The sequence below is a fragment of the Cohnella yongneupensis genome (assembly GCF_042655785.1).
In the GTDB taxonomy this organism is placed as follows: Bacteria; Bacillota; Bacilli; order Paenibacillales; family Paenibacillaceae; genus Cohnella; species Cohnella yongneupensis.
In genome coordinates, this window is record NZ_JBHSNC010000017.1 from 1 (window position 1) to 115,343 (window position 115,343).

General features: G+C 51.8%; 97 protein-coding genes and 1 riboswitch (1 of these 98 running past the window's edge). Of the genes, 10 read left to right on the forward strand and 87 right to left on the reverse strand.

Going from position 1 to position 115,343, the window contains the following annotated elements:
• Positions 1–287: 287 nt before the first annotated feature.
• Positions 288–710 (forward strand): DUF4395 domain-containing protein, encoded by a 423-nt coding sequence (locus ACFPQ4_RS05385; protein ID WP_378110755.1) that lies wholly within the window; start codon positions 288–290, stop codon positions 708–710.
• An 82-nt stretch (positions 711–792) separates the two neighbouring features.
• Here ACFPQ4_RS05385 and ligA read toward each other — a convergent pair whose 3' ends face one another.
• The 9 genes from ligA to ACFPQ4_RS05430 form a co-directional block, all read right to left on the reverse strand.
• Complete coding sequence (gene ligA, locus ACFPQ4_RS05390) at positions 793–2,817, reverse strand: NAD-dependent DNA ligase LigA (RefSeq protein ID WP_378110756.1); 2,025 nt, start codon at positions 2,815–2,817, stop codon at positions 793–795.
• 54 nt (positions 2,818–2,871) lie between these two features.
• Complete coding sequence (gene pcrA, locus ACFPQ4_RS05395) at positions 2,872–5,280, reverse strand: DNA helicase PcrA (protein ID WP_378110757.1); 2,409 nt, start codon at positions 5,278–5,280, stop codon at positions 2,872–2,874.
• Positions 5,270–5,989 carry a heptaprenylglyceryl phosphate synthase gene (gene pcrB / locus ACFPQ4_RS05400; protein WP_378110758.1) on the reverse strand — a complete coding sequence of 240 codons (720 nt, stop codon included), beginning with the start codon at positions 5,987–5,989 and terminating at the stop codon, positions 5,270–5,272. Before pcrB ends, pcrA begins: the two co-directional genes overlap by 11 nt.
• Positions 5,990–6,109: 120 nt before the next feature.
• A complete protein-coding gene (locus tag ACFPQ4_RS05405) occupies positions 6,110–6,448 on the reverse strand; it encodes an FAD-dependent oxidoreductase (protein WP_378110759.1) in 339 nt (112 codons plus the stop codon).
• 94 nt (positions 6,449–6,542) lie between these two features.
• A complete protein-coding gene (galU, locus tag ACFPQ4_RS05410) occupies positions 6,543–7,424 on the reverse strand; it encodes a UTP--glucose-1-phosphate uridylyltransferase GalU (protein WP_378110760.1) in 882 nt (293 codons plus the stop codon).
• A gap of 74 nt (positions 7,425–7,498) precedes the next feature.
• Entirely contained in the window at positions 7,499–10,015 is a 2,517-nt protein-coding gene (locus tag ACFPQ4_RS05415) for a U32 family peptidase (protein WP_378110761.1), read from the reverse strand.
• 155 nt (positions 10,016–10,170) lie between these two features.
• Positions 10,171–12,075, reverse strand: coding sequence for a copper amine oxidase N-terminal domain-containing protein (locus tag ACFPQ4_RS05420; RefSeq protein ID WP_378110762.1), 1,905 nt, complete (start codon positions 12,073–12,075; stop codon positions 10,171–10,173).
• A gap of 54 nt (positions 12,076–12,129) precedes the next feature.
• A complete protein-coding gene (locus ACFPQ4_RS05425) occupies positions 12,130–13,248 on the reverse strand; it encodes a S1C family serine protease (RefSeq protein WP_378110763.1) in 1,119 nt (372 codons plus the stop codon).
• 183 nt (positions 13,249–13,431) lie between these two features.
• The gene (locus ACFPQ4_RS05430; RefSeq protein WP_378110764.1) at positions 13,432–13,632 is read right to left on the reverse strand and encodes a hypothetical protein; all 201 of its coding nucleotides are present in this window, start codon (positions 13,630–13,632) and stop codon (positions 13,432–13,434) included.
• 297 nt (positions 13,633–13,929) lie between these two features.
• Here ACFPQ4_RS05430 and ACFPQ4_RS05435 point away from each other — a divergent pair, with 297 nt between their 5' ends.
• Positions 13,930–14,073: a hypothetical protein gene (locus ACFPQ4_RS05435; RefSeq protein WP_378110765.1), complete on the forward strand. Its 144-nt coding sequence runs from the start codon at positions 13,930–13,932 to the stop codon at positions 14,071–14,073.
• 59 nt (positions 14,074–14,132) lie between these two features.
• A complete protein-coding gene (locus tag ACFPQ4_RS05440) occupies positions 14,133–14,672 on the forward strand; it encodes a hypothetical protein (RefSeq protein WP_378110766.1) in 540 nt (179 codons plus the stop codon).
• A 60-nt stretch (positions 14,673–14,732) separates the two neighbouring features.
• Here ACFPQ4_RS05440 and ACFPQ4_RS05445 read toward each other — a convergent pair whose 3' ends face one another.
• From ACFPQ4_RS05445 to uvrB, 5 genes are all read right to left on the reverse strand, one after another.
• On the reverse strand, positions 14,733–15,662 hold the full coding sequence (locus ACFPQ4_RS05445; RefSeq protein ID WP_378110767.1) for a hypothetical protein: 930 nt from the start codon (positions 15,660–15,662) through the stop codon (positions 14,733–14,735).
• Positions 15,663–15,761: 99 nt separating this feature from the next.
• Complete coding sequence (locus ACFPQ4_RS05450) at positions 15,762–16,667, reverse strand: aminoglycoside phosphotransferase family protein (protein WP_378110768.1); 906 nt, start codon at positions 16,665–16,667, stop codon at positions 15,762–15,764.
• A gap of 98 nt (positions 16,668–16,765) precedes the next feature.
• The gene (gene uvrA, locus ACFPQ4_RS05455) at positions 16,766–19,624 is read right to left on the reverse strand and encodes an excinuclease ABC subunit UvrA (RefSeq protein WP_378110769.1); all 2,859 of its coding nucleotides are present in this window, start codon (positions 19,622–19,624) and stop codon (positions 16,766–16,768) included.
• 223 nt (positions 19,625–19,847) lie between these two features.
• Entirely contained in the window at positions 19,848–20,819 is a 972-nt protein-coding gene (locus ACFPQ4_RS05460) for a diaminopimelate dehydrogenase (protein ID WP_378110770.1), read from the reverse strand.
• Positions 20,820–21,045: 226 nt separating this feature from the next.
• Positions 21,046–23,046: an excinuclease ABC subunit UvrB gene (gene uvrB / locus ACFPQ4_RS05465; RefSeq protein WP_378110771.1), complete on the reverse strand. Its 2,001-nt coding sequence runs from the start codon at positions 23,044–23,046 to the stop codon at positions 21,046–21,048.
• 185 nt (positions 23,047–23,231) lie between these two features.
• On the opposite strand from uvrB, the gene ACFPQ4_RS05470 reads away from it, so the two are divergent.
• The 4 genes from ACFPQ4_RS05470 to ACFPQ4_RS05485 all read left to right on the forward strand — a co-directional run bounded on the left by ACFPQ4_RS05470 (position 23,232) and on the right by ACFPQ4_RS05485 (position 26,587).
• Positions 23,232–24,347, forward strand: coding sequence for an SPFH domain-containing protein (locus tag ACFPQ4_RS05470; RefSeq protein WP_378110772.1), 1,116 nt, complete (start codon positions 23,232–23,234; stop codon positions 24,345–24,347).
• A 12-nt stretch (positions 24,348–24,359) separates the two neighbouring features.
• Positions 24,360–25,466: a TFIIB-type zinc ribbon-containing protein gene (locus ACFPQ4_RS05475; RefSeq protein ID WP_378110773.1), complete on the forward strand. Its 1,107-nt coding sequence runs from the start codon at positions 24,360–24,362 to the stop codon at positions 25,464–25,466.
• A 157-nt stretch (positions 25,467–25,623) separates the two neighbouring features.
• A complete protein-coding gene (locus tag ACFPQ4_RS05480; protein WP_378110774.1) occupies positions 25,624–25,902 on the forward strand; it encodes an autorepressor SdpR family transcription factor in 279 nt (92 codons plus the stop codon).
• Positions 25,895–26,587, forward strand: coding sequence for an SdpI family protein (locus ACFPQ4_RS05485; protein ID WP_378110775.1), 693 nt, complete (start codon positions 25,895–25,897; stop codon positions 26,585–26,587). The genes ACFPQ4_RS05480 and ACFPQ4_RS05485 overlap by 8 nt, the downstream gene beginning before the upstream one ends.
• Here the strand turns inward: ACFPQ4_RS05485 and ACFPQ4_RS05490 are convergent.
• From ACFPQ4_RS05490 to ftsE, 7 genes are all read right to left on the reverse strand, one after another.
• Positions 26,584–26,901, reverse strand: a complete 318-nt coding sequence (locus ACFPQ4_RS05490) for a DMT family transporter (RefSeq protein ID WP_378110776.1) — start codon at positions 26,899–26,901, stop codon at positions 26,584–26,586. The two genes, ACFPQ4_RS05485 and ACFPQ4_RS05490, sit on opposite strands and share 4 nt — an antisense overlap.
• Position 26,902: 1 nt before the next feature.
• Positions 26,903–27,238, reverse strand: coding sequence for a DMT family transporter (locus tag ACFPQ4_RS05495; protein ID WP_378110870.1), 336 nt, complete (start codon positions 27,236–27,238; stop codon positions 26,903–26,905).
• Between the two features lie 117 nt (positions 27,239–27,355).
• A riboswitch (guanidine-I (ykkC/yxkD leader) is annotated at positions 27,356–27,482 on the reverse strand.
• Positions 27,483–27,520: 38 nt separating this feature from the next.
• Positions 27,521–28,945 (reverse strand): serine protease, encoded by a 1,425-nt coding sequence (locus ACFPQ4_RS05500; RefSeq protein ID WP_378110778.1) that lies wholly within the window; start codon positions 28,943–28,945, stop codon positions 27,521–27,523.
• 79 nt (positions 28,946–29,024) lie between these two features.
• Entirely contained in the window at positions 29,025–30,467 is a 1,443-nt protein-coding gene (locus ACFPQ4_RS05505) for a S41 family peptidase (RefSeq protein ID WP_378110871.1), read from the reverse strand.
• A 159-nt stretch (positions 30,468–30,626) separates the two neighbouring features.
• Positions 30,627–31,802 (reverse strand): murein hydrolase activator EnvC family protein, encoded by a 1,176-nt coding sequence (locus ACFPQ4_RS05510; protein ID WP_378110779.1) that lies wholly within the window; start codon positions 31,800–31,802, stop codon positions 30,627–30,629.
• A gap of 43 nt (positions 31,803–31,845) precedes the next feature.
• Positions 31,846–32,763 (reverse strand): permease-like cell division protein FtsX, encoded by a 918-nt coding sequence (ftsX, locus tag ACFPQ4_RS05515; protein WP_378110780.1) that lies wholly within the window; start codon positions 32,761–32,763, stop codon positions 31,846–31,848.
• On the reverse strand, positions 32,753–33,439 hold the full coding sequence (ftsE, locus tag ACFPQ4_RS05520; RefSeq protein WP_378110781.1) for a cell division ATP-binding protein FtsE: 687 nt from the start codon (positions 33,437–33,439) through the stop codon (positions 32,753–32,755). Before ftsE ends, ftsX begins: the two co-directional genes overlap by 11 nt.
• A 306-nt stretch (positions 33,440–33,745) precedes the next feature.
• Between ftsE and ACFPQ4_RS05525 the strand changes: the two genes are divergently transcribed.
• Complete coding sequence (locus tag ACFPQ4_RS05525) at positions 33,746–35,191, forward strand: VanW family protein (protein WP_378110782.1); 1,446 nt, start codon at positions 33,746–33,748, stop codon at positions 35,189–35,191.
• A 323-nt stretch (positions 35,192–35,514) separates the two neighbouring features.
• Here ACFPQ4_RS05525 and ACFPQ4_RS05530 read toward each other — a convergent pair whose 3' ends face one another.
• From ACFPQ4_RS05530 to ACFPQ4_RS05735, 42 genes are all read right to left on the reverse strand, one after another.
• A complete protein-coding gene (locus ACFPQ4_RS05530; RefSeq protein ID WP_378110783.1) occupies positions 35,515–37,533 on the reverse strand; it encodes a cadherin-like beta sandwich domain-containing protein in 2,019 nt (672 codons plus the stop codon).
• A 203-nt stretch (positions 37,534–37,736) separates the two neighbouring features.
• Positions 37,737–39,152 carry an argininosuccinate lyase gene (gene argH, locus ACFPQ4_RS05535; protein ID WP_378110784.1) on the reverse strand — a complete coding sequence of 472 codons (1,416 nt, stop codon included), beginning with the start codon at positions 39,150–39,152 and terminating at the stop codon, positions 37,737–37,739.
• Positions 39,153–39,316: 164 nt separating this feature from the next.
• Entirely contained in the window at positions 39,317–40,561 is a 1,245-nt protein-coding gene (locus tag ACFPQ4_RS05540) for an argininosuccinate synthase (protein WP_378110786.1), read from the reverse strand.
• A gap of 57 nt (positions 40,562–40,618) precedes the next feature.
• Entirely contained in the window at positions 40,619–41,551 is a 933-nt protein-coding gene (gene argF, locus ACFPQ4_RS05545) for an ornithine carbamoyltransferase (protein WP_378110872.1), read from the reverse strand.
• Positions 41,552–41,595: 44 nt separating this feature from the next.
• On the reverse strand, positions 41,596–42,789 hold the full coding sequence (locus ACFPQ4_RS05550; protein WP_378110787.1) for an acetylornithine transaminase: 1,194 nt from the start codon (positions 42,787–42,789) through the stop codon (positions 41,596–41,598).
• Positions 42,790–42,801: 12 nt separating this feature from the next.
• Positions 42,802–43,593: an acetylglutamate kinase gene (gene argB, locus ACFPQ4_RS05555; protein ID WP_378110788.1), complete on the reverse strand. Its 792-nt coding sequence runs from the start codon at positions 43,591–43,593 to the stop codon at positions 42,802–42,804.
• Positions 43,594–43,612: 19 nt separating this feature from the next.
• Positions 43,613–44,842: a bifunctional glutamate N-acetyltransferase/amino-acid acetyltransferase ArgJ gene (argJ, locus tag ACFPQ4_RS05560; RefSeq protein WP_378110789.1), complete on the reverse strand. Its 1,230-nt coding sequence runs from the start codon at positions 44,840–44,842 to the stop codon at positions 43,613–43,615.
• 29 nt (positions 44,843–44,871) lie between these two features.
• The gene (argC, locus tag ACFPQ4_RS05565) at positions 44,872–45,924 is read right to left on the reverse strand and encodes an N-acetyl-gamma-glutamyl-phosphate reductase (protein WP_378110790.1); all 1,053 of its coding nucleotides are present in this window, start codon (positions 45,922–45,924) and stop codon (positions 44,872–44,874) included.
• Positions 45,925–46,156: 232 nt separating this feature from the next.
• Entirely contained in the window at positions 46,157–47,080 is a 924-nt protein-coding gene (locus tag ACFPQ4_RS05570; protein ID WP_378110791.1) for a YitT family protein, read from the reverse strand.
• Between the two features lie 126 nt (positions 47,081–47,206).
• Entirely contained in the window at positions 47,207–48,817 is a 1,611-nt protein-coding gene (locus ACFPQ4_RS05575; RefSeq protein ID WP_378110792.1) for a bifunctional diguanylate cyclase/phosphohydrolase, read from the reverse strand.
• A gap of 32 nt (positions 48,818–48,849) precedes the next feature.
• Positions 48,850–50,706 carry a SpoIIE family protein phosphatase gene (locus ACFPQ4_RS05580; protein WP_378110793.1) on the reverse strand — a complete coding sequence of 619 codons (1,857 nt, stop codon included), beginning with the start codon at positions 50,704–50,706 and terminating at the stop codon, positions 48,850–48,852.
• On the reverse strand, positions 50,706–51,104 hold the full coding sequence (locus ACFPQ4_RS05585) for a DUF1987 domain-containing protein (protein WP_378110794.1): 399 nt from the start codon (positions 51,102–51,104) through the stop codon (positions 50,706–50,708). The genes ACFPQ4_RS05580 and ACFPQ4_RS05585 overlap by 1 nt, the downstream gene beginning before the upstream one ends.
• A 3-nt stretch (positions 51,105–51,107) precedes the next feature.
• The gene (locus ACFPQ4_RS05590) at positions 51,108–51,662 is read right to left on the reverse strand and encodes a SiaB family protein kinase (protein ID WP_378110795.1); all 555 of its coding nucleotides are present in this window, start codon (positions 51,660–51,662) and stop codon (positions 51,108–51,110) included.
• 162 nt (positions 51,663–51,824) lie between these two features.
• A protein-coding gene (gene prfB, locus ACFPQ4_RS05595; protein WP_378110796.1) for a peptide chain release factor 2 occupies positions 51,825–52,944 on the reverse strand; the annotation gives its coding sequence in 2 pieces (ribosomal slippage) (positions 51,825–52,865 and positions 52,867–52,944; 1,119 coding nt in all).
• 48 nt (positions 52,945–52,992) lie between these two features.
• Positions 52,993–55,506 (reverse strand): preprotein translocase subunit SecA, encoded by a 2,514-nt coding sequence (gene secA / locus ACFPQ4_RS05600; protein ID WP_378110797.1) that lies wholly within the window; start codon positions 55,504–55,506, stop codon positions 52,993–52,995.
• Between the two features lie 154 nt (positions 55,507–55,660).
• On the reverse strand, positions 55,661–56,224 hold the full coding sequence (gene hpf, locus ACFPQ4_RS05605; protein ID WP_378110798.1) for a ribosome hibernation-promoting factor, HPF/YfiA family: 564 nt from the start codon (positions 56,222–56,224) through the stop codon (positions 55,661–55,663).
• 132 nt (positions 56,225–56,356) lie between these two features.
• The gene (locus ACFPQ4_RS05610; RefSeq protein ID WP_378110799.1) at positions 56,357–57,415 is read right to left on the reverse strand and encodes a tetratricopeptide repeat-containing glycosyltransferase family 2 protein; all 1,059 of its coding nucleotides are present in this window, start codon (positions 57,413–57,415) and stop codon (positions 56,357–56,359) included.
• Positions 57,416–57,573: 158 nt separating this feature from the next.
• Positions 57,574–57,771, reverse strand: coding sequence for a cold shock domain-containing protein (locus ACFPQ4_RS05615; RefSeq protein ID WP_027087264.1), 198 nt, complete (start codon positions 57,769–57,771; stop codon positions 57,574–57,576).
• 130 nt (positions 57,772–57,901) lie between these two features.
• Positions 57,902–59,026: a DegT/DnrJ/EryC1/StrS family aminotransferase gene (locus ACFPQ4_RS05620; protein ID WP_378110800.1), complete on the reverse strand. Its 1,125-nt coding sequence runs from the start codon at positions 59,024–59,026 to the stop codon at positions 57,902–57,904.
• Between the two features lie 273 nt (positions 59,027–59,299).
• Positions 59,300–60,067 (reverse strand): cephalosporin hydroxylase family protein, encoded by a 768-nt coding sequence (locus tag ACFPQ4_RS05625; RefSeq protein ID WP_378110801.1) that lies wholly within the window; start codon positions 60,065–60,067, stop codon positions 59,300–59,302.
• Positions 60,051–61,244: a class I SAM-dependent methyltransferase gene (locus tag ACFPQ4_RS05630; RefSeq protein WP_378110802.1), complete on the reverse strand. Its 1,194-nt coding sequence runs from the start codon at positions 61,242–61,244 to the stop codon at positions 60,051–60,053. Before ACFPQ4_RS05630 ends, ACFPQ4_RS05625 begins: the two co-directional genes overlap by 17 nt.
• An 88-nt stretch (positions 61,245–61,332) precedes the next feature.
• Positions 61,333–62,712, reverse strand: coding sequence for a glycosyltransferase (locus tag ACFPQ4_RS05635; protein WP_378110803.1), 1,380 nt, complete (start codon positions 62,710–62,712; stop codon positions 61,333–61,335).
• A gap of 12 nt (positions 62,713–62,724) precedes the next feature.
• A complete protein-coding gene (rfbC, locus tag ACFPQ4_RS05640; RefSeq protein ID WP_378110804.1) occupies positions 62,725–63,258 on the reverse strand; it encodes a dTDP-4-dehydrorhamnose 3,5-epimerase in 534 nt (177 codons plus the stop codon).
• A complete protein-coding gene (locus ACFPQ4_RS05645) occupies positions 63,258–64,493 on the reverse strand; it encodes a methyltransferase domain-containing protein (RefSeq protein ID WP_378110805.1) in 1,236 nt (411 codons plus the stop codon). Before ACFPQ4_RS05645 ends, rfbC begins: the two co-directional genes overlap by 1 nt.
• A gap of 3 nt (positions 64,494–64,496) precedes the next feature.
• Entirely contained in the window at positions 64,497–65,564 is a 1,068-nt protein-coding gene (gene rfbG, locus ACFPQ4_RS05650) for a CDP-glucose 4,6-dehydratase (RefSeq protein ID WP_378110806.1), read from the reverse strand.
• Positions 65,561–66,331 carry a glucose-1-phosphate cytidylyltransferase gene (gene rfbF, locus ACFPQ4_RS05655; RefSeq protein WP_378110807.1) on the reverse strand — a complete coding sequence of 257 codons (771 nt, stop codon included), beginning with the start codon at positions 66,329–66,331 and terminating at the stop codon, positions 65,561–65,563. Before rfbF ends, rfbG begins: the two co-directional genes overlap by 4 nt.
• Before the next feature lie 50 nt (positions 66,332–66,381).
• Positions 66,382–67,149 carry a phosphocholine cytidylyltransferase family protein gene (locus tag ACFPQ4_RS05660; protein WP_378110808.1) on the reverse strand — a complete coding sequence of 256 codons (768 nt, stop codon included), beginning with the start codon at positions 67,147–67,149 and terminating at the stop codon, positions 66,382–66,384.
• Entirely contained in the window at positions 67,146–67,808 is a 663-nt protein-coding gene (locus tag ACFPQ4_RS05665) for a gamma-glutamyl-gamma-aminobutyrate hydrolase family protein (protein ID WP_378110809.1), read from the reverse strand. Before ACFPQ4_RS05665 ends, ACFPQ4_RS05660 begins: the two co-directional genes overlap by 4 nt.
• Complete coding sequence (locus ACFPQ4_RS05670) at positions 67,805–70,228, reverse strand: PEP/pyruvate-binding domain-containing protein (protein ID WP_378110810.1); 2,424 nt, start codon at positions 70,226–70,228, stop codon at positions 67,805–67,807. Before ACFPQ4_RS05670 ends, ACFPQ4_RS05665 begins: the two co-directional genes overlap by 4 nt.
• Complete coding sequence (locus ACFPQ4_RS05675) at positions 70,225–70,959, reverse strand: formyltransferase family protein (protein ID WP_378110811.1); 735 nt, start codon at positions 70,957–70,959, stop codon at positions 70,225–70,227. Before ACFPQ4_RS05675 ends, ACFPQ4_RS05670 begins: the two co-directional genes overlap by 4 nt.
• The gene (locus ACFPQ4_RS05680) at positions 70,956–71,561 is read right to left on the reverse strand and encodes a hypothetical protein (RefSeq protein WP_378110812.1); all 606 of its coding nucleotides are present in this window, start codon (positions 71,559–71,561) and stop codon (positions 70,956–70,958) included. The genes ACFPQ4_RS05675 and ACFPQ4_RS05680 overlap by 4 nt, the downstream gene beginning before the upstream one ends.
• 111 nt (positions 71,562–71,672) lie before the next feature.
• Positions 71,673–72,200, reverse strand: a complete 528-nt coding sequence (gene cysC / locus ACFPQ4_RS05685; protein WP_378110813.1) for an adenylyl-sulfate kinase — start codon at positions 72,198–72,200, stop codon at positions 71,673–71,675.
• Positions 72,201–72,215: 15 nt separating this feature from the next.
• Positions 72,216–73,994: a sulfatase-like hydrolase/transferase gene (locus ACFPQ4_RS05690; protein WP_378110814.1), complete on the reverse strand. Its 1,779-nt coding sequence runs from the start codon at positions 73,992–73,994 to the stop codon at positions 72,216–72,218.
• Between the two features lie 11 nt (positions 73,995–74,005).
• A complete protein-coding gene (locus tag ACFPQ4_RS05695) occupies positions 74,006–76,105 on the reverse strand; it encodes a rhamnan synthesis F family protein (RefSeq protein ID WP_378110815.1) in 2,100 nt (699 codons plus the stop codon).
• A 52-nt stretch (positions 76,106–76,157) separates the two neighbouring features.
• Positions 76,158–77,051, reverse strand: a complete 894-nt coding sequence (locus tag ACFPQ4_RS05700) for a DUF1919 domain-containing protein (RefSeq protein WP_378110816.1) — start codon at positions 77,049–77,051, stop codon at positions 76,158–76,160.
• A 29-nt stretch (positions 77,052–77,080) separates the two neighbouring features.
• Complete coding sequence (locus tag ACFPQ4_RS05705; RefSeq protein WP_378110817.1) at positions 77,081–78,301, reverse strand: glycosyltransferase family 2 protein; 1,221 nt, start codon at positions 78,299–78,301, stop codon at positions 77,081–77,083.
• Positions 78,302–78,325: 24 nt separating this feature from the next.
• Complete coding sequence (locus ACFPQ4_RS05710; RefSeq protein WP_378110818.1) at positions 78,326–80,851, reverse strand: NHL repeat-containing protein; 2,526 nt, start codon at positions 80,849–80,851, stop codon at positions 78,326–78,328.
• Between the two features lie 21 nt (positions 80,852–80,872).
• Positions 80,873–82,042, reverse strand: a complete 1,170-nt coding sequence (locus tag ACFPQ4_RS05715) for a LicD family protein (protein ID WP_378110819.1) — start codon at positions 82,040–82,042, stop codon at positions 80,873–80,875.
• Positions 82,043–82,063: 21 nt separating this feature from the next.
• Positions 82,064–83,110 carry a pyridoxal phosphate-dependent aminotransferase gene (locus ACFPQ4_RS05720; protein ID WP_378110820.1) on the reverse strand — a complete coding sequence of 349 codons (1,047 nt, stop codon included), beginning with the start codon at positions 83,108–83,110 and terminating at the stop codon, positions 82,064–82,066.
• Positions 83,111–83,119: 9 nt separating this feature from the next.
• On the reverse strand, positions 83,120–83,875 hold the full coding sequence (locus ACFPQ4_RS05725) for a class I SAM-dependent methyltransferase (protein ID WP_378110821.1): 756 nt from the start codon (positions 83,873–83,875) through the stop codon (positions 83,120–83,122).
• On the reverse strand, positions 83,838–84,590 hold the full coding sequence (locus ACFPQ4_RS05730; RefSeq protein ID WP_378110822.1) for a phosphocholine cytidylyltransferase family protein: 753 nt from the start codon (positions 84,588–84,590) through the stop codon (positions 83,838–83,840). The genes ACFPQ4_RS05725 and ACFPQ4_RS05730 overlap by 38 nt, the downstream gene beginning before the upstream one ends.
• 21 nt (positions 84,591–84,611) lie before the next feature.
• The gene (locus ACFPQ4_RS05735; protein WP_378110823.1) at positions 84,612–85,436 is read right to left on the reverse strand and encodes a LicD family protein; all 825 of its coding nucleotides are present in this window, start codon (positions 85,434–85,436) and stop codon (positions 84,612–84,614) included.
• Positions 85,437–85,573: 137 nt separating this feature from the next.
• Here ACFPQ4_RS05735 and ACFPQ4_RS05740 point away from each other — a divergent pair, with 137 nt between their 5' ends.
• Complete coding sequence (locus ACFPQ4_RS05740) at positions 85,574–87,508, forward strand: tetratricopeptide repeat-containing glycosyltransferase family 2 protein (RefSeq protein WP_378110824.1); 1,935 nt, start codon at positions 85,574–85,576, stop codon at positions 87,506–87,508.
• A 62-nt stretch (positions 87,509–87,570) separates the two neighbouring features.
• Here the strand turns inward: ACFPQ4_RS05740 and fliS are convergent, their stop codons facing one another.
• The 17 genes from fliS to ACFPQ4_RS05825 all read right to left on the reverse strand — a co-directional run bounded on the left by fliS (position 87,571) and on the right by ACFPQ4_RS05825 (position 101,702).
• Positions 87,571–87,951: a flagellar export chaperone FliS gene (gene fliS / locus ACFPQ4_RS05745; protein WP_378110825.1), complete on the reverse strand. Its 381-nt coding sequence runs from the start codon at positions 87,949–87,951 to the stop codon at positions 87,571–87,573.
• Between the two features lies 1 nt (position 87,952).
• A complete protein-coding gene (locus ACFPQ4_RS05750) occupies positions 87,953–88,279 on the reverse strand; it encodes a hypothetical protein (protein ID WP_378110826.1) in 327 nt (108 codons plus the stop codon).
• Positions 88,280–88,285: 6 nt separating this feature from the next.
• Positions 88,286–90,100, reverse strand: coding sequence for a flagellar filament capping protein FliD (gene fliD / locus ACFPQ4_RS05755; RefSeq protein WP_378110827.1), 1,815 nt, complete (start codon positions 90,098–90,100; stop codon positions 88,286–88,288).
• A 12-nt stretch (positions 90,101–90,112) separates the two neighbouring features.
• A complete protein-coding gene (locus ACFPQ4_RS05760; protein ID WP_378110828.1) occupies positions 90,113–90,517 on the reverse strand; it encodes a flagellar protein FlaG in 405 nt (134 codons plus the stop codon).
• A gap of 122 nt (positions 90,518–90,639) precedes the next feature.
• Positions 90,640–91,407: a flagellin N-terminal helical domain-containing protein gene (locus tag ACFPQ4_RS05765; protein ID WP_378110829.1), complete on the reverse strand. Its 768-nt coding sequence runs from the start codon at positions 91,405–91,407 to the stop codon at positions 90,640–90,642.
• Positions 91,408–91,521: 114 nt separating this feature from the next.
• On the reverse strand, positions 91,522–91,770 hold the full coding sequence (gene csrA, locus ACFPQ4_RS05770; RefSeq protein WP_378110830.1) for a carbon storage regulator CsrA: 249 nt from the start codon (positions 91,768–91,770) through the stop codon (positions 91,522–91,524).
• 14 nt (positions 91,771–91,784) lie between these two features.
• Entirely contained in the window at positions 91,785–92,222 is a 438-nt protein-coding gene (fliW, locus tag ACFPQ4_RS05775; protein ID WP_378110831.1) for a flagellar assembly protein FliW, read from the reverse strand.
• A 68-nt stretch (positions 92,223–92,290) separates the two neighbouring features.
• A complete protein-coding gene (locus tag ACFPQ4_RS05780; protein WP_378110832.1) occupies positions 92,291–92,857 on the reverse strand; it encodes a DUF6470 family protein in 567 nt (188 codons plus the stop codon).
• Positions 92,858–92,881: 24 nt separating this feature from the next.
• Positions 92,882–93,805, reverse strand: a complete 924-nt coding sequence (flgL, locus tag ACFPQ4_RS05785; RefSeq protein WP_378110833.1) for a flagellar hook-associated protein FlgL — start codon at positions 93,803–93,805, stop codon at positions 92,882–92,884.
• A 31-nt stretch (positions 93,806–93,836) separates the two neighbouring features.
• Positions 93,837–95,396 (reverse strand): flagellar hook-associated protein FlgK, encoded by a 1,560-nt coding sequence (gene flgK, locus ACFPQ4_RS05790; protein ID WP_378110834.1) that lies wholly within the window; start codon positions 95,394–95,396, stop codon positions 93,837–93,839.
• A 35-nt stretch (positions 95,397–95,431) separates the two neighbouring features.
• On the reverse strand, positions 95,432–95,935 hold the full coding sequence (locus tag ACFPQ4_RS05795; RefSeq protein ID WP_378110835.1) for a flagellar protein FlgN: 504 nt from the start codon (positions 95,933–95,935) through the stop codon (positions 95,432–95,434).
• A gap of 36 nt (positions 95,936–95,971) precedes the next feature.
• A complete protein-coding gene (gene flgM, locus ACFPQ4_RS05800; protein WP_378110836.1) occupies positions 95,972–96,235 on the reverse strand; it encodes a flagellar biosynthesis anti-sigma factor FlgM in 264 nt (87 codons plus the stop codon).
• 82 nt (positions 96,236–96,317) lie between these two features.
• Positions 96,318–96,728: a flagellar protein gene (locus ACFPQ4_RS05805; protein ID WP_378110837.1), complete on the reverse strand. Its 411-nt coding sequence runs from the start codon at positions 96,726–96,728 to the stop codon at positions 96,318–96,320.
• Between the two features lie 88 nt (positions 96,729–96,816).
• Positions 96,817–98,001, reverse strand: a complete 1,185-nt coding sequence (locus ACFPQ4_RS05810) for an acyltransferase (RefSeq protein ID WP_378110838.1) — start codon at positions 97,999–98,001, stop codon at positions 96,817–96,819.
• Positions 98,002–98,126: 125 nt separating this feature from the next.
• Positions 98,127–98,888 carry a ComF family protein gene (locus tag ACFPQ4_RS05815; protein WP_378110839.1) on the reverse strand — a complete coding sequence of 254 codons (762 nt, stop codon included), beginning with the start codon at positions 98,886–98,888 and terminating at the stop codon, positions 98,127–98,129.
• A 76-nt stretch (positions 98,889–98,964) separates the two neighbouring features.
• Positions 98,965–101,067 (reverse strand): helicase-related protein, encoded by a 2,103-nt coding sequence (locus ACFPQ4_RS05820; RefSeq protein ID WP_378110840.1) that lies wholly within the window; start codon positions 101,065–101,067, stop codon positions 98,965–98,967.
• A gap of 212 nt (positions 101,068–101,279) precedes the next feature.
• Positions 101,280–101,702 carry a hypothetical protein gene (locus tag ACFPQ4_RS05825; RefSeq protein ID WP_378110841.1) on the reverse strand — a complete coding sequence of 141 codons (423 nt, stop codon included), beginning with the start codon at positions 101,700–101,702 and terminating at the stop codon, positions 101,280–101,282.
• 208 nt (positions 101,703–101,910) lie between these two features.
• Here ACFPQ4_RS05825 and ACFPQ4_RS05830 point away from each other — a divergent pair, with 208 nt between their 5' ends.
• Positions 101,911–102,585 (forward strand): DNA-binding response regulator, encoded by a 675-nt coding sequence (locus ACFPQ4_RS05830; protein WP_378110842.1) that lies wholly within the window; start codon positions 101,911–101,913, stop codon positions 102,583–102,585.
• Between the two features lie 843 nt (positions 102,586–103,428).
• On the opposite strand, the gene ACFPQ4_RS05835 is transcribed toward ACFPQ4_RS05830, so the two are convergent.
• From ACFPQ4_RS05835 to ACFPQ4_RS05865, 7 genes are all read right to left on the reverse strand, one after another.
• The gene (locus tag ACFPQ4_RS05835; RefSeq protein ID WP_378110843.1) at positions 103,429–104,151 is read right to left on the reverse strand and encodes a response regulator; all 723 of its coding nucleotides are present in this window, start codon (positions 104,149–104,151) and stop codon (positions 103,429–103,431) included.
• Positions 104,141–105,319 (reverse strand): sensor histidine kinase, encoded by a 1,179-nt coding sequence (locus ACFPQ4_RS05840; RefSeq protein ID WP_378110844.1) that lies wholly within the window; start codon positions 105,317–105,319, stop codon positions 104,141–104,143. The genes ACFPQ4_RS05835 and ACFPQ4_RS05840 overlap by 11 nt, the downstream gene beginning before the upstream one ends.
• A 143-nt stretch (positions 105,320–105,462) precedes the next feature.
• A complete protein-coding gene (locus ACFPQ4_RS05845) occupies positions 105,463–108,159 on the reverse strand; it encodes a phosphodiester glycosidase family protein (RefSeq protein ID WP_378110845.1) in 2,697 nt (898 codons plus the stop codon).
• 711 nt (positions 108,160–108,870) lie between these two features.
• Positions 108,871–110,211 carry a DHHW family protein gene (locus ACFPQ4_RS05850; protein ID WP_378110846.1) on the reverse strand — a complete coding sequence of 447 codons (1,341 nt, stop codon included), beginning with the start codon at positions 110,209–110,211 and terminating at the stop codon, positions 108,871–108,873.
• A gap of 12 nt (positions 110,212–110,223) precedes the next feature.
• Positions 110,224–111,588, reverse strand: coding sequence for an MBOAT family O-acyltransferase (locus tag ACFPQ4_RS05855; RefSeq protein ID WP_378110847.1), 1,365 nt, complete (start codon positions 111,586–111,588; stop codon positions 110,224–110,226).
• Positions 111,589–111,775: 187 nt separating this feature from the next.
• Complete coding sequence (locus tag ACFPQ4_RS05860) at positions 111,776–112,132, reverse strand: MmcQ/YjbR family DNA-binding protein (protein ID WP_378110848.1); 357 nt, start codon at positions 112,130–112,132, stop codon at positions 111,776–111,778.
• Positions 112,129–115,343 carry the 3' portion of an Ig-like domain-containing protein gene (locus tag ACFPQ4_RS05865; protein WP_378110849.1) on the reverse strand. 1,159 nt of this gene lie beyond the right edge of the window, so 3,215 of the gene's 4,374 nt are visible here — the last part of the coding sequence; the start codon falls outside the window, past its right edge — the gene reads right to left on this strand; it ends in the stop codon at positions 112,129–112,131. The genes ACFPQ4_RS05860 and ACFPQ4_RS05865 overlap by 4 nt, the downstream gene beginning before the upstream one ends.

Consider the following 115,343-nt stretch of genomic DNA (forward strand, 5'->3'; position numbering starts at 1 on the left):
GTTCGATTCAGACGATTTATTACCGTAAATTACGCTCGATGTTCAGTTTTCAAAGGGCAAGTTTGTTGCTGTTTTTGTTCTCTTATCTTGCCGCCCCGCGAGGCGACTTAAAGAATATAACACGAATCGAAAGCGGATTGCAACTCTTTTATTGCAGGAATATTAATACAGTTAAATTCAATTTGATATCGGCCGTCGAGTAATACGTACGAACTTCCTATTGCTAATCGGAACACAACCCTCTAAACTAAAGGTAAGTAAACCACTCGGAATAAGAGGTGCTTGTAATGAGAGAAATCCCCATGCGTTATGTGAAGGCTAACCAGTTAGGCATGTTTCTATTCGTTGTCGCCGCCTTGGCGCTGCAAGAGCCGTGGATCATCGCCGTTCTATGGGTCATCCAGGTTGTCGGCATATCGACGGAGGGACGTCTGAATCCGTTCGTGTTCCTTGCAAAACGCCTTTTCTCCAATAAAGCAGTTACCGAGACGCAAGCCGTCGAGCTCCAACGCTTCAATAATACGCTAGCCATCCTGTTCCTGACGCTATCGCTAATCTCCTACGCCTTAGGTTGGCAAATCGCCGGCGTTGCATTCGCGGCTATGCTCCTTATTGCCGCGGGCGTTGCGTTGCTCGGATACTGCATCGGCTGCACGATCTATTTTCAATTCAAGCAACTGATTGCGAGAAGACGCATCAAGCACTCCTAATTGCGCCGCCGAAGAAATACAAAACAACAGGACCGTCTCCCTCTTTGGGTGACGGTCCTGTCTTTATCAAGGACTTATGCCGTTAAGCATCGCCAAGCAGCTTCAACATCTCTTGCTCGTCCTCGAGCACCTCGACGCCGAGTTCGCGTGCTTTCGTAAGCTTGCTGCCCGCGCTCTCTCCCGCGATGACGAGATCCGTCTTCTTGGACACGCTGCCGGACACTTTGGCGCCTAACGCCTCTAGCTTCTTCGCGGCTTCGTCGCGCGTCATGACGCTGAGCGTGCCCGTAAGCACGACCGTCTTCCCGAATAACGGATGACTGGCATCCGCCGAAGCCGCCGCGGGACGTGACGCTTCCGCTTTGACGCCTGCCTCGCGCATGCGGGCGATACTCTCTTGCATAAGCGGGTCGCGGAAGAAGCCGGCAATGCTCTCCGCTACGATGCCTCCGACGTCGGGTAAACTTTGCAGCTCCTCTGCTTCGGCAGCCATCAAACGGTCCAAATTGCCGTAATGCTCCGCCAACATCTTAGCCGTCGCTTTTCCCGTGTTCGGTATCCCTAACGCGTTCAGGAACTGGCCAAGCTCGCGCGACTTAGACTTCTCTAGCGCGGCAAGCAAATTAGCCGCCTTCTTCTCGCCGAAGCGTTGGAGCTTCACAAGATCCTCCAAAGCCAATACATAGAGATCGGCAGGATCGCGCACGTTCAATTCATCGTATAGCTGCTCCGCCGTCTTGCCGCTGAACGTCTCGATGTCCATGCAGTCGCGCGAAGCAAAATGAGTTATGCGTCCGATCGTCTGCGGCTTGCAGCCGAGCCGATTGTTGCAAAACAAGTGCGCGCCGCGCATCTCAAGAGGGGCGCCGCAACCCGGGCACGTCGTCGGCACTTCGATCGTCTGCCCCGATTCGTCGTCCGCTTTGCCGAGTATTTCCGGAATGACGTCGTTGGAGCGGCGGATGAACACGCGGGTGCCGAGCGCGTGCATCAAGTTTTTGCGTTCGATATCTCCGATGTTGTTCAATGTACAGTTCTGTACCGTTACTCCCGCAAGCTCTACCGCCTCAACGCGGGCGAGCGGCGTGATTTTGCCCGTACGGCCGACTTCCCAAGAGACCGACTCCAATATCGTCGTCGTTTCCTCCGCCTCGAACTTGAAGGCGACCGCCCAACGCGGGAACTTATCCGTATAGCCGAGCGCTTGGCGCGTGCGCATGTCCGTCAGCTTGATAACCGCTCCGTCGATCAAATAATCGAGCTGGTCTCGGCGCGCCACGACGCGCTCCAACTCCGCCACGACTTCTTCCACCGTAGAGAAATACGCCGTGTACGGGTTGACGGGGAACCGATTGTCTTTCAAGAACGCGATCATCTCGCGATGGTTCTCGAACGATACGCCTTCCGCATAGCCGATGTTATAGAAGAACGCGTCCAACCGACGTGCCGCGGTAAGCTTCGGATCTTGGTTGCGCAAGGCGCCCGCGGCTCCGTTGCGCGCGTTCTTCAGCGGCTCGGCAGCCGTCTTGTTGTACTCTTCCAGCACCGACAGCCTCATAAAGCCTTCGCCCTGCACCTCGATCGTACCGCCTTCGAACCCAATCGTCAGCGGAACCGTGCGAATCGTCCGCGACTGCACGAGAATGCCTTCGCCGACTTCGCCGTTGCCGCGCGTCGCCGCTTGCGTCAATTCTCCGCCCGAATAAGTCAAATTCAAAGATAAGCCGTCGAACTTTAACTCTACGACATATTCCGGGGGAGGCAGCGGCTGATCCGGATTGCGCGAGTTGTAATCTTGAATGAGCCTTTGCGCTCTAGCCGCCCAAGCAAGCAGGTCGTCCGTGTTCTGTGCCTTGTCCAAGCTCCAAAGCCGAGATAGATGGCGATGCGGCTCGAACCCTTTGAGCAGTTCTCCGCCCACCCGCCGCGTTGGCGAATCGGGCAGCACCGTGCCGCTCGATTGCTCCAAGGCAACGAGCTCGTCATATAGGACGTCGTACTCTTTGTCGCTGATCGTCGGTTGATCTTCCGTGTAGTAGCGATGACCGTGCGCATTCAGCTCCTCGACGAGCTCTTGCATTCTTGCCATGGAATCCGTTAACGCCATCCGCCCTCAACCCCTCTTAATCGTTCTTCTTCCTATTCAACAATAGATAATGACCTATACTTTCGTCACCGGAGCGAACGCTGCGAGCAATCGCTTAACGCCTACCGGCGCCGGGAATGCAATCTGCAATTCCATGTCGTTGCCCGTGCCTTTGACCGCGACGACAGTGCCGATGCCCCACTTCGCATGCTGCACTTTGTCGCCCGCGGCGACGTTTAATCCTTCTCCCGCAGGTCGCGCTGCCGATGGCGTAGGCGATACGGTCGCGGCCGGATGCGAAGCTCCCGCTCCCGCCGAAGCCGGAGTGCCGAGCGCCGGACGAGCGCCGAAGCCGGCTGCGCTCGAACCGCCGCCAAAGGGCCCGCTTCGCGAACCGAATCCTCCGCCGCTAGCGCCGCCACTTCCACTGCTGGATCCGCCCAGTCGAGAGCTATATCCGCCATAAGAGCCGCCGGAACGACCTCCCGCAGGACCCGATACTTCCTTAAGCGAATCCGGAATCTCCTCGAGGAACCGCGACGGCGCATTGTTATTCGTACGCCCGTAGAGCAAACGGCTGCGCGCGCAAGTCAGGAACAGCTTCTTCTCCGCCCGCGTAATGCCGACATAGGCGAGTCGCCGCTCCTCTTCCATCTCTTCGTTATCCTGGTACGCGCGGTTGCCCGGGAATACGCCTTCCTCCATGCCGACGATGAACACGACCGGGAACTCCAAGCCTTTGGCGCTATGCATCGTCATGAGCACGATCGCGTCGCCGCCGTCTTCGTCGTCTTTGTTCATCGAATCGATATCCGCGATGAGCGCCAGGTCGGTCAGGAACGCCACGAGCGATTTGTCTTCGTTGCGGTTCTCGAACTCTTGCGTAACGGACAGGAACTCCTCGATATTCTCAAGTCTCGACTTGGATTCGAGCGAGTTCTCCCGAATGAACTCGGCGCGGAAATCGGTTAGCTCGAGCATTTTTTCCGTCAATTCGGTAACTGACAAGTAGTCGACCATCGCGCTCAAATTACGCATCATGTCGCGGAACTCGCCAAGCGCGACTTTCGCGCGCGTCTGGATGTCCAGACGGTATAACGCGTCGCCGAGCAATCCATCCCCTTCGCTAAGGAACCGCAAAATCGAGATGCCTCTGCGCCCCGCTTCCGCTTGCACTTTCGCCATCGTCGTGTCGCCTAGACCGCGCTTCGGCTCATTGATGATCCGATTCAAGCTGATGTCGTCGTCCGGGTTCGATACGAGCCGCAAGTAAGCGAGAATGTCCTTGATTTCTTTGCGGTCGTAGAACTTAACGCCGCCGACGATCTGATACGGAATTTCCGACTTGATCAGAACTTCCTCTATAACCCGCGATTGCGCGTTCGTCCGGTACAAAATCGCATGATCGTCATGACGGCGTCCGCTCTGGCGGTTTTTGCGTATTTCGCTCGCGACGAAGTAACCTTCCTCGTGCTCCGAATCGCCTTGGTAAACGGTGATTTTGTCTCCGCCATTTTGGTCCGTCCACAAATTTTTCGCTCTGCGGCCGAGGTTGTTTTTGATGACGGCGTTCGCCGCGTCGAGAATATTGGATGTAGACCGGTAATTTTGCTCCAAAAGGATCGTCGTAGCGTTCGGATAGTCTTTTTCGAAATTGAGGATGTTCGTAATATCCGCCCCGCGCCAACGGTAGATCGACTGGTCGCTGTCCCCTACGACGCACAGGTTGTGATGCTTGGAAGCGAGCAGCTTGCAGAGCATGTACTGTGCCCGGTTCGTATCCTGATACTCGTCCACGTGAAGGTAACGGAACTTGTTCTGGTAGAACTCGAGAACTTCCGGCACGTCCTTGAACAGCTGGATCGTCAGCATGATGAGGTCGTCGAAGTCGAGAGAGTTGTTCGCTTTCAGGCGTTTTTGGTATTGGGTGTATACGGTGGCGACGATTTTCTGAAAATAGTCCCCGGCCGTCTGCTCAAGCTTATCCGGCGTCTGCAGCTCGTTCTTCGCGTTGCTGATCGATGCCTGCACCGACTTCGGTTCGATTTTCTTCGTATCGATGTTGTTATCCTTCATAACGTTACGTATAACGGACAATTGGTCGGTAGAGTCAAGGATACTGAAATTCGAGCCGTAGCCGATCCGCTCGATATCTTTGCGCAGGATGCGAACGCACATCGAGTGGAACGTGCTGACCCAAATGTCTTTGCCTGACGGCCCGACGAGCTTGGACACGCGATCTTGCATCTCCCGCGCCGCTTTGTTCGTAAAGGTAATCGCGAGAATGCTCCATGGGGCCGCGATGCGCTTCGAAATCAAATAGGCAATCCGGTGCGTTAGCACTCGCGTCTTGCCGCTCCCCGCGCCAGCCATAATGAGCAACGGTCCGTTAGTCGTGATCGCCGCTTCGCGTTGCTTCGGATTCAGCTTGTTGATCGCCGCTTCGATATCCAGTTCGTTAGATGGTCCTTGTTCAAAAAACATGGCCTTGCTCCTTTATCGTATCGTTAACCGCGGACACTGTCGCCAGCGCGGATTCCAAGTTCGTGTAGATGACGTTGCCGACGACGACCGTATTCGCGACTTCCGCCGCCGCGCGAGCGCGCGCGGGCGAGTCGATCCCGCCGCCGTAAATCAAATGGGCTTGCCGCAGACTATCGCGCACTCGCGCAACGAGCGTCATATCGCCGAACGTTCCGCTGTACTCGAGATAGAGCACCGGCACGTTCCAAAGCCGATCGGCGACTTGCGCGTACGCGACGGCTTGGGCAAACGTTAAGTCTGCTTTGGCTCCCGTCACGCGGGCTACCGTCGAATCGGGATTAAGCACGAGATAAGCTTCTCCTACGACATCTTCCCAGGGGAGCAAATGCCCGAAGTCCGCTAGCGCGGCGGCATGCCGGCCAATGAGCCATTCGGCGGTGCCGGCGTTGAGCACGCTCGGAATGAAATACCCGTCGAACCCCGGCACTCCGCAAGAAGCATCCGACAGCTCCAACGCGCAGGGTACCTCGTACCTGCGAATGCGCGAAAGCAAATCGACCGTGTTGTCGAACGTTACGCCGCTAGATCCTCCCACGAGAATCGCGTCCGTGCCCGACAAACAAAGCCTATCCAGCGCCTCATCGCTAATTTCCCGCTCGGGATCGAGCTTGAATACATGTCTCCAATGTGCATAAAAAGAAGGAATCATTGCGCCTCCGCATAAGAACATATGTTACCTTACAGTTTACAGGAAAACGGATGGCGTTCCAAGCGAACGCCATCCGTTTTTTCGGGTAAATCCACGCTGAAGCTTGACGAATGCCAGGCTTCAAGCCGCCGGTTCTTCATCACCGGTCAACTCAATGCCGTACTTTTGCCTGACATATTGCTGCATGCTCGATATTTGACCCCTATTCAGCTCGAAGAGCTTTTGTGTACTGTCCAGCTTTCCGAGCATAATGCCGATCACTTCCGCCGCAAGAGCCGTATTCGGCTGTATCCGCGCGCTACCGTAAGCAACTGCGGATGCGCCTACTGCTTTGCCGGCGACAATGACATTGTCGTACCCTTTCGAGAGAAAGGCGCGCAAAGGCATGCCGTATCGGTTAGGCTTGCCTTTGCGCAGCAGGACGAATCTATCGATTTTATCCGCGTCTGAAATAGTCATATCCCTCATACTATGTCAGGCAAGAAGAGTACGTAAATGCGATTATATAGCCAAAAATGCCCGCATTTGGCATGCGGGCATCCTCTTATTAGGCTTAGTCCTGTAACTTGTTCTTCAAGTAGCGCCGCACCTCGTCCTTTAAGTCCGGACGCTCTAGCGCGAAGTCGATGATGGTCTTCAAGTAGCCTAGCTTCTCGCCCGTATCGTAACGCGTTCCCTGGAAGTTGTAGGCATAGACGGATTCGTCTTGCATGAGCGTGGATATCGCGTCGGTCAGCTGAATTTCGCCGCCCGCTCCGACGTCCTGCGTTTCCAAAATATCGAAGATTGCCGGCGTTAATATATAACGGCCTATAATAGCGACATTAGACGGCGCGCGATCGATAGACGGCTTCTCCACGACGCCGCGCACCTTGATGATCCGGTCCCCGTCTCCGCCCGTCGCGTCCGGATCCACGATCCCGTATCGCGACACTTCGTTGTCGGGCACTCTTTTGACCGCTAGCACCGAACCTTGAACGTCATCGTATACGTCCATCATCTGTTTAAGGCAAGGCACCCCGTCATTTTGGACGATGTCGTCCCCGAGCAACACCGCAAACGGCTCGTCGCCGATGAATTTGCGCGCGCACCATATCGCATGCCCGAGACCCCGCGGTTCCTTTTGCCGAATGTAATGAATGTCGATCAGGTCGGAAGCCTTCTGTACTTCGGACAGCAAGTCCAGCTTCCCTTTTAACCGCAAATTCTGCTCTAACTCGTAATAACTGTCAAAGTGATCCTCGATCGCGCGCTTACCTTTACCCGTCACGATGAGAATGTCCTCGATGCCGGATGCAACCGCCTCTTCTACGATGTACTGGATGCCCGGCTTATCGATGATCGGCAGCATTTCCTTCGGCATCGCCTTCGTAGCCGGCAAAAATCGGGTACCTAGTCCCGCCGCGGGAATGATCGCTTTACGAATTTTCTTCACAGGCAGCTCATCTCCTCTATGTAGAGCCGCCGGACGCCGTCCAACCGCAACGTCATCCGGGGCACCCGTCCCGCTTACTTCACCAATTGACCGCGCGTAACGCCTAGCTGATTCGTCGCTTTCAGCTTGCGCCATACTTCGCTGCCGCCGATTCGACCGTCGAGCGCGGCGCGATAAAGCGATAGCACTTCGCGTACTTTAGCGGCGTCTTCTTCCAAAAATTCGACGCGATAAGAACGAACGCCAAGCTCCATGAACGTGCTAAGGTATTCGGCTCCCGATTGCTCGACCGCGTTGTACACCGTATTGCGGCAGCCTTCGTCTACGCGAACGGGATGGGACATGCCGATGCGATCCTGCAACGATGCCCGCTTCTCCTCGCAAGGGCGGCCGCAGTTCGTAAAGTTCGTGCCTTCGCTCATGAACGTGCAGTACACGCAATGCTCCGTATGGAACATCGGCATGTGCTGATGGAGCACGATCTCCAGATGGGAGGTGTCCGCGCGGCGAAGCATATCGACCATCTGCTGAATGTTCAGGTCGTACGAAGGCGTCACCCAATCGCAACCCGCTTCGCGGAAAAGATCGACCGTCTTATGGTTAGCCACGTTCAGCGAGAAATCGCCGATCAGCATCGGATGGACGGCGTCCGGCTTCTCCATCCGTTCCTTCAAATAATAGTACAATGCGCCTGTGTTGCGAACGAGCACGGCATCCGGCTGCAGCTTCAAAATGTTCCGGTGATAGCCGTTCTCTCCCGGCATATGAATGCGCGGCGTAACGAGCGCGATCTTCTTGCCCTTCTCGCGGCATAGCTTAACCGCATCCGGGAATTGCTTGATAAATTCGAAGTCGGCGTAGATGAGCGCGACGTCCGTCTCCACGACCGCTTGCACCTGCTCGAGCGTACGGCATAGCGCCGTTAACGCAGCCTGGCCGACGGCAACGGGTTCCGCTTCTTCGTGCGAATCCGCATACTCGTCCACTTGGTGCTTCACGTACTTCGGCGGCTGCTCCCGCAACAACTCCAATTGCTCGGCGGCTTCGCGGCGCATCCGGTTCAGCTCGCTTTTCGGAACGATGACGTCGCCTTTGAGCGACACTTCCAGTTGATCCAAATGGTAGATCGTTCCGCCCAATCGACCTAGCTGTTCGCTAAGCACTTCGTGACCTAACGGACGTTTCTCCGCGCGTTCGAGCGGCATCTCGGACTCGATCGCCACGGTCGTGCCCAGACGAACGTCCGTCCAGATCGTGCGCAGCGGAGTACCTTCCTGTCCGAACACCGAAACGACGACCGGCAACGTGCGCAGCGGCTTCTCCGTCTCGTAAGTCGTGCGCAGCCTGCGGTCGAGCGCAGGGTCGCTCGTCTTCCAAACGCGGTCGCCGACATGCACTCGGTTCAAGTCGATATCGTTGCGTCCCGGGATGATCTCGATCCGGTCGCCTTCAGGCGCTTCGCCTTCCAGCTTCAAGCCGGAGCGACGCACGTCGTATACGCGTCCGCCTTCTTCCTTCTTCGTCGGATCTCCGGCGTCGAATACGATGCCGTCTCCCCGCTTCAGTGGCGCTTCAAGCTTGCAAATAACGCCATCGCGCAAAATTTGCTCGACCGTACCGAGGTAAACGCCCCGGCTCTTCGGGAACGTGCCTTCTACGAGTTGCTTATTGTTCGTGCCGTCCAGGAAGCCGTGCGTGAAGCCGCGCGAGAAGCTTTGTTGCAGCTCTCTTACTTCTTCTTTGGACGGGCCGGATTCATCGCCCTCGAAATACTTATCGATTTCTTTCGTATACTTGCTGACGACGTTCGCCACATACTCGGGACTCTTCAAGCGGCCTTCGATCTTAAACGAGGTTACGCCCGCTTCGATCAACTCCGGTACGATATCGATAGCCGCCAAATCTTTCGGCGAGAGCAAATAAGCAATATCGCCCATCGGTTGATGAACGCCGTCTACCATTAGATCGTACGGCAACCGGCAAGCTTGCGCGCATTCGCCGCGGTTCGCGGAACGACCGCCCCACATCTCGGATGTCAAACATTGACCGGAATAGGATACGCATAACGCGCCGTGCACGAACACTTCCATCGGCAGCTTCGCTTGCACGCCGATCTGCTGAATTTGCTTCAGGTTATTTTCGCGGCCGAGAACGACCCGCTCCAATCCCCACGGCTTAACGAACTCCACCGCTTCCGGCGAAGTGATCGTCATCTGCGTCGATCCGTGAATCGGGAAGTCCGGCGAAATTTCGCGGATCATCTTAACGAGTCCGAGATCCTGCACGATAACCGCGTCCACGCCCGCGTCGATGCAAGCCTCGATTAACTTGCGCGCTTCCGGCAGCTCGTCCTCGAACACGAGAATGTTAAACGTAAGAAACCCCTTCACGCCGTACTTGTGAAGGAATTTCATGATTTCCGGCAGCTCGTTCGTCTGGAAATTGTGAGCCCGCGCCCGGGCATTGAATTTCTCCACGCCGAAGAAGATCGCGTTCGCGCCGTTCGCTACCGCGGCCCTCATGCACTCCCAATCCCCTGCCGGAGCCAACAACTCGATATCTTCACGCCGCATTGCGGCTTTGTCTATCATAATCTCATTACCCTCCAAGCCGCACTGTTGCGGCGATGTACTACCTTACAGTATATCAAAGTCGGCTGATCGGAGCTATGGAAGTGTATTGAAAGTAAAAACTGTCCGATGAGCGGAGGTGAGTTCCGCCCACGGACAGTTTTAACCGCGCGTCTTTAATTTACGGTGAACGAGTCAATCGCATTCTGAAGCATGGTCGTATTCATCGGCGAAGCGAAAAAGTCGTGCATGACGCTCTCCACGATGTAGACGTTACCGTTCTTCGCGAAGAAGTACATGACCACCTTGATGTTGCTTTCCGCCAACGCCGTCGACGAGAACTCCAGCTTCGTGGCAGTCGTGCCCGCGAAAGTAACTTTCGTGCTGGCATCCTTCTTCAGAACGCCGCCTTCCGTAACGTTCTTGGTCAAAATATCCTCGACGCCCTCCGTGCTATCGATCGAATACACCTCGACGATGAAATCCGATTCGTCGCCTCCGAAATGTACCGTATTGGCATCCATATCGGGCGTCCCGTCCACCCAATATTTCGGAATCGTCACGTTATATCCGAACTTCTTGCTCGACTTGGTTACGAGCGTTGTCAAGTCCTTCGTATCGTCCGGATCCGGCACTTGACCGAAGTTTTTCTCGACCGTGGCAAAATCGACCTTCATGCCGTTGCTCATCTCGTACAAGACGTCGAGCATCACCGCCCGTTGTTCTTGCGGGTACGTCAGGCTGATCTCGTATTTATAATTGCCTTTGATTGCGGAAATGCTCGTTATCTCGATCCATGTCTTCTTATCCATGGTGAACACGATCTTGCTTTGCTTCGCCGGTACGCCGTTCCATGTAATATCGATCGTCTCTATCGGCTTCCGGTACGCTTCCGCCGACATATCTTCGAAATTTTTTACGTCCCGTTGTAACCAAGCGTCGAGTGTGTCGTTAGGGATTATGGAATGGACGTCGAAGGATAGCTCCGCCCCTTCGGGACCCGAGTAAGCAAGACCGGTGTTAGCGGGATCTTTGTCTTCGCTCCAAGCTACCGGTAACTGTAGCTTCAATCCGTAGTTGGCGTTCACGTAGGCGATCTTCCCGTTCTTGACGATGGATAGATCCTTGAGCGATTTATTCGCGGCGTCGAACGACGTTTGGAAGCTGTCGAGCAGCCCTTTGTACGCGTCCAGCTCCGCCTTCGACTTAGCCTTCGTTCCGAAAATGACCGTATAGAAGTAACCGTTGTGCTGAATTCCCCGATATTCGTAGAAAAAGCCGCCACTGTCCTTGGTAATGATCCGTTGGAACGTATTGGCCCCGACCTTGACCGAACCGACATCGATCGTCGTATCGCCGTCGCTGTAATCCTTAAGAATGCCGGATTGTTCGCTTGCATCGAGCGCTTCCTCCGCCTTGTCCACGAACACCGCCATGTAAAATTCGCCTTTAACGTCCGCGAACGTAATTTTCGAGCCTTTGTCCCACTGTTCGTCTTGGGCCAAATTCGTCGGCATATTCATCGACCACTTGTAATAGCTGTCGCCAACCTTGTTCTTGCCGGCGTCGGAGTCGATGCTGTTGCCAGCGGCTGCTGGTGTTGCGCTAGCGCCTTTGAGGACGAGCTCCTTCGTCTTGGCGTCCGTCGTTAGCTTAATGCCGAGCGCCTTGGCGATCGACTCGACCGGGATCATCGTTACGCCCGACTTATCGACCGGGGCAACCGGCAAAGTCGCCTTCTTGCCATCGAACGTCGCAGCTTTGCTACCCTTGGTCACGATTAAGATATGTTTGAGATACGTGATCTGAAGGTTTTTGCCCGTCGGTTTGAGCGTTGCTCCGAACCCTTTCGCGTTCGTGAACACGCTAAGAGGGACCATTGCGATTTTCCCGGAATTGTATGGCGGCTGAATCTTGATCTTCTCGGCATTAATAGTCATTTGGCTGCTGCCGACCTTGACGCGGATTTCCGCCTGCTTCACCGTGCTATCTGCCGCGTAAGCAGGTAATGCCGTTACGATAAGAAGAATGAGGGCGATTAATAAGGATAAGGGTTGTTTCATGCGGTTAATCCGAACCATGTATAAGTGCTCCTCTCGAATACGTACGAATGATTGTCGGCATTGCTTATTTCGTTAGCCCTCGGATAGCACGAGCTTATGCGTGACCAAATCCCCGTCCGAAAGGACGGTTACTTGCACGGTATCGCCCGGCAAATACGCCTTCAGCAATTCCGTTAGTTCCACTTCCGAGTACACCTCGTGATCATTAATGGAGAAGATTTGATCTCCGGCGACGATTCCCGATTTGACCGCGTTAGCAGCCGGCACCGACACGACCGTCATCGGTTCTTCGGTTGGCAGACCTACTACGGCAGACCAGCTTTCCTCTAGCTCCAAGCCCAGCGAAGCGCGCTTAACCTTGCCATACTTATAAAAATGGTTCAACACGTATTGGACGGTATCGGCCGGGATGGCGAATCCTATGCTATCAATATCAACGTCGACGAATTTCATGGAGTTGATGCCGACGATTTCGCCCTTCAGGTTAACGAGCGGACCGCCGCTATTACCCGGATTGATGGCGGCATCCGTCTGAATTAAATTGTAATCGGACGCCACGGATCGGTTCATGCCGCTAATAACGCCGACCGTCGCGGTATTCCGCAAAGAGAATGAAATCGGCGTTCCGATTGCGATTGCCGTTTCGCCGACTTGCAGTTGGAGCGGCGAAGGCGCGAACACGGCCGGCTTCAATCCCGTTTTACTGATTTTGACGAGCGCCAAATCGCTTTTCTCGTCTATCTGCTTGCGAGTTCCCGCATATTCCTTGCCATCCGCCGTTACGACGACGATCTTCTTCATGTCTTTAACGACGTGAGCGTTCGTGACGATCCAGCCGTCGCTCTTCACGATGACGCCCGTGCCGTGGGCCAAGGAGAACCGATTGTCCGCGTTGGCGTCATCCGGCTTGCCGATGATGGCCACGACCGAAGGGGATACTTTCTTGATGACATCCGGAACGACCGATTGCGGTGAATAGGTATATTGCTTCGTCTTCGCGTCGTAGTTGCCCGAACCTCCAACTTGGGCTACTAACGACGATGCTTTCACGTACACTTCTCCATTAATAACTTTCGCGTCCAAAGAGACATTGCTTCCGCTAGAACCTGCCGCAATCGCGGATCCAGCCGCTGTCAGCATGACGACGCATGCTAGACCCGCTATTGCGAACCGTCGTCTAAACCTAATCAAATTTGCACTCTCCCCCAATACAACGATTATTAACTCTATCAACCAAACAGGTATACTTTACCATAACTGCAGATTGTTCGGAACCGCTCCTAAGTCTCATTAACCTTATTTTTTCATAAAAAAAAAAGACCCTAGCGCTGTTGCGCTAAGGCCCGTCCAATTCGGTCTCATCTATTTCGTTCGTTACCAGCCGCTGATCATCTTGTAATCCGCAAGCAGGAATACAAGCAACGATACCGTTCCGAATCCGATTGCGAATATGTTTTTGCGAGGCCGCTGCATAAGCAGACGAATCAACCCTGCCGCAATAAGTACCGTGAAGATCACCATGAACACGTCGAAAGGCGTGTATGTGGTGGTCGGTTCCGTTTCCGCTAGAAACATTTGGGAGACCTCCTTTATCTAACCTGCTGAACCCATCTTTATCTATGTTAGCTTCTGGGCGTTCGGGTTGCAAGTCCGAAATTGCGCCCGTAACAACTTTGTCACACTTCCCGCCGCAATTTATGAATTGTCACGCCCTGACATCTATGATTATTCGCGACATTCGCGAAATTTACTCTTAACAAGGCTTCGCTTCCCTTCCGTAATTGGATTAATGATGACACCTCTAGGGAATGGCTTTATTGGAGCTTGTCTATACTAGTGCGGTACGAAATATACATGCATGGAGGATGGAAAATGAGCGAAGACAACTATCCGATCGCTAACCTTAACGCCGACGAGGTTAATGAGATTAAACGATTCGAGCAGCAGCTGTCGGAGAAATCCGGACACCCTATCGCGCTCATCGCTTATGACATCGATAATAGCGACTCGGACTGATTGGAAATGGATTTTATGTCCATACTAATCGGGAATCCAACAATTGGGAGGAACCCCACGTGAACAAACGACTGCTCATACTCCTCGTTGCCGCCTTGATGACCGTGTCGGCACCTTTAATGGTCGCCGCCGCCACGCCGGACGGCGATAAGCACAACGAGCCTCGGCCTTCGCTCGATTGGAAAGCCTACCCTGCCGAGATCCAAGCGTTGAAAGTCCAATTGGACAGCATCCGGGATCAGCAAAAAGGCTTATTCGCGCAAATGAAAAACCAGCATGATCAAATTCGAGAAGCGCAAAAGTCGCTGAACGACAATCAACGCAAAGCCATGAAAAAAAACGCCCAGAAAATCATCGAACAGATGAAGGCGACGCGCGACTCGATCCATACGTTGCGAGATCAAAAACGCACGTCGTGGGAAAACTTCCATTCGCACTCCAAAGATAAACTTTGGAGCGACGCAAAAACTGATCTGCAAACGATAGTGAAGCAGAAACAGCAAATTCTCGATAACCAAAGAAACATTCTAAAGCTGCAGCAGCAGCTCATCGTGTTAATGAAGCCAACCGAAAGCATGCATTACCACGCCGAGGAATAAAAGATAAGACCGCCGAGGATCGCTTCCTCGGCGGTCTTATCTTTTATTCCTGTTAACCATTCACCACTTAAACGTATCGAGCGGACTAGACCCATCCTCTTTCATCGGCATGACGTGCATTACCGCATTCTTCTTCAAATCAACGATCGCATAACCTTCCTGATCCTGGTTGTCGACAGAAAAATGATAAAAGTAAAGGAATCGATCGCCCTCCGGGCTCCACTCCTGCAATCTGACCCATTGATACACGCCATCGATCTTAGCCGGATCGACCTCCCCTTCGAATACACTGCCTTTTGCATCGATTAATCCGTCAATCATATTAGGTAGCACGATCCATTCGTTAGTCGTTAAATCATACACATGCGCGGCTTGCCAAATACGGCCTCCGTTGCCGACGAACAAATACCGGTTATTCGGGGAAAACGCTAAGCTGATAATGCTCGGATCCTTGAAGATCTGTTCGGTATGGCCGTCTCGGACGAGAAATACTTTTCCGTCGTTGAACCTGGCTTCCTGGAATTTATAATAAGCCGCCATCTGACCGTCGGACGAACGGGCGAAAGCTTCGCCTTCGTAGGTAGCGGTTATGAGGCTATTCGAGAAGCTTGCCGCACGCGCCACGTCGGCATCCGGATCGTTCGTGAGCGACGCAATGGCTTGGCGATCGGTATCCGTCAGCCGATCCGCATAGTCGGTGATCTTATAGGCGCAATACCAGCGAATTAGCGGATCGGAGTTGCTTAATCCCGCTACATAATAAGCTAGCGGCTTCTCCTCGAACTCCTGATACAGCTCTTCCTTGAACATAATCTTCGAGGCGAAGTCTTTCCAATAGGCATCGATTTCGTTATCTACCGTGTTTGCTTCGGTCGCGACTGCTTCCGTTGATGAAGGGATTGCCGTAGGGGAAGGCGGGTTTACCGGCGTGCCGGTTGGCGTATCACTTGGCGATTGATGCTCAGTCTCTTCTGCCGCCTTAACGGCCAATTCGCTCCTTGTGTCCCTGCATGCCGCTAAGGCGCTTACTGCAATTACGATTATCAAACCCCGTGTTATCGTTCTCCCAATCCGCATTCCCGCTCCACCTTACTCTTCCAACAATATTTGTTCGAATAGCTCTGCCCTGCGTAACGACTTCAACGGGTCGCCTACCCCGTCCTCGACGCACCACCATGCGGACAATACGCCGAAGCTCATAGCCCACTTGAGAATTCTGTTCCGATCTAGCTGAAGCGCCTCGGATAACGCGTTTACCCGACGGCGCAGCACCTCTAGCTGACCGCTATCCGGCAAATGATTCGTCATCAAAGAGCATACCTCGTACTCCGCTTCGCCGACAACGCCTTTCGGATCGATCGCGATCCATGGCTCGCGCTCTCCAGCCAGTATATTGCCATGATGCAAATCGCCATGAAGCAATAAGGGCGCTCCCGACGTATCCAACAGTTGCTTAAACGTCGTCTCGGCGAGAGCGACTAGCCGTTCGGGGAGCGAACCCGTTCCCCCGTTATTAGCTTGTCTAAGCCGGGCTAATCCCTCGGTCCATCTCTCTACCTTAGGGAACGGATGGGGCTCGGCCGGCGCCGGCCTCCACAAACGCTTCATTAAACGCGCCGCAGCTAGCATCGCTTCCGTGTCGTCCTGCACTTTATGAAGCGTATACCCAGGCAACACGGCTTCAATGAGTAAGATGCCTTTGTCCGGTTCGGACGCGATTACGCGCGCCGCCCCTCTTCCATCGAATAGCCTCAGCGCTTGTTCCTCTGATCGGCTCTCCTTGTTAGGCACGCTTAGCTTCAAAGCCGCCTCTGTTCCGTCTTCCAGCAGAACGGCGGCAACATAGTTAAAGGAAAGCTCGTAGGGATGCCGAATGCTCAACTTCCATGTCTGCTCGCAGTAACGAATTAGCTCATCGAAGTTTTCAAGCCATGCTTCTCCCTGCTTGCCATGTACGCTTCTTATCGTCCGTTTGAACACTTCCGGTAGTTGCAACTTATCTCGCTCCCCTATAAAAATCCCCTTCAAGGAAAACAAACGTATACGAATATGCTCGTAAATCGTCTGTCTTGCCGTGAAGGGGATCTGTTAAGTTATACGTTCGCCATTGCCGCTTCCGTCCGTGCACGGTCTCTTTCCAGCACGGGACCAAGATAACGGCCGGTATAAGACTTCTCGACCTTCGTCACGTCCTCCGGCGTACCGGTCGCGACGATCGTACCGCCGCCGTTGCCACCCTCCGGACCGAGATCGACTAAATAGTCGGCAGTCTTAATGACGTCCAGATTGTGCTCGATGACGAGCACGCTCTCTCCCGAATCGACGAGTCTGTGCAACACTTGCAACAACCGATCGATATCGTCGACATGCAAACCGGTCGTCGGCTCGTCGAGAATGTACAATGTCTTGCCCGTGCTGCGTCTGTACAGCTCCGCGGCTAGCTTAACCCGTTGCGCTTCGCCGCCGGACAGCGTCGTCGCGGGCTGACCAAGGTTCATGTATCCAAGACCGACATCCATCAGCGTCTGCATCTTGCGATGAATGCGCGGGATGTTCACGAAAAACTCCGTAGCGTCCTCGATCGTCATCTCGAGCAGCTCGGCGATGCTCTTGCCTTTGTATTTCACTTCGAGCGTCTCGCGATTGTAACGCTTGCCTTTGCAAACTTCGCAAGGCACGTACACGTCCGGAAGGAAGTGCATCTCGATCTTGATAATGCCGTCGCCTTTGCAAGCTTCGCAGCGTCCGCCCTTCACGTTAAAGCTGAAGCGACCCTTCTTATATCCGCGCACCTTGGATTCATTCGTCATCGCGTACACGTCGCGAATGTCGTCGAAGACGCCGGTGTAAGTCGCCGGATTCGAGCGCGGCGTACGGCCGATCGGAGATTGGTCGATATCGATGACTTTCTCTAGATTATCTATGCCGACGATTTCCTTGTGCTCGCCCGGTCGCGTCTTCGCCTTGTTCAAATCGCGCGCCAACGTCTTATACAAGATCTCGTTCACGAGCGTTGACTTGCCGGAACCCGAAACTCCGGTTACCGCCGTAAATACGCCTAACGGAATCTTCGCGTTAATGTTCTTCAGGTTGTTCTCCTTGGCGCCCTTCACTTCAAGCCACTTGCCGTTCGGCTTACGCCGTTCGAGCGGTACCGGGATGAACTTCCGTCCGCTTAGGTATGCGCCGGTTAACGAATTCTCGTCCGCCATGACCTGAGCCGGCGTACCTTGCGAAATAATAGTGCCGCCGTGAATGCCTGCGCCTGGGCCGATGTCGATGATGTAATCCGCCGCAAGCATCGTATCCTCGTCATGCTCGACGACGATAAGCGTATTGCCAAGATCGCGCATATGCTCGAGCGTCTGGATGAGGCGATCGTTATCGCGCTGATGCAAGCCGATACTCGGCTCGTCAAGGATGTACAGTACGCCCATCAGACTCGATCCGATCTGCGTCGCAAGCCGAATCCGCTGCGCCTCGCCTCCAGACAACGTTCCTGCCGCGCGGGATAACGATAAATAATCCAGCCCGACGTTCACAAGGAAGCCGAGTCGATTGTTGATTTCCTTCAATATAAGATTCGCGATCGTCTTTTCCTTCTCGGAAAGCGATAGTCCGGAGAAAAACCGTTGCGCATCCCCGATCGACAGCGCCGTCACGTAGCCCATGTTCTCGCCGCCGACCGTAACGGCCAGCGATTCCTTCTTAAGCCGTTGGCCTTTGCAAGACGAGCAAGGTTGCGCGCTCATATAGGCTTCGATGAACTCGCGAATGCCTTCGGAGCCCGTCTCCCGGTAGCGGCGCTCGAGATTGTTCACGACGCCTTCGAACGGCACTTGCGCATCGCGGGTATGCCCGAACTCGTTCTCGTAACGGAACCGGATCTTCTCTCCGCCCGTTCCGTTAAGGATGATGTTCAACTGCTTATCCGTAAGCTCCTCGATCGGCTTATCGGTCGCAATGCCATAATGCGCGCACACCGCGGCCAAAAACTGCGGATAGTAATTGGACGTGCTTCCCGCCCACGCCTCGAACGCCCCGTCGTCGATGCTCTTGCTGCGATCGGGCACGAGCAAATCCGGATCGACGACCATCTTCGCGCCGAGACCGTCGCACGTAGGACAAGCGCCATACGGCGAGTTAAAGGAGAACATGCGCGGCGCCAGCTCGTCGATCGAGAAGCCGCACACCGGGCAAGCCAGATTGGAGTTGAACAGCAATTCTTCTTTATCGATAATGTCCACGATGATCTGACCGCCGGACAGCTTAAGTCCGGTCTCTAGCGAATCCGCCAGACGCGAAGCGACGTCGTCTTTCACCACGATCCGGTCAACGACGACTTCGATGGAATGCTTCTTGTTCTTCTCGAGCTCGATCTTCTCGGACAGATCGCGAATTTCTCCGTTCACGCGTACCCGCACGAAGCCTTGCTTCTGCACGTCCTGGAGCAGTTTGCTATGTTCGCCTTTGCGGCCGGATACGATCGGAGCGAGAATTTGCAATCGCGTCCGCTCCGGATATTCCATGATCCGGTCGACCATCTGTTCGACGGTTTGCGACGTAATCTCGATGCCGTGCTCCGGACAATGCGGCTTGCCGACGCGCGCGAACATAAGGCGCAAATAGTCGTAAATTTCCGTGACCGTACCTACGGTCGAACGGGGATTGCGGCTAGTCGTCTTCTGGTCGATGGAGATCGCCGGCGATAAGCCTTCGATCGAATCGACGTCCGGTTTGTCCATCTGCCCGAGAAATTGCCGCGCGTAGGCGGACAACGATTCCACGTATCTGCGCTGTCCCTCGGCATAGATCGTATCGAAAGCCAGCGACGACTTGCCGGAACCGGATAACCCGGTCAGCACGACGAACTTGTCGCGGGGAATCGTTACGTCGATATTTTTCAAATTATGGGCGCGCGCGCCCTTGATTACGATGCTCTCGTTGGCCAACGAATAAAAGCCCCTTTCGCGACAGCGCGGGGGCTTCAGACGCGCCAACCGCAGTCGTTAAGCAAATAGGAATATACGTTCCCATTCATTATATCCGACCGAGGTCGGTCATGCAAATCGATTTTGGCGCTTGCTTGTCTATTTCGTCTATAAGAAAAGGGGCCATCCCAAGGTCATCCAAAAATGACCGAGGGACAGCCTCTTCTTTGATTGTACGCGTTACTTACAGCAGTTCCTTGCGAAGCTCTGCCGCCGATTTCGGAGAAAGCAGGCCAAACGGAACGTCGAATACCGTTTTAGCGCCTTTTTGTCCGTCTTGCGCCATGCGGTAAACCGCGCGAGCGTAAGCGACGAGTACGCTTGCCGTGAATTCGGGGTTGCTGTCGAGCGTCAAGCTGAATTCGACGATTTGTTTGCTGCCTTGGCCCGTGCGTCCGCTGCGGATTACGTTGCCGCCATGCGGCATCGTGCCATGCTCGGCGCGAAGCGTCTCTTCGCTGATGAAGTTGACGACCGTATCGTAATCCGAGAAATAGTTAGGCATGTTGCGGATTTCTTCCGCGATCGCTTCTGCGTTCGCGCCTTCTTCCAAGACGATATAGCATTCGCGCAAATGTTTCTCGCGCGTCGTCAGTTCCGGATTCTCGCCGCTGCGTACGCGTGCTACCGCTTCTTCGCGAGGAATCGTGTATTGAATGCCGTTCTTAACGCCGTTAACGCGGCGAATCGCATCGGAGTGGCCTTGGCTAACGCCTTTGCCCCAGAACGTGTACTCGTTGCCTTCCGGAAGCACCGCTTCCGCAAGCAAGCGGTTCAAGGAGAACAAGCCTGGATCCCAGCCGGTTGAAATTACGCTGACGTTGCCGCCGGAACGAGCGGACTCGTCCACTTTGTTAAAGTATTCCGGAATGCGCGCGTGAGTATCGAAGCTGTCCACCGTGTGGAACAATTTCGACAACGCGGGACCTTGATCCGGCAAGTCCGTAGCGGAACCGCCGCATAGAATAAGAACGTCGATTTTGCCTTTGTAGGATTCGATCTCGGAGATCGACACGAGGCCTTTGCCTGCGGATTCAGGGCTTCTGCGCGTAAAGATCGCTTCGAGCGACATGTCCGGGTTTTGGCGAATAGCCGCCTCTACGCCGCGTCCAAGATTTCCGTAACCGACGATTCCGACTTTAATTTGTTGTGCCATGAAAATGCGTCCTCCACTCATTCGACTGTTATGATTTTATCCGTTTATCTTACCCTATGATGGTTTGAAGAAAAAGCAATTTTGTGGGAAAACAACAACCTATATGTATATAAGTCCATAAAATTAGACAAAAAATCCATCCTTTTTGGCGGAATTATACATGGATCATCGCATTAATCCATATAAAAAGTCGACAAGACGTACGTCTTGTCGACTCGCGATAAAGTTATAATCCGGCCTTCAATTCCAGTAGCGCATCACGAAGCTCTGCTGCTCTTTCGAACTGCAAGCTCTTCGCCGCTTCCTTCATTTCGGCTTCCAACCGCTCGATAACGGACAGTCGATCTTTCTTGGATAGCTTGCCAAGATCGTCTTTGCCCGTCAAATAAGAGCTCTTCGCCTCCGCGACCTTCGTCGCTTCGATGACGTCCCGCACTTTTTTGCGAATCGTCTGCGGTGTAATGCCGTGTTTCTCGTTATAGGCCAGTTGGATCGTCCGGCGGCGTTCCGTCTCCCCGATCGCCCGCTCCATCGAATCCGTAATTTTATCCCCGTACATAATAACGCGCCCCTCGGAGTTCCGCGCCGCCCGGCCGATCGTCTGGATGAGCGAACGTTCGGAACGGAGGAACCCTTCTTTGTCCGCGTCCAGAATGGCAACGAGCGTAACTTCCGGCAAATCTAGGCCTTCCCGCAGCAGGTTAATGCCGATGAGAACGTCGAACGTGCCTAGCCGTAAATCCCGCAAAATGGCCATCCGCTCCAACGTCTTGATGTCCGAGTGCAAGTATCTGACTTTAATGCCGACTTCCTTCAAATAGTCCGTCAAATCCTCCGACATCTTCTTCGTCAGCGTCGTCACGAGCACGCGCTCGTCCTGGGCGACCCGGATGCGAATCTCGCCGAGCAAATCGTCGATTTGCCCCTTCGTCGGACGGACCTCGATGAGCGGATCGATGAGTCCCGTCGGCCGGATAATCTGTTGCACCATCGTCGGGCAATGCTCCATCTCGTAGGGCCCCGGCGTCGCGGATACGTAGATCAGCTGTTTCGCCTTCTCCTCGAACTCCTCGAACTTCAGCGGCCTGTTGTCCTTCGCGGACGGCAGCCGGAAGCCGTGATCGACGAGCACCGTCTTGCGGGCTTGGTCACCGTTGTACATAGCGCGCACTTGTGGCAGTGTCACGTGAGACTCGTCGATGACGATAAGGTAATCGTCCGGGAAGAAGTCCATTAACGTATACGGCGTCGCGCCCCTCTCGCGGAACGTCATCGGACCCGAGTAGTTCTCGATGCCCGAGCAGAAGCCCATCTCCGCCATCATCTCGAGGTCATAGCGGGTGCGCTGCTCCAAACGCTGCGCTTCCAGCAGCTTGCCTTCCTCGCGAAGCTCGACTAGCCGTTCCTCCAGCTCTTGCTCGATGTTGACGAGCGCGCGCTTCATCTTCTCTTCGCCGGTCACGAAGTGAGAGCCCGGGAAGATGACGACATGATCCCGTGAACCGGTAATCTCGCCCGTTAGCACGTCGATCTCGGTAATCCGTTCGATCTCGTCGCCGAACATCTCGACCCGGATCGCCTGGTCGCTCCGCGACACCGGGAAAATCTCGATGACGTCGCCACGTACCCGGAACGTCCCGCGCGTGAAGTTAATATCGTTGCGCTGGTACTGGATGTCGACCAGCTTATGCAGGATCGCGTTGCGCGAGCGCTCCATTCCGACGCGCAAGCTGAGCCGCAAATCGCGATACTCCTCGGGCGAACCGAGACCGTAGATGCAAGAGACGCTGGCCACGATAATAACGTCGCGCCGCTCGAACAGCGAGGAGGTCGAGGAGTGACGGAGCTTATCGATCTCGTCGTTAATGCTGGAGTCCTTCTCGATATAAGTATCGGTCGACGGAATATAGGCTTCCGGTTGATAGTAATCGTAATAGCTGACGAAGTATTCCACCGCGTTCTCGGGGAAAAACTCTTTGAACTCGCTGCACAGCTGCGCCGCGAGCGTCTTGTTATGCGCGATGACAAGCGTCGGCTTGTTTACCTTGGCGATCGTCTGCGCGATCGTGAACGTCTTCCCCGTACCGGTCGCGCCCAGCAGCGTCTGGTGTCTCGCCCCTGCCGTAACGCCCTCGGTCAGCTCTCGAATCGCGCCCGGCTGATCCCCTTGCGGCGAGTATTCCGACACGAGCTTAAAGGGGCGATTATCGATTTCCGTATCCGCCATCTCCTGCGTCCTCCCTCGAATCTAATGCGCTATATCGACAAAAAGTTGCGAATGTGTGTTCTCATTTCATTATAACTTTTTCCAGCTCCCGCGTCAAAATGGCTCTGGAAATCCTTGTATTATACGCAGAATCGCTTAGACTGATAAATAGATGAGGCAGACCACCCACAAAGGAGAGTCACGCAATGGGAATCATGGATTTCATTAAAGGCCAGTTTATCGAAGTCATCGAATGGTTGGACGACAAAGGCGTGCTCGTGCATCGCTTCGAGGCTTACGACAACGCGATCAAAATGGGCGCCAAGCTGGTCGTCCGGGAATCGCAGGCGGCGATCTTCGTGAACGAAGGCCAGCTCGCCGACGTGTTCGGTCCCGGCACTTACACGCTCAGCACGCAGAACATGCCGGTGCTTACCGCGCTCAAGTCATGGAAGTACAGCTTCAATTCCCCGTTCAAGGCGGACGTCTTCTTCGTCAACATGACGAATTTCACCGATCTGAAGTGGGGCACGACGAACCCGGTCATTATGCGGGACGCGGACTTCGGCATGGTCAGAATCCGCGGCTTCGGCAATTACTCGGTCAAGGTCGGAGACCCGGCTATTTTCCTCAAAGAAATTTTCGGCACCAAAAAAGAATTCACGACCGATAGCATTACCGGCTTCCTGAAAACGATAATCGTATCCAGCCTCAGCGACTTGCTCGGCGAGTCCAAAATCCCGATCGCTGATCTGTCCAGCTCCTACGACGAATTAGGCGTGCAATCTACGGAACGGCTGCAGCCTAAGTTCGAAGCGATCGGCTTGAAGCTGACCAGCCTGACAATCGAAAACATCTCGTTGCCGGAAGACGTAGAGAAGATGATCGACCGCCGTTCGTCGATGAACGTGCTCGGCAATATGGACAACTATATGAAATTCCAGACGGCCGAAGCGATTCGCGACGCGGCGAACAACGAAGGCAGCGGCGGCGCCGGGCTAGGCGCGGGCATGGGCGCGGGCATGGCGATGGGGCAGATGATGGGACAGATGTTCCAGCCGAACGCCGCCGCGAACGCGAATGCGAATGCGATGCAGCAACAAGCGCAGCAGCAACAGCAAACGCAACCGGCTGTCGTTCCCTCTTCAGGCGATGCGGGCATAGCTTGCTCGAACGCGCAATGCGGCCATCTCCTCCAGCCGTCCGAGAAATTCTGCGTGGAATGCGGCTCGCCGCGAGCGCAGAAACGCTTCTGTACCCAATGCGGACACGAACTGTCGGCCACCGCCAAGTTCTGCTCCGATTGCGGATCGAAAGCATAGGGCGGTGGCATCATGACGAACCAAGCGGCAACGGCCGTACGCTTTCCTTGCTCCGGTTGCGGCGGACCGATGGTGTTCGACTCCGAGAGCCAAGGCTTGAAGTGCCAATATTGCGGCGCGGAGCAGACGATCGAGAACGCGCTCTCTCAACCGCAGGAGCATCCGTTCGGAGGCGCGGACGATTCGCCCGAGCTTCGCGACTGGGGAACGAAGCAGACGGCTATCCATTGCGAGAGCTGCGGCGGGGAGACGCTGATTCCCGCGGGACAGACGACCGGCGTGTGCGTCTTTTGCGGATCGCCCAAGGTGCTCGCTCAGGAAGACACCGACACAATCCGGCCGGAAACGCTCGTTTCTTTTCACGTATCGGCGGAAGAAGCCCGCACTTCGTTCGCGGCGTGGAAGAAGAAACGATGGTTTCTGCCTAACAAGTTCAAGAAGATGGACGTCAGCTCCCAGCTAACCAGCATCTATATTCCTTATTGGACGTACGACGCGGGTACCTACTCCGTCTATACCGCCGAACGAGGTGTCTACCATTACCGGATGGTTCCGCGCACGAGAACCGTGAACGGTAAAACCCAGACGACGATGGTTCAGGAACGCTACACCGTATGGACCTGGGTGAACGGCGATCACGAGCGCGCGTTCGACGATATTCTTATTCCCGCTTCCGGCCATTATAACCAGAAGCTGCTGGAGAAGCTTGGCGACTTCGAGCTTGCGCAGCTGCTTCCCTATAAGCCTGAATATCTTAGCGGATACATCTCGGAGAAGTACTCCGTCAACTGCGAGCAGGGGTGGGAACGCGCCCAGGACAAAGCGGACGATTGGCTGAAGGAAGAGATTAAGGGGCGGATCGGCGGAGACGAGATTCGCAGCCTGAACATCAAGACGACTTACAGCGGCATCACATATAAGCACTTATTGCTCCCCGTATGGAACGCCAGCTACCGGTACAAGGACAAAGCTTACTACTACATGGTTAACGGGCAGACGGGTACGGTGTCCGGTTACGTGCCGAGAAGTCCGTGGAAAATAACGCTGTTCACGCTTTTATGCGCGGCCGTGGCCGGCATCGTCATTATGTTCTTCGTGAGCCAGCAGTCGCCCTCCTAACTTAAAGCAAGGCGCGGCGGGGCATTCGCCCTCTCCGCGCCTTTGTTATTGACATCCCTTTCAGGTCGGATTATTATAGTGCTGTATATATTTAGATGATTGTCTAATAGTCTAATCGTAGGCGTTAAAGATTAATGTCGCGAAAGGAGATAGGCCCGTGAACGACGCTTTCAAAGCATTGTCCGACCCGACCAGACGCACGATCCTGCAGCTGCTCAAGGAACGCGACCTTGCCGCCGGCGAAATCGCCGATCATTTTAACATCTCCAAGCCAAGCATCTCCCATCACCTGAGCATTCTAAAGCAAGCGAAGCTCGTGCAAGACGAACGGCAAGGACAAAATATCGTCTACTCTTTAAATTTGACCGTCATGCAAGAAGCGCTCGGCTGGTTTCTCGGCATGATCGGCACCAAAGGAGACAAATCCGATGACTGAACTGAGCGAACAGAAGAAAAACAATCCCATGTGGACCAGACGCGACTGGATTTTGCTCGCGATCAACGTGCTTATTTTCGCCGGTCTTGCCGCCGCCTTCTACGACCGGCTTCCCGACCAGGTTATCTCCCATTACGACGCGCAGGGCAGGCCCAACGATACGATGGCGAAATGGTCGTTCTGGCTTCTGTACGGCGCACTCGGCACTTTATTGCCGTCGGGGTTGACGCTAATACGCCAGATCGATCCGCGCAAACCGAACTATGAGCGATTCAAAGGCTATTTTTATCTCATGCGTTACGCGGTCAGCCTATTCCTTCACGGGATATTCCTGATCATCATTCTCGACAACCTGGACTATGAACTGCCGGTGCATAAGCTCGTCATAGGGGGGATCGGGTTGCTATGGATCGTCATAGGCAACGGAATGGGCCAACTGCGCAGCAACTTTTTCGTTGGCATCCGCACCCCATGGACGCTTACCGACGACGATAATTGGCGGAAAACGCACCGGATCGGCGGTAGACTATGGGTGTTAGCCGGATTGATCATGTTAGCGGGAGCTTGCTTCCTAAACACGGCCGGAATCATTGCCGCGCTTGTCGTCGGCATCGTGCTTAGCGTCGTTGTCCCTGTCGTCTATTCCTACAACTTGCATCGTAAAAAGTCCGCGAAAACCGATTAATCTCCGATGAGCTTTAAGCCGACGACGGCGAACACGATCATGCTTAAGAAAAATATTCTGAGCGCTTGGCGGGATTCTCCGTAGAACAGCATGCCTACGAGCGTCCCTCCGACCGTTCCGATCGCCGTCCAGATCGCATACGCGGTACCCATGGAGATCGTCTTCATCGCTACCGTCAACAAAATAAAGCTGCAAGCGAATCCGCCAAGCAACAATAACACATTCCCCGCGCTACGCTTCTCCTTCACGCGATTCATGCCCAACACGCCGACGACCTCGAACAGTCCCGCAACGATTAGTGATACCCACGCCATCCTATTCCGCCTCCGCTTCTTGTTTCGGAGTCGTTAGCTTCAACCCTGCGATACCGATAATCAATATAATGACGAGCGCCACTTTGCCCGGGTCCAGCTCCATATCGAAAAAAATCGCTTCCGCGAAAACCGTACCGGCCGCTCCGATTCCCGTGAATACCGCGTACACGGTACCGACGGGCAACGCGCTCATCGCATACGCGATACCGACGAAGCTAATGGTTATCGCGATCGCCGTTAACGCCCACTCGCCTAGCGTCGACGCATGCTTCAATCCGGATACCCAACCGATTTCGCTTAAACCTCCAACCAGCAGTACGAACCAATATCGGTTCATTTGCACGCTAGCCACCTCCATGATGTTCAGTGTGTCCCACGGGCGCAAAGAAACCCGAGAGTATCGTCGTTCCGCAAGCAGCGCTAAACTGCGCCTGTTTGCGAATCGCCATCACGATACTCCCGGGTTTTTGTCCCTCCGTGTCCGTACTTCCCATGCTGATCTTGCTTTAGGAAGACGCGCCCTCTCTCGGACCGATCCGCCGCGCTTTGCCGCTCGGCGTGGAACCCTAGAGAGCCGTTGTGAATGTTCTATATACAGTAGCCTCCGCCTGCGGCGAAGTCAAGATTTCTTTTTGGAAACTGCCGCGCGCGGAGGCAATCCCGACTCGACGACCGTCTCGCTCTCCGCTGCTACGGCTTCGGCCGCAGCCGTTGACGCCGCCAACTCAGCAGCCGCGCGCTCCGCGTCTTTCCGTGCCTGCTTCGCCGCTTCCGTCCGTCCATGGCGCCTTCTGGAGCCGGCTTGCCGTAGCCCTTGCCAGAGCGAAGCGGAGCGAGGCGCCGCCACGAAATCCACGTCTTCGTCCGGAGCTAAGATCAAGCCGAGCTGGTAATGCTCTCCTTCGTACCTTGCGCGTTGCACGAAGCGGACATGGCCTTCCCTATTAATGACCTCCAGCTTGCTGAAAGCGGATTGGCGTCCGAATGCCGAATGCAGCTCTTCCTTCGTACGCACCGCCGCGCCGTTAACCTTCTTGATGATTTCGCCGGATTGGAAACCCATCTCCTGCGCCGGCGTTCCCGGAAGAACCGCCAGCACCCTAACCCCGGAGCCGTCTTGCCCGAATATCGGGCTGCGCCCTTCTTCGCCCCGTCTGCTAAGGAGCAGCAACGCCTCATGCAAGACGAATGCGGCAATCGCGGCGACGACCGTTAGCGGCGACCAAAATTCGGCGCCAGCCGCCAACCCCGCGATGAGGATGCCGTATAACATAAGCAGGTTGCCCGACGTCCGAGCTTTGGCCTCAGGCCACTGCGTCCACGTTCGATCGCTGAATCCGATCAACACCGGGAAAGCGAGAATGCTCCAGCCGGCGATATCGTCCGTCATGCCGAACAGCGGCGTCCAAGGCAAGCCGATGCCGCTTCCGCTTGCCGGAACGAGCCAGAGTAGCGGAATCGGCCAGGCTCCGGACAAGGCGAATGCGCCCATCGGCTTCCCGCGTTTGCCCTCCAAGAAGAGCGGAATCGCTTGCTTCGCGCTCTGAAGCCGCACAAGAATCCCTTCGCCGATATGCAATACGCCCGCAAGGAAAAGCAGGCTCGGCACGCTAATATCCGAAACCACCTGAACGGCATCGGACCACGTCCCGTCTTGCAATGAATCGGTACCCACGGCTTGCAGGATCGCTTGCAGCACGCCGAGTATGCCGGCCGCGTAAGCGAGGCAAATATAACGCAAGCGCAAGATGGCCATAACGCCCATCGCGATCCATACGCACAGCAAAGTACTCGTCGTCAGCTTGGCCCCGGCAGCCAGTCCGGCTACCGATAGTATGATGCCGACGGCCGCGCCCGCGAGTACGCGCAGCATCGTCAAACGCAATGCGCCGTACAGCCTTACGTGAAATAGCTTGCGCTGCAGCAGCGAACCCTGCCTCGCATGCCAATAGACGATCAGAATCGCGATATATATATACGGTTGCGCGAACAATCTAATGGCAGCTTGTCCCGCGTCGCGTAATAGGTCCACATAAGGATCCATTCGCCTGTCTCCTCTGTCGTTGCATTATGAATAGCCAAGCCTAACCTCTACCTATTCGACAATGGCCAACTAATTCCTGTTATTTGTCCGCGTCGATGAGGTTATGCGCTTGCGCCAAAGCCGTAACCAATTGCTTGTCGTATTCCTTCTGCTGGAGATGATCGTTTAATACCTCTTCAAGGCGCTGCGACGTCGCAGTGTCGGCGATGCCCGTAACCGGCAACCCCTCATGCTTCTGGAAAGCTTCCAGCGCATCTTGCGTCGCTTGGCTGAAATAGCCATCATGTCGGTCTGCGGGGAAGCCGACGCCCTCCAGCACGGCTTGCAGGTTAGCGATCGGCGGACCTGCATCGTCAAGCTTCATCGCGGCATCCCGCGGCAATTGAGTAGCCATGAAATAATCCGGCTGAACAACCGGAACGTCCGGGGAGATGCCCTTCCCGTTAATCCACGTCCCATCCGGCAGCAGCCATTTGGAGACGGTCAGCTTCATAATGCTGCCATCCTCCAGTTCGGCGTCGAACGGCAATTGTACCGTCCCTTTGCCGTACGTCGTCTCGCCCACGAGCACCGCGTTCGCGGACTGCTGCATAGCCCCCGCGAGAATCTCCGCTGCGCTGGCGCTACCCTTGTTGACCAGCACGACGATCGGGTACGGCTTCGCTTGGCTTAGACCGGGCTCGGACACCTCCGTCTGATAAGTGCCGTCCCGATATTGGTACTGCATGATCGACTTCCCCTTCGGGAGCAATTGCGAAGCGACTTCCTCGACGGACTGCACCATGCCGCCGGGATTGTCCCTCAAGTCGATGACGAGCGCTTTAAGCCCGCTTTGTTCCAATGCGCCGATTTCATCGGCGACCCTCTTAGAAGTGTCGAAAGTAAATTTGCGAATCGCCAAGTAACCGATGCCGTCTTCCAACATTTCAGAATGCACCGTCACCAGATCGATTCGGTCTCTAACGAGCTCCAGATCGAGCGGATCGGCTACGCCTTCGCGTCGAACGTTCAGCTTTGCTTTCGTCCCTTTGGGACCGCGGATTTTGGCAACGGCTTCGCTAAGCGTAAGCCCTTGCAGGCTCTCCCCGTTCACGGATAGAAGCACGTCCTTCGGCAGCAAACCCGCGCGCTCCGCTGGCGAACCCTTGAACGTCGACTCCACGACGATCGTTCCCTGTTTCAAGCTGAGATTAGCCCCGATCCCCGTAAAAGCGCCTTGAAGCTCATCCGAGAACGCTTCAGATTCTTCGGGAGACTTGTAGACGGAGTAAGGATCGTTAAGCGATTCCACCATGCCTTGAATGGCTCCGTCCATCAACGCCGCGCGATTGGTTTGCAACAAGTAGCTATTGCGAATCAGCTCGAACGCTTTATTAAATTTCGATAATTCCTTGTCCGTAATTCCTAGCTCCGGCGAAGCGGTCGCCGTACCCGGAGATGACTGCGAATCGGCTGCCAAAAAGCCGGGATACCGTAAAGCCGCATAAGTGGACATGCCCGTCGCAACAGCCGTCAGTACCACGAATGCCAATACGGTGCGTCCTCGAAACCACACGTCGTACCCACTCCCCAGTGTTCAGCCTTCATTTTGATTATGACGATAGCCGGCGAATCCATCAAGAACTAAAAACAGCCGATCCGACTATAATTGTCGAGGAATCGGCTGTCCCTAAGAAGCGAATTATTTCAAATACGATACCGGATTGACCGGCTCGGAATTTTTGCGTACTTCGAAGTGCAGATGGTTACCCGTGGAATCGCCGGTGGAGCCTACTAGGGCGATTTTCTCGCCGCGCTTAACCTCTTGGCCTTCCTTAACGAGTATACCGCCGTTCATGATATGACCGTATACCGTCCACAGTCCGCCGCCGTGATCGATGATGACGCAGTTTCCGTAACCGCTCATCGAGCGGGCGGTAATGACGCGTCCGGATTCCGCCGCGTAAATCGGCGTCCCCTTCGGCACGGCCATGTCCATGCCCGTGTGCAGCCTCTTCGTGTGGTAGATCGGGTGGATCCGGTAACCGAACGGCGAAGAGAGATGATATTCGACCCTGAGCGGCATGCCAAGCTTTCCGCCCTTGTAGTATTGCGTGAGCGCCTTCTTCTTCGCTTGCAGTTCCGCCGATCTCTTCGCGAATTTCTTCAGCTGCGCTTCCGCTTCGTCGCTGATCTCTTCCGCTTCCGAGATCTGCTCGGAGAGGTCGGCGAGCATCTGTTCCTTCGCCTGCTCGTTAGACTCCAGCTCGGCCTTATTGCTCTGCATTTCCGCGTACAGGGTTTTAACGCCCGTCAGCTCTTGCTCTACCTGTTGCTTCTTCTGCACGACCTGATCTTTGTATTCGCTCGCCTGTTCGGCGATATCGTTATCTTGCTTGACGATCGCTTCGACCGAGTCTAAACGCGTGAGGAAGTCCGGAAGATCCGTGGAATCCATAAGCACGTCCAGGAAAGACGCCGGTCCCGCCATGTATGCCATGCGGACGCGGTTGTCCATCAAGTCGAGTCGCAGATCGCGCTGCTTGATCGCGTCCTCGAGCTCTTGCCCCGTCACGCGCAGCTTATCTTCCGCCGCGTCGATCTTGTCTTGCGTATCCGTCAGCTTCTTCTGCATTTGCTGGATGCTGACGTTCAGCGCGTCGATATCTTCTTTGGTCGCGGCTTTCTGGCCGTTAAGCTTATGGACTTTATTGTCCGCCGACTTCTGATTGTTCGCCGCTTGCTCCATCTCTTTCCGGAGCGCGTTCAACTCTTGATCGATCTTCTGGACTTGGGTGAGCGCTTGACCTTCATAAGGGCGGACGATCATGGTAGCGCCCACGAGCATCGCCAGCAACAGCACGAATTTCCTTTTCACGCGTATCCTCCTTTAAAACCCGCTAACGGCTTCTCGATCTTCGTTAGACTTTCAAATACTTGCGTACGGAAAGCGTACTGCCCCAGATGCCGAGCAACGTGCCGAGCGCGATAATCGTGCCGCCGACAACCCAGCCGATGTCGCCTTGCGTCAAAAATTCAACCTGATACAAGCCGATCGTCGAGCTCGTCTTGCTCATGATTTTGCCGTAACCGAACACTAGAACGACGGAAGTGAGAGCGGAGCCCACGAACCCGATGATCGCGCCCTCGATGAAGAACGGCCAGCGAATGAATCCATTCGTAGCGCCGACTAGCTTCATGATCGAAATTTCGCGGCGTCTTGCCAAAATCGTCATTTTGATCGTCGTGGAAATGAGGAACATCGCCATGATGGCCAAGCCGACGACGATGAACAAGCCGATGTTGCGGATCGCGTTCGTGATTTTGAACAACCGTTCGATCGCGTCCTTGCCGTACTTCACTTCCATAATCGACTTCTGCGGATCGGTCTCGTTAAGCGCTTCGATCTGCTTGGCGACGAATCCGATCTTCTGCGGATCGAACGCGTCGACCTCGAACATGTCGGGCAATGGGTTGTTCTCGTCTTCATAACCGGCGAGCGCTTCTTTGCCCGCTTCTCCCATGCTTTCGCGGAAACGTTCGAGTCCTTCTTCCTTGGAGACGAACGTAACCGTCTTCACTTCTGGAATCCGTTTAATAGAACGCTCGATTTCATCTGTCTTGGTCTTGTTGATATCGAGCTGTAAGTACACGCTGATTTGCGCTTGGCTATCGACCTGATCCGCGATTTTGTTCACGTTCAGCGCCAACAGCATGAAAATACCGAGAATGAAGAGCGATACGGCGATCGAGCTGATCGAAGCGATAGACATCCAGCCGTTGCGGCCGACATTCTTGACGCCTTCGCGGACGTGGCGGGTTACGGTGCTAAATTTCATAGCCGTATTCCCCCCTTAACTCGTCGCGCACGATGCTGCCTCTCTCGATCGCGATGACGCGCTTGCGCAGCGTATTCACGATCTCCTTGTTGTGGGTAGCCATGACGATCGTCGTGCCGCGGAAGTTAATCTCCTCGAGCAGTTTCATAATGCCCCAAGACGTCTCGGGGTCCAAGTTGCCGGTAGGCTCGTCCGCTACGATTACCGCGGGGTTATTCACGATCGCGCGGGCGATTGCCACGCGTTGTTGTTCGCCCCCGGATAGCTGGGCCGGCAAGCTGTTCGCCTTGTGCTTAAGCCCTACGAGCTCGAGCACTTCCATCGTACGGCGGCGAATGACGCGGCGCGGCGTCTCGATGACTTCCATCGCGAAGGCGATGTTTTCGTAGGCGGTCAACTTCGGAAGCAGCTTGTAATCTTGGAAAATAACGCCGATGTTGCGGCGCACGAACGGGATTTTGCGATGCTTGAGCTTGCCTATATTGAAACCATTAACGGAAATCTGCCCTTTGGTAGGTACTTCCTCGCGATAAATCAACTTCATAAAGGTAGATTTACCGGCGCCGGACGGTCCGACGATGTATACGAATTCGTTGCGGTCGATCACGATGTTGACACCCTGAAGCGCTGTCGTGCCATCGGGGTAAGTCTTCCAGATGTCCTGCATATCAATCACGGTTGGGATCACTTCCTGTTAAGATTCAGACCTATGATACTTCGACATCATGACCTAAATTCCTCTCTTTGTCGATCATTCAATAGGGAAACCTGTCGATTTTAATCCCTTCAGCCCTAGTCCCGCAACGATTTTATTTTAATTTTAAAAATTTTTTAATCTACGAGGGGAACCATTGGCCGGAGCTTATGTATATATGAGTAGAGTAAAGTACGCTTGTTTCCGGCCGGCTCGGCCATGAGGAAACTAACGGTACGATCGCGCGAGCTCAGTCTGCATGTTGTTCGAAACGGGAGAGGGTTGCAGATGAGAAAAGGATGGGTCTGGTCTATTTTATTGGGGGTTGTGCTCGTAGGCGCAGGGGTAGGGATCGGCGGGGCGATGGCATACGGAAGCAACGACGCCTTGCCGGAAGGATTCTCGGTATCCGGGCTGGATTTAGGGGGCATGTCCGCTACGGTCGCGTTGGAGCAAGTGCAGACGCGGGTGACGGAATGGGAAGCCATGTCCGTCACGGTAGCGGATTCGGACGGCGGCAAGCTGGAAGCGCCGACTCTTACGTTTAAGCAGCTCGGCATGAGCATCGACGTCTCGGAGGGGATTGCCGCGATTGAGAGGTTCCGCGACCTTAACTGGTGGGAACGCGCCAAACAGCGGTATCGTGGAGACGCAGGCGGCGTCTACGGCATGAAGGTGAATTGGGACGAGAAGAAATTCAAAGATGTCGCCGGCCGCGCATGGAGTCCGCTCGTCATCGGACAGCCGACAAACGCGACGAGAACGATCAACGAGCAGGATGAAGTCGTCTATACCCCGGAGACGCTTGGCCGGACGCTCGATCTTGCGATGATGATGGATCAAGTGCGGAAATTCGAACCTCTGGCCTTAGCCGGAATCGTGGCAACCGAGCCTCTCTCGCTTAAGCTTACGATTCATGAGCGTTACCCGGACGTTACGATCGAGAAGCTTAAAGAAGAAGGCTTGGATCGCAAAATCGCCGAGTTTACGACGTCGTTCACTTCAAGCGGGGAAGGACGCTCCCACAACGTTACGGCCGCCGCGATGGCGCTTAACGATACATTACTCATGCCGGACGAGGTGTTCGACTACGAGAAGATCGTAAACCTCGCGGAGCAAAAATACGGCTGGAAAGAAGCGCCCGTTATCTTGAAGGGGAAGTTGACTCCCGGCATCGGCGGCGGCATCTGCCAAGTATCCAGCACGCTGTACAATGCGGTATTGATGGCGGGGCTCGACATCGTGGAACGCCGCAACCACTCCCTCGTCGTGCACTACTTGCCCGCGGGACTAGACGCCACCTACGCGGAAGGGTATATCAACTTCAGATTTCGCAATTCGACCGGCAAGCAATTGCTTATCCGTACCGTCGTGGAAAACAAGAAGCTGACCGTAAAGCTGTTCGGCACGCTGCCGGACAACGTAATGTATCGTACCGAGACGGTAGAGCTCAAAGTCAATCCGCCTAAGACCGTGTACGTAGCCAACGACAAACTGTCGCTCGGCAAGCAAGATACGGTGCAAAAAGGCGAGCCCGGCTATGTCGTCGAATCGTATCTGGTGAAGCTGGTCGACGGCGTCGTAACCGAGCGCAAGAAGCTGTCGCGCGACTCGTACCGCTCCACCGACGCGCTCATCGCCGTCAATCCCGCGGACACGCGCCTGCTTCCTGCGGACGACGGCAAGCCTTCTCCGTCGCCGGAGAAGAGCGAGGGGCCTGTCGAGCCGGTTTGAGGGGTTATGGGAGCGTGGTGTTGGTTGCTGTAGCCTCGTATGGCGGGATTACAGCGGCGGCGATCTTCATGAAGCGAAAAAAAGAACCCCCCAGAATAGGTTCGCTCGAGGCTTCTCACAAAAAACGGCCGTATCTTCATTCTGAAGCACTAAAAAGAGCTTTACACAAAAAATACGACCTGTATGTTCCAAAATACGGAGGACTGGGTCGTATTACTTTCGTTTCATCATTCAAACGCAGAAATATTGTAAGTTCTTCATTGACCTTTATAAATTCTATATTTAGGGTCAAGGGTAAAAATATGGTGAAGGGAGCTTATCCTTTATTCTCCATCTACTTTCGCCAAATCTTCCAAATGCTTTGCTGCCTTTGCCTTTTGACTGTCGCTTCCTATCGTCAACAATATATTGTACGCGTATTCAGCATAACTGTAATGTTTCTCATCCTCGAGCACAGTTGCCGCATCCAAATACTGTCGAGCGGTTTCACAATAATTAAGCAATGCGTCGGGATGTTTGGACGCAATCTTTGCATAACCTTCGTATCTATCGCCATATTCCAATTGATCCGCGAGATACAACGTAAAGTAATAATCAATGGCCGGCAGCAAGCTTTTCGCCTTATCGGACTTTTGCGTCGCAAGTTTTAGCAAGTCGCGAGTCTCGTCTAATTGAACGGACGTATCCACCAGCGCCTGCGCATAGGCTAGATAGGTATTGGCGTCTTTCGGGTTTTTAGCTTGCAGACTATCATAATAGCTCTTAACGGTTTGAATGAGATTCCGTTTCTTTACTTCCACTGCATCTTTAGATTTCTTCAAAGCAGTGCTTGCTTTATCCAAAACCGCTTTGGCTGCATTGATTTTTTTCTGCAACGATGCGGACGGTCCGCCGAAAATGTACACCGGTACGGTCTGTCCGTAAATGCCTTTGGCAGTCGTACTCCCTTTGTAATAGTGCATGCCCATTATATAGTTGTTGTATGCGATCTTGCTATTATCTGGATTTTGAATAAGAATATTCGTTGATTGAGCCGCCGCCCAACCGGGATGATCGAGCGGAGCGTTTTCGGAGAAAGCAGCACCCCATAGATAAAACGGCTTTCGTGATTTGATTTGGCCCGTTACTCGAAATACAGGTTCACTGTAAAAGGTTTCCTGATACTTTTTATTAGCATTCTCATATACGGTTTGCGCCGCTGCATTTGCTTTAACCGCCGCGGTTAATTCAGCCTTCGCTTTTTTCTCCGTTTCGGGTACCGTTCTCTTTGTATACTGAGGTGGGTTATGGATTGACGTCTGGACATGTAGAAAATCACCAACCTCATCGAGCAACAACATCGGCGAACCGTCTACCATTATCGCTTGCATCTGGATTTGATTGCCATAGCGATCGACGATCACATTATTCTTGTCCTCAGAAGATGTCCAACTGAAACCTAAAGCCTTTAAAGTGTCTTTAAGCGGAATAAGCGTTTTGTCATTAACGACTTTAGGGATTAAGTTGGTTAAAACAGCTTTTCCGTTTATCAACACGATTTTACCTTGCACTTCTAGTGTATCACGTATTTTATATACGAATTTTTGAGTGTTCTGGCCCGACTCCGAGGTAGCCAAGATCGTTAACGTGTTCTTATTTTTTATCGAAATTTCCGACTCGGTATTATTAAGTATTGGCTTCCCGTCTACCGTGACTGTTGTGAACGGTTCATTCGGGATGACTGTAATCTTAACGGTGTCACCCGTTACGATATCCGCGAACGAGTAATCATGTACGCGGGGCGAAAAGGCGGTATTAACCCGTACATCTCGAAACGCTATCCCTTTCATAATTGCAGAATCTTCGGACTCATATATATCAATGACAATTTGCTGGTCTTTCACCTTAATCTCGAATCCCAGTACGTCGAAAAACTCGAAAGGAATGTAGAGTTGCCCATTTATGTATTCAGGGGAAAGGATAACATTACCTGTCTCTATGATCTCATTGTCTAAATCTCGTATATTGTAAGAATGACTGCCGAGTTCGAACTCGAGAGCTTTATTGCCAGTGACTGACCGCATAATAAACCGATCTTTTACATTTATATCTTGATATACTGAGAAAATCGGATGAGGGAGATTTTCAATTAATGCATCAATCGTCGCCGAACTAATCATCAATTCGCCATTGATTGTCAACAACTTATCTTCGATCGTATTTGTATAATCTACAATCACAGAATGTATATTGAGCGTTATTTTATTTTCCGAACTCTCCCCTGTTTGCACGTCTGCAAATATATTGCCTTTCGCTAGCAATAAGAAAACAAGAACGAGCATGAATAACCGTTGCTTCTTCATCAGTTGTCCAATCCCCTCATGTCTGGTATTATCGTGAAAATTGATCTTGAATTCGAACAATATCATAATATTACCATTCGGTTTTGTTAATTTGAAAACTTATTATAGTAATAATGTTTTTTTATGGACTAACTTATATATTGTCAAAAAAAAAGGGTTGAGTCACATCGAGCGTGATTCAACCCTTTAATATTTAACCAACCTTACTTACTCTTAGCCTCGTACTCTTCCGTCCACGCAGCGGTGCGCGTGAGCTCCGCCTCGGCGCGAGCGATGGCCGCCGTAACTTGCGGCGTCGCGGTGCCGCCGTAGACGTTGCGCGCGTTGACGACCGCTTCCGGCTGGAGCACGTCGTAGATGCGCTCGTCGAACAGCTGCGAAAACTGCTTGAACTCGTCGAGCGTCAGGTCGAGCAAGAATTTGCCTTGTTGGATGCAGTACAGCACCGTTTTGCCGATGACTTCGTGCGCTTGGCGGAACGGCAGTCCCTTGTTCACGAGGAAGTCGGCAATGTCCGTCGCGTTCGAGAAGTCCTGGTTAACCGCGCGGCGCATGTTCTCCTTGCGCACCTTCATCGTCTCGATCATCGAGGCGAACAGCTGAAGCGCGCCCTGCAAAGTTTTCACCGTGTCGAACATGCCCTCTTTGTCTTCCTGCATATCCTTGTTGTACGCGAGCGGCAGCGACTTGAGCACCGTCAGCAAGCCGACGAGGTTACCGTAAACGCGGCCTGTTTTCCCGCGGACGAGCTCCGGCACGTCGGGATTTTTCTTCTGCGGCATAATGCTCGAACCGGTACAAAACGCGTCGTCCAGCTCGACGAACTGGAACTCGGTCGAGGACCACAAGATAAGCTCTTCGCTCAGGCGGGACAAGTGAGTCATTATGAGCGAAGCGTTAGCCAGAAACTCGACGATGAAATCGCGATCGCTTACCGCATCGAGGCTGTTCTCGTACACGCGGCCGAAGTTAAGCTGCTCCGCCGTAAAATGACGATCGATCGCGAACGTCGTGCCCGCAAGCGCCCCGGCGCCAAGCGGCAGCATGTCGATGCGCTTGTAGCTGTCTTGCAGGCGCTCGATATCGCGGCCGAACATCGATACGTACGCCATCAGATGGTGGGCGAACAAAATCGGTTGCGCGCGTTGCAAGTGCGTATAGCCCGGAACGATCGTATCGAGATTTTGCTTGGCTTGTCCGACGAGCGCTTCTTGCAGCTTGCGCAGCTGCTCGACGAACTCGACGACACGTTTGCGCAAATACAGATGCATGTCCGTCGCGACTTGGTCGTTGCGGCTGCGTCCCGTATGCAGCTTGCCGCCGACCGGACCGATCTCCTCGATCAACGCTTTCTCGATACTCATGTGGATGTCTTCGTCCGCGACTTCGAACTTGTGATCGCCGCGCAATATGCTTTGGCGGACCTTCAACAGCCCGTCCTTGATTTTCTCCACGTCGTCCGCCGGAAGAATGCCGCATTTGCCAAGCATCGTCACGTGCGCAAGGCTGCCTTGAATGTCCTCCTCGGCCAGTTCCTTATCGAACGTGATCGACGCCGTATATTCTTCGACCAATTGGTCGGTTTGCTTCGTAAACCTACCGCCCCACAGCTTGCTCATATCGCGAAATGCCCCTCTCTATCCATTCACCCGATTAATCATTGATAACGTTACAATAACGACAAAAGGGGAGCGAGGTGCCGCGAAGGTGCCTCCCGCATGGCCCCGCCTAAACGGGGGATGGTTCGGCAGGCCTCGCGGCCCTATCTCCCTTTTGTTGTTATTTATCCATTAATGCCCGAAGCGCCGTTAACGCCCGAAGATACTTTCAGACGCAGCGCGTTCAAGCGGATAAAACCAGTTGCATCGCCTTGGTCGTACGCTTTGGTAGGATCCGCTTCCATCGTCGCGATATGCGGATTGTACAAGCTGACCGGGCTCTTCAGGCCGGCGGCCATGATGTTGCCCTTGTACAGCTTCAAGCGGACGGTGCCCGTCACGTTCTTCTGGCTTTCGTTCACGAGAGCTTGGATCGCCAGACGCTCCGGCGCGAACCAGAAGCCGTTGTAGACGAGCGAGCTGTATTTGGAAATGAGGGAGTCGCGCAAGTGCATGACTTCGCGGTCCATCGTCAGCGATTCGATCTTGCGGTGAGCGGTGAACAGGATGCTGCCGCCCGGAGTCTCGTATACGCCGCGGGACTTCATGCCGACGAAGCGGTTCTCCACCATATCGACGCGTCCGATACCGTGCTTGCCGCCCAGCTCGTTCAGCTTTTCCATGATCGCCAGCGGGCTCATCGCCTCGCCGTTGACCGCGACGCAGTTGCCGGCTTCGAAATCGAGCTCTACGTATTCTGCCACATCCGGCGCTTTTTCAGGCGATACGCTCAGCACGTACATGTCTTGCACGTCGTCCGCGCTAGAGTCGAACCAAGGATCCTCGAGCATGCCGCTCTCGAAGCTGATGTGCAGCAGGTTACGGTCCATCGAATAAGGCTTCGACGCGGAAGCTTGCACGTTAATGCCGTGCTTCTCGGCGTAAGCGATCATCTCCGCGCGTCCAGGGAACGCTTCGCGGAACGCTTCGTCGCGCCAAGGCGCGATCACTTTGATGTTCGGCGTAAGCGCAGCGGCCGTCAGCTCAAAGCGCACTTGGTCGTTGCCTTTGCCCGTTGCGCCGTGCGCGATCGCGGTAGCGCCTTCGGCGATCGCGATTTCGACCATCCGCTTAGCGATAAGCGGACGCGCGATGGAAGTGCCGAGCAGGTACTGTCCTTCATATAGCGCGCCGGCCTGGAACATCGGATAGATGAAGTCCTTCGCGAATTCGGCGCGCAAGTCGTCGATGTACACTTTGGATGCGCCGGTCTTGATCGCTTTTTCTTCGAGACCGTCCAATTCTTCCTTCTGGCCGATGTCTGCGGTGAAAGTAATGATTTCCGCGTCGTACGTTTCTTTCAGCCAAGTGAGGATGACCGAAGTGTCGAGACCGCCGGAGTAGGCCAATACGATTTTTTCTTTAGCCATGGGATCGTTAAAGCTCCTTCATATCGATAAAATAAATTGCATCTGCTAGTGGGTAAATTACATAATGGCTGCCATGATCGCCTTCTGCGCGTGCAGCCGGTTTTCCGCCTCGTCGAAAATAACGGAATGCTTGCCGTCGATGACGCCCTCGCTCACTTCTTCGCCGCGATGGGCAGGCAGGCAGTGCATGAACAGGTAGTCGGACTTCGCCTTCGCTACGAGCTGCTCATTAACTTGATAGCTCTTGAACGCCTTCTCGCGCTCCTTCTGCTCTTCCTCGAAGCCCATGCTCGCCCACACGTCCGTGTAGACGATATCCGCGCCTTCGACCGCTTCGCGAGGATCGCGCACGACGTCCACGCGGCCGCCGGTTTGCGCCGCGACTTCCCTGGATTGCTTGACGACCTCTGCGGAAGGATCATAGCCCTCGGGCGATGCGCTCGCGAAGTGCATGCCGAGCTTGGCTGCGCCCATCATGAGCGAATGCGTCATGTTGTTGCCGTCTCCGATATACGCGATCTTAAGGCCTTCCAGACGCCCCTTCATCTCGAGCACCGTCTGATAGTCGGCGAGCGCTTGGCACGGATGCGACTGATCGGACAGCGCGTTGATGACCGGAATCGTAGCGCCGCGCGCCAAATCCACGACGTTGCGGTGACCGAACGTACGAATGATAATGCCGTCGAGGTAGCGGGACATCGTCTGAGCGGTATCGCTGATCGTCTCTCCGCGCCCCATCTGGATGTCGTTCTTGCTAAGGAACAACGCGTGGCCGCCGAGCTGGAACATGCCGACCTCGAACGAAACTCGCGTGCGAGTAGACGATTTCTCGAAAATCATGCCGAGCGTCTTGCCCAGGAGCGGTTGGTACACTTCTCCGGCTTTCCGCTTACGCTTCAGTTCGATCGCAAGATCGAGCAAGTAGCGAATTTCTTCCGGAGAATAATCGCTAAGTCCGAGGAAGTCTCTGCCCTTCAGTTGCAGAGCCATCTCTTCTTGATTTAACGTCGTGTGCAACGTAATCCCTCTTTTCCTTAAGAGCTGACGGTGTTGACCGCCGCCTTTTCCGTAAGTACGGCAGCGATCTGATTCACCGCGGTATCGATCTCTTCGTGCGTAACGAGCAGGTTAGGCAGCAGGCGAATTACGTTCGGACCCGCGGTAACGACGAGCAATCCGCGGCGGTGCAATTCCGACACGAGCTCGCCAACCGGCTCCTTGCACAGAATGCCGATGAGTAGCCCCTTGCCGCGAATTTGATCGACGATCGGCAGCTTGCCGAGCTTCGCTTCGAGCTGAGCGAGCAAGTATTCGCCCGCTTCCGCCGCGCGCTCGACTACGTTGTCCTTCAAGTACGTCTCGATCGTCGCGACGACCGCGGCCATGGCGATCGGCGTGCCGCCGAACGTCGTGGCGTGCGCTCCAGGTACGAAGCCGTTAACGACATCGCCCTTAGCAAGCATCGCGCCGACCGGGAAGCCGCTTCCGATGCCTTTGGCCAGCGTGAAAATATCCGGCTCGACGTCATAATGCTGATGCGCGAACAGCTTGCCCGTGCGCCCCATGCCGGTCTGAATCTCGTCGACGATGAGCAGCAGTCCGTGACGGTCGCACAGCGCGCGAACTTCGCTCAGGAATCCAGGATCAACCGGTATAACTCCGCCCTCGGCTTGCACGAGCTCCAGCATGATCGCCGCCGTATGCTCGTTGATCGCCGCTTCCAGCGCGGGGATATCGTGAAGCGGAATGTCGTAACGGAACCCTTCCGGAAGCGGAAGGAATCCGTCTTTGACTTTATCTTGACCGGTAGCCGTCAGCGTAGCTAACGTCCGACCGTGGAATGACTGATTAAACGTAATGATTTCGTAACGGTTAACGCCTTTGACCTTCTGTTGGTACCGGCGAGCCAGCTTGATCGCCGCCTCGTTCGCTTCCGCGCCGCTGTTGCAGAAGAACACGGCGTCCGCGCAGCTGTTATCGACGAGCAGGCGCGCGGCCTTCTCCTTGTTCGGGTTGCCGAACAAGTTGGAGACGTGCCACAGCTGATCCAGCTGCGCGACCAACGCGTCCTTAACGCTATCCGGCGCGTGGCCGAGATTCGCTACGGCGAGACCGCTCATGAAGTCGAGGTACTCCTTGCCTTGATCGTCCCAGAGGCGGCTTCCTTTCCCCTTAACCAAAGTAATAGGGTAGCTCGCATAGGTGTTGAACAATGCGCTGTCGCTCATGCCGATCTCTCCTTATCCGCGTGTGATCCGCGTTCCGATTTGGCCTTCCGTTACCGCCCGGCTCAGCACGCGTTCCGCCGCGCCGTCGACGATCAATACTTCTTTGACGTTACCATGCAGACAGCTCATCGCGGCGCGAACTTTAGGAATCATGCCTCCGTAAATTTCTCCGCTTGCGATCATCTCTTGGATGTCCGCGAACGTCACCGAAGGCAATACGACCTTCTCGCCGTTCACCGTTCGCATAATGCCCGGAACGTCCGTTACCACGATCATCGTATCTACGCCGAGATGGGAAGCGACCGCTCCCGCCGCCGTGTCCGCGTTAATGTTGTATCGCTGGCTTGCGCCGTCGATGCCGATCGGCGCGATGACCGGTAAATACCCCATTGCGATAATCCCTTCGATAATCGCCGCGTTCACGCTCGTAACGTCGCCAACGAGGCCGACTTCGTCGCTATTGGCGACCGGTTTCGCCTCGATCAGGTTGCCGTCCGTTCCGGACAGCCCGATCGCCTTGGCGCCGTTCTTGCCCAGCTTGCGCACGATCTCTTTGTTAATCCGTCCCGCGAGCACCATCTCCACGACGTCGAGCGTCGCTTCGTCCGTGACCCTGAGACCGTTCACGAATCGGCTCTCTATACCTAGCTTACCTAGCGTCTCGTTGATCGCCGGGCCTCCGCCGTGCACGATAACCGGCTGTACGCCTCGCTCCTGCAAGCTTCGCAAATCTTCGAAAAAAGCGTCCGGAAGCGCAGCTAGCGTACTGCCGCCGCACTTCATGACGAATCTTTGTGTACTCATGTCTGGCTACACGCTCCTCTTACGAACGATAGGCGGCATTAATGCGCACGTAATCGTACGTCAGATCGCAGCCCCATGCTACGGCGGACCCGCTTCCCATGTTCAAGTCCACATGGATCGCGATGGTATCGCCTTTTAAGTATGCTAATGCGACATCTTCGTCGAACGCAATCGGACTCGATTGCTCCAAAACCAGAATATCGCCCAATCGAATATCTACCGTATTCACGTTGACCGGAACGCCTGCGCGACCGACAGCTGCGATGATCCGCCCCCAGTTCGCGTCCGCGCCATAGACGGCCGACTTCACGAGGCTAGAGCCAATGATCGTCTTGGCGATCGCTTGCGCTGCTTCGTCGCTCGCCGCGCCTACGACGGACGTCTCGATCAGCTTCGTCGCGCCTTCGCCGTCGCGGGCGATCATCTTCGCCAGCTCTTGACACACGTGCCTGAGGCCCGCGAAGAACGCCTCGTAGTCCGGATGACTGCGCGTCAGTTCGCGGTTGCCCGCAAGTCCGCTAGCCATCGCGACGAGCATATCGTTCGTGCTCGTATCTCCGTCGACCGTAATCATGTTGAAGCTTAGGTTAGTTACTTCGCGTAGCGCCTCTTGCAACAACTCGGAGCCGATAGCGGCATCCGTCGTTACGAAGCCGAGCATCGTCGCCATATTCGGATGAATCATGCCCGAGCCTTTGGCCGCACCTGCGATCGTCACTTGCTGTCCATCGATAGTCACGGATACGCAGCTGACTTTCTTGACCAAGTCGGTCGTCAGAATCGCCTTGCAAAACTGTTCACCGCCCTCTGCGTCGTCCCGAAGCTTCGATGGCAGTCGCTCGATACCCGCGTTCACTTTATCCATCTTCAGCAGGACGCCGATGACGCCCGTGGACGCGACGGCTACTTCGTTCTTGCTTACGCCGAGCGCTTCCGCCATGCGGGCTTGCATCTCGCGCGCGTCCGCCTCGCCTTGCGCTCCCGTGCACGCGTTGGCGTTGCCGCTGTTGACGAGCATCGCGCGAAGCGTGCGGCCCTCGTTCAAGCTTTCGCGCGTCACTTGCAGCGGTGCCGCTTGGAATAGATTCGTCGTATATACAGCCGCCGCCGCCGCGGGTACTTCGCATACGATAACGCCTAGATCATTGCGATCCGTCTTCTTCAATCCGCAATGCAAGCCGCCGGCTTTAAAGCCGCGTGGCGTCGTAACGCCGCCGTCCTGCACGATCGTAAACAGCTGTTGTCCCATTGTGCTCCGTCGTCCCTCTCGTCCGTGAATTAAGGATATACCGGCGTGAACGCCAGCCCCAAAGATTCATCCCAGCCCATCGTAAGGTTCAGGTTTTGAATCGCTTGGCCTGCCGCGCCTTTTACCAAGTTGTCGGTGACCGAAATAATCGTGATTCGACCCGTGCGCTCATCCGCCGAGAAGCCGATGTCGCAATAGTTCGTACCGGTTACTTCCTTCGTCGCCGGTAATTGGCCGAGCGGACGAATTCTTACGAAGCGCCTACCTTCGTAAAATTGGCGGTACAGCTCCATGAACTGCTCCGTGCCGCGTTTTTCCGTCATCGTGGCATACATCGTCGCCATAATGCCTCTGGTCATCGGAACGAGATGCGGGGTAAACGTCGTTACGACGGGACGTCCCGCCGCTTCGGACAATACTTGCTCGATTTCCGGCGTATGTTGATGGTTATTCACCTTATAAGCTTTGAAATTCTCGTTGATCTCCGAGTAATGATTGCCTAGGCTCAATCCGCGTCCCGCGCCGGATACGCCGGACTTCGCGTCGATGATGATGCTATCGGGATCGATCCAGCCGGCTTTCACCGCCGGATATAGTCCAAGCAACGACGTCGTCGTGAAACAGCCCGGATTGGAGACGAAGTTCGTCTTGGACACTTGCTCTCCATACACTTCGGCTAGCCCGTAAACCGCGCTATCTACGTCCGCTTTCGCGGCAGGCTCGTGTTTATACCACTTGCGATACGCTTCGCCGTCTTTAAGACGGTAGTCTCCGGACAGGTCTATGACCTTCAATCCGGCCGCCAAAAACTCCGGAGCAAGCTTCATGCTGACGCCATGCGGCGTAGCCAGGAACACGACGTCCGCCTTTCCGCGGATCAACTCTACGTCGACGCCGTCCAGCAGATCGGTGCGAATTTCCGTCAAATGGGGAAACCCTTCCGCGATCGGGGCGCCGGCGGCGGAAGAAGAAATTACCGAGGTAACCGATACATAAGGATGAGATTGAAGCAGTCGAATGAGTTCAACGCCGCCATAGCCGGTAGATCCGACGATCGCCGCGCGGATGTGCGTAGTATTCATAGCCATACCTCCATGCCTATTAACGATATTCGGACGCTGCCGAGTGTGTCATATATAGCCTGCAGCCTTGTCGCACACATAGAAAACCACACTCATTGTACCGAATATATGGTAGGAATGAAAGCGACTTTAGCAAGGTCTGATGATGAATTATTATACACTCGGAGTATTATTTATACAACATTTATGCGTAAATTTTTCACTTTGGACACATTCTGCAGTCGCTTCGAGGTCATAGAATCTTATCGTCGTAAAACCCTTCGCCCAGCACTTCCGCCGCGTTGCTAATGATTACGAAAGCGTCGGGGTCGGCGTCTCGCACCAGAAGCTTCAGCCGGGTCACTTCGTTCTGACCGACGACGACGAGTAGTACCGGACGCTCTTCTCCTGTATAACCGCCGATCCCTTGAAGCCTTGTTAATCCGCGATCCAAGTCGTGCAAGATCGCTTCCGACACGAGCTCCGGTTGTTTGGATATAATGAAAGCCGCTTTGGAAGATTGCACGCCGGTTTGCACGAAGTCAATCGTCTTACTCGTCACGAATAGGCCGATCAATGCATAAAGCGCGTTTTCGAGAGAGATGAATAACCCCGCCGACAAAATGACCAATCCATCGAGCGAAGCGACGGCCAGTCCTAGGCGAATGCCGGTTAACCGATGCAAAATTTGCGCCGCGACGTCGAGCCCGCCCGTCGATCCGCGTCCGCGGAAGACGAGTCCTAAACCGAGCCCTACGCCAAGGCCTCCATATAACGCGCCTAGCAACGGCTCATGCGTCGGAGGCTCCCAATGGGAAGAGAGCAAGACGAAGAGCGGCAGCAGTACGGAACCGACCGCCGTTTTCACGCCGAATTGTTTGCCGAGCACGAAGATGCCCGCGATGAATAAAGGAATGTTCAACGTCCATTGCACGTAGGCGGGCGGAATATCGAACAGCGTGTTAACGATGATCGAAATCCCGGATACGCCTCCGGAAGCTATTTTATTAGGCAATAAGAACAGATTGAAGCTAAGCGCGATCAGAAACGAACCGACGAGCAACGCCGCGTAATTCATTAATGTCCGGAGCGCCGGCGGCGCTTTGCGTTTGCGGCGATTGTCCCCTTCCGCGCGCGAATGTACGGAAGATTTACGAAGTTTGGTATGTTGGGCCATAGCTTGTGTTAGCGCACCTCCTCATGTTGTCTTGTACAGCTTGTACCCCTATCGTACAAAATATGAAAGATCTGCCGCGATTGCGAGCAGATCTTCCGGAACGCAGAGCCTATTATCGCATGTCTGTTACATCGCCTTGTCGATCCAGCTTACGAAAACTTCGACGACGAGCGGATCGAATTGGGTTCCGCTCTTCTCGATGATCTCGCTGATCGCTTCGTCTTTCGTAAGCTTATTGCGGTAGGTTTGCTTGTGCGTCATGATGTCGAACGCGTCGACGAGCGAGAGCAGGCGGGACATCTCGGGAATTTGCTCCTGCTGCAGGCCGTAAGGATAACCTTTGCCGTCCCAACGTTCGTGCATGGCTAAGATCGCTTCCGCCAGCGCGGGCTCTCCGAGCGAGAACGCCAAGCGATAGCCGATCTCGCTGTGCGTCCGCATGATGTCCCACTGCTGCGGGGTCATGTTTTTATCATGCCGGAACACTTCTTTTGGAATCGCCATCTTGCCCACGTCATGGAGCTTAACGAGCAGTTGAAGCATGTTCATCTGCGCGGAATTCCGGGCTACGCCAAGTCGCTCCGCAAGCTCGATCGCCATCGTCGACAATCGCTCGATATGTTCCGGATCCTCGATGCCCGTCGCGTACATCGTCTCGGAAATGTCCTCGATTAGCTTCCGGCGAACGTTGCGGCTCTCGATCAGCTTCTTCTTGTACATCTCCTTCTCCGCCTGCTGGAACAACTGCGCGTAATCCTGCGCGGCGGACTTCGTCGTAACCGCGCCGATCGCCATGCTGATCTTGATCGGATCGGGCGCCGTTGCGGCGCACGCTTCGTTCAACGACCGCACCTTCTCCGCGCAAGCTTGCGCATCGGTTCCTTGCAGCAGAATCAGGAACTCGTCGCCTCCCCATCTCGCGCATACCGCTTCGTTACCGAAGACGTTGCGAAGCAGAGCTGCGCTGCGGACGAGCAACTCATCCCCGCGCAAATGTCCGAATACGTCGTTCACGAGTTTAAGCCCGTTCATGTCGGTCATGATCAAGCTTAGAGGCAGATCCAGCGAGGTTCGCTGCTCGTTCAGCCGGCGTTCGATGTAATTGCGATTGTACAACCCGGTAAGCGAATCGTGCGTGCTCAAATATTCGAGACGTTCCCTGGACTGCTGTTGCTCCGTCATATCCGTCAAAATAATCATGATTCGCGAGTCGTCGCCTCCCCGCTTCACGATTCTTTTATATTCGACCCTAACGAGCAAGCCGTTCTTCTTGAATACGGAGGGAAGACGCGCGGCGCAAGCTTCGGCATCCGCCCCTTCTTCGAGCATTTGCGCCAGCGCGCTCTCCGCGTCCGCGCGCTGTGACGGATTGTCCGGCCAAAGGAGCTCGGCGATCGGCATGCCCGAAATTTTGCGCCCGAGGATCCGCTTGCATTCGGCGCTGGATTGCTTCTGTACTTTCAGATCCCCGTCGATCGTCAAGAACCCTTGTCCCGCGTTATCGAGCATCGACTTCAGCTCGTTCTCCATCCGCATGAGCGCTAGGCTTTGAGAGTCGCTTATGTTCCAGATTTTGCTCGTCTCGCGCAAAAACTTCTCGTATTTCGTCAGCAACGCCGCATAGCCGGCCTTCAGCTCTTTATCGTTAGGAATGTCCGCTTGAAGCTCCTTGCGAGCCGCCTGTATGAATTTACGTTCCTCCGCGAACACCTCGTGCTCCTTCGTTCGCCTTCCCATGCGTCACCGCCATCTGTTATGTAGGTTATCGTTTACGACTTAAAGGCGAGAAGCGTCATGTCGTCTCTTTGGTATTCCTCTCCCATATACGCGGTTAGCATGCTCTCGAATTGCTCCTGTTGCCGCGCGAGCGGGTACGTCCGGTATTGCGCCAGCCATTCCAGCAACCGCGTTCTGCCAAGCGATGCGGTGCTGCCGGATCCGTTCTGATCCACGATGCCGTCGGTAATGAGGTAAAAGACGCGTCCAGGCTCCGCCTCAAAAGGATGATCCGTATACGCGACGTCGACAGGCGTGCGGCGGTAACCTACTTTATGCTTATCGCCCTTCACGCTGCGCATTCCGTTGCTGTCGCTAACCGCAAGCGTGACTCCCGTGCCCGCATAGACGGTGCGATCGCCCTCCATGAACATTAATCCCAGATCCAATCCGTCATCGGTCAAGCCGTCTTGATCCATCTGGTTGAGCGTCTCCTTCAGCAGCACGTTCAGCTTGCCGAGCACGACCGCCGGAGTCGGATTATCTCCCGTTGCCGCGATACGATCCAGCAACGACACGCTCAGCATCGTCATTAACGCTCCCGGAACGCCATGTCCCGTGCAATCCCCGACGGCCACCCACTGCACGTCGCCGACTTTTTTCATCCAATAGAAATCTCCGCCCACGACATCCCGCGGCTTCCATACCGCGAAGTGCTCGTCGAAGCTGCTTTCCATCGCCTCGGGCGCCGGCAGTACGGACTGCTGGATCCGGTTCGCGTACAGGATGCTGTCGGTCATTTCCTTATTGCGCTCGGCCAACTCCTTGGTTCTGGCCTGTACTTTGCTCTCGAGCTCCGCGTTCATGCTGAGTGCCCGCTTATACGGATCGGCCAGCTTGCGCGAAATGTAAATGAAGAAAAATACGATCAACACGATAGATACGAATACGGCAATCGCGGTGTTGAGCTTAATCGAATCGAGGAAGCCAACCGTCTCGCTGCGCGGAATTTGGGCGATGAGCCGCATATCCGCCGAACGGATCGGATAGCTGATCATATCGACTTGCTGCCCTTGCTTATTCTTAGTGTCGAGAATAAGTTGTTCGCCGGGCTTCGCTTCGTTAAGCGACGCGATCGTTGCAACCGGCAAATAATCGCCGAGCGTGCTCCCCGTCTGCTCGAACGAATCGGACAGGTGGATCGTCCCGTTCGCGCCTACCATCCACAGATGACTATTCGGGCCGTATTTGTAATTCGCGAATTCCGCGGACAGCGCTTTGAGACTCATGCCTACGCCCGCGACGCCAATCGGGTTGTTCACGTCTCCGATCAACACGTTAACGAACACGAAAGTGTCCTGGCGGCTCTTATTCGAATCGACGACGACGTCCGTTCTTTTGCCTGATGCCAGCGTGTCGAAAAACCACTTGTCGTCCGGATCGTCCTTGCTTACGCGCTCGAGCACTTTGCCGTCTTCGGCCCAATATTGATTCGTTACCGCGCTCACGACGAAGGAATTCGTGTAGTCGAACGAATGTGGCAACGAAATGAGCTGCTTGCGCACGATATCGCCCAGCTTGTCGTCCCGTTCTCCCCCGCTCACCCATTCAACGACCGCCGGGTCGTCCGCCAGCATATCCGACGTCTCGATGGCGCGGTCGATGCGCCCTTCTACTTGATTGGAGATCGACTTGGCGGTTCGGACAAGATCGTTCGACTTAAGCTTGCTAATGACTTCGCTTTCCGTGATCCGATATGACAAAATACCGGTCGTGCTCGTAGCGAACACGAGCAAAATTCCGGCTAGCACGATGACCCGGAACACGCTCCGGTCGTATTTCAACCGGCTACGCGACTCTTTTCCAGGCTTCGTTGTTGACAGCGCTCCTACCCTCTCCAAGTCGCTCATTATTCCGCCGTCTTCGCGACGATCTGGAAGGGCAGCGTCAAGTCTTCTTTGAATTCCTCCGCGCATTCCAGCTCGCTCTCGTTATCCTCGTCGTACGTCCAACGTACAGTCACGTTCTGTCCGTTCCCATACGCTTCTTCCAGCTTCTCGAGAAACATGAGCAAGCATTTCGTACTAGTCGTATTGATATAAGGCAGCTGAAGCAGAGCGGACACTTCCGTCTGCGGCTCAAGCTGCGCCAAATAATCGTCTACCCAATGCAGCAGCGGCTGATAGAAGGCGAAGGCGTTCTCCGGGTAAGACTGACCGCTGATGAACAATCGATGGCCTACCGGATCGAATCGAATCTCGGGCGTGCTTCGCGTCGCTTCCAAGTGAATCTCGCTAATCGTGACCATTTGCTATACGACCGCCTTTAATGTGAAAAATGATAGCCCTTCAGACTGAGGCGTGACGGTATATTCGAGCGGCAGCGTAGCTTTGCGCGCCATGTCGATGAGACCGACGCCCGCTCCGGCTTCGGCCGGATTATCCGACAATCCCTGTCTGAGTTGGTCTTTATACAGCTTCTTCAGCTCGTCCTTGTTCAATTGCAGAATAGCATCTATGCGTGCCGTAAGAGCCGGCAAGTCCGCGTTCTCGACCAAGTTGCCGGAGCAGATGAAGTTGCCCGCATCGTTCATGCCGATCGTGACGACGCTCGATTGGGCGATCCGATCTCTTGCCGGGCTATCGTTCCGATTGGCGTAATAGTTTTTGATATTTTGGGTTTGCTCGATGAAAATAGAAAACGTATGTATGATTTCTTTTTTGGACTGGTCCTCGTTCTCCAAATACGTCTTCACCGCTTCGCCGTACTCTTCGATCAGCTGCTGGGATAGTCTCCCCGAAAAGGTGATCAGAATTCCGTTCTTACGAAGCAAGGCTTGGACTTCCAGTAAGTGATTATCATTCATGGCCGATTCATCCTCTCCGGTGCGCGCTTGATGGGCAAGCGCTCTTCTACGGCGATTATATCATATACGTGGGTATTATTTGACAGGTTGCGACAATCCTCGCCGGAATTTACGCACAAAAAAGGGCGGCCAGATTAGGCTCGCCCTCTTCATATGGAAAGATTAGATCTCTTGCTGCTTGATCTGGCTACGCAAGTAACCGTCGATGAACGCGTCCAGATCGCCGTCCATGACCGCGCCGACGTTGCCGGTCTCGACCGATGTCCGATGGTCCTTCACCATGCTGTACGGATGGAAGACGTAGGAACGGATTTGGCTGCCCCATGCGATGTCCATCTGCTCGCCGCGCAGCGCGGCAAGCTCTTTTTGTTGCTCTTGAATCTTCAGCTCATAGAGCTTCGATTGGAGCATCTTCATCGCCTTGTCGCGGTTTTGAATCTGCGAACGCTGCGTCTGGCACGCCACGACGATGCCGGTCGGAATGTGGGTGAGCCGGATCGCGGAGTCCGTCTTATTAATGTGCTGACCGCCCGCGCCGCTGGCGCGATAGGTATCGACCCGCAAGTCCTCCGCGCGAATCTCGATCTGAATGTCTTCGTTAATTTCCGGAACGACATCGCACGAGACGAACGAAGTATGCCGGCGCCCCGAAGCATCGAAGGGAGAAATCCGCACAAGCCGGTGCACGCCCTTCTCCGCCTTCAAATACCCATACGCGTTATGGCCTTTGATCTGGATCGTTACGCTCTTAATGCCGGCTTCGTCGCCAGGTAAGTAGTCCAACAATTCGACCTTGAAGCCGCGTTTCTCCGCCCAGCGGGTATACATCCGGTACAGCATGGACGCCCAGTCTTGCGACTCGGTGCCACCGGCTCCGGGATGCAGCTCGAGAATCGCGTCGAGCTTGTCGTACGGTTGGTTCAGAAGCAGCGTGAGCTCGAACGAGTCGATCTTGGCAATGAGCGCCGCGACGCTGCCTGCCCACTCGATCGCCATGTCCTCATCCATCTCTTCGGTTAGCATATCGAGCATATCCGCGAGATCCTGCGCTTCGCTCTCAAGCGCCTCATACTGTTCGACGACCGACTTGACCGCATTCATCTCGCCGATGACCGCCTGCGCCTTATCGTTGTCGTCCCAAAAATTCGGATCGGCCATTTTGACTTCGTAGTTCTCGATCTGTTCTTTCTTCAGATCTAAGTCAAAGTGACCCCCTAAGTTGCTGTAATCGTTTCGCGTTCTCGCGAAGGTCTTGCTTATCTTTCACGTCTATTTCATACATGCGAGTATCACCTCATGACAATCTAGAGCGCCTTGCGACGCCGTTCCGTTAGTCTATGCGACCGTGGCACATTTTGTATTTCTTTCCGCTGCCGCATGGGCACGGATCGTTGCGTCCGACGCGCGCGTCGTCGCGCTTCGTAGGCCGCTTCGGTCCTTCTTCGGCTTTCGAGTCGACGGCTTGGCCTTCGGCGACCGCTTCGCGTTGCGGCTTCTTCTCGACATGCGCCTTCATGATATAGAGCGTAACCTCTTCTTCGATCCGCTCGATCATGGCGAGGAACATGTTGTGGCCTTCGAATTGGTACTCGCGAAGCGGATCGCTGCCGCCGTACGCGCGAAGGTGGATACCTTGACGCAGATGATCCATCGAGTCGATGTGATCCATCCATTTGCTGTCTACAGCGCGCAGTACGACGACCTTCTCGAATTCGCGCATCGTATCGGCGCCGATCAATTCTTCGCGTTCGTTGTATAGATTGTCGACCATCTCCATGAGATGCTCGATGATTTCTTCTTTTTCCTTGCCCCAAACGTCGTCCTTCGTCAGGCGATCTTCCGGCAGGTAGTGGCTGTGCGCATACGATACCAAGCCGTCCAGATCCCAATCTTCCGGTACGTCGTTATCCGAACAGTGGTTCTCCACCGAACGGGTGACTACGGCACGCACCATCGGCATGACGATATCGCGGATGTTTTCCGCGTTCAGGATCTCGCGGCGATCGCCGTATATTTTCTCCCGTTGGAGATTGATGACGTCGTCGTATTGCAACACGATGCGGCGGGCATCGAAGTTGCTGCCCTCTACCCGCTTCTGGGCGGATTCGATCGCGCGCGAAATGAGGCGGCTCTCGATCGGAGAGTCTTCGTCGAAGCCGAGACGCTCCATCATGCCCATAATATTGTCCGCGCCGAACCGGCGCATCAATTCGTCCTGCATCGACAAGTAGAACTGCGAGGAACCAGGGTCCCCTTGACGGCCGGCACGACCGCGCAGCTGGTTATCGATCCGGCGGGATTCGTGGCGTTCCGTACCCATGATGTGCAAGCCGCCCTTGTCAGCTACGCCTTCTCCGAGCAAAATGTCCGTACCGCGGCCCGCCATGTTGGTAGCGATCGTGACCGCGTTAGGCTGGCCCGCATTGGCTATAATCGCCGCTTCTTCGGCATGGTACTTGGCGTTGAGCACTTGGTGCTTGACGCCCTTCTTCTTGAGCATCTCCGAAATACGCTCGGAATTCTCGATCGAGACGGTACCGACGAGCACAGGTTGTCCCGTTGCATGGCGGCGAACGATCTCTTCGACGACCGACTTGTACTTGCCGTTCTCGGATTTGTAGACGACGTCCGGAATATCGTTACGGACCATCGGACGGTTCGTAGGCACTTGAATAACGTCGAGTCCGTAGATGCGCTTGAACTCTTCTTCCTCGGTTTTCGCCGTACCGGTCATCCCGGCCAGCTTGCGATACATCCGGAAGTAGTTCTGGAACGTAATCGTCGCGAGCGTCATGCTCTCGTTCTGAACTTTGAGCTGCTCCTTCGCTTCGATCGCTTGGTGCAACCCGTCGCTATATCTTCTGCCCGCCATTAGACGGCCGGTAAATTCGTCGACGATAACGACTTCTTCTTCTTGAACGACGTAGTCGACGTCGCGCTTCATGATGTTGCGGGCGCGAAGCGCTTGGTTAACGTGGTGGTTCAAGGTGACGTGGTCGTGGGCAAACAGGTTGTCGATGTTGAAGGCGCGTTCTACTTTCGTTACGCCTTGCTCGGTCAATGCGACGCTGCGCATTTTAATATCGACGGTATAATCTTCGACATCGGTCAGCTTGCTGACCAGACGGTCCGCGGCATAATACAATTCGGTGGACTTCTGCGCTTGCCCCGAAATGATGAGCGGCGTACGCGCTTCATCGACCAGAATGGAGTCGACTTCATCGATGATGGCGTATTGAAGCGGACGTTGAACCATCTGCTCCTTGTACAGCACCATGTTATCTCGCAGGTAATCGAACCCGAACTCGTTGTTCGTGCCGTAAGTAATATCGCAGGCATACGCTTGCTGCTTCTCTTCGTGGGTTAACCCGTGAAGGTTGCAGCCTACGGTCATGCCAAGGAATGTATAGACTTGTCCCATCTCCGCGCTATCGCGCTGGGCGAGATAGTCGTTGACGGTAACGACGTGCACGCCTTTACCTTCGAGCGCGTTCAAGTATACGGACAGCGTACCGACGAGCGTCTTGCCTTCGCCGGTTCTCATCTCGGCGATTTTGCCGCTATGCAGCACCATGCCGCCGATCAACTGTACGTCGTAATGACGCTTGTTCAGCGTACGTTTGGAAGCTTCGCGCACGACGGCGAACGCTTCGGGCAATAGATCGTCGAGCGTCTCGCCTTTCGCTAAGCGGGCGCGGAACTCTTCCGTCTTGGCGCGTAAGTTATCGTCGCTCAAAGCGGTTATCGTAGGTTCGAGCGCGTTCACTTGTTCAACGATTTTAACGAGTCGCTTCACTTCGCGTTCGTTGGCGTCACCGAATATTTTTTTGACCAATCCGAGCATATAGGAAGTACCCCTCTCTCCTGCGGGTATGACAGCATCTTCTCATTTTAGCAGTTTGACGAAAATGGGGCAAGGAAAGGGGACCTTTCCCTTCTTATAATGAATAAAAACCCCGGCCGCCTATTCGGCGAACGGGGTAATTTGCGTGGTTGGATTATTCCGCGGCTTCGATCAAGCCGTATTTGCCGTCGTGGCGACGGTATACGACGCTGAGCTCTTTGGTGACCGAATTGGCGAATACGTAGAAGTTATGGCCGACTAAATTCATCTGTAGGATTGCTTCTTCCACGTCCATCGGTTTCATATTAAACTTCTTCGTGCGCACCAGCTCCAGATCGTCCTCTTCCTCGCGGATGAGCGTCGATACGCCGTTTCCGCTACCGTAGTCATCCTTAAAGAGGGCTCTTGCCGAGTCCGGATGCCTGAAGTTTCGGTTGATTTTAGTTTTATGCTTACGGATTTGTCGTTCAAGTTTGTCCACTACGAAATCGATCGAAGCATACATGTCTTCGCGTTTCTCCTCCGCGCGGAGCAAAAATCCCTGCAACGGAATCGTAACCTCGATAGCCTGTTGGCCTTTCGTAACGCTTAGAGTTACATTTACATCAGATTGGGGAGGGGCTTCAAAGTAACGTTCTAGCCTACTTAGCTTCTTCTCGACATAATCACGAAGAGCATCGGTTACTTCCATACGCTGACCACGAATGTTGTATTTCATGCGGCAAGCCTCCTTTGCTGATTACACCTCCATCATACCATACAGATAGGAGCCCATTCAAAACATTCCGATAATAAAATTGAATTTTTAGAAAACTTGTTCGAATTGAATAAAATTGGTTTGAAGCTATTTTCAGATGGTAGCTTCAAGCTTGTTTTGGGCCTGTTCGTACCCGTAAGAAGCTGCTAACGCGTAGTATTCCTTAGCTTGGGCCTCGTTGCCGGTCGATTCGTAAAACACGGCAAGGTTGTATGCGGCTAAGTAAGTTGAAACGCCGATTACGATTTCTTTCGCGCCCGCACGGCCTAGCTCCAAGCATTTAAGGTAACTGTTCTCTATATTGTCGATGACCGAAAAATCCTGCGTGCCGATCGCGTATTCCAACAGGAACTGCGCGATGGAGAAACAGAAGTCTGGGGATTTCTCAAGCCACCCCGACTCGTTTCCTGCGAGCTCGAGCGCCTTCTCGTACTCCTTGTGTATCGTATATATTTCGAGCAACTCGACGATCATCTCTAACCCGTAAGGAGGATTGGACCCCTGCAACAACTCGTACGCTTTCTCCATATACTGTTGCGCGAGCTCGAATTCCTCCGCTCCCCGGTATTGCTTGCCGAGTTGAAAATTAAAATAAGCGTCATCGGGTTTCTCTTCCAACGCCTTAAGCAGTAGCGGAATGTTGCGAACACCTTTATCCGTCTGGAAATAGCCGTCGTGCAGCAACCGCAATCCGGTTATGACCGTAGGCATCAGCGGGGTCAACTGCTCATGAATGCGCCCTTCGAATTTCGCTCCGCGCGGAAACAACCGAGCCATATAGTCAATGGATTGCATCGTTTGTCCGTTCTGCTCATATCTTGAAATGATTTCTATTAAGCCGGCGCGCTTGGTTTTTACTTTCGTAAACTCTTTAATCGCGACGGAAAAATCCTCCGGAAAATATTGATCCGCATCGAGTACGAGCACCCAATCTCCGGATACGTGTTCCAAAGAATAATTGCGCGCAGCGGCGAAGTCGTCGATCCATTCGAAATGAAATACTTTCGCGCCGTTTTCCAAAGCGATTTCTACCGTTCGATCCGTCGATCCCGTATCTACTACGATAATTTCATCGACTGAAAGAGCGGCGCTCTTGAGGCATCGGTCCAAGTACTTTTCTTCGTTTCTGACGATCATGGCTAAAGAGATCATTGATACTCGCCTCGATTTCTCGTATTTATTACTCTATTCAGAGTACAACAAACCTAGACAACAAAAAACCCTGGATTTCTCCAGGGTTTGCGCTAATCGTACCTTTGTCAGCAGAAAACTGCTTTTTATAATTCCTCAGCGCCAATGCGCCGGTATGATTACACTTTCGTTACGTTAGCTGCTTGTGGACCGCGTGCGCCTTGTACGATGTCGAACTCAACGCTTTGGCCTTCTTCAAGAGCCTTGTAACCGTCCATTTGAATTGCGGAGAAGTGAACGAACACGTCGCCGCCTTGTTCTGTCTCGATGAAGCCATAACCCTTCTCTGCGTTGAACCATTTAACTTTACCTTGCATCTACTAAACATTCCCTTCATATTCAAATGACGTTAGACATAGGCTATTCGGCCTGCCCCACAATCCGAATATAACATCAGGGAAAGTTTGGTGTCAACAATTTTTTGTAAGCGGATACATTGAATATATCCTAATACTTATTAATAATGTTGACCAGTTGGCTGCATACATACCTGACTTGATCTTGAGTAATATTCATTCCACATGGAAGGTTAATACCATACGGAGAAATAGCGTAGGAAACTGGATTTTCCTCCTTCGCTCTCCGTGGAACATCAGCATAAGCAGGAATAGAACTTAACGGATGGAAGAAGGGGCGCGTATCAATGTTTTTTTGGGCCAATTGATCCATTAAATACTCTTTTTTTATATTTCTCTCGCTATTAACAACAACCGTTACCATCCAATACGTATTTTTGGTGCCGGGATGTTCGCAATTTAAAGTAAGGTCTGCAATGCCGTGAAGCTCCTCTTTATACCAAGAGAAAATTTCACGTTTTCGATTGACCAATTCTTCTATTCGTTCCAGCTGTGCCAATCCAAGCGCCGCTTGCATGCTGCTCATCTTATACTTGTAAGCGACTTCGGCATTATAGAACATTCTATCGCCGGGTATCCGACCATGATCACGTAGAAATGAACTCCGATCAAAAATGTCCTTGCTATCGGTTACAAGCATTCCACCCTCGCCGGTCGTCATCGTTTTTGAGCCATGAAAGCTAAATACACCGACATCACCCAAGGAGCCCGCTTTTTGCCCGCCATACTCGCTTCCAATGGCCTCAGCTGCGTCCTCGATAATTGCGATATGATGATCCTTGGCTATCCTTCTGATAGCGTCCATATCCGGAATGTTTCCGTATAAGTCGACAGGGATGACCGCTTTTGTTCTCTCCGTAATACAGCTTTGAAAACTTTCGGCAGACATACACCACGTTAAAGGATCAATATCCGCAAATACGACGGTTGCCCCAACATAGTGTATAGGGGCTGCAGACGCGATCCAAGTAATGTCCGGAACGATCACCTCATCGCCAGGCCCAACTCCAAGAGCTAACAGAGCTAAATGAATAGCCGATGTGCAAGACGGCAGTGCCATTGCATATTTGACTCCAACATATTCCGCAAATGCCTTTTCAAAACGTTCGTGATACATGTTGGCATCTTTATACCATGCATGCGCTGCCGCATCCGCAACATAATCGATCTCTTTCTGTGTAATAGAAGGACCTGATACAGGAATATTTTCAGCCATAACTTACTCCTTCATACATTTTAAGTAGCCCTCCGGGGCAATCGTAATTAGGGCTTGCTGAACGGGGCACGTTTTCTGTCGAGACAGTCAATGGGATCGCGTCCCTCGAAAACAACCAAAGTTTTTCGCATGTTTTTTCCCGATCATTCACCAAGGAATCTGGGCGAGGAACACCCAGCGGTTATCATCAGTGAGCTTTCCGCCGAATGGCAGGAAGAAGTCACCTTGCATGAATATTTGACTCTACAAGTTTTCCGTACCGATTGCTTCATCCTACTTTATTCGTTTTAACCACGCATTTGGCCAATGGGTAATGTTTTTATTCAGTTTACTTTCATTAAACACTGCTTTAGGAACTTCCAACACAAAATCAGAATTTTTATCTGCAAATTCAATTGCTGCTCCACTTGGGTTATTATCTTTCCATTCAACTCTTCCATTAGGAACATCATGTAAGTCTTTCATAATTCCGTCAGTAGCAACAATGTATGAACCTACGGATACTATTGAATGATACGCTTCTAATTCGTCCAATACATGTTGCTTTGTATGATTAGAATCTAATATCACAAGAACCGATTCACCAGGCTTAATTTGGCCCTTAACTTGGTTTACGATATTCTCATCTGTTGAACTTCCCTCAACGAGTTGAATGTAAGAAAATAGCTCATGCTCTTCAATTGATTTACGATTATGCTCTCTGATTTCAATATCTATTCCAATAACTCTTCCCCTCCCTAAAACTTTACATAAACTGGCATAAAATATGATTGATCCGCCATGAGCAACACCAGTTTCTATAATAACATCCGGCTGAATTCTATAAATTACCTCCTGCATCCTTAGCACGTCTTCAGGAAGCTGAATGATCGGCCTACCCATCCAACTAAACGTATAAGAATACCTTTCATTCCAACCCACTTTAACCCACAAATCTGAAAGAGTCTCGAATCCATCCTTCGAATATAATGCTTCTTTTTTCACTTCACCATTTACTGTTGAAATAATGGTGTTGGTCTCTGTATCAATTTCGTATTTCATTCATTAACTCCCTCTCAGAGAAAAGTTTTATATTTAGGTTCAAGTCTTTCAAAAGAACACTAATTTCTTCGAAATAATTTGGGTTCAAAATCAGAATACTTCCAATTTCCCTATGACACAACTCTTCTATACTAATGATCTCGTGTCCTGATCCAGGAATATATTTTCCAACTTTATTGGGATTAATATCAATAACACAATTCACAAAATTAATGTTCGGGTCTAATAAATTCAAGAAGGTCACTCCTTTAGCTCCAGCCCCCCATATAGCTAATTTCCCATTGTTTGAATAAAACTCCAAAAACTCTGTCGCACTTATTCTCCACTGCTTCTCAAAGTTAACATATTCCAAAGCCGCTTTTAACAAGAAATTAATCTCATTATTCTGAACTTCGAGTTTAGGCTCTCCAACAACCGCTTCAATCCATAGGTACTGCCCGTTGAATATATGTTCAACATTTACAACCTCAAAGCCTGATAATTGAAAGGCGTTGCTTAATGAGATTTTTGAAAAATAAGAACACTGTTCATAAAAGAAGTCGTACATCACTCTATTCTTCAATATCCATTCCACACAACGTGTTTCGAAGAAAACACGTGCATTAGGGGAATTTTTCAAAGTTTTTCTCAAGGTTTTCAGTAAAGACACAGGATCAGGAACATGCTCGATAACATGACGAGAAATAACGACATCAGCTTGGATAGACGTGCAATCTTCATCATAATATTTCTTTTCAAACCTCAATCTTCCGCCAAACTCAATAATCTCTCCATCATAACTTGGATCAAACCCAAATCCTATGTTCTCTCCTTCTTCTACAAGCTTCCTTAGAAACCCGCCTTTGCCGCACCCGACCTCAACAATTGTTTGCTGCCGAATCCCTTTTTTATCAACTAAGTCGCGAATTAAATTATTTATATAGCTATTAAAATAGGGTGAGTAAGATTGAGTATTATCATACTCACTGCCGTATTGAAGATCTTCAAGCGAAAATGAGGAATTGAAAATAAACTTACAATCTTTGCATATTACTAGGTTCAATGTTCCTCTCGTGGTAGATAAGGCTTGAGCCTTGCTACCTATTAAGAGGTTCTGATTGGCGGGTACCCCTTCGCGGTTGAGGAACTGATTAAGATTGTAGGATCCACATACTGGGCATACAGTTGAATCGGACACTTTACCCCTCCTTAGCTAATTGTCTCCACCATTAATAGATTTGCTCGATTTTATGCGTCGCGGATTTCTAGTAGTCGTGTAATAGTCTTTATACTTTAATAAAATCTTTTATATTGTCCGGGGTCAGTATTTTACAATCAAGGTTCATTGACTTGATTTCATTTGTAATTTCTTCTTGAAATTTAAGTATGGATACAAATACAACGTCTACCTGCTGTTCCTTTAAAAAACTTGGCCCTTTAACCATAATCCCAGACATGGCTTTGTCCTGTTTTGAAACATCGGAATCAATAATATATTTTATGGACTGCAAGTTTTGTTCTAAATGACTTAATATATATCGAGTTGTGTCGCCTGCACCCCAGATCGCAATTTTCTTCCCTGCACTCAACAAGCAACTCAAAATTCCCGTTACAAAAGAAGTTGCAAACTCGAACTGTGGTTTTAACAATTTTAACTTAACCTGTTCTTCATATTGTTCGACAAGCGTCCTGATAAAGCTGGGTTCATTTTCTAGCTCATTCTTCAACTGCAACTTCTCAGGATTCATGTCCACTCCATAGCTTGTCATTTCATAAATTTGGTTTGCAGCTTCTCTAAATACATTGATCTTATTCATGTGAAATGGCTCGAGATTGCCTCCATATCTACGTTTCCCATTATTGAACTCACTTATCAACACATTATATAAAGTATCCATTCTCAGGCTCGAGTAACGAAAACTTTCATCAATGTCGCCGTTTAAAGTCAGTTTGATAAAATCGGACATGTCCTTGCTATTAAATTTCTTTAGCATAAAGTCTTTGCCATTACTAAACTGAGAATTGAATTGAACCAATTGAACATCGATTAGTAGCACATGTTCAAAATAGGATAACTGCGCAAACATGGAAGTATAGTCTGGCGACATAGATTGAAACAGTCGTTCGTTTCGTGCATTGCAATGATCCAGGATAGAACGATGACAGCATGAAAAGATCATCTTCGGCAATACGGGTGTAATCCCGCTATGATGTTCGTTCAAAAATAATTTGATGATTTCATCCGAAGCGAAACGATAGGTATCGATTGTCGATTCAAACGTAGAAGGAAACTTCGCGTTGTACGCATATCCCCATACGAATACGGATGTATCCAGGTTTTTCTTAATAATGCTGTCGATCGTCTCCAGAGCATACGGTGCATAACTAGCTTTGTCTTCTAACACCGTAATGTAGTTTCCTCTTGCTTCGTCCAGTCCTCGCTGCCAATTATCATGCATGGGCAAATCGCCGGTTCGGACGTACTTAATTTTGTCTCCAATGTATTTATGTACCGCATCATAAGTTTTGTTATCCACGTCGTTATCAACGACTATAAGTTCCCAATCTTGATACGTTTGATCAAGTACGCTTTGAATGGCTTGTTCTACAATGAAACTGCGGTTACGTGTAGGAAGAATGATCGAGAATTGTGGGGCTGACGACAACGGTATTCCTCCTTATTGCAGCTCAAAAGCGCCATATGCGGCATCTTTTTCTGATATATTCGTACATCTCAAAGGCCATTTAATGTTAAAAGCAGGATCATCCCAACGGACGCCTCTTGCAGCGGACGGTTCGTAATAGTTCCCCATTTGGTAGAAAACTTCCGTATCGTCCTGAAGCGTTTGAAATCCGTGCGCGACTCCTGCTGGAATATAGAGCATTTTACGAAGATCACCTGTCAGTTCTACTGCCGCCCATTGAAGATAGCTCTCCGAATCGGCACGCAAGTCGATGATAACGTCATAGATGGCTCCTCTTATGCATCGAACCAGTTTCGTTTCTTCATAAGGGTCTGCCTGGTAATGCATCCCTCTTATTGTTCCTTTATGAAAGTTATAAGAAACGTTGCATTGCACGATCTGCGGGTTTAGTCCGTTCTCCTTAAACTCCTTGTTGCAGTACGAACGGGCAAAAAAACCTCTTTCATCTTGAATCGGTTGCAATTCGATGAGATAAGCTCCTCTAATGGATAGCTCCTCAAACTTCATTAGTTGATCACCTCAACTACCGGAATCGGAACGATCCATTTGCCTCCCCACTCACGGATATATTCCGTCTGTTCGATAATCTCGTATTTGAGATTCCATGGGAGGATCAGGACATAATCCGGACGGGTCTCTTTTAAATAATCAGGCGAGTAGATGGGAATTCTCGACCCTGGCAAAAACATATTTTGTTTGTGAGGGCTACGGTCAACGGTATAATCTAAAAAATCTTTATCCAGTCCGCAGTAATTTAGCAATGTATTCCCCTTCGCGGGAGCGCCGTAGCCCGCGATTGTTTTGCCGCTATCCTTTAAATCAACGAGGAAGCGAACCAATTGTCTCCTCAGCTTCTTGACCTCTTCCTTATACTTTTGGTACATCTCCATGCTCTTGATGCCGAAAGTTTCCTCTTCGCGCAAAAGCGATCCTACATTCTCTGTTATCGGATGCTCAGGATTGTCGATGTGCTTCGCGTAAATTCGTAATGAACCTCCATGGGTAACAAGCTCTTCGACATCGAATAACTGAAGTCCGTGTTTCTCGAATAGTTGATATACCGTAGTAAAGGAGAAATAGGAGTAGTGTTCGTGATAAATCGTATCGAATTGACATTGTTGAATGAGCTTCATCAAGTGAGGGAATTCCATTGTGATGACGCCGCTCTCGCAAAGCAGCATCTTCATCCCTTTAACGAAATCGTTCAACTCCGGCACGTGCGCAAGCACGTTGTTCCCGATCAAGAGATCCGCCCGAACGCCGTCGCTTACTAATTTCTGCGCAAGCGCTGGACCGAAAAAGTCAACGATGGTCGGAATTCCTTTTTTCTCGGCTTCTTTTGCTACGTTCACTGCTGGCTCTATGCCTACGACCGAAATGTGTTGCCGTTGAAAATATTGAAGCAAGTAACCGTCGTTGCTCGCAATTTCAATGACGTTGCTTTCGGAGCTCAGCTTGAATTGACGAGTGACTTTGGTTGCGTAGTTGCTGCAGTGCTCCAGCCAACTGTCCGAAAAGCTGCTAAAGTACGCGTAATCTTCGAAGATGTGCTGAGGAGATTCGAACTCCTCCACTTGAACTAAGAAGCAGTGCTCGCATACAAACGTTCTCAGAGGGTACATAGGCTCCATTTGCTGAAGCTTTGAAGAACTTACATAGGAATTCGCAAGCGGCGATAAACCTAAATCCACGAACGTGTAGCTTAATTCATTTCCGCAGACCCGACAATACTGGGTTCTCATCGGTTACAGCCCCTCCAACGCATCGAATCTATGTATTTGTTGTGCCGTATAATCAGACATGTCCGCTTGTTCCGAAAACGCCTTATACCACTGGATCGTCCAGGCTATCGCCTCATCGACATTCAGCTTCGGTTTCCAGCCAAGCACGTGTTTCGCCTTTGCGCTATTTAACGTCAATAATGCAGCCTCGTAAGCTTCATCTTGTCCCTCTGGACTGTAAATGACCTGATTCGGCCATATCCTCATAGTCCTATCAATGAGTTCCTTGACCGTAACGATCGACTCCGCATCCGGACCGAAATTCCAACCCGTGGAGTAGTCATCGCCTGTTTCCCACATTCGTTGGGCTAAAAGTAAATACCCGGATAGTGGGTCTAACACGTGCTGCCACGGCCGAACGGCGTTCGGTTTACGAATCAGCATTGGCTTTCTGTTAGCAATCGAACGGATGTAATCCGGAATAATTCGATCCTCCGCCCAATCTCCGCCACCGATTACATTCCCGGCTCTTACGGATGCCAATTGCTTGCCCGACGACGAGTAAAAGGAATTTCGATAAGCACTTGTCACGAGCTCGGCGCAGCCCTTGCTCGCACTATAGGGATCGTGCCCTCCCATCGGATCGCTCTCGACGAAACCCGACCTTTGATTACCGGGATTGTCATAGCACTTATCGCTCGTTACGTTAACGACTACTTTAACGCTTTCACATTGTCTAGCCGCTTCAAGAAGATGGACGGTCCCCATGACATTCGTATTGAACGTCTCACTCGAATGTGTATAAGAATAACGGACTAATGGCTGCGCAGCCAAATGGAAAACGATGTCCGGTTGAAATGCGCCAAGGGATTGGTTCAATTTATGACTATCGGTAATATCCCCAAAAACGGATAACATATTGTCGCCGACTCGAGCCAAATTGTATAAGTTAGGCCCCTGCAAGGGAGGAAGAGCATACCCGCCTACCTCAGCTCCTTGCATCTGAAGCCATAACGATAACCATGACCCCTTAAACCCGGAATGTCCGGTAATAAACACTCTTTTCCCGTTCCAAAAACCAGATTGCATCATATCCATACCTTCCAAGGCGGGCAATCCGACTGCCACAACTCTTCCAGCTTCACCTTATCTCTTAATGTATCCATAGGATGCCAGAACCCCGAGTGGAAAAACGCGGACAAATGTCCTTCCGAAGCCAAAGCCTCCATCGGCTCCTGCTCCCATATGGACTCGTCTCCTTTAATGAAATCAAAGATCTCCGGATCAAGCACGAAATACCCCCCATTGATCCAGTTCCCGTCTCCCTGAGGCTTTTCCTTGAAGCCGACAATCCGATCCTCATCCAGGTTTATTGCGCCGAAACGTCCTGGCGGCTGTACCGTCGTAACGGTAGCTAGCCGGCCCTTTTGTTTATGAAAACGAATCAGTTGTTCGATATTGACATTGCTAACGCCATCGCCGTAGGTGAAACAGAACGTTTCGTTTCCTACGTGCGACTGCGCGCGCTTCAATCTCCCCCCTGTCATCGTTTCTTCGCCCGTATCGACAAGGGTTATGCGCCACGGTTCAGCCTGATTCTTATGTATGGTCATTTCGTTCGTTCTAAGATCGAACGTGACGTCGGATGTATGGAGGAAGTAGTTGGAGAAATACTCTTTGATCATGTACCCTTTGTACCCAAGGCAAATAATAAAGTCATTAATTCCGTAAAACGAATACGTTTTCATTATGTGCCATAAGATCGGCTTTCCGCCGATTTGAATCATCGGTTTAGGCATGAGGTGGGTTTCTTCGCTAATTCTTGTTCCGAAACCTCCAGCTAAGATGACTGCTTTCATGCTATACCCCCTTCGGTTCCGTTGTAGTTTATATATCGACTAATTAACGGTCAAACATAAGCTATTCTTTGGGGAAAAAGTCGCTTGGCCAGTTCGTAGTCTCTGGCCGTATCGATCTCCAGCCAACCTCCGTTTATTTTTACCGCCTTTAGCTCCAACCCGTCGTATACCAGCTGTTGTATGACATCCGTTAAATAGCATTGCCTTGGCGGCCTACCCCAGCCGATTGATGCTTGTTCGCCCTGCGATAACATTAGCTTAATATGCTGCATCGTATGAACGTTAAACTTCATTAACCCGATATATTGAGCTTGAATTTCATGTGGATCGGGACTTGGCTTTCCAATCGATACGATGTGATTCGCTTCATTTAATTCCAAGCTTTCGGCATCTTCAAAGGGGTTTCCGAAGCGCTCTGCGAAATAAGGCTTCCAATCCTGATCGACGACAACAGCCGGAACGTGCTTGCAGTCAAGAAGAGCCTCCAAAACGCTGCGATGATATAAAATATCGCTATAGGATACGATGACTTCATCATCAAAGAAAGATTCCGCGCATAGCAAAGTTTGCGCCATATTGGTAGTATCATATTCCTCGTTGATATAATGCACGACTTCGGGAGGCGTCTTTACAGACTCCGCCTTATAGCCTTTAACGATTCCGATTTCTGTAATCCCTAATGAATGGAACAGTTCGATTTGTCGCTCCAAAATCGTCTTTCCCTCTACTTCTATCATTCCTTTGGGGCAATGATCCGTGTACGGTCTCAGCCTGCTGCCTTTACCTGCCGTTAAAATGAGAGCTTTCATCATCATCATCCTTCTTTCGATAATCCGAAAAAATAATTGAGTAACGCATGATTAACCCGATTGTCCGATCCTTCTCGTTCGGGATGCCACATTACGCCTATGATAGGGTAGCTCGTATGCGCAAAACCCTCTATCGTATTATCTATAGAGCATCGCGCAAACGGAATTAGTTGCTCCGCTACTTGATGTTGCCGAATTCCCCATTCATGATACGAATTTACGATGCCGGTTTCTTGCCCGGACCGCACTGCCATATCTTCGCTGAGCGACACTTCATGCCGCGATGCCACATGGTTCTGAACCCCGTCGATGCGGGAAAGCACGCCTCCGAAATAAGCTTGTATCATTTGCATGCCTCTACAGACCCCGAGAACCGGAATATAATTCTTTATCGCATAGCTTAGCAAATGCCTTTCCGTTTCATCTCTTTCCCGGGAACAGTCCTCCGCCTCCCCGTCAGCTTCTGCAACCGTATTGCCGCCAGTTAAAATCACATATTTCGGCCGTAATCTGTCAACATAATTCGACACGTCGTTTAAAGCATTGGGGATGGGGACGGGCACACCTCCCCTGTCTTCGATAAATTTGCACCAATCGTGGCTCAGTGCATCCCGGGTTTCCCGATATCGCGATTCTTTCGTCACTCTTTGCGATAAGACAATGATCATACTCTCACTCCAACCGGCTCTACCGACTTAGCTTTGCAGTTAAGATTTACGCTCTCAGCCGCTTTAAGCAACGAATACAGCTTTTCACCGCATCCGATAGCGGCCGGCATGCTAAACTCCGCGCAACGGATGGACATATGCGAGGCTGCCCCGCCGTACTTGGTTATGAGCCCGGCAATCGGATACGCAAACAACCAATCGTATCCGGGATCGGCTTTTTCGATCATGACGATTTTCCCTGTCAGATTAGCCGCGTCCAAGCTGTAATCGTCGCGATCCAGACAAACGATCTCGGCGCTAATATTTTTTTGCGTGATATAATTCGGTATCCGCTGCGCGTATTTAATGATTTCTAGGTCGCTTTCCCCCGTAATTAGATCCGGCATATAAATGAATTTCTCCATGGCATGCGTTTCGCGGTTAAACTCCACGATGCTTTTGAGTTTTCCCGAAAGAAACGGCGGAAGCGTCGTGTTGGCATACTGGGTAATATCGCTTATATCCAAATAAGACAGATCATCTCGGCTCAAACCGAAGTAATCTCCGAATTGCACTAAAAGATGTAAAATCAAATCGATATTTTTGGTGAACTCGAACTTTACTGACTCCCTTTTCTGAATAAACTCGCGTATAAACCGAAGCAGTGTCGAGGAGTTGAACGCGAATCCTTCCTGCGTGAGTCGCTCGGTAATAGAGTCATGAGGAAATGCCGCCTGAATGTCCTCTTTAAAATACTCCGATACAAGTTGTTGAGTAGGGTTGGCCGGTCTGGTAAAGTAATAATCCGGTTTTTCCCGATAGCTATAACAGGCAATATCATAGGTTCCGGGTCTTAAATGCCCATACGCGGCGAGAAATTCGTCGATGTCCATTTTCCCGCCATACCACTTGTCCAAATCGTCAACCATCAAAGTTGCTACGGTCTCAATAGAAGCTAAAAAGCGATGATACTGCTCCTCGGTAATCAGTCGATCGCTAACCATAGATTTAAGCAACGCTTTCCCGATAAAAGCACACCTAGCGACCGCGGAGAACGGAATCGTTCCGTACTGGGTACAGTCTTCGATAAGCGACTGAATAATAAATGGAATCTGCTCGACTCTGAAAGAACGCGACATCAGCATTTCTCTCTTATTTTTCATTACATGCAGGCGTTCCTCAAGAGAGCTCAGCATCCCATTGTCATTCAACACGATTTTATTCGTCAACTCGAGCAGGTTTGCTTTCAAGAGATGGATTTCCGTTTCGGAAAAGCCGTTCGCGAGCAACTCCGTGCTTTGCTGCTCGAAATTAAAGGTCATGCACGAAATGACGATCTCGAACTCGACTTTATCGTGAAGGCTAGGCGTACGTTCCAGCTTATCGATGTAGAAATCGATCAATTTGTCGCAAAGAGAAGGCGTTAACCCAATAGGCAGCAAAGAGTTGAAGCTATTTCTTACATCTACGTAGGGACGACCTGCCATAGTAACCATCAGATTCTCGGTGGAAGGTTCGTTATAACCTAGTAAAGCCCTTCCTTTGTGCCAGGCGCGGCGCATAATCAATTGATTATACAGCGACACGGACAGGCTTCTAGGATGGGCACCGATAATTTCGGCCGGGTTCCAGTCGGGCATTTGCCCGTAAATCGGCTTCGTGCCAAATACCCGCGAATTATTAACCGACTCTTTATAGTAGGACTTAACGCCCTGAAGCGTCGTCGCGATATTGCGGTCCAGCTTTTCTTTGTTCATGATTTTTTTAAGCACGAGAGGACGAACCTGCAAAATAAAAACGAAGCCGTTAGCATCGATGGCGAATTCAATGTCTAGCCGATCCGCCCGCGTAATCCGTTCCAATTCTCTAACCGCTAGAATGAGATTATTTAAAGGTTCTGTTAAATCCTTAAGATCGATATTTTTTTGAATGTATACGGTCTGCAGCTCGGCATGATGGCCGGAGGTAACCGTATCCGTTCTTCCGCTTCGATCATCATAGTTCAACAAGTAGTACGGGCCGTTGTTTTCTAGGTCACGGGTAAAAATAACGCCGCCCATGCGAACCTGATTAACCATCGGCTGAACGATCAACTGATAGTCGTCCACGAGGCGGCTTCCTTTTGCCGTATAACTGGAAATGACATGCGCCATTCCCTGCTCAACATCGAACGAATTGCCGGAGTCGATGTGAAGGACAGACTCATAGGCACCCGCCATCGAAAACTCAAAGGAGTCCTCGTTGGGGGCGCTGCTGCGAATAACGATTTGTTGACCGGGAAATCTCTCCGAAATTTCCTTCGTTACTTTAGAGGCATTTTCATACCATTCTCCGACCCTAATAATGAAAGGAGCAGGGATAAAGCTCGCCGTAACCAAATGTTGCAGTTGCTCCAAGTTGTCGGCCTTCGTTCCGAACCGAAAAGCAGTCGCCTGGTTCATAAGCTCCCCTCCTTACTTTCGACTTCGGATAGAATGGCAATATGCTTTAATACTGGATGAATAATAAAGTAAGTTTCGCCCTCGTCGGGGGTTTGGCTGGTCAAATCGAAAGTTTGATGAACCGAGTAATGCCTCAACACATCAACCAATAAAGAAGCCCGGATAAAAGGATCGAATATATAATCCATGTCCGGCGGTTGATCTGGAATGCGAAATCTTTTCTTCGCTATCAAAGGGCCCGTATCTATATTTTCATCCAGGAATATAGCCGAAGCTCCGCACGTTCCCTCCTGAAGCAGGCTATAGTAAATGGTCGTGCTGCCTTTAAACTCGGGCACGATCCCTGGATGTATATGAAGGAATTTTTTACCGCAATTGATTAAAGGACGCTTGAGAATCTGTCCCCCAAATCCGGAGTAAATCCAGATCTCTTCGTCTCTGTCTAGGACGTGACCGTGCACGAGCTCGTCATTGACTTGTTCCGTTTCTACAATTCGATAGGGTATGCCGCATTCCTCAAGAGTAACTACGACAGGCTCATTCGGGTCGTAATAATCCGCCGGCTCCTCGTTCTGCTGCTTGTACAGCTCCGCTTCATTCCGTAGAACGGACACGTCGCGATGCATGATCACGCAGTAGCTAGGCAATAGGTTGTTCTTTTTCATCAATTGCAAATAAGCTTTGGTCCGGTTACCGGATGTACCAATCAGTGCTACTTTGGGAATAATCATTGGCTTAACCCCTTTGTTACGCATAGCTTATGTACGGCGTACCGTTCCATCAGTAAGGAGAGGAAGACCCTAGTAAAACTCTGAGGACTTTCGTTGACCTCCTTGCTTACGGATGCGATTGTATCGTTAATTTTTAACAAAGCGTTCAAATACTTTAAATTGTTTGTTTTTAAATATACGACAGCTAGCACGAACGAAAACTTAGCGTAATTGTCTACCGATCGATAGTTTGCGGAAAGAGGCTTAAACTCCTTTGTATATTGTTCATACAGCCTTTTCCGAACTTCGAAAGATTTCGTAAATGCGTTCAATAACCGCAAATACGATTCATCGTTCTCTGCTTGATCTGCGGATAGCACATGTACGATTAATAAATCGAGCATCTCCGGCGTATCGATAGTTACTAGAGTTCCTAAATCTAGCTCCTTCATTTCAAAAGGACACTGTACAAGCGGCGATGCGTCTGCTACCGGTTGCAGCTCTAAGATGCTCCGTTCCGTTAACCGGTCAATGAACGCTATACACCAGCCCCATGCGGGTCTATCCTCTTCTAAAAGCACCTTATAAGCGGGCAAAAAAGCTTCCCGCATCTCATTAATCATCGTCGTTCTAATCCGAAAAAAATCATTCAAAAAATCGTTTCCTCTATACTCAGAGAACATATAATGCTGCTTATTGTCCAAATTGTTCTCGGTTATATATGAATACATGGTTTACCCCTCTGCCAGTCGCCGATCGAAATATTCTTTTAGCTTCCGTACCGATTCGTCTATCAATTCTTGATCCGTTCTAAGCTCTATATCGTAACTTTGCGGAATTTCGTACACGTCGTCAATGCCGACTACATGACGTACTTCCCCCTGCAACGCCTTCTTGTACAATCCTTTTGTATCTCTACGAATACATTCATCAACGGGACAGTTCACGTAAACTTCGACATAATTGTCGATTTCCTGCCTATTCAAGTCTCTCATTTCTTGAAACGGTGCAATAGCCGCTACGATAACCGAGATATTGTTTTTATTCAACGTCTTTGAGATAAAGCGGATAACCTTACTCATCTTCATCCGTTCTTCTCTTGAGTAGCCGAACATATGGCCGATCTCGTTACGAACGACGTCCCCATCCAAAATCTCGACTTTGACGCCTTTTTCCAGCAATATTTTGTTAATTTCCAATGCAAGCGTACTTTTACCCGCACCGCTTAATCCCGTTAACCAAATCGTCATTGCGTTGTTCAATTCGCTCACCTTCCGTCAGAGGTTATAGTAAAAATCTCGGTTGATCAATTGTCTGTATTTATCCATTATACTCGGATCCGGATTCGTAATCGGCACATCTTCGTTTGGTAATATATAGTACTCTTCCTGTCCGTTATCATACAGAACATACTTTTCGGTCAGACTTCGTATCATCTTATATCCCTGAAATAAATTTGGGTTAAGCTGGTAGGAAAAAAGCGGATCCTCTCTCATCGTTTTGCTTCGTATCGGTCCTCTCTGCATTTCCACGAAATCGTGCGGCTGAATACGAAGCGCACCTGTTTCGTAAATTTCCAGCAAAATTTCCGATAGATGCTTCATTCCGAAGAGACCTGGGTTGACCGTAGGGGTATCTCCCGGATATCGAACGATGAGCGGAACATGAATGTTCTCGTCTCTCCACGGAAGAACCGCGCCGTAATGATCTCCGTCTTCTTGACAAAATCCGTGATCCGAGCAAATCGCTGCCGTCATCCGCGGCGGCAAAAACTCCAAAAACATTTGCAGTTGTTGATCAACGTAGCGCATCGCTTCTTGATACTGATCATACGCTTCCGTCAGAAGATCAGGGTTTTGGATTTTGTGCTTATTGATAAACTTCGGCAAGTATCCGGGAAGTATGATCCGTTTCTCGTGGTAGCCGGAAACGTAGGGATGATGGAGTTCCCATAGTTGCAGCACGTATAACCCTCTGCTGTCTTGCCGCGATGCCAGATCGGTTAGAAAATTCCAAATCAATAAAGACGCAGGGGCAAACGTATCAAAATCAGCTTTTTTTCCCGAAGTTCCTATCAGATTTACGTGCGGATGATCTTTAACATGCATCCCGCTGTACTGATAGAAACGATAGCCTTCCTGAGACACTCGTCCATATAAGCCGCTTTGAGTTAAATCCAGCTCGGATTCTTCCATCAAATGATCGTCGATCAGAAGCTTTCCCGTCATCATGGATAAGCAGCTCGCGATTGTATAAGTCGAAGGGCTGTACGCGTTCCGATAGTTAATGTGTTGAGAAGCAAACGCATTCAAGTTCGGCATTTTTTCTAGATCTCTTGCCCTCATGCTGTCCAGTATTAATATGCAAAGATCCTGCGGAGTCTTTCTCTGCAAGCTTTCCTTTAACTCCGTAAGCAATGAATTCAACTCTTGTTGAAGGCTTAGCAACTCCGCGTAATCGGAGTATTTCTGCATCACATACTCGGCAATATAGCGTTGACCATTTACAAAATCCCTAACGCGCAAATACTTCTTGATGAGCGTTAGCAATTGCGCTTCCCTTTGCTTGCGGCCGGATGCCTCTTCATATATTTTGCGCTGCATGAACAGGTCCGTATTTTGCTTGTGTATATAAAAAGGTCCCTTCAACGGCAATTGAAACTTCTCATCGTAAATGTTAACAATTCTACATCTCGGATAAGACTTCTTTATTTCATCCGTTATCGGCTCCCTGTACAAATAAGATGACACGACAATGGTCGTGATGTCGTCGTTTATGGCCGAAGGGGGCTTAACCTGAAAACCTTTGACATTGGTGTTCTGTAGTTTCTCGCTATTATCCACGATAAAAGCAATGGAGTTTCTGATTCCGACATCTTTGCAGAGTATTTTGAGCAAATGATCCGTATGCTCGCCTGCGCCCCAAATAACCATCCGATCATTCGGAGACTGAGGTTGGCATACCTCTACAACGAATCTATCGATATAATAAGATTCCGTAACTGTATCGAGCTCGTATTTTTTCAATAATCGTGCAAGCTTAATGTCGTAGTGCATAACCAAACTCCTTACGAATAAATAGAAAACACATTTTCAAAACCCTTTGCATTCAATAACGGGAAAACTTGCTTTTGATTCGAGCGACTTATCGCAAGTATAATCCCCGTATCGCGAGAGGGCTTTATTTCCGATAATTCGTATACTGGAAATCCGAGAAATTGCTGCAACGCGCCCCTCCGTCCGTCCGAGAGAACGAAGCCATCGAATTTCAATCCTTTTTCATTGAAATCCTCGGCAAAGCGTTCGGCGATCTCTCCTGTACCGTATAACAGTATTTTAGAATGCTTCCTATAGAAGCCCGAGAAGCGCTCCTCAATTGCGAATACGTCCAACAAATTATGAAGATCGATTCCCGAAGCATAATTATCCATGATCGATCCTTGCCTCATCCGACGCATCATGCTCGCGAACAAATAGCGATAGTTCACGGTCTGAATTTCCGCCGACTCCGCAGGCATCGCAAGACCACTGTAATAACCTTGATGTTGCGCAACGTAAGGGAGAATGCGTTCGATCGCATGATTCATGCTGCCGTCCCCCGGCAGAGGCTCAGGCGGGAAATCCTCGTATTCGAAGCCATATTCAAACAATGCTCTTAATGCGCTTGTCCGGCACCAGAATGCGGTTCCGAGAACGAAAGGACGTTTGTCTTTCGATAGTTTGCAATTTAATTTCAATCGTTCCGCAAGCTTCACCGATTCGGGAAAACTGCGAGTCCATGACTCGACGCCGGAGCTCAATAAAGTCGCATGATAAGGTGCCGGAGGACCAAGCAAGCCCAAGCGTGGATTCTCATCGAAACAATTCAATACATTTAAAATATACTCCGGACTCTTCAGCGTGTTTTCCCACAATAGATTCATGAAGTCTTGTCCGATCTTCGGAATACCCAAATCGCTCGTGACTTTCTTGTCATGCACGAAGCAGAGGTACTCGTATTCCGTTAAATAGGCCTTGCAGCTAACGAGAAGCGAACTAATTTCCCTGCCTCGGTTCGTGGACATAAGGATCCGATAATTACGCCGGTTTAGATCGGACATGCAAGCCTCGATCTTCTCTTTAGTTTCGGTCATTTTCGTGGTGATAATTAGATCAATATCCGACGGGATTTGCCTAAGAAATGAAAAACACGTTTCGACCAGCTCGGGATAGTGGAGGTGCGCGATCACGACCGCCTTTTTACATGGCACCTTGGTGCTTGAGACATTCAATGCCCTTGACGGCAATAGGTAATCCAAATGAAGGTTATCGTGCAAATCGGATACGTCGAGCGTGCTCAACAAATGATCCCAGATCAACTTCACGTCATAATCCTTGAGGTCGCGAACATAATCGGCCACTTTCCTCATATCTGCGCCGACCGACACATTTAGACTCTGTTCCAATGGGATGGCAAAACTTTCGCACTTAACAAAAGGGCATTTGTACCGGTCCGTTAAAATATGGGCATTGTGATGCATATGTAGGATATTATTATCCGCATCGGTTGGCGTCAGACCGAATGTGTCGATGTAGCTTTCCGACGTATAACCCAATTCGGTAAAGTACGAAGTAAACCTCGCTTCGTATTTCAGAAGCGAATCCTCCCGCGAATCAATGCTTCCCAACGAGTCCCAAAAACGTTTGAAATCCTCGCTTTGCAGCAAACTTCTCTTAACGACAAGAAAGTAAGACTGAACATGATAGGGCACATGCTTCTCCGTGCTGGATTTCCCCCACGGATTAGGGAAAGGGTATTGGTTGGTTACCCCCCAGAAGTCTGCGCTTCTCCGATCCATTTCGTCGAATACTTGCTTCAGTGAGTATAGCGGTCCATAACAGGTGTCATTCACGATGACCAGTTCATCGAACTGTCGCACCTTGTCCCAACCGTACCTTCCGCTAAGAAGATCTTTAAAAGCCGCGCTGTCGCTGCTATACCGATCGCGCACGAATAAATCTTCCGTATAATCCGTAAGCCTCCGAACACCATCTTCTTGCAATGGATCGCTGCTTACGATGACTAGATGGTCGACGTTCCGCGCCACCTCATCCAACAAATAGGCAACATAATCATGCACGATGCCCTCGATGTTATGGATATGAAAGAAACCTAACCGTTTCGTCATGGCTATGCCCCTTTCCAGCAACTTCAGCTTGCCGCGCTTACCGTCACCGAAGCTAGATTCTGTTACGATTACGGCTTCCCTGCAATAAATCAAGCATGTCGTAATATTTGTACATCCCCGACGCAAGACCGTTTACGATTGCCCAGAACGGAACTTTCTCCATCTCTCCAATGCGGGCATAGTCGATGGTTAACAGCGCAGTTTCCGTTGTCTCGAACGGGACAAAACAAACTTTGTTCTCGTACGGCAGCTCAATGAATCGGCTCGCATCCTCGAAATTCTCCGTAAACATCATTACGAATAAATTATCCCAGTTGATCTTAGCTTTACGACTGTTCCATTTCGTAACCGCGTCTTCCAGGGTAGCATAGTGATTGAAATACAGCTCCGTATCGTCAAGGCGGCATACCGGGTATTCTCGCTTTAGCTCCGACTCGTACAAGTATTTTGTCAGCGTCGGCTCGCAGCCAAGATAATGCCGCGGAGCACTCATTATTTTCAAGTAGTCCGCAGTATTAACGAACATATTAATAAACGGAGACAGGAACTCCATTCCCAAGCGATTATAGGTGATTCCACCCCAACAGTTGTTCGAAAATATCGTAAGATTACCGTTTTTTATGGCCAAATACTTATCTAGATCCAGCTCGGGTAAAGCAAATAATTTGATGCTTACGAGCTTTCGGGCATCGATTCCACGACCAATCGCATCTTGGCGTATGGCATTGAAGCTCCCTAAGCTGGCAATGATCAAGAGATCAAAATCGATAGATTTCAATTCTTCTTTAGGAATAAACCGATACCCGTCGACACGACTATAAATCGATTGATTCGATGTCACGCCCACGATTTCAATATTCCCTAATCGTTCCTGATGTTTAACAGCATTGAGGTATAGATCGTAGTCCAGGCCTACTCCCCAGACGATGCACTTGTAGGTTGGCACCGCAATCCCCCCTCTGTCTTTCTAGATAATCAGCAATGTAACAAGGGATTATATTGCTCTGCGAGATAATCTATCACATCGCTCCACGTAAGCACTGTAACCCCTTTGCTGCTTGCAATCTTGTGCACTTCGGCGAACACAGCTGGAGACTTCGGGAAACAAAACAACACATCGCCACGCTCTAAATGATTCTCGTCCGGTTTCGTTACCACGGAGCCGTCGTGCAGCGCGGCTCCCGGAAAAGCTGCTTGATCCCAAAACAAATGTGGCTCCCATGGCGTTCCCTTAAGAAGCGGCAACAAGCCTCTTGCTACTTTGCCGAGTGAACCGAACGCTATGATTCGCCCGGTTACCCGTTGGCATATCGGCTTAACCCCAAGTATGGCATTCGTTAAGGAACGGAAAAATACTTCGTTGTCCGCGTCGCCGTCCATCATGATCGAGGTAACCATATACCTACAACCTATCGCAGCCATTCCTTTCAGCCGAGCCTTGTCCTCCGGGCTTATTGAAAGTTGTTCGATGGTCTGCTCGTATAGTCTGAGACGGTTTCTATAGTGTTCGGAAACTTGCTGCTCACCTCGGCCAGCAGCTAGCGCGCTTGAGAAAGTATTGTAAATGTAAAACGGTCTATCGATCTTCTCTAACTTATGTTCGTGTGCAAAGAGCAGCGTTGTGATTTGCGGTTCTTGCGACGCAGCCCCGTCAGTGACCATCCGCATCAATCCGCAGCGTTCGGCATATTCCCGGGTTATTAGGTACACGCAGGCGGAACTATGAACCCTCTGCAACAAAACCTGTTCGATTGCTGTATTTGGGCTTATTTCGTCCGTAAAGGTAACGGACACCGGCGTTCCGTTCGGGATACTTCTGGCAGCTAAGCCGCAAACAGCAAAGTCGACGCTTGGATCGGCTTCCAGCAACCTGACCGGCTCCGAAACATATTCGGGGTCCAATTCATCGTCCGCATCGGGAAAACAAACGTATTTACCGGTCGAGCGAAGCAGTCCGGTCTTTACTGCTGCCGCCACGCCCGCATTAGCCTGATTAATGACGATGACATCAAATCCTCGGGCCGATAGGCGCGGTTCCCATTCCTTTATGACGCTTCCCGTCTCATCGGTTGAACCGTCATTCACGAGTACGACTTCGATTTGATTCCACGCCTGATTTATTATCGAACGAAGGGTGTCCCCGATATATTCCGCCTTGTTGTAACAAGCAATAACGATGCTGACCTTGGCACTCATGTACCTTCCCTCAATTCATACTGATTACGCGTTCACAGTCCGCAATAGCGCTTGCATGCTTCTCTCATAAATCGCGAGACCGGCGTGGCCATCAGGATTGGCGATATTCCCTACCATTTGATTGCGTAGCCGATAGTCGATGGAATCAAGTTCGTTGCGCTCAAGGAGATAATCGCAAAACTCGTCTGCTCCGGTTGCGGCGCTCTCCTGATTGTAAGAACCGAATAGTCCCTGCCGGTTCGCTTCCCGCTCGTCGGATAAGGCGATCTCGTGTTCAAGCTGTAACGCTTCAGGGACGTCCAATTCGAATAGGCGATTCTCCCGAGCGGACACCGCGACTAACTTGTCGCCAACCATTCTTGCGATGGCGAATGGCGCAGCACTAACGGGAATCGTATCGAAGCTCGCCATCTTTTTGTCTCCTGCATCGATCTTAATAGCCATATTCGCTTGAACAGGGAACAGACAGATCGATCCATTCACATAGATCGGATGACCAAAGGGAAATCCTCCCCCGACATATCCTTCAGGAAAAGCGGTCAACTCTTCGAATTTGTTGCGCTTGCGGTCCCAGCGCGTAATGCTGCCATTCTTCCTTGGCGTCAGCCAATACTGTTCGCCGTCAAAACAAATGCCGCCAAACCCGATATTCGTACCTTCGATTGGCCGCACGGTTGACACGCATTTCTCCATATCGAAAATAACGACGGCACTCGCGTTGCATGCCGACAACAGAAGACTCGCTCCTTCCTGCAAGCAATCGGAGAACCACATCCCGACCGGATCTCGCTTGTACTTCTCCAGAGGGATGACCCAATCCGTCACGTAATCCAGTTCGCCCGTCTCCAGATTGTAGCGGATTATCGCCGGATAAGTGCTAGGGATGATGAACAACCATTGCTTATGCCTCTTGATTCCAGAAAACTTGTACACGGGAAAATATAAATTATCGCTTGCCGGAACATTCAGTTCGAACGGGATTTTCTCCCACTCTCCCGTAACGGTATCATAGCTGGCGATTTCATTCGCGGCGGCGGGAGCCAAAAACAGCTTCTGGCCACACAATATGCTATCCGAATACAGCGTCCATCCGCAATAACGCTCGTCCGGAATCAATGAGATAAAATCCATCTTCTTCGTCTGCTTGTCCAAACGCATCAACGAATCTCCAAATTGCAGGCTTAACCACCAATAGCCCCCATCGTCCGTCGCATGCGAAAACGCAAATTTGTTGTAGCTTTCCCTCTCTTTTATTTTGACGTTCTGAGTCATCGTCGGTTTGCCCGTTAGAGAATACAACGCAAGCAGCGAACCGCCATCTCCAAAATAGGCATCGGACATGGCAATAGCGCGATGCGAATCCGCGGAGTCATCGTAAATCCCGAAGCCGCTACGTCGGTATTCTGCCACAATGGCTTCATAATCGGCTAGAAGCTGCGGGCGCATGGACGAGTAAACGGTGCCGTTGAGAGGGTGCGGACGCCACCAAAGCAAGACATCCTCACGCTCCCGGAATACATCGAACACATACTTCAGCTTGTGCAGAACCGCGTCGTTGCCTGATAGTAGCGATCCGATTGCCGTGTTGTACAGAATAACCTTCTTTCGCGTGCCGTCAGGCCGAACCATCAACTCGGCCCACTGCTCCGGCAAAGTGTAATCTTCGCGGCGAGAGTTCACCACTTTATCGAACTTCGGAGATCCGAGCGCAACGAACTTGCTCTCCGGTTGACCGAACAATTCACCGAAACGGTGCTGTTCCGCCAACTTCTTATACACTCTAATGTACGTCTGCCGAACCTTCTCGGACTGAACGAACACTTTGTGCGCGTATATGCACCCAGGGAGTCCGCAAGATCCCTCACTTACGTCGCCGTTCGATACGAAGTAAGGAACGTACACAAGCTGATCGGTTAGCTCGCGCAACCGCTTGCTGTAATACATCGGATGAACGCTTGTAGCCAAGTTAGCGTTATCGTATGGGTTATGGATATAGATAATATCCGGCCGCCGTGCCTCGACGTCATATTCCTGCCAGTTCGTGATCGGAATATGAGCCGGGTATTGGTCGCCCTCATAATGCATCTGCCCTAACTGGCCGTTCGGCAATTTATCATAATAGGGGATCGGAACGACGTAGACATCACACCGCGGATCGTCCTTCGCTGCTAACCAGATCGATTCTAACGCATCGAACATCGAAGCCTTGTACGGGAAGAAGGCGATCTCTAACTTATTCGACTTCAACTCGTCTTGCGCGCTATTCGTAATGACGATAAGCTGACGCCTGAGCTGAGCGACGCTATTCATCGGTTCAAACTCCATGCTCGCCTTGTATAACAAGTCGCAATACTCTTCCAAGAGCGCAACCGTTCGAGTGCCTTCGCCTTCGATTTGTTCGATGAACCCGCCGATCTTCAAGGCGAATTCCTGGCAATCGGCAAGCAAGCTTACGATGGTATTGTGCGCCGTTTGCCGGGCTAATTCATCGTGAGCTTCCTCCAAAGTGTGAAGCAAGTCTAAAAGTTGCTGCTGTTGGTGCTTCCGCATACCGCGTCCCATCCATTCCGTCTATTTTTTCCGGTAGGCATTGATAGGATGCGATACCTGGATCGCCGAAACCGGCGCGTTCGCGTACTTTCTAGCCCTTAACCTCAAGTACTCTTCATAACCTTTGGCAACCGAAAATTGCTCGCCCTCAAACTCCATTGTCGTTCCGTAATCGAACACGTCTCGCGGCACTATCCATTGCTCTTCCCCGCCCCACAATTCGACGGCGGTAGCCACGTTCGGACTGTCGTAGAAGGACAAGTCATAACGCTTCTTCATAATGTCCGCGCGATAATCCGATTGTTCCGTTTGAACGACGCCACGAGAGTTATAAAACCAACGCCACTTTGATTCCAGGTAGCGATTCATATTCACTCGGTATTCGATTTCTTCCCGATTTTCCGGATAGCCCGTCAGCGGTATAATATCGATGAAAACGCCTTGCGCAAGACTGATCGGCGTACTACCGTACAATATAACGGTGGCGTTATCGACCATCTGAATGTACGGCCAGAAAAATTCGTCGTAGGCTTCCCAATGCAAGATCTCGTATCTGCCGCCGACGGGGAAATGCTTAATCAAATGAACATAATCTTCATAAGGCATGTAAATATCAATGTCATCGTCCCACGGAACGAATCCTTTGTAATTCACCGCGCCGAACATCGTTCCGCCCGCCAAATAATATTTCAATCGATGATCCGCGCAAAATTCGCGAAGCGCCTTGAGCATATCGATCTCGGCCAACTGAAGCTCCCTAAGCGTCATTCGCGGGAAAGCAAGGACCTCTTCGCCGAGCAGAGCCTCCGCCTCTTCGGCATAAGCCGACGGCGCTGGGAAACGAATGATTTGATCGTCCGCGTATCCATACCCTTTAATCTGCTCGATAATCGCGTCCGCGTAATTAGAAAAAATAAAGACGACGGCGTTCTGGCGCACCGTAGTCAGCACATGGGAGGGTGGAGAAACCAGGACACCCCCGTAGGTGACCCGTCCCCACTTTTGCTTATCGTTATCGACGACATAATCGATCCGTTGTCCTTTGGCCGCTAAGGCAGTCTGAACAACGTCGACCAAAGCGATGTAGCCGAACCAGACGATTGTTTTCCCCTCGGTATGTAAAGAGTCCATTCGTTCAGACACATCTTGAATAATTCTCGGCAACACGTTTCGACTACGTAGATTCGCCATGCTCCCGCCTCCTGTTCGCCATCAATCCAGAGCCGTAAAGGCATCCCAAAATCTTCGCATATAGTCGATGTGGCCGGTAGAAATTCTCAAGTAGCCTTCGAGCAACCCCGAGCTATAATCTCGAATCCAGACGCCTTGCTCCTTCAACGCCGCCACGATATCCCGAGCGTTGCCTTTAGGCTTGAACAGGATGAAGTTGCCCTCTAACGACAGCACGCGGTATCCCGCGCCATCAAGCTGCCGGACGAGCCACATCCGTCCTTCCTGCTCCGAGACGCGTTGGTTTTCCATCACATCAGGCCGCTTCATAATCTCTTCGGCGAACAACAAACCGACGTTACTTACATTGAAGGTCGACTGGGATCTCTCCAGATAGTCGATCAATCGCGCGTTCCCTGCCGCATAGCCGACTCTCAAACCCGCAATCGAGCATAGTTTGGAAAAAGTCCGCAACACGATGACGTTCTCATATTGCGCTAACAGGGGCATGAACGTAGGGACGTAGTAGTAGTGGTAGGCTTCGTCGATGATTACTAGCGCACCAACCGCGCCGGCCTTCTTGACAATGGCGTGCGCCTCGTCCTCCGTATAGGTCGCTCCGATCGGACTGTTCGGATTGAGAATAACGACAATTCCGGTTGACTCGTCAATGGCTTCAAGCAATCGTTCTACCGGAATCGTAAAATCAGCATTAAAACCTACGGGCACATGCTCCATCCCGAACATCGCCGCATAAACGCCGTACATTTCGAATGTCGGCGTGACCGTCACGACCTTCTTCCCTCGCTCGCCGAAGCATTGAAACGCCAATCTCATCGCTTCGTCGGAGCCGCTAGTGATCGAAATCTGATCCGCTTGCAATCCGCAGTGCGCCGAGACTTGCTTAACCAGTCTATTCTTCTGCGGATAGGTAGCTAGAAACTCCGGCGTAATCTTCCGCTTCACTTCTTCTACGAAATCCAAGGGAAGCCCCTCTGGACTTTCATTCATATCCAATCGCAGAACTTGATCGCGCTCTTCGTGGAATTTCACGCGATATAGATCTTTAATAAATTCATTCACGTACATATCGCATGACTACCTTTCCAGTAGGGTGTACCAACGATCCGTCTCGTAAAATTGCTTCTCATTGTTCAAGTGCGGCAAGTACCTCTGCTCGCGAACCTTGAACCCCGCGTCTGTGAACACTTTGTAATGCTGAATATACTCTTCCGGCGTTCGGTAGATAACATCGTAGTTCGTCCGCAGCGCTTCGGATGGGCATTCGTCCAGCGTCAACCGTCTTTCTACCGCGACTGTCTCCGTGAAGTAGATGACGCAGCGATCGGCTAGCAACGGCAGCAATCCCTCGTAACACGCGGGCAGCTCCTCGTCATTTATGTACATGCATACGCCGCCAACGATCAGTCGATCGAATTGCCCTTTGTAAAACTCCGCTGATTGCCGTACGGTTTCTTGGAAGGAGAGGTTGTAGAAATCATAGGCCTTTCCTTCGACACGGTTGCGCTTCCTGGCCGTCTCCACCATCTCCGACGAGAAGTCCGTTCCGCAATAATAGCCACTCAGCGGAATAACCGACTCCGCCCACCGGCCGATCCCGCACCCGATATCGAGCAAGCGGTTCGTCTGGGAAATTTGCAATTCCGGAAGAATGAACTGTTTCTCGAACCGATTCCACTCCTCGGCATGACCCGGATTCTGATCTCCAAGCAATACCGCTACGTACGGGTTAGCCATGCTTGCGATCGCCTTCGCCCGTTCGTCATAGAAAGTGCGCGTGTTCTCCGTCTTAATATTAATACGCTCGTCGTAAATTCGGTGCCGATCTGACAAGGGCTTCTTCCTCCTTCTCGATGTGCTTCAGAATCCGTTCGTAATCGTCGAAGTAATCGATCTCCGCCCAGAATCTCCCTCCGACGTCCACGGTATATATATTTTGTTCTTTCGTATCCGTGAAGGAATACAATACATTTTCCCACCATAAGGAGTGCTGGTGGGTTTCCACGAGCAATTCCAGACGTTCGTGGAATTTCTCCATGAAGCTTCCTCTGATCTTGGCGAGCCCGACATATTCGCAGCTACGGGATGAGAGCGGAAGCTCCTTCCCATACTTTTCAATGCAGCCGTTGTCCGTCGTCGAGAAGAAGTAGTCCCCGACCTCCGTACGCGTCTTATCGATCGCCATACTCACATCATGTTTATCGTTAAGCACGAGATCAAGAATTTCTTTCGAGAAGTAGACATCCGCATTGAGTACGATCGAGTCGCCTTGCAACTCCTCGCGCGCGAACCACAGACTCGCGATGCTATTCGTCACATTGTAGAAAGGGTTGAAATAATAATTAACGGGTAGTCCTTCGAGAGCCTTGTATATTTTGCTCGCTTGATAGCCTACGCATACGACCAATTCGAACCCCGAATCGAGCAGCATCTGCGCCGTTCGACGGATGAGCGGAACTCCGGCAATAGGTAATGTCGATTTCGGCACATCTTCAATCATTCGAGAGATTCGAGTACCGCGACCAGCAGCAAGTAAGATTGCCTTCATTCTTATCATCCTCTCTTAATGTCATAAACTATAGGAAGAAAGCGGAGAAGTAATTTGCCTGCGTTCCGGCGGCGGGGGCGTCATGTAGTCATTCCCATAGACGTAACGCAAGTAGCCATCCCAATCCGCCGGCGCATAGTATTGTTCGCCCTCGAAAGGCAGCGTCGTCATTTCCGTAAACCAGCTTTTACGAAACCCGTTCGTCTCCGCTTGGCCATGATAACCAATGCAACCCACTCGATCGCAGCGTTTCTCGTTGAACACAAGGGATAGAAGCTTTGCAATCCCGAACGCCACCTGCTTCGGAATCAATCGAACGACGCTCCAGCCTAATCTTCCGATGAATGTCTCCGACGTTCTGCTGGCCACTCGCGCATAGAGCATCTTTCGGCTCATCGCAGCTACAACTCCTCGTACCGACCTAAGCAGTGCAAGATTCGGCACGCCATCGCGCGGGAATATATCAATGAATACCCCGCTATTCATCTTCAGATGTTCTTGACCTAGACGAACCGCCTGCGTACCCGTACGTCTTAATTTCCCGTATAACCATGGATAATGCTTGTCCGTCTTGTTCGTTTGGAAGAACGTGTCTTCCCGGAATTCTCTCTTATCGATCTTGCAAAACTTATCATAGTCGCTGCGCAGCATCTCTACGTCAATGTCGTCATCCCAAGGAATGAAAGAACCGTTTCGTGCCGCTCCCAAAAGCGTTCCGGATGCGATGATGTAGCGGATACCGTGCTTCTTGCAAAGCGCGTCGAATTCCGCTAGCAACTCGATCTGTATCCGTTGCATTTTTCGCAATTCAGCTTGCGACATTTTCTTCTGGCTATATTTCTGCATTTCGCTATAATCATCGCCTTTCAGCGCGCTTACTACCTACTTTATCGACATTTTACGACTTGGACTTTACATCTAAATTATATTACACTTTAAGCACTGCAGATACTCTCGACAGGCATCGACATTGGAGGCTTTTTATGGATAAACTCATTTCCGTATGTATGATCGTGAAGAACGAAGAAGCCTTCCTGCAACGTTGTCTACAAAGCGTTCGAGCTTACGTAGACGAAATCGTCATCGTCGATACCGGATCCACCGACCGAACGAAAGAGATAGCTCAGACGTATACGGATAAAATTTACGATTTCGTATGGATCAACGACTTTTCCGCCGCGCGCAACGAATCGCTCAAGCACGCGACCGGCAAATGGATCTTGGTCATGGATGCCGACGAATATATGGAAGAGAAAGAAATTCGCGGGATGCGCGATTTCCTGGCCAAGGAAAAACCGACGAACAGCGCGATCTATCAATTGTGCGTCCGTAACTTCCAGGGAGAACAGAATAATCCTACAGTCGTCGAATCGCAGGTTGCGCGCGTTTTTGCGAACCGAATGAAGTTTCATTATCATCGCGCATTGCATGAACAACCGCGGCCTGCGAAAGGCGTTTCCCCCCGCGTTGTCGAGATCCCATATCAAATTTTGCATTCCGGTTATTTAAGTCATGTGATGACATCTAAAAACAAGCATGAACGCAACCTATCCATCTTTAATGATATGAAGGCTGATGGGGGTTTTAACGCCTACGACCATTGCATGATCGGTCTCCAGTTGGCGACGATGAAAAAAGACGAGGAAGCGCTGCAGCATCTTCGGATCGCTCTCGAATCCGGCGACAAAAAAGCCGTATGGTACCGAAGCATTATATTCGCCATGCTGGAAATCAGTATGCGACACAGGCGCTTCGTCGAGTCATTAAATCTTATGGATCAACATTTGCAAGCTTATATCCAATACCCCGATATCAAGTGCTTGCGCGGCGTAATATTGCTTGAATTAGGCTTCCGCGAGCTGAGCAAGCAAGAGTTTCTGGCTGCTTACCAAGAAGCGGAGAAACGTTCAGCGAATAAGCAAGAGGTCGCAATTGCCAATCCGGATTACGGGATGAGGATGCCCCTCTGGCAGTTGGCATTAGGTTACGAAAGAGAAAACAACTTGAATGAATCCGTCACCTACTTAACTCGCCTGCTCATGGCTAACGACAAAGATCTAAGCGCTATGATCAAACTGATAGAGATTCTATCATTGAAAGATAACGCGACCAATATTGCCGCTTTTCTCAATAAACTGCTGCATGTCAACGGCGATGTGACCAAAACAAATGTGATAAAAAAAATCGCGATTTCTATCGGTAACAAAGAGCTTGCTAGACACTATGCAACATCCTCCATAAACCAAGTCGGCATCGCTGATCGGTTAAAATACGCAATATTAATGCAGGATCAACACGATTTTGATCTTGCATTGATGAGCTATTCGCAACAAGAACTTGAGGAACTGACGGTCGTCAAAATCATTGTCTTGGGCGGAATCGTCTGGTCCCGTTCCGATTGGCTCGAACGTTATGCTCATTCCACGAATGAAGAAGTGAACGGCTTCCTGCGATTCGCGACCACCGTCTTGAAAGAGCACAATCCTCCAGCGGACGATGCGCAGTTCGAACACGCTGCGTTTGAGACATTAAGCCAACTTTATGTGTTAAAGCAATGGGTTGCTTATGATCGCTTGATCGAAACCTATGGCTCACCGCCCCTGATTAATCAACTCGCAAGCTTCTTTCTGCTCAAGCATTACAAAGAACCCGCCATGCAGTACTACCAGCATCTGCTCGACAATGGTCAGTTGACCGCTGAAAGCTGCGACCAACTAGCATTCCTCCAGACCATCGAAGGAGATCCGGAGGATGCCTTGGAATTCTGGAAGCATGCAATCGAAATTAAGCCTGATAACCCGAAACTATATATTCAATTTTTAGCTCACTGTTCGGATCCGGAGCGCCGCGCTCCGATAAAAATGAAGCTGATCGAGCGCTATCCCGAATACACCGAATTAGCTCTTCTAAAAGTTTAATAAAAACAAACAAAACCGCTAAGGGTCGTTCCCCTTAGCGGTTTTGTTCGAGCGCATGCTTGTTATTGCATGCTTTCCATAGTCGGCTTCTTCATCGCCACAGCCCAAGTTTCCCTCAAATCGACCAAATAGTTCATTACCTCACGCGCAGGCACAACATCTTTGCGGGAATTCGCCTGAATCAGTTGGCGAATCATATACTCGTACAGCAGGACGAGATTATTTGAAATTTCGTAGTCGAAATTCAAGGATGCAATTAACTCGTGTATGATTCTCTGCGCTTTTTGCAAGTTCGTGTTCGCCTTCTCCGGTTTCCGTTCCTCGATGCTCTCGATGCCCGCTCGAACGAACTTAATAGCTCCGTCGTATAACATCAGGACGAGTTGCGGACCGGAGGTCTGAACCGCCGCTTGCTGGTACTTTTGATATGGATTGTTTATCATCTCATACCCCTTTATCGAACATGATGCTTTCTCCGAGGTTCATGTGGCCATAAGCGTTTATTTGTTTCTTCGTTACATTCATGCGCTGCATGCCGATTTCCGCTTCTTCCTTCAAAGCCAACATACGACTAAAAACAGCATTGTCATATTTGGCAAGCTCTTTCAGCAATAATTTCTCGTTATCGGTCAACGCACCCCGACATTTCACTTCATCCACTAATGTTTGCCTTAAGTCTGTCAATGCGACATAGGCTTCATATCCCGGATCCTGTTCCGGATCCGCCAGTCGCAACGATTCCGCTAGTACTTCTATGATTAGTTCTTCCATAGCGAATTAATTCGATCCGAACAAGGCGCTAGACTGCGATTGATAACGGTTCATCGCGGTTTCCATTGCCGTAAATTGCTTGTAGTAATTGACTTCCATACGATCAAGCCGCTCGTTGGTATTATCAATTTTGGTATCCAAACTTCGCAGTTGTTCGCTGATCCAGCTAGATTCAATGAAGCTCGTATCTTTACTGATGCTGTATTTGGACGTGCCGGCTTTGCTCGACAACTCTTCAATCGCTGTCATTAGCGTGTTCGACAATCTATTAAATAGCCCGTTATCCGGGTTGGTCGGTAAACCCTTCAGCTTCGAATTCGTCTGAGTCGTTTGTTGCGTGAAGAACTTCTCGACCTGATCCGGATTAGCTTCGATGGCCTGACGCAATTTCGCCTCGTCTTTGATTACCAGCTTGCCTCGTTGCGTCCAATCTCCTGTCTCAATACCTAGGGAAGCCAGATTGACTTTGACGCCGTCGATCGTAACGTCCGTCATAGACGCAAGCCGCATGCTATCTACCATGGTGGAAAGCGTTGGATCTCGGCGTATAAGACCGCTCTTAGCTTTATCTTCCCATAGCTTAATTTCATCTTCGCTCATTTCCGCTTTTTGTTCCGAAGTTAACGGAGGAAATTTGCGATAACGCTCTTCATTTACTTTGTCATTCACCGTTTCAAGCAAATCGTTATACTGATTGATGAACGTCTTGATCGAGTCAACTACTTTGTCTGTATCGGATGTAATGTTAAGCGTCGTGGCAGAGCCGGCGGATAAAGCATTCAACGTTATGGTGACGCCGTTCTCCGTGAACGTGTTGCTTGCGCGCTCCGTTTCGATGCCATTGATAACTACCTTGGCGTTCTGACCAACTGCCTCTCCTGACAAGTTGAATTTAGCAAACAAATCTCCGCTTACGGCCACTGATCCCGAACCGTCGGATTTAATTGTAAGTTTGCCAGTAGTTGCATCGATCGTAGCCGTCACGGCAGCACCCGCGTCGCTATTTATGGCACCTAGTAAGGTATCCAGCGTATCACTTTCGTTAACCGCTATCGTGCTGCCATTAATCGAAAAGCTGACTTTCCCGAGTCCATCGGCCGTATAGGAAAGCTTACCTGCTGCTTTTAACGTAGCTAGCGTATCAGTAGCAGTTGTCACTGCACCAATTCCGCTAGAGCTGGCTAGACCCCCGAGTTGAAAATCATCCAACAAGGTTCCACCGGTCGTGATAGGCGTTACTCCTCCCGTTTTGGAAGTGAGCGACAGCTTGCCGGTGGTGCCATCGATAAACGCAGTCACGTTCATATCTTTATCCGCATTAATCTTGGCTACCATCGAATTGAGCGTATCAACCGTTTCGTCCAATTGAATCGTCTTATTGTTAATGGTAACGTCCACTTTGCCGCCGGTCGCCGTGTAGCTTAGAGAACTGCCGTTCAGTTTGTCTAGGGTTTTCGATTTATCGACCGGACCGACACCGCTAGTACTGACGACGGACGAGTATGTAGCTAACTGCTTGACTTCGATAGACATCGAACCCGCGATTGCATTAGAACCGGCTTGAGCGCTCACGGCGGACGTATTGCCTGAGGTCTTTACTTGCTTCGCGCTTACCATGCCTTGCAATCCGTAATTAAACAATTTATTATTGCGGAAATCAACCATCTTGATGTTTACGTCACGATATTGTTCCCGTTGCCATTCGAGCGTCGTCTTTTGTTGGTTTAATTTATCGAGCGGCGCGCGCTGCGCCTTCATTAAATTTTTGACGATACTATCGATGTCTAGCCCGGAAGAAAGCCCCGAAATTCTCATCGTCATCGTATTCGCCTCCTATACTTTCTCATCTATCAAGATGCCGGCAAATTCCATCATTTTAGCAACCAAATCTAAAGTCTTCTCCGGTGGGATCTCACGAATCAGTTCACCGGTTTCTTTGTTAAACACTTTCACGGTGACGGCTTTCGTCTCCTTATGCACTTTCATCTCGAAAGTCGTGGATGGACCCTCCAACGCCTTGATTGCACGGTCGATTGCTTTGATCAGCTGTTCTTCGCCTACCGACAGCTTGACACCTTGCAGCTCGGCGTTGTGCATTTCCTTGCCGGTACGAACAAGTTCCGCATCAAGTGCCGATCCCGCAGGCTTCACTGGAACGTTCTCAGTCGTGAATTTATTGGTCGCTGCGGTATTACTAGCAGTTGATACGCTCATCATGGGCGAGGACTGAATCTTCATCTAATCACTCCGTCCGAAATAATAGTGCTATCTATTATATCGACGAATGGCAAGCCTTTCTTTAGCAGAAAATAAAAAAAAAGACCTTGGAAAGAATCCAAGGTCTTTTTTGCGAGCGATGATTAACGCAGAAGCGACAATACGCCTTGTGGCGCGGAGTTCGCTTGCGCAAGCATTGCTTGCGAGGATTGAAGCAAGATTTGGTTCTTCGACAGCTCGACCATTTCCTTCGCCATGTCCGTATCGCGAATACGGGACTCGGATGCCGTAAGGTTCTCGATCGTCGTGCCGAGGTTGTTGGAAGTGTATTCCAAACGGTTTTGCATAGCACCAAGGGTTGCACGTTGCGTGGAAACAGCGTCGATAGCCTTATCGATACCGGCGATTTTGGCAGAAGTTGCCAGACCGTAGAAGCTAGCCGTAGCAACACCAGTGATGCTGATCGTTACGGAGTTATCATCAGCTTGAATGCTGATCGTGCTCGTAATGTTGATGCCGTTGAACGTCGTGTTGTCCATGATGCTGTCGATTTGGCTGGAAAGTGCGTTCAGCTCAACGTCGATGTTGGCTTGTTGGCTCGTAGTGTACGTACCGTTAGCTCTTTGAACATGCAGCTCTTTCATACGACCAAGCATGGAGCTGATTTCGTTCATTGCGCCCTCTGCTGTTTGTACGAAGGAGATACCGTCTTGAACGTTGCGTTGAGCTTGCTCAAGACCGCGGATTTGACCGCGCATTTTCTCGGATACAGCAAGACCTGCAGCATCGTCGCCTGCACGGTTAATACGAAGACCGGAAGAGAGCTTCTCCATGTTCTTGCCAGTTGCTACGTTGTTCAACGTCATGTTGCGGTGGTTGTTAAGAGCTGTAATGTTGTGGTTAATACGCATTGTAAATTTCCTCCCTGAAAGTAAAAGTATGTCCACATCCATGTGGATTTGCCAGAGTCAGGTCGGCCGCCCGGACTGGCTCTAACCTTATTATCGGCATTGGAACAAAATGTTTTATAGCTTTTGCGAACTTTTTTTCATTTTTTTTATTTTTTCTGCCAAGCTCGCCATATCGGTGTGCTGACTTACGGACTCCCTATTCATATCCTTCACGGATGTGATCAGCTCTTTACGTAAAATTTCGATATCTCTCGGAGCGGAGATGCCTATCTTAATCGTATCGCCGTCCACTTCCAGCACCGTAACTTCAATATGTTCTTGAATGACGATCGATTCGCCTTTACGACGGGAAAGCACCAGCATATGTCCACCCCTCCCTATTTCGGCTCGCTCGCCTCAAATAATGCATGCCTCGTCGTATAGCTTGTCTTGGCCAGAACGACTTGTTTGCCTAATCCGCTTACATGATTGATTATTACGGGCGCTACTAAATTCACGGTAGCCGCTTCCAATTCCCCATTAATAGATACGATTACGCGGACCACGACCTGATCGGAGGAACTTACATTCAGTGCCTCGACGACAGGATCAGGCAGCTCGCATTCGAAGTCAGGAAAAAACTCGAATGGATTGGTTACGATAAAGGAGATTTCGCTTTCATCGATACATTGCAAATAAGAAAAAGGCGCGTGGTCTTGAATTTCGACCAAAGCAAAGCGCTTCAAATTCTCGAATCCGGGAATCCCTTGTTCAAAACGGATAACCTCTTGGTCTTGGATGTCCATCTCTCCGAATCTTTTCGTATGTACGTTCATATCGTTCCCCCGAAGTATTCAAAATAAATAAAAGCTATAGCGCGCACAGAATCTCGCCTATAGCTGGTTTATGCCGAGATATCGATCACCGGCGGAGTTATTGTTACTTTGGGATATTGTTCCATGTAGATGTTGACGGAACCTCTGTGGAAATTGATATCCGGACGCTGAATTTGCGCTTGTACATTGAGCTCGCCGGGAACAAACTGAATGTCCGGATCGTTCGGGATATAATTAAATTGCGTGTTATCTACGGATGCTTCCCCGTACACCTGTAAATCGGGTGCTCCCTCGATAAATTCGTCCAAAGCCATATCAGGAATCGGATTCCCTTTTATTCGAAGGTCCCCTAGCTGATTCCCCTGTGCTACGATCTCGCTAATATTCTGCTGAGCGATCTGCTTGTACTGCGAATAGATACGGCTCCAGAATACTTCCATATTCCCCCCGTCCAGCGCCTCCCATGTTCGGGAGTTGTCAATGTTGAGCTGCCCGGGCCTGTTATGGGCGATAATCTCCGGTTTCCTGGAACTGATGTTAAGCACCGGTTGCGGTCTACGGATCTCATACTGACCTCGTTCGGAATGAATCCCGATCTTGCCTTTCTGGGATTGAACCGATATGAATGGAACCAATTCAATCCCTCCTATCCGCTAACATTATCTGAGAAAATCGACGAGCGTCGGTTGAATGACTTTGGATCCGACCGAAAGAGATGCTTGATACACGCTCTCATTAACCTTCGATTTAATGATAAGCTCCTCCATATCCGCATCCTCGGTTTTCGATTGCAGGGTTTGGAGGTTGACGTTCAAGTCTTTCAACCGGTCTTCTATGAGCTCCACTCGGTTTACGCGAGCCCCGACTTCCGCTTGCTGCGTCAATACTTTGCCGTACCTGCTCTCGAGATTGGAAAGCTCGGAGTTAACGTCCTCATGTTTGCCGGCACGCAACGCCTTTATCATCTGATCGAGAACATGGAACAGGTTGTCATCTTCGTTCTTCGGAGCCGTTACGCCAGTTGGAGGATAACCAAACACATCGTTACCTTTCAAGTTAACGTCCAATTGAACGCCCGTATTAACGATGTAGTTGATGTCGCCGTTATCTGTTACGACTTTGGCCGGATCCAATGAAGGATCATACGTGATTTTGTCCGTAAATTGACCGTTGAATACATATTTCCCTTTAAATTGGCTGTTGGCAATATCAACGACTTGCGCTTTCAATTGCTCTAACTCATTCGCGATATTGTCCAGAGCCACCTGAGGGTTCGTCCCCGTGGCGCCTTGCACGCCAAGTTCTTTGGCCCTCTTGATGACATCGCCGACTTGAGATAGCATCGTATCGTTGAAATCCAGCCATGAAGTCGCCGTATCGACGTTGGACTGGTAGCGATCGTTTACGGCTAGATCGCTGCGATAGCGAAGGGCATAAGTGATACCCACCGGATCGTCCGAAGGACGGTTAATGTTGCGACCCGTCGCAAGTTTCTCTTGCAAACTCGCCGACTGACCCAAGTTCGAGCTAATATTGCGCAGCAGTTGCGATGTAATGGTCCCTTGCGTCACGCGACCCATCATAAGGGGTAGCCTCGCTTTCTAATACGAATTATTATCTGCCCACTGTGCCCATTCCGTTAATAATCTTGTCCAACGTTTCGTCGATCGTCGTCATAAATCGGGCTGCGGCGTTGTATGCATGTTGGAATTTGATCATATTGGCCATTTCTTCGTCAAGCGACACTCCGCTGACGGACTGACGGCGGGAGTCGACTTGATCGACGACCATTTGGGAGTTCGCCGATTGGCGTTCCGCTTCTTGCGTTTGGATACCGAGCTGACCGACCACGGAGCGGAAAAAGTCGCTGACCGTGCCTTCCCCCGTGATGGCGGTTGCGCTGACGGAACCGAAGTCAATCTTCATATCGTTGAACTGGGCGATCAACATCGCCACGTCTTTATTCCCTTTTACGACGCTTTCCGTCGTTCCGTTCGTTACCGTACGCATCGAGGAGGCGATATTGGAAGCATCCGCTTCGATATCCGTGCTAATGGTAATGTTACCCGCAGTTACCGGTCCGCCATCTTTGGAAACGAAAAACGGTCCGCCGGCTTTAAGGGGATCTTGGGCAGTATAACCAAGCTGATGCAGACCATTAAGCCCTTTGACTGTAACGGTAAGATCGGTAGCCAACGTCCGGGCAGGGCCGCGATATACGGTTCCATCCAGCTCGGTTCCTTCCGGCAATACGGATCCGGCCGGTATGGTGACCTTAACGTCGCCATTAATCATGCCGTCAACAAGCGTGTTCAGCTGATTCTGATAATCGACGACGAATTGATCACGGGAGCGAATCATCCCGAACACTTCACCGCCGGTCAAATCCGAACCCGCGCTCGCCACGAGGCCATCTTCCGTCAGTACGGTTGCGTTAGCGTTATCTACCAACATTTGCGAGCCCATTGTAACCTGATACGAATCGGAAGTTTCCCGTACGCTAATGTTAGCGACTTTGGACAGCTCGTCCACCAATACGTCCCGTTGATCGCGCAAGTCGTTCGCATTATCTCCGAAAGCTTCGATTCGGCGTATTTGCTGGGACAACTCGGAGATCGTCTTGATGGACGTGTTCATCTGCGCGACTTTGACTCCGATGTTCTCGCTAAGGTCCGAGCGCAATTCCTCCAACTGCTTGCTAGTCTGATTGAAAGCATCAGTCAAAGCACGGGCGGTTTCCCGAACGAGCTTCCGAGCCGTTAAATCTTCCGGATTCTCGCTAAGATCGTGCCAGGAGTTCCAGAACTTATCTAGAACGGAACGCAATCCGGAATCGGAAGGTTCGTTGACGATTGTCTCTAATTTCTGCAGTGTATCTTGCTGAATCGTGAAACTGCCGAGATTCTTATTTTCATTGCGGAATTGATCATCTAAGAAGTTTTCGCGGATTCTCGTAATCGAATTGAACTCGACTCCAGTACCCAGTTGGCCAGGTGCAGTCGACTTCGTCATACCGACGGCTTCCATAGGTTTGGAAGCGACCATATTAACCGATTGGCGCGAATAGCCAACCGTATTCGCATTCGCCACGTTGTGGCCCGTAGTTTGCAGCGCTACTTGCTGCGCTACTAAGCTTCTCCTGGCCGTTTCCAATCCGTGAAAAGTTGATCTCATGTCATCTTCCTCGTTTCATTCCTATGATGGTTGCCTTATGCCCGGGAATCGAACATCTTAAGATTCAATTTCCCTTGCGTAGTATCGGAAGGTTTCTTATATACGTAATCTTGATCATCGTATACGCCGGTCAGCAAACTCAACGAAAAATCGTTGAAATCGATCGCTTGCTGTGTTAAACGGCTATTAATGTGCCCAAGGTTCTTCAACCGCCCCAACTTGAGGGACAACCGTTCTGCCAATTCCGTCAGCTTCAACTTATCTTCGGCATTCGTGACCATGCGGATCAGATCCGCGAGTTTATAGCCCGATTGCGGTCGAAGCCCCATCGTTGACAACAAGACGACCACGGCCTTCTGACGGCGATTCTCGGCTTCCGCGACCAGCTTTACTAGCCGGGACTCCTTGTTCACGACTTCGTTCAATACATTTATGTCATTGCCGATTAAGGCTTCCTTCTTCCGCTCGGCCAGCACGATCAATTGATCGTGCTGCAGCACCATCGTCTCCAAAGCCTCGCATAATTCGCGGATGTCCATGCTGTCACCTTCTATCCCTTGCTTGCCGTTCGCTCCTTAGCGGATGAACGGAAGCAATTTTTCGGCTAATTCGCCTGCATCGACCGAGTAAGTACCCGACCGCACTTCATTCTTGAGTTCCTCGATGCGCTGAGCGCGATTCGGTTCTTCCGAACGTTGGGCGCCCAATAGTTCCATAGCTTCCGCGGAAAATTGAACCTCGTCCTTGCGCCGCTTGCCCGCGGCTTGATTAGTGCGCGTCTCGTTGTGTTGTTGGTAGGTTCTGTATGCGCCAATGCGTTGCGAATCGTTAATTTTCATTTCAATCACCTCAGCAAATAAAAAGACCGATAATCTATACTCCTATTATCGGTCAATGATTATGAATTGTTTAGAGAATGCGTTATTTACGATCTTTGTGCCTATCGGTAATTTGATAACCGCCGGAGCCCCGGTAGTCCTGCGCTGCGGAAAACCCTGAGTTCTTCGCGTTATTGACATCCTTCTGCAACCGCGTCCGGCAAGAATCGCACATGTTGCTCTCTCGAATGAGCGTTCCGCACACTTCGCAAGGATAAGTCATGTTCGGCGCATTAAGCAATGAGATTCGGCCCTCGCGAAGCCAGCGCGTGATCTGTTTAATGCTAGTCTCCGTCTCATTGGATAGCTCTTGAATCGTTAAGCCTTTATTCTTCCGGAGATGATCGACGCAACGCTCGTATTCCTTCTCCAGATCTTGGTGGCATTGATTGCATACTTCGCGAAAATGCTTAGAGAACAACCGACTACAGCGGGGACAGTGGGCAAGATTCATACTTCGTCCTCCTCCCAAACGACATTATTCGACTACCATTACGATCTATTATACTAAATTTTACAATAAGTTGCATGCATACTTAGAACTATGCCGAAGCGGAAGGCGCAGCCGGTTGCTTGGCCTTTTCTTTGTCGCCGTAAGTGGCCTGCAACTGCCCTGGCACGTTGCCGAAAATAAGCCAGGACCAATTCGTTAATCGACTGATTACCGTTACGACGACCCACGAAATGCCTAGCGCGCATACGAATCCGCCCGCGTACCACAGATGATGGATCATCGTGCCACCGCCTTCGACGGGGAATTTCCGGTAAACCATCAGCACGAGCGGATGGAACAAGTACACGCCGAACGAAACGACGCCGAGATGGCGCATCCTTCCGACAAGGAACGAGCTGTTCATCCGGCTTCCGAGAAGGAATGCCACTTGCATCAGGATGAGAGGCATTAACATCGTGTAGCCGTCCCAAAGCAAATCGTAAGTTAACTGCGAATAACGCGTGCCGTGCAGCCTCGCATTGTACCAAATCGTCACGTACGATGCGCCGAATGCGATCCATGTTCCCCACAGGATAACCCATGCGATAATCCGAGAAAGCTTTGCATTGGCCTTGGATATTATTAGCCAAGATTTTATGCGATCGAAGTATATGCCGAGCCACGCCCCGAGAAAATATTGTCCGAAGTACGAAGGCGACCAGCTGCCGCGGTTAGCGACTTGCCAGTATTCGCGATTGTAGTGGAAGAAAGCCCACTGCAAAGCTACGCCGAGCAGGAAAGATACGGCAGCCAACCACTTAGCGCGTTGAAGCAAGAACAATAGAATCGGGAACAAGAGATAGAGCTGAATGTTTATGAATACGAAGTATAAGTGCGTATAGGCTTTGCCGTGCAGAATTTCGTCCCACAGCTGCGGGAACATCGCCGACAAGTCCCAAGCTTTGTCGTTCTCGTACCATCTGATTACAAAGTACAGCGCCGAGAACAAAATATACGGAATCACGATATATGCGAATCTTTTGCGATAAAATTTCGCGAAGCGTTGGACCGTCAGCGGTTGCGGATAGTAATTGTAGAACAGCACGAAGCTGCTCAGCATGATGAAGGTCGTTGTACCGATCTTGAAGAAAATATTCAAGAAGTTGTAGAGACCGTAAATGCTCGTTTCTTTCATATCTAACGTTGCGAAAGAAACCGAGTGCACCATGATGACTCCGAATATCGCGATTGCCCGCACTAGATCAAGCTCTGATAATTTCGCGCGACGTTCCACTAGCGCCTCCCTCTCGAAATGCGTGCGAATCTCGCACGTTTCGACTCTTTCTTATCATCACCACATCATAACATAGAGAGAATTGCGCCGGGAAGAACAATCGATTGACAACTGCCCAGAGATGTCTAGGATCGGGCCCAAGTCAGGCCAAAGATACGGACGTTGCGAGCGTCGGTATGCGATTGTTGGAGGATTCGCGCACACTCATTAACCGTGCTTCCCGTCGTGTAGACGTCGTCGACCAGCAAGATGTTGCAGCGCAATTGGGGAAGGGGGGATACGAGCGCACCATGCGTTTCCTCACTCTCGAAAATGCCCCTCATGTCCGTGACGCGGCTTCGTCTGCTTTTGAGGCTTTGTTTTTCCGTGTGCCTCACCCTGCGCAGCATCGGCCGATAAGGGATGCCGTACCATTCGGATAGATGGAGCGCCAAACTCTCCGCTTGATTGAAGCCTCGTTCCCGATGTCTTTCCAAGGAGAGAGGCACGCTGGTGATCGCTTGGAAAAGAGGGGCGGAGTTAAGACTCGTGCGGATGGTGCGTTGAGTGCTATTGGTGCATTGTACTCTCTTGGCAGGAGCCTCCGAGAGCAGTAATTCTTCTAGCCGTTCAAGCGCCGAGGCGAGTATCGCCGCCAAAATCGGGGCCAACCGCTCATGTCCTCTATACTTATATCGGGCGAGCCACTCTTTCATCGCGTCATCGTAACGCACCGCGCATCGGCATGCCGCGTAATGCCGGATCGTTCTTCTCGCGCAATCCTCGCATGCCTCCGCGCGGCCGCAAATGCGGCAAAGCGGATGCGTGATCCACGGGATCGAAGCCAGGCATGCGCCGCATAACGCTTGCAAGTGGCGGCGCGGCGCAGGATTATGTATCGGGATCATACTCGAAGACGTCGCCTGACACGGCCGACCGCATAACGGGCAAACACTGTGCGTATTGGAAAACCATCGGGACAGGCTATTCAGCAAACTCATGGCTTTGTGTCTCCTCTGGGGGCGATGAATAGCGGAAGGATGATTGATGGATTGAAGGTTTCAAATAGCCTTGGCGCGCGGCCAATCGGTTCATAGCGCGGATTTGACGGATCGCGCTTCTCTGCGAACCGGACAAGTGTCGCGAGACGAATAAGACGGAACCGCCCGGGTCGGCTGCGGCTCGCCCGGCGCGTCCGGCCATCTGGACGAGCGAGGCCGCATCGAATAGCGGAGCATCGGCGTCCAGAACGAAGACGTCGCTCTTCGGAATCGTGACGCCGCGCTCCAAGATCGTCGTCGTGACGAGCACGCGGATCGCACGATCGCGAAACCCGGATACTTTGTCCGCGCGGAGCGAATCCTTAGAAGAAGTGCCATCGATCTGCGCGGCGTGCTCGATTCCAAGCGCGATAGCGGTTTGTCGTAATAGTCGCACTAGCGGTTCAACGTGGCGGATCATCGGAACGAATACGAAAGCTTGCGCCCCGCGCAGCACGGATTGCCGAAGCGCCTTAAGCATCGGCGACGGTAATTTGCCGTTTCTGAACCAACGGGATAACGGCGGAAGCGCAATTCGCCTCGGCACAGGTAGCGGATGCCCATGGAAGCGAACGGGCACCCTTGCGCAAGCGAGCCTGCGGCGAGCGACTTCCCGCTGCATATCTGGCGGAGGCGTGGCGCTAAGATACAGTGTCTTGCCCGATTCGCGGCAGCACTTAGCCGCCGCGAATTGCAGCATTCTGTCGTCGCGGTAAGGGAATGCGTCCATCTCGTCTATTAGGACGAGATCGAAAGCTTCCTGGAAGCGAATGAGCTGATGCGTGGTGGCGAGCGTAAGCGCGCTGTTCTCCCAGCGATCGACGCTGCCGCCGTATAATACGGCGCGCGAGTGCTCGGGGAACGCCGCAGCTAGGCGCGGCGCAAGCTCCAGCACGACGTCCCGCCGGGGCGTCGCCACGAGCGCGCGACCGCCGCGCGATAAGACCGCGTCCAGCAGCGGGAAGATCATCTCTGTTTTGCCGGCGCCCGTGACTGCCCAGAGCAGGAACGCAGCGGGCTTACGGGCGGGGCCTCGCTCGCCCATAAGGAACCGCAACGCGGCGGCAGCAGCCTCGCGCTGCGCAAGGCTAAGGCTCCAGCGGCCGGGCAAGCTTGCGCCCGCCGCCGGAGCCGGCGATGGCGCGGCCGCTACGTCGCCGCGCGCTGCGCCTATGACGAGCAGCCCGCACGCGCGGCTGCGCCCCATCGTAAGGCATGCCTCGCAATAAGCGCAGGCATGCCCTCCGCAAGCGGCGCATGGCGTGCGCCGCAAGTGCTTGATGCCGCTGCCGCAGCGGCGGCATTGGAGCGCCGCGGAGCGGCGCTTGCGCAGCAGCCAGCCGCCCCATCGGCGGCGGGGCTCGGCTGCGCCTGTGGGCGCGACGGCGGCGACCAGCCGCACCGCGCCCGAGAGCATTGCCAGCTGCAGCGCGGCGAAGCACGCTGCAGGGTCGGCTCCGCCGGGCGCGGCGGCGAGCAGCTGCAGCGCCTCGCCCTCGAGCAGCGCGCGACCGGACAGGCGCGCGCCAACCTCCCGCGCCAGCTCCGCGATGCGGCGCCGCTCTCCTTGGCCGTAACGCTCGTCCAACGTCGTTACGACAACTGCAGTAAATGAACACGACTCCGCATAATACCCGTTAGACGCAATCTCTCCTCTATTTTCCGCATCCCATACCTCCTTTGCCGCCATGCACAGTTCATCCCACATCTCCTGCACCGATAACTCAACGCCAGTCGACCTCATCTTCAACCGTTCGCAAGCTTGCTCCGCTATGCCAAGCGGCAACAGCTCAACCAACCTTACGATCTGCTCCTCGCGTCCGCTCTGCCTCCTCGCTTCCTCTTCCCGCTGCACCTCGGTCTTGCCCTGCCTCCTGGCTTTCTCTCCTCGCCGCTCCTCATCCCCACCCTGCCCTCTGCCTTCCTCTACACGCCACATCCCGCTCAGCCAATAATGCGCATCAACTTCCCAAGCAATCGAATAGTGAATCGCCCACCGATACTGCTCTCGCCCTTCAAATCTCACCGCATATAAGACAGCCCTCATGACAACCACCCCCGCTCCCCAACTCTCGCCGCATACAATACCGCCCTCACTACTACCGCCCCCTTGTCCGACGCGTCTCCATAGACGCAAAAAAGCACACTCCCTATCGTCCGGACGACGATCGAGGTGTGCTTCACCTGTTCTTACACTTAATTGTTATTGTAGGACAACTTCGGCAAAGCGACAAGTTCGATTTCTCTCCTTCCACTCCTCTAAAGCCGCCGGTAGGGCAGCTTAGAGATATGCTCTACGCACTCGAGCTCCACCCAAATGACCTGCTCGGGCTCGAATTGTTCCGCTTCGCGAGAGCGCTCCCAATGATGAATACGTGCTTTTTCCAATTCGTCCTCTCGTCTCACTATACCGATCCCGGCGTTCCCGCGAGCGAATTTTTCCATAATCGCTCCCGTCTCGTCGGACGAGTCCTCCAACACGACAGTGATGCCGATCTCCGTGCCCGTACGGCGCGAGTAACGTTGAAGCCCTCTGACATAACCTTCGATCTGCGTTTGATGATTGCCTGCGACCAGCACATAGTGACGGCGGCTTGCGCCCGCGCTTTTCCGATAAGCCCAATGCGCCCATACCGCAGCCGCTACGTAAAAGCCGAAAATCAATAGCAACTCGGGAATCACGGCGGCCACCTCCTTAGGGATGTGACTCAATATATGCCGAACGGAAGGAGTGAGTTACAACCGTAAGACTGTGTCGGCCAATTGACAATCCTCGAGCCTCGCCACTATACTAATTCGTAATATGGCAAGTGAAGCACACAGCCGCTTTTTCGTTCAGCCTACGCTGAATCGAATTAGCGGCTTTATTATTTATCAAGGGGCGACAGGCATGGATTTTCATACGGCATATGAGGCTTTCATCAACAAACATAGAAAGCTTCGTACGGGAAGACGCCTAACTCGGTTGATCGAAGGGCACGGTTATTTGGAAAAACTGGTTTTGCAAAATATTTGGTGGCCCGCTATCGGCAACTTCGACCATTTGCATCCCGAGTACGAGGTGAGCGATTTCCGCGACGGCACCCGTTTTCTCGATTTCGCCTGGTTACCCGGACCCATTAAATTAAACGTGGAAGGCGACGGCCACGAAACCCATGGCAACAAAATCAGCAAAGAGAATTTCTCCGACGAGCGCCTTCGGCAAAATCATCTGGTCATCGACGACTGGAAGGTACTCCGGTTTTCGCATGACAGCGTGAAAGATCAACCCCGCATGTGTCAGCAATTGCTGCAGCAGTTTATGGGGAAATTTTTCGGATCTCTTCGTAACCCGGCCGTAATGGTTTCTTTAGAGGAGAGGGAAATTTTGCGGCTGGCTTTTCGACTCGGCGGAGTCGTGTGTCCAGTAGAGGTTTGCATTCTGCTTCGCATAGAACAGCAAACAGCACGCAAACGGCTTCACGGTTTGTTAGAGAAGGGGCTGCTTGAGCCGGTTAGTCCAAGTAACCGCAGAGTTGCCCGTTACCGCGTTACGAAGTCGATCACCGATGAGCATCTGAGGTGAAACATGCGATACCCAGCGGCACCATTCACTTTGACGCAGGCCATTTAAGCCTGTTAACGATATAAGATATCGTTTACCGTAAGCGACTCCCCGCCGTACCTGATCATACGATATAAAATATCGGATAACTACGAAAATAACTTGGACACACGCCATTTCGGCCCGTTATACGATATAAAGTATCAGATAACCACGAAACTCACTTTGACACACGCCATTTCGGCCCGTTATACGATATAAAATATCGGATAACCACGAAACTCACTTTGACACACACCATTTCGGCCCGTTATACGATATAAAATATCGGATAACCACGAAACTCACTTTGACACACACCATTTCGGCCCGTTATACGATATAAATTATCGGATAACCGCGCACCTCACTTTGAAACACGCCATTTCGGTCCGTTATACGATATAAAATATCCGATAACCACGAAAATCACTTTGACATACGCCATTTCGGACGGTTATACGATATAAAATGTCGGATAACCACGCAACTCACTTTGACACACGCCATTCGGCCCGTTATACGATATAAAATATCCGATAACCACGAAAATCACTTTGACACACGCCATTTCGGCCCGTTATACGATATAAAATATCGGATAACCACGAAACTCACTTTGACACACACCATTTCGGCCCGTTATACGATATAAAGTATCGGATAGCACACCACACGGAATGCGGGGTGCGGGGTGCGGGGTGCGGGGTGCGGAATGCAGGGCGCGGGGTGCGGGGGTTACTATTCGCCAATCAAAAAAAGAACGGATGCCCTCCCCCTTGGAGAGCACCCGTTCTTCGTTACCTTATGTAGATAAGCCTATGATTATAGCGTTACCCAGCCATATTTGATCGAGTTAATAACCGCTTGCGTCCGATCGTCTACTTCCATCTTCTGAAGGATGCTGCTGACGTGGTTTTTGACCGTCTTCTCGCTGATGAACAGGTTCTCGCCGATCGTCTTGTTGCTCTTGCCTTCGGCCATCAGACGAAGCACTTCCGCTTCGCGTCTCGTCAGTGGATTGTTGCCGCGCGGAACGAACTTCGTAACCGTCTCGCGGCTGGCAGCTGCGCCCGAAGTCGCGCCAATCTCGTCGAGATACGTCATGCGGCGAAGCTGATTGATCAGCTTGCCCGTCACTTTCGGATGGATGTAGGCGTGTCCTTCCGCAACGGTACGAATCGCGTTAATGAGCGATTCGGCCTCCATGTCCTTCAGCAAATAGCCGGAAGCACCTTTGCGAAGCGTCTCGAACACGTAGCTCTCGTCGTCGTGGATAGATAGGATGATCACCTTGATATCGGGAAAAATATCGCGAAGACGTTCGGTCGCTATGACGCCGTTCTCGGTCGGCATATTAATATCGAGAAGGACGACGTCCGGTTTCTGGCGGTTGCAAAACTCGAGCACTTGAATGCCGTCGCCGCATTCGCCGATAACTTCCAAGTCGCTCTCCATGTTGAGAATGCGCTTGAGTCCCTCGCGGAAGAGCTGGTGATCGTCAGCCAGTAATACTTTAATGACGCGTGTCGCTGTTTTAGTCTCCACTTGCGATTAACTCCTTTCCTGGATCTGCTTTGATCGGTACTTCGATATTGAGCTTGGTGCCTTGTCCCGGTACGGATGAAATGTCCATCTTACCTTGCAACAGCTCGACCCGCTCCTTCATGCCGAGAATGCCAAATCGAGAATCGTACCGCGCCCTTGCAAGTACGATATCTAAATTGAAGCCTACGCCGTTATCCTCCACAACCATCTCTACCGTATCGTCCAAAAACGCGATCTCGAGCGATACATAAGTAGCCTGCGCGTGCTTGAGCGCATTGTTGAAGGCTTCCTGCACTAGGCGGAACAACGCTGCTTCCATCGCCGACGGCAACCGCTTCTCTTTGCCCGCGCTTTCGAAGACGGCGCGAATGCGCGTCCTCTCTTCGAAATCCTGCACGAACTTGCGAAGCGTTGGAATGAGCCCGAGATCATCGAGCGCCATCGGTCTGAGGTTGAAAATAATTTTACGAATCTCTTCGAGTCCGTAGCGGATTTGAGACTTCAGATCAATGAGCTCGTTGCGCACGACCTGCAGATCGCCCATGTCCAAGAGCCTCTCGGCGATCTCCGTTCTGAGCACAAGATTCGCGAGCGATTGAGCGGGACCGTCATGGATTTCCCTGGCGATGCGCTTGCGTTCGTCCTCTTGAGCGAGAATGATCTTCAGTCCGATCATCTGCCGGTTTTTCGCGAATTCGAGAATGCGCGTAACTTGATTCAAGTCGCCCGACAAGTAGTCGAGTACGACGGTCATCTGCAAATTGATCGTATCCGCGCGTTCGATCGACTGCTCAACGTTTCTGGCGCGCTTCTGCAGTTCGTCCCGGCGGGTTTTCAAGTAGTGTTCTTTTTCACGGTACACCATTAAATCCAATTGCATTTGCGTCGCTTTCTCGTAAGCGGACTTAATGTCGCTCTCCGAGTAACGGACGAAGTCGCGGCTCACTTCCGTAAGCCGAATTCTGGCCAGGCGGTAGTCCCGCTCCAGCCGATCGACTTTATCGATCGTGTCGGTCGTCTCCGCCAGCACGTTCTCGAGTTCATGGTTGAGGGATAACAGTTCGCGCCGCGCAGCTTCGCAAATCTCGAAGACTTGCATCTTGCTATCTTCCATTACGCTGATCGCATTCTGGATGACGCGGTCGATCTGGTCCGCACGAAAATCCATCTTACCTACTCCCTTGCATGAAAGACGTGCGCATTGTCCCAGTTATCCCTCTTGGCGCCGTTAATTCATTGTAAGCTAATATTTTTATCATAACATATATCGTCATAGCATTGAGAGAGCGTTATGGGGATTTTGAGATAAAATTAATGAATGGTAATTGTTTTGGTTTTGTCTTCCCAATCAACCATCTGGCCTAATTGCTCCGAGATGACGCGTACCGGCACGTACACGCTATTTTTCACCATGATCGGCGGCACGTTGATCGGCATGCGCACTCCGTTGACGGTCATCTCTTTCCTGTCGACCCATAGATCCAGCATCGTGTCTCCGCGCAATACGGTCACCCGGCGTTGCTTGTTGTCCCACTTCACTTCGGCTCCGAGACGGTCCGCGACGAACCGCAGCGGCAAGTAGTTCGTATACGTGCCTTTCTGCGTGAACGGCGCCCCCGGGAGCGTGACGGTTTCGCCGTCGACCGTCGCCTTGGTTTTGCCGACCTTCAGCACGATCGTCGGATGGTAGACGTTAATCGGCGCCGGCGGATATTGCACCATCACGTTGTCGAAAGCGATCTCGCCTTGCAACGCGCGCTCGTCTTGGTCTTCCTCCATATTGACGACATACAGCTTCGTGAGCTTGGCCGGACCTTTCAGCCCCGCCGCGGTCAAATCTACGCGAATCGTTTTCCAGCCGGACCAATCGATCTTATCGGCAATCGTCAGGAATACGGTCTCACCGTCGGCGTTAGTCGCTTCGGCGCGCAACCAGCTCATGCTATGGTCGCCCAATACGTCGAGCGTCAACGAAGTCGGATTGCCGTCGATCGCGATGCCGCCGTTCGCTTCGTTCAGCGTAGCGTAAGCGTACCGCTTACCCGCTCCAAGCGTGAAGTCGTACGACAGGAGCAGCGCGTTAGACGTCTCGTGCCCCGGAATGCCGGCCACGATCGAAGTAGTGCCGACCGTCTCCGCCGGAGTACCCGTGAAACCGATGTTGTAATCGACCTTCTCGAAATCCTCCAACGTCTTCTCCGTGCCCGGCGTTAACACCGCCATCGAACCGAAGCCGTCGTAACGTGCGATCGCGTACCCGGCGATAATACCCTTCTCTACCGTATCGACTGCGAGTTTACCGTTACTGACCGCACCGGTGAAGCCGCGGAACTCCCACGTGACCGAGGAAGCCGGAACGGCAAGCTCGCGTCCGTCGGTCAGCTGCGCTTTGACCGGAACCGAGATCGTAGCCCCCGGCTTAAGCACGGTCGAGCTAGGCTCTACGATTAGCCGCGCGACTTGCGCTTCGCCGATAATTTCCAAAGGCACGTTGGCTTTGGCGCTGCCCGCTTGCACGTTAAGCGTCGTCTTGCCCGCGGCAGCCACCTGGAGAATTCCTTCTTGGAATTCGCCCAGCTTATCGCTTAGGCTCCAAATCGGTTGCAAGCCTTTCGGGTCGATCGGATTGTAATAGTTGTCATATGCTTTAAGCGCGTAGGAAGCTTGTTGGCCGATGAACAGCGTCTTCGGTCCGCTGGCTACGATCCCTTTGATCGTCCCTATCGGAGCCGAAGTAAAGACGCCGATACCGTTCGTAACTTGACGTTGCGTCGTGCCGTAGAAGGTCGGATGCGCCAACGTCACCTGGAATTCGCCGAGCGGACGGGCAACCATCGTCGTAGAACCGCCGCCGTCCATGTTGACCGCTTTCCAGACGCCGAGCTCCTTCATCATTTGCTGAAGGTCCTTAAGCGAGACGCCCTCCCTTCCGCCGTTTTCCTCGACGGTGATCAGATACGCGGTGTTGCCGTCTTTGGAGTAACCTACCGCTGTACGCGCGCGATCCGCGGTTCCGCTGACGCCCGCGATATCCCGGGTGAACTTCGCAGGCTCGCCTTTGTCCATCAGCAGCGTATGTCCGCTGACCATCATTTGAAAATCGGCTTCCGTATATACTTTCTTGCTCGTCTGCGACACTAGCTGATATTGGGACGCGACTTTGTCGCCGACCTTCAGATGGTTCACGATGAATTTGCCGGAATCGAAGTTTTTGTGCCCGCGCAAAATGTATCCGTTCGCCGGAATCGTCTTAATGGGTAACGCCTTATCCGTGGACACTTGCGTGACGACGCCGTCTACGACGAGCGCCTCGACGGGCGAAATGCTACTCGCGGCCGGACGCTCCGCGCCAGTCCACGCGCTTGTGTAGATATAGAGAGCGTTATTGTGGCTGTAGCCTTTGTCGGGCTCCGTGCGGTAGGCGGATTTGTTAATGCCTGTCAAAGCAAAAATCGTTCCGTCCGCGGCGGTGACGTCTCCGGTGAACGTGAAGGCGTCGATCAGCGCTTTTTTGTCATTCGTTACCGCGAATGCGTACATCCCTTGAAGTTGCGAAGTGCTTACCAGAAGCTTGCCGGACGTAATTTGCGCCCCCATCGGCGCGCCTTCGCTAGTCGATCCGGTCTGGAACACGTCGCCGTTGATGCCCGCGACCGCTCCCGTCTCCTTGGCCATCGCACTGACGGACTGCCTTGCGGTAACGCTTCCGCCTTTGCCGCCTAGAGCGTCCAGGCGAACGAATTCGTTAGTCAGGTCGACTTGCAGCACGTGCATCACTTCGGTCGCTTGCGATTTGTCGGACGGTACCCATGCGTAAGTAATTTGCTTAACGCCGGAAGTAACCATCGACTCCCCTTGCTTGACAAGCTTATAAGTGACGGCGGCTTTCTCGGTTGCCGCGGCAGCGTGAGTAACGGAAGGGAATAAGCTAAAATCCAATGGCGTCGACAGGACTAGCATGCCTGCTATAATCGGCAGTACGAGTTTGGAAGTCTTCTTGCTTTGCATATGCATATTTGCTCTCCTGTAAGTCTATTCGAATTTGAGAGGAAGCGTTGCAGCTTCCCTATGTACTCTATTAAATAGACTCTACGAGAGTGAAAAAGTTACATGCGATAAGAGAAAGCGATCAGTTCTTCCGTAGCGACAAAATAAAGCTATTAATCTCGCGGGTTGCAAATGCTCATGAGTGAGAAAGCTAGCAGAGCGTGGCACCGTTGGAACGAGCGTCGAGCGAGGCTTTGGTGATTAGCGGTGCGTGACGAGGTTACACGAACAAATCCCGCAGGAGCGCCGCTGGAACGTTGCCTTACGAGGTTACACGAACAAATTCCGCAGGAGCGCCGCTGGAACGTTGCCTGACGAGGTTACACGAACAAATCCCGCAGGAGCGCCGCTGTAACGTTGCCTTATGAGGTTACACGAACAAATCCCGCAGGAGCGCCGCTGTAACGTTGCCTTATGAGGTTACACGAACAAATCCCGCAGGAGCGCCGCTGGAACGTTGCCTGACGAGGTTACTCGAACAAATCCCGCGGGAACGCCGCTGTAACGTTGCCTGACGAGGTTACACGAGTAAATCCCGCGATAGTGCACCGTTGGAGCGAGCGTCGAGCGAGGTTTCGCCGAATTAGCAGAGCGTGGCACCGTTGGAGCGCTCGCAAATAAAAACAGCCCCCTCGCATCATGCGAAGGGGCTGTCAGCTACTTAAACTAATGTTACTTTTTCGCCGGAGTCGTCACGACTAGCGCGTCGATCATTTTCGCAAGCGAGTTGTAGGTCGTAACGATCGGACTGTTCTCGAGCATGACGTCCGTTATTTTGCGGTCTTTGACCAGCGTGAGGAGGTTGCCTTTGTAATACCTTGGGTCGACGATGTCGATCTCCTCGAAATGCGGCACCAGGAACGGCACCATCGCGTTGGCGTACGAGTCTTTGACGAGCAGCAAACGCTTGCCGTTATGGACGTCCGTCGTGATGCGTCCCAGCGAGAAGTCTCCGCCCAGGAACACCGCGTACCCGCCTCGGCCGTCGGTCGGCATAGTCGTCTCGACTAGCGGATGCGACTTCGGCTTCGATGTTTTGTAGACGTCGAATTTGAACTTCGTCGTCGGCATATAAGTGGTGATCGTGTCGGGATTTTTCTTCATCGCGGTGTTCAAGGTCGCCGAATAGGCGGACCCTAGGAAGTTCTTGATCTCCTGCTTCTTGAAGGAAGACAGCGGAAGAGCCTTCACGCCCATCGCTTCGGCGACGCCTTCATAAGCGTAGTAAGCGCCCAGCGTCGTCCAGTGATGGTCCGAACGGTAATACACGTACTCGCCCTTATGCGGCTCGATATGCGCGTAAGCCGGCACCGGAATGACGCCTTTGTCCGTCTGTGCATATACGTTGGCGAAAGCATCCTTCTGCGAATCGTTCAGCTTTTTGTACTTGGCTTCTTCGACGAATTCGACCTGAGAAGGCACGAGCAACGAGTACAGATTCACGTTCGGCTTAAGAGCCGCCCGCAGACGGTTAAGCGTCGCCGCATAGTCGGCCGAAGCCGGGGCGGAAGAATGATATAGCAACATTGCCTTGTCTTTGATTACGAGGTACGTGGATTTCTCCGTCTGCACGACCCCTTCGGAGCCGTCATCCTTGCTCGCGACGGCTACATCGGCAGATACGGGAACCGCGTCGGAATTATCCGTAGCCGCGCCAGTTGCCTCCGGCTGTCCTTCCGTAGTCGGGGCGCCGAGATTTTCGCTCATGTTGTTGCCGCCTGCCTCGACCAGCGCTACGCCGTCGGAGCTGTTCCAGCCTTTGAGCGACTTGATGTTGCTTCCCGTCTCCACCATCGATTCGCGCATCACGAAGTGATCGGAGTAGTAGTTGTCGAACTGCTTCGTATAAGTGCCGTCGACGATGCTGTCCAGCGTAAGCTTAGGCATCGGTTGAATATCCCGCTTTTCCAGCAGAGAGACGGTCTGATCTTTGGAGGCGAATAGGTTCATCGCAGTAATCGTGACGATCGGAATCAGGAACAACGCGATATTAAAGGCGTGCTTGGACTTCATGGGATCACCCTTCTAGAAACGATAGTAAAGGAACGGGTTGTACGTGCTGCCTACAAGCAAAATCGTTGCGATCGTTAGGATGGCGACGTTATAGACCGGTTGCACCCAATCCGCGTAATTGCGCAGGGACGGGATTCGCATGATCAAGGCGCCGACGAGCGGAGTCGATGCGACGATGGCGACTAGGAACAGCACGATATTCTCGTTGAAGTAAAGCGAGAATTCGACCGTGGACAGCGGAAGGTTCGTCGCCCCGAACATGATGCCGAGCGTATGGAACGCGTCGCCGATATCGGTAAAGTAGAACCACACCCACCCGACTAGCATCAAAAGCAGGAAGTAGATGTGCGATACGAAGCCTGGCAGCTTGCCGAGCAGCTTGGACAGGAACAACCGTTCAAGCCAAATCAGCAACCCGAAGTACAAGCCCCAGATGATGAAGTTCCAGCTGGCGCCATGCCATAGACCGGTCAGCAACCAGACGACGAACAAGTTGCGTACATAGTTGGAACGGTTGCCGCCGAGCGGGATATAGACGTAATCGCGGAAAAATCCTCCGAGCGACATGTTCCAGCGCCGCCAAAATTCCCCGGCCGACTTGGAGATGTACGGATGGTTGAAGTTTTCGTTCAACGTGAACCCGAACATTTTGCCGAGCCCGATCGCCATATCCGAATAACCAGAGAAGTCGAAGTAAATCTGAATCGCGAACAGGCACACGCCGAACCACGCAGCCGCAACGGAATCCGCTCCCCCTTCGAGCATGACGGACACGGTTTCTCCGGCCAGATTGGCGATGATGACCTTCTTGCCTAGACCGATAATGAACCGGTTGATCCCGTCGCTGAAGCCGGCGAGCGTGACTTTTCGTTTCTCCATCTGGCCTTCGATATCCGAGTAACGAATAATCGGTCCGGCGATCAGATGCGGGAAGAACGATACGTACAGCAGCATTTTCATCGGAGAACGCGGTGCTTTCACGGCCCCTTTGTACACGTCGGACAAGTAACAAATAATTTCGAACGTGAAGAAGGAAATACCGATAGGCAAGCTTACGTCGGGATTCGAGATGTGCGTGCCGAGCAATTCGTTGATGTTATCGACCAAAAACCCGGTATATTTGAAAAATCCGAGTATGCCGATGTTAAGAGCGATGGCGAAGATAAAGATGATCTTCCCCTGCAACGTGCCTCGCCTGCGATCGATCGCGATCGCGAGCAAATAACCGATTAAGGACGCCGCGAGCAGCAAAACGACCCACACCGGCTCGCCCCAAGCGTAGAAGGCGAAGGAGAACAGGATCAGAACCCAGTTGCGATATGTCGTATTTCGAATGACGAAATAAGTAATCAGCAGAGCCGGAAAGAACAAATACAAAAACAATAAACTCGAGAATACCATTTAATCACCTATCGATTCTTTGAATGGGTACAAGACTACTAGACTAATATAGGGGATGAAACTTTCTTTGAAAAGTGGAAATTTAGTAGACGATGTAGAACTTTAGCAAAAAATGTACCCAAAGAAATAGACGCCCGCACGCCGCGAGCGTCTTTCTTTCGTGCTATTCCAGCGAATCCCTCTCCGACCTCGTCAGCTTATTCCGCACGAGGCGATACGATTGCTCGAGCATATCCAGCACTTCGTCGCTCGGAACCGTCCCGTTAAGCACGACGGTATTCCAATGCTTCTTGTTCATATGGTAACCGGGGAGCACCGCGTCCGGATATTGCTGCCGCGTAAGCCAAGCTTCTTCCGGCACGACCTTCAGGTTAACGCTCTCGTGCGTCCCCGTTCTCCCTAGCAGCGCGAACATCTTGCTTCCGACGAACAGTACGGGCAAGTTCGGATCGAACGGATATTGCAAGGACGCGCCTGCTTTGCCTAGTCCGATGGCGATCAGTTGCTCGTGGTTGATCATAGCAGATCCGAGTATTCCAGGAATCGCTTCAGCATAACGGTCGCTTCGGCGCGGGTCGCATTGTTCTGCGGCTTGAGCTCGGTTGCCGAAATGCCTTTGATCAATCCTGCCATTACGCTGATTTGCATGCCTTCCTTCGCCCAGCTGCTGACTTTGGCTTTGTCTTTGAAGCTGTTAAGCGAAGTTGGGGTAGATACGGTCGACACGCCCGCGAATGACATCGCGCGTACGAGCATCGTAGCCATCTCCTCGCGGGTAATCGAAGCGTTCGGACGGAACGTGCCGTCATTGCCGCCTTCTACGATACCTGCCTTGCTTACCGCTCCGATATATGCGGCGGACGCATTCGTTGCGCTTACGTCCTGATAGCGACTTGCCGCTTGCTTATCTCCGCTTAAACCTAGGCCCCGCGCAAGATATTCCGCGAACTCCGCGCGCGTGATGTTCTTGTCCGGCGCGAACGTCTTGCTTTTCGGGCCGTCGACGATGAACTTCGACGCCAACTGCGTAACCTCTTTGACCGCCCAATGCTTCGTCATGTCGGTATAGATGACGTCTTTGCGAATGACGGCATAAATACTGTTGCTCTTGCGCTTGAAATCGACTGTCGCGGTCGTTCCCGATACCGTAACTTGCGTTGGCACGTAGACCAGCTCTCCCGCGTCTTTGTCGTACCGAACGACGGCAACGTTATCCGTAGTACCCGTGAAGGAAGATACTGTGAAGGTTCGGGTGACGTACATATCAAAAGCATCGATCGGTCTCTCTTTGCCCGAATATAGCACGCTGGCCGAGAAGTCCGCCGGCGAGGCGAGCAGCGCCGCGGTCTGAATGTTGATCGCGGACGAAAGGTTCGTGTCTTGCGTCTTCTCGATCGTAAGAATGAGCTTCGCGGTAGAGACGTCCGCGTTCGAAAGATAAAGCTCCTTACTATAGTTGATTGCCGTAAGTGGCAACGTGAACTGCAGATCGCCGAACTCGATCCGAAGCGATGCGTTCGATGCTCTCGCCGCGGCATCCATCAACGAGCGAATCGGCACGCTGACTTGCGCGACTTGCTCGGTCGTTGGAATTTTCAAAGTCAGGATCGGCTTCGTAATCCCGCCGCTCGCGCCCAATCGAATTTTATCGTATGCGGCAAGCAGCTTGTCCCCGTCGATGATGTAACGGTTACCCGCGCGTCCGGACGCCAAAGCGTTCCATTCCGACGTCGTCGATTTGGCGACGATGAACCGTAGACCTCCGTTGCCGTCGGACTCCAAGTAATCAGGCAATACGAGGTTCGTTCCGTTGCCTGTCGTGGAAGAAGCGTTGATAACGGCTCGTTCAGAGAACGAATCCACTGGCTGATTCAGGATGTCCTTCAACGGAATGCCCGCGCTGCTATAGCTGACCGTGACGACTTGGCCTGAGACGATCGGCGTCGCCAGCGTCAAGAACACTTGCGTGCCTTGTACGACAACCGAAGTTACGCCATCGTACGCATTGTTCGCTTTAACGAAGTATTGCGTCGAATACGGAACGGACGAAAGATTGAGCGCTTGACCGTAAGTCAAGATAAGCGAACTGCCGTTTGCCGTAGCCGTAACGAGCGGCGTTACCGCCGTACTGCCTGCGACGATTCTGTAACTACTGAATGCGCCCGCGGGATTGCCGGACAAATCCACGATGCCCGGAGTGCTTGGAAGATAGGACACGTAGGCGTTCGCGTTAGCCGCAATCGGCTGCGCGAGCGTAAGATCCACGGAGTTGTTCGACACCGCAATCGACGAAATGCTCATCGCTTGTCCGTCGCTAATGACGGAGAAGTTCGATTTGAGCGGGACCGACGAGGACAACAGTCCTTCGTTAAACGTAAGCTTTAGGTTCGTTCCTAGCGCGGCTGCCGATGTCAGCTGAGGCGGCTGGGTGTCGTTCAGGTTCTGAACGAAGAAGTCCGCGAACGCCGCCGCTCCATTGCCGCTAAGGTCGCGAAGCGGAGTCGTGCCTGGCGTGTAGGAGACAGATACCGACTGGGCGTTTATGCCGCTGCCATATAGGATGATCGTAAGCGTAGAACCGCTAACGCTAACGAGATTAATACCTTGGCTGGAGCCGTTAAACTTTACCGTGAATTGGGAAGCCGCCGCGCTTGTCAACGCCTGCAGGGGCTTGTTGAAATTCAGAACGAGCGTCGTGCCGTTCAGCGTACCGCTCACAGGACGCGGTAACGTCGTATCCGATGTGTTCGTAACGACTTGCGCGTTCAAGAGCGGTGCCTGATTGCCGGACAAGTCCTGCAGCCGGTGCGCGGGATCTCCGTCGACCGTATAGGATACCTTCACTCCTTGCCCGAGCGCAACACCACTCTGCAGCGTCAGTCTTACAGCGTTGCCGGAGACAGCCACGAAGTTCACTTGCCGCGGAACGTCGTTGACGGTTACGTAGTAGTTACCCGGATAAGGCACGAATGTCGGATCTAGCTCTTCGTTATATGTGAGTAGGACGGCGCTTCCGTCCATCGACGCGCTCGCGATTTGCGGAGCCGTCGTGTCCCCCCCGATCGTCTTGAACGTCCAACGGTAATCGTTGAGGATGCCCGGGAACCGATTAAGCGCTAAGTCCGTAATCGCGTCATTCGGGATGCGCACGATGTATGTGGTTGCGGCAGCCAAACCCGTTACGCTGAATACCGCCTTGCGCAAATCCGCGTTATCGCGCGTGATAGTTGCCGTTATGGCCGTCCCTCCCCCGGAAGGGACAAGCGTAGCGTTGCCGTTAGGAACGGCGATTTCTTCGCTGAATTGCATGGAGAACGTAGCGGTCGACTTGACCGTCTGGCTGCCGGCTACTGGCATCGTGCCGATTAATTCTGGCGCGACGGCGTCGGACGTTACCTTAAACCACCATGTCGCAAAATCGTTGGAGCCGATTCCCGCATAGTTGCGCCCCGCCAAATCCGTAATCGCAAGATTACCGATTTGAACGGCGTATACCGTATTTTGCACGAAATTACCGCACCCAGGTTGAATCGAAGGCGTAATCGTAAGCGTATCCGTTCCGCCCCCGACGACCGCGCTCGAAGTGATCGGAATCGAACAGAACACCGTCTGAGGTGCCGCGGTATGACGAATGACGATCGTGCCGCTGCCCGGCTTGACCGGTTCGCTGAATTTAATCGTAAGCGCGCCGTTCACAGCGGTTGTAGTCCCGCCGTTAACCGGCGACAGCG

Coding starts and splice junctions, on each gene's coding strand:
- ACFPQ4_RS05420 (WP_378110762.1), bottom strand. CDS start 12,075: ATGGTTCGGATTAACCGCATGAAACAACCCTTATCCTTATTAATCGCC.
- fliD (WP_378110827.1), bottom strand. CDS start 90,100: ATGACGATGAGAATTTCGGGGCTTTCTTCCGGGCTAGACATCGATAGT.
- ACFPQ4_RS05660 (WP_378110808.1), bottom strand. CDS start 67,149: ATGATGATGATGAAAGCTCTCATTTTAACGGCAGGTAAAGGCAGCAGG.
- ACFPQ4_RS05840 (WP_378110844.1), bottom strand. CDS start 105,319: ATGGATTTTCGTGCGGACCAGATCGACCGCGTCATCCAGAATGCGATC.
- argF (WP_378110872.1), bottom strand. CDS start 41,551: ATGGCTCTGCAACTGAAGGGCAGAGACTTCCTCGGACTTAGCGATTAT.
- ligA (WP_378110756.1), bottom strand. CDS start 2,817: ATGGCGTTAACGGATTCCATGGCAAGAATGCAAGAGCTCGTCGAGGAG.
- ACFPQ4_RS05760 (WP_378110828.1), bottom strand. CDS start 90,517: ATGAAGATTCAGTCCTCGCCCATGATGAGCGTATCAACTGCTAGTAAT.
- pcrA (WP_378110757.1), bottom strand. CDS start 5,280: ATGTTTTTTGAACAAGGACCATCTAACGAACTGGATATCGAAGCGGCG.
- ACFPQ4_RS05610 (WP_378110799.1), bottom strand. CDS start 57,415: ATGATCTCTTTAGCCATGATCGTCAGAAACGAAGAAAAGTACTTGGAC.
- secA (WP_378110797.1), bottom strand. CDS start 55,506: ATGCTCGGATTGGTCAAAAAAATATTCGGTGACGCCAACGAACGCGAA.
- ACFPQ4_RS05530 (WP_378110783.1), bottom strand. CDS start 37,533: ATGAAGAAGCAACGGTTATTCATGCTCGTTCTTGTTTTCTTATTGCTA.
- flgM (WP_378110836.1), bottom strand. CDS start 96,235: ATGAAAATTAACGATTCGCAACGCATTGGCGCATACAGAACCTACCAA.
- ACFPQ4_RS05590 (WP_378110795.1), bottom strand. CDS start 51,662: ATGAATGATAATCACTTACTGGAAGTCCAAGCCTTGCTTCGTAAGAAC.
- ACFPQ4_RS05615 (WP_027087264.1), bottom strand. CDS start 57,771: ATGCAAGGTAAAGTTAAATGGTTCAACGCAGAGAAGGGTTATGGCTTC.
- ACFPQ4_RS05490 (WP_378110776.1), bottom strand. CDS start 26,901: ATGGCGTGGGTATCACTAATCGTTGCGGGACTGTTCGAGGTCGTCGGC.
- ACFPQ4_RS05540 (WP_378110786.1), bottom strand. CDS start 40,561: ATGGCTAAAGAAAAAATCGTATTGGCCTACTCCGGCGGTCTCGACACT.
- ACFPQ4_RS05710 (WP_378110818.1), bottom strand. CDS start 80,851: ATGCGGAAGCACCAACAGCAGCAACTTTTAGACTTGCTTCACACTTTG.
- ACFPQ4_RS05625 (WP_378110801.1), bottom strand. CDS start 60,067: ATGAAATACGAAATTGATACAGAGACCAACACCATTATTTCAACAGTA.
- flgK (WP_378110834.1), bottom strand. CDS start 95,396: ATGAGATCAACTTTTCACGGATTGGAAACGGCCAGGAGAAGCTTAGTA.
- fliW (WP_378110831.1), bottom strand. CDS start 92,222: ATGAACGTACATACGAAAAGATTCGGAGAGATGGACATCCAAGACCAA.
- ACFPQ4_RS05720 (WP_378110820.1), bottom strand. CDS start 83,110: ATGTACGTGAATGAATTTATTAAAGATCTATATCGCGTGAAATTCCAC.
- ACFPQ4_RS05845 (WP_378110845.1), bottom strand. CDS start 108,159: ATGCAAAGCAAGAAGACTTCCAAACTCGTACTGCCGATTATAGCAGGC.
- pcrB (WP_378110758.1), bottom strand. CDS start 5,989: ATGATTCCTTCTTTTTATGCACATTGGAGACATGTATTCAAGCTCGAT.
- csrA (WP_378110830.1), bottom strand. CDS start 91,770: ATGCTGGTGCTTTCCCGTCGTAAAGGCGAATCGATCGTCATTCAAGAA.
- ACFPQ4_RS05585 (WP_378110794.1), bottom strand. CDS start 51,104: ATGGTCACGATTAGCGAGATTCACTTGGAAGCGACGCGAAGCACGCCC.
- argH (WP_378110784.1), bottom strand. CDS start 39,152: ATGAGCAAGCTGTGGGGCGGTAGGTTTACGAAGCAAACCGACCAATTG.
- rfbC (WP_378110804.1), bottom strand. CDS start 63,258: ATGAAGTTTGAGGAGCTATCCATTAGAGGAGCTTATCTCATCGAATTG.
- ACFPQ4_RS05665 (WP_378110809.1), bottom strand. CDS start 67,808: ATGATCATTGTCTTATCGCAAAGAGTGACGAAAGAATCGCGATATCGG.
- rfbF (WP_378110807.1), bottom strand. CDS start 66,331: ATGAAAGCAGTCATCTTAGCTGGAGGTTTCGGAACAAGAATTAGCGAA.
- ACFPQ4_RS05430 (WP_378110764.1), bottom strand. CDS start 13,632: ATGTTTCTAGCGGAAACGGAACCGACCACCACATACACGCCTTTCGAC.
- ACFPQ4_RS05765 (WP_378110829.1), bottom strand. CDS start 91,407: ATGCGTATTAACCACAACATTACAGCTCTTAACAACCACCGCAACATG.
- ACFPQ4_RS05795 (WP_378110835.1), bottom strand. CDS start 95,935: ATGGACATCCGCGAATTATGCGAGGCTTTGGAGACGATGGTGCTGCAG.
- argC (WP_378110790.1), bottom strand. CDS start 45,924: ATGAATACTACGCACATCCGCGCGGCGATCGTCGGATCTACCGGCTAT.
- ACFPQ4_RS05575 (WP_378110792.1), bottom strand. CDS start 48,817: ATGGGAAGGCGAACGAAGGAGCACGAGGTGTTCGCGGAGGAACGTAAA.
- ACFPQ4_RS05830 (WP_378110842.1), top strand. CDS start 101,911: ATGGATTTTCATACGGCATATGAGGCTTTCATCAACAAACATAGAAAG.
- argJ (WP_378110789.1), bottom strand. CDS start 44,842: ATGGGACAACAGCTGTTTACGATCGTGCAGGACGGCGGCGTTACGACG.
- ACFPQ4_RS05475 (WP_378110773.1), top strand. CDS start 24,360: ATGACGAACCAAGCGGCAACGGCCGTACGCTTTCCTTGCTCCGGTTGC.
- flgL (WP_378110833.1), bottom strand. CDS start 93,805: ATGATGGGTCGCGTGACGCAAGGGACCATTACATCGCAACTGCTGCGC.
- ACFPQ4_RS05675 (WP_378110811.1), bottom strand. CDS start 70,959: ATGATTATTCCCAAAGTAGCACTGATTGGTACATCCGGTAACCGGACC.
- ACFPQ4_RS05750 (WP_378110826.1), bottom strand. CDS start 88,279: ATGGAAGAACTAATCATAGAAGTACTAGCGGAATCGTTGCGACTGGCG.
- ACFPQ4_RS05495 (WP_378110870.1), bottom strand. CDS start 27,238: ATGAACCGATATTGGTTCGTACTGCTGGTTGGAGGTTTAAGCGAAATC.
- ACFPQ4_RS05620 (WP_378110800.1), bottom strand. CDS start 59,026: ATGGCTGAAAATATTCCTGTATCAGGTCCTTCTATTACACAGAAAGAG.
- ACFPQ4_RS05820 (WP_378110840.1), bottom strand. CDS start 101,067: ATGAGGGCTGTCTTATATGCGGTGAGATTTGAAGGGCGAGAGCAGTAT.
- rfbG (WP_378110806.1), bottom strand. CDS start 65,564: ATGATGCAATCTGGTTTTTGGAACGGGAAAAGAGTGTTTATTACCGGA.
- ACFPQ4_RS05435 (WP_378110765.1), top strand. CDS start 13,930: ATGAGCGAAGACAACTATCCGATCGCTAACCTTAACGCCGACGAGGTT.
- ACFPQ4_RS05550 (WP_378110787.1), bottom strand. CDS start 42,789: ATGAGCGACAGCGCATTGTTCAACACCTATGCGAGCTACCCTATTACT.
- ACFPQ4_RS05705 (WP_378110817.1), bottom strand. CDS start 78,301: ATGAGTGCCAAGGTCAGCATCGTTATTGCTTGTTACAACAAGGCGGAA.
- ACFPQ4_RS05570 (WP_378110791.1), bottom strand. CDS start 47,080: ATGGCCCAACATACCAAACTTCGTAAATCTTCCGTACATTCGCGCGCG.
- ACFPQ4_RS05690 (WP_378110814.1), bottom strand. CDS start 73,994: ATGCACTACGACATTAAGCTTGCACGATTATTGAAAAAATACGAGCTC.
- ACFPQ4_RS05680 (WP_378110812.1), bottom strand. CDS start 71,561: ATGATTAATGAGATGCGGGAAGCTTTTTTGCCCGCTTATAAGGTGCTT.
- argB (WP_378110788.1), bottom strand. CDS start 43,593: ATGAGTACACAAAGATTCGTCATGAAGTGCGGCGGCAGTACGCTAGCT.
- ACFPQ4_RS05485 (WP_378110775.1), top strand. CDS start 25,895: ATGACTGAACTGAGCGAACAGAAGAAAAACAATCCCATGTGGACCAGA.
- ACFPQ4_RS05695 (WP_378110815.1), bottom strand. CDS start 76,105: ATGACGAAACGGTTAGGTTTCTTTCATATCCATAACATCGAGGGCATC.
- ACFPQ4_RS05730 (WP_378110822.1), bottom strand. CDS start 84,590: ATGAAGGCAATCTTACTTGCTGCTGGTCGCGGTACTCGAATCTCTCGA.
- hpf (WP_378110798.1), bottom strand. CDS start 56,224: ATGAAATACAACATTCGTGGTCAGCGTATGGAAGTAACCGATGCTCTT.
- ACFPQ4_RS05405 (WP_378110759.1), bottom strand. CDS start 6,448: ATGACTATTTCAGACGCGGATAAAATCGATAGATTCGTCCTGCTGCGC.
- ACFPQ4_RS05470 (WP_378110772.1), top strand. CDS start 23,232: ATGGGAATCATGGATTTCATTAAAGGCCAGTTTATCGAAGTCATCGAA.
- ACFPQ4_RS05740 (WP_378110824.1), top strand. CDS start 85,574: ATGGATAAACTCATTTCCGTATGTATGATCGTGAAGAACGAAGAAGCC.
- ftsX (WP_378110780.1), bottom strand. CDS start 32,763: ATGAAATTTAGCACCGTAACCCGCCACGTCCGCGAAGGCGTCAAGAAT.
- ACFPQ4_RS05805 (WP_378110837.1), bottom strand. CDS start 96,728: ATGAATCTTGCCCACTGTCCCCGCTGTAGTCGGTTGTTCTCTAAGCAT.
- ACFPQ4_RS05715 (WP_378110819.1), bottom strand. CDS start 82,042: ATGGCGAATCTACGTAGTCGAAACGTGTTGCCGAGAATTATTCAAGAT.
- ACFPQ4_RS05500 (WP_378110778.1), bottom strand. CDS start 28,945: ATGGATCCTTATGTGGACCTATTACGCGACGCGGGACAAGCTGCCATT.
- fliS (WP_378110825.1), bottom strand. CDS start 87,951: ATGATAAACAATCCATATCAAAAGTACCAGCAAGCGGCGGTTCAGACC.
- ACFPQ4_RS05415 (WP_378110761.1), bottom strand. CDS start 10,015: ATGATAGACAAAGCCGCAATGCGGCGTGAAGATATCGAGTTGTTGGCT.
- ACFPQ4_RS05850 (WP_378110846.1), bottom strand. CDS start 110,211: ATGAAGTCCAAGCACGCCTTTAATATCGCGTTGTTCCTGATTCCGATC.
- ACFPQ4_RS05815 (WP_378110839.1), bottom strand. CDS start 98,888: ATGATCCCGATACATAATCCTGCGCCGCGCCGCCACTTGCAAGCGTTA.
- ACFPQ4_RS05735 (WP_378110823.1), bottom strand. CDS start 85,436: ATGCAGAAATATAGCCAGAAGAAAATGTCGCAAGCTGAATTGCGAAAA.
- ACFPQ4_RS05645 (WP_378110805.1), bottom strand. CDS start 64,493: ATGAGAACCCAGTATTGTCGGGTCTGCGGAAATGAATTAAGCTACACG.
- ACFPQ4_RS05525 (WP_378110782.1), top strand. CDS start 33,746: ATGAGAAAAGGATGGGTCTGGTCTATTTTATTGGGGGTTGTGCTCGTA.
- ACFPQ4_RS05670 (WP_378110810.1), bottom strand. CDS start 70,228: ATGAACCAGGCGACTGCTTTTCGGTTCGGAACGAAGGCCGACAACTTG.
- uvrB (WP_378110771.1), bottom strand. CDS start 23,046: ATGGCGGATACGGAAATCGATAATCGCCCCTTTAAGCTCGTGTCGGAA.
- ACFPQ4_RS05385 (WP_378110755.1), top strand. CDS start 288: ATGAGAGAAATCCCCATGCGTTATGTGAAGGCTAACCAGTTAGGCATG.
- ACFPQ4_RS05580 (WP_378110793.1), bottom strand. CDS start 50,706: ATGAGCGACTTGGAGAGGGTAGGAGCGCTGTCAACAACGAAGCCTGGA.
- ACFPQ4_RS05460 (WP_378110770.1), bottom strand. CDS start 20,819: ATGGCACAACAAATTAAAGTCGGAATCGTCGGTTACGGAAATCTTGGA.
- ACFPQ4_RS05860 (WP_378110848.1), bottom strand. CDS start 112,132: ATGATCAACCACGAGCAACTGATCGCCATCGGACTAGGCAAAGCAGGC.